Origin of the sequence: Pseudomonas sp. BN414, assembly GCF_029871275.1 — a bacterium.
Taxonomy (GTDB): domain Bacteria; phylum Pseudomonadota; class Gammaproteobacteria; order Pseudomonadales; family Pseudomonadaceae; genus Metapseudomonas; species Metapseudomonas resinovorans_C.
This window is the reverse complement of sequence record NZ_SSOL01000079.1, coordinates 166303-281645: the sequence shown is the minus strand read 5'-3', so window position 1 is coordinate 281645 and position 115343 is coordinate 166303. Positions and strand designations below refer to the sequence as shown.

Below are 115343 nucleotides of genomic sequence, written 5' to 3'. Positions count from 1 at the left end.
GCATGCCGCCGACCCAGTGGTCCTACGACGAGACCATCAAGGACCGCGACTTCAACCCGGAAAAGGCCAAGGAGCTGCTGAAAGCCGCCGGCGTTGCCGAAGGCACTGAGATTACCCTGTGGGCCATGCCGGTGCAGCGTCCGTACAACCCCAACGCCAAGCTGATGGCTGAAATGCTCCAGGCCGACTGGGCCAAGGTGGGCATCAAGGCCAGGATCGTCAGCTACGAGTGGGGCGAGTACATCAAGCGCGCCCACGCCGGCGAGCACGACGCCATGCTGATCGGCTGGACCGGCGACAACGGTGACCCGGACAACTGGCTGGGCACCCTCTACGGCTGCGACTCGGTGGACGGCAACAACTTCTCCAAATGGTGCGACACCGGCTACGACAAGCTGGTGAAAGCCGCCAAGGCCACCGCCGACGTGGAGAAACGCACCGAGCTGTACAAGCAGGCCCAGCACGTCCTGCAACAACAGGTACCGATCACCCCCATCGCGCACTCCACGGTCTATCAACCGATGCGCGCCAGCGTGAAGGACTTCCTGATCAGCCCCTTCGGACGTAACAGCTTCTACGGCGTCTCCAACGGACGCTGAGTGATCGAGGCCGGGAAACCGGCCTTCTTCGCATCCTTCGAGCCGGCACCAGACCGGCCGAGGCGTTTCTTCACCTGCCACAAGAAAAAGCAAGGCACCGTCTCCCGAGCCTTCGGACCGGCGCCTTTACCTATGCGGCCTAAACTGCAGGGAATGGTCAGCACGCTGACCAGCATTACAAAGATGAGGAGTGATTCGCCCAAATGCTGAGTTTCATTGCACGCCGACTGGGGCTTCTGATCCCCACCTTCTTCGGCGTCACCTTGCTCACCTTCGCCCTGATCCGCCTGATTCCCGGCGACCCGGTGGAAGTGATGATGGGTGAACGCCGGGTCGACCCGGAAATGCACGCCCAGGCCATGGAGCGCCTCGGTCTCAACAAACCGCTGCCGGAACAGTACCTGGATTACATCGGCAAGCTGGCACAGGGCGACCTGGGCGAATCGCTGCGTACCCGCGAAGGCGTCTGGAACGAGTTCCTCACCCTGTTCCCCGCCACCCTGGAACTGGCCATCGCGGCGCTGATCTTCTCCGGCACCCTCGGCGTGCTGGCTGGCGTAATCGCCGCCCTCAAGCGGGGCTCGCTATTCGACCACGGGGTGATGGGCATCTCCCTGGCGGGCTACTCCATGCCGATCTTCTGGTGGGGTCTGCTGCTGATCATGTTCTTCTCCGTGTGGCTGGGCTGGACGCCAGTGTCAGGGCGGATCGACCTGCTCTACGACATCGAGCCGAAAACCGGCTTCATGCTCATCGACACGCTGTATTCCGAAGAGGAAGGCGCCTTCGTCGATGCCCTGCGCCACCTGATCCTGCCGGCCATCGTGCTGGGCACGATCCCGCTGGCGGTGATCGCCCGCATGACCCGTTCGGCGATGCTCGAAGTGCTGCGCGAAGACTATGTGCGTACCGCTCGCGCCAAGGGCCTGTCGCCGGCCCGCGTGGTCTTCGTCCACGGCCTGCGCAACGCACTGATCCCGGTGCTCACCGTGTTCGGCCTGCAGGTGGGCACCCTGCTGGCTGGCGCGGTCCTGACCGAAACCATCTTCTCCTGGCCGGGCATCGGTAAATGGCTGATCGAAGCCATCGGCGCCCGTGACTACCCGGTAGTGCAGAACGGCATCCTGCTGATCGCCTGCCTGGTGATCGTGGTGAACTTCGTCGTGGACATCCTCTACGGCCTGGTTAATCCACGTATCCGCCATCAGCGTTAAGGAGACCTGACGTGACCACAATGCAACCCCAGGTCGACCCGAGCGTCCTCTACCCGTCGCCGCTCAAGGAATTCTGGAAGGCCTTCGCCCACAACAAGGGCGCTGTTGGCGGCCTTTTCTTCATGATCCTGATTGTCTTCTGCGCCCTCTTCGCGCCCTGGGTCGCCCCCCATGACCCGAGCGAGCAGTTCCGCGACTTCCTGCTGACGCCCCCGGTGTGGCTGGAAGGCGGCCAGGCGCAGTTTCTGCTCGGCACCGACGAACTCGGCCGCGACGTGCTCTCGCGTCTGATCCACGGCGCCCGCCTGTCCCTGCTGATCGGCCTGACTTCGGTGGTGATGTCGCTGATCCCCGGCATCCTCCTCGGCCTGGTAGCAGGTTTCTTCCCGCGCCTGCTGGGCCCATCGATCATGCGCCTGATGGACATCATGCTGGCCCTGCCGTCGCTGCTGCTGGCCGTGGCCATCGTCGCCATCCTCGGCCCAGGCCTGATCAACACCGTGATCGCCATCGCCATCGTCTCCCTGCCCTCCTACGTGCGCCTGACCCGCGCCTCAGTGATGGGCGAGCTGAACCGCGACTACGTCACCGCCTCGCGCCTGGCCGGCGCCGGTCTGATGCGCCTGATGTTCGTCACCGTGCTGCCCAACTGCATGGCGCCGCTGATCGTCCAGGCGACCCTGAGCTTCTCCTCGGCCATCCTCGACGCCGCTGCCCTGGGCTTCCTCGGTCTCGGCGTGCAGCCGCCCACTCCTGAGTGGGGCACCATGCTGGCCTCCGCGCGCGACTACATCGAACGCGCCTGGTGGGTGGTTTCGCTGCCCGGCCTGACCATCCTGCTCAGCGTGCTGGCGATCAACCTGATGGGCGACGGCCTGCGCGATGCGCTGGACCCGAAACTCAAGAATGCAGTCTGAGGAGCCCGCCATGAGAATTTCCGTCCCGCGCCTGCGTCCCGTAGGAGCCAGCTGGCTGGCGAACCTGCCGTCCCCCTTCGCGAGCAAGCTCGCTCCTACACCGTCGCGTTCAATCGCTTCGCCCTGCCAGGAGACCGCTGCATGAGCCTTCTGGAAATCAAGAACCTCAGCGTGCGCTTCGGCGACGCCAACGCCGTCCCGGTGGTGGACGGCCTCGACATCTCGGTGAACAAGGGCGAGGTGCTGGCCATTGTTGGCGAGTCCGGCTCCGGCAAGTCGGTGACCATGATGGCGCTGATGGGCCTGATCGACGCCCCCGGCCGCATCACCGCCGACAGCCTGCGTTTCGACGGCCACGACATGCTCAAGCTAAAGGGCAAGCAGCGGCGCCATATCGTCGGCAAGGACCTGGCGATGGTCTTCCAGGACCCGATGACCGCTCTCAACCCCAGCTACACCGTGGGCTTCCAGATCGAGGAAGTGCTGCGCCAACACCTGGGCCTGAAGGGCAAGGCCGCTCGCCAGCGCGCCCTGGAACTGCTGGAACGGGTGGAAATCCCCGGTGCCGCCAGTCGCCTCAATGCCTATCCGCACCAGTTGTCCGGGGGCATGAGCCAGCGCGTGGCCATCGCCATGGCCATTGCCGCCGAGCCCAAGCTACTGATCGCCGACGAACCCACCACCGCCCTGGACGTGACCATCCAGGCGCAGATCATGGACCTGCTGCTCGACCTGCAGCGCGACCAGGGCATGGCCCTGGTGCTGATTACCCACGACCTGGCCGTGGTCGCCGAAACCGCCGACCGCGTCTGCGTGATGTACGCCGGCCAGGCTGTAGAAATCGGTGAAGTGCCGCGCCTGTTCGACGAGCCCACCCATCCCTATACCGAAGCCCTGCTCAAGGCGATTCCCGAGCACAGCCTGGGCGCTCACCGCCTGTCGACGCTGCCCGGCATCGTCCCCGGCCGTTATGACCGGCCGCATGGCTGCCTGCTGTCGCCTCGCTGCCCTTACGGCCAGTCCAACTGCGTGGCCCAGCGCCCGACCCTGGACCCGCATGCCCATGGCGCGGTGCGCTGCTTCTACCCCCTTAACCTGATCGAGGTGGCGCGATGAGTGCCGTATTGACCGCCCGCGAGCTGACCCGCCACTACGAAGTCTCCCGCGGCCTGTTCAAGCCCCATGCCCTGGTGCGCGCCCTCAACGGGGTGTCCTTCGAACTCCAGGCCGGCCGCACGCTGGCCGTGGTCGGCGAGTCGGGCTGCGGCAAATCCACCCTGGCCCGCGCCCTGACCCTGATCGAGGAACCTTCTTCCGGCTCACTGCAGATCGCTGGCCACGAAGTGACGGGGGCCAGCAAGGACGAACGCAAACAACTGCGCCGCGATGTGCAGATGGTGTTCCAGAACCCCTACGCCTCGCTCAACCCGAGGCAGAAAATCGGCGACCAGTTGGCCGAACCATTGGTCATCAACACCAGCCTGTCCCGCGTCGAACGCCGCGAACAGGTGCAGGCGATGATGCAGCAGGTGGGCCTGCGCCCCGAGCACTACCAGCGCTACCCACACATGTTCTCCGGTGGCCAGCGCCAGCGCATCGCACTGGCCCGCGCCATGATGCTCAATCCCAAGGTGCTGGTGGCGGACGAGCCCACCTCGGCGCTCGACGTGTCGATCCAGGCCCAGGTGCTCAACCTCTTCATGGACCTGCAGGAGCGCTACAACACGGGCTACGTGTTCATCTCCCACAACCTCGCGGTGGTGCGCCACGTCGCCAACGACGTGCTGGTGATGTACCTCGGCCGCCCGGCGGAAATGGGCCCCAGCGAACTGATCTACGAGCGTCCGCTGCACCCTTACACCAAGGCCCTGCTCTCGGCCACGCCGGCAATCCATCCGGACCCGAGCAAGCCGAAGATCAAGATCGCCGGTGAACTGCCCAACCCGCTCGACCCGCCGCCCGGCTGCGCCTTCCACAAGCGCTGCCCTTATGCGACCGAGCGCTGCAAGGTGGAAGTGCCGGAGCTGCGCCTGCTCGACGCCCGCCAGGTGGCCTGCCACAACGCGGAGAGCATCAACGGCTGAAAACCGACAGGGAGCGACCCGCTTTATTGTGGGGGCGAATTCATTCGCTGAGGGCTGCGCAGCAGCCCCCTTCAGCATTGCCGGGCAGGCCGTTGGCCTGCTTCGCGAATGAATTCGCCCCCACAAGGAAGAGCCCCCGGGATCACAGATCCCGCAGCACCGCTAGCCTCACCCCGAATCCCACCAGCACACCGCCGAACAGCCACTGCTGGACGCGCTGCACCAACGGGCGACGCCCCAGCCAGCGGCCCAGCCCCTCCCCGGCCAGCGCATAGGCCGAATCGAAGACCAGTCCTACTGCCACCAACACTGCGCCGAGTAGCGCGAATTGCAGTCCCAATGGCCCGTCAGCCGGATCGACGAACTGCGGCAGCAGCACGGAGCAGAACACCAGCGCCTTGGGGTTGAGCAAATTGGTCAGCAATCCGCGCCGCAGGGCCTGTCCGTAAGCCCGCGAAGGCTGTCGCGCACCGTCCACCGCCAGCGCCGAAGCCTCCGCCTGGAACAGCTTCACCCCCAGCCAGAGCAAGTAGGCCGCACCGGCGAGACGCACGGCATCGAAGGTCCAGGGCGCCGTCCGGAACAACACCGCGAGCCCCAGACCGGCGAGCGCTACGTGACAACCCCGTGCCAGCGCCAGCCCCAGCGCGGTTGCCAGCGCCATGGCGCGCCCCTGCCGGGCGCCGGTTTGCAGCAGGAGAATCATGTCAGGCCCGGGCAGCAGGTAGACCACCGCCAGGGCGATCAGGAAAGCGGTCATTTCTTCGCTCCAGATCAGGATTAGGAGCAGAAATTCTAGAGCCGGACGTCGGGGCAGGTGCTTGCGTATTTGGTTACTGGCGTCATGCTTCTTGGAACTTAATACCAAGATAAACGCCAAAAACAGGTCACTTATGCCACAACCAAAACTCGACGCCCTCGACCATCGAATACTCGCCGCCCTGCAGCGCGACGGTCGCCTGTCCAATGTGGAGCTGGCGGACGAGATCGGCCTGTCCGCCTCACCTTGCCTGAGGCGGGTACGACTGCTGGAAGAAGCCGGCGTGATTCGCGGATACCACGCCAATCTCGACCGCGACGAAGTGGGGCTGGGCTTGACGGTGTTCGTGGGAATCAAGGTGGAGCGTCATGGCGAGGAACAGGCCAACGCCTTCCGCGAAGCAGTGATCAGCCTGCCCGAAGTGATCTCGGTTCACCTGGTATCGGGTGAATCGGACTTCCTCCTCCAGGTGGTAGTGCCGGACCTGCGCGCCTACGAGCACTTCCTTACCGGGACCTTGCTGAGGCTCCCTGGCGTCAGCGATATCCGCAGCAATTTCGCCATCCAGACCGTGAAAGCGCCCTCGCCGCTACCGTTGAACCACCTGCCGAAATGATTCGAACGAGCTGCTTTTCTGTGGGGGCGAATTCATTCGCTGAGGGCTGCGCAGCAGCCCCCTTTGGCTATTAAGGGCAGTCCTGCGGACTGCTTTGCGAATGAATTCGCCCCCACAAGAACAGTGCAAAAGGACCTAACGCCCGAAGAAGCGATAGAACTCCCGCAGTTCCTTCTGCGCGTCCTTCAGCTTCATGGCAGTGAAGCGCAGGACCTGGTTGGCCGGACACTGGGCCAGACGCCCGACATCCAGGGGGTGGACCCAGCCGAGTACCGGGTAGCCGCCCATGGTCTGCCGATCCGCCGTGAGAATGATCGGCTGGCCATCCGGCGGCACCTGGACAGCGCCCATGACCACGCCCTGGGACCACTGCCGCTGCGGCGCGACCAGGGCCTCGCCTGCCAGGCGTGCGCCCATGCGGTCGGATTGTGGGCTGAGCAGCCAGGCGTTTTCGAAGAAGGCTCGCACCTGCTGCTCATCGAAGCTGGCGGCATCACCGCCCACCATCACTCGCAGCAACTGCGCGGAGGTGTAATCCGGCTGCCAGGGCCAGGGCACGCTGGCACCACGGAGAAAGTTGCCTCGGTCACCGGCTAGCAGGTCACCCTTGGCCAGCCGAACACCCTCGCCGTCCAGCCCGCCCAGGCCTTCGCGCATCTGGCAGGCGACGCTGCCCAGCACCGGTTCGGCGCGAATGCCGCCCACCAGTGCCAGATAGCTGCGCTGGCCACTGCGGGCATAGCCGATTTGCAGGCGCTGGCCCGGCTCGAGGCGAAAGCGCGACCAGTTGAGACGGGGCTCGCCATCCACGCTCAGCGGCATATCGGCCCCAGTCAGCGCCACCCAGAGCGCCTCCTCGGCCTCCAACTCCACCCCGCCGAGGGAGATCTCCAGGACCGCGCAACTTCCGCTGTTGCCCAGCAAGCGATTGGCCCAGGCCGCAGCCAGAGGGTCCATCGGGCCCGCCGGGGATACGCCGAGATGTTGCCAGCCACGACGGCCGGTGTCCTGCAAAAGGCTCAGGGGGCCGGGCTTGATCACCCGCAGGCCGCTCATGCGTCGCCTCCGCCTTCCGCGCGGTAGCGGGCTTCGTCGATGGCGAAGAAGCGTACGCGGTCCCCCAGGGCGAGCGGGCACGGCGGCTCGCGATGCGCATCGAACAGCGTCCAGGGACACAATCCCAGCAAGTGCCAGCCACCCGGGGAGGCCTGTGGATAAATCGCCGTCTGGCGCTCGGCGATGGCCAGGCTGCCGGCCGGCACGCGTATGCGCGGGCTGCTGCGACGCGGCAGGGCCAGCCGCGAATCGAGGCCACCGAGATAGGCAAAGCCGGGTGAGAAACCGATGGCGCCGACCCGGTATTCGGCGCTGCTGTGAATATCTACCAGTTCGCCGATCGACAGCCCGCAGGCCTCGGCCACCCAGGCCAGGTCCTCGCCGCAGTACCAGATGGGGATCTCATGCAACTGGCCGAATTCGCTCACGGCCGGCCCCGATAGCCAGGCTTCCAGCAATGGTTCGACTCGTTCGGCCAGTACGAGGTGGTCGGTGCGGGTCAGGTCGTAGTGCAGCAGCAGCGTGGTCCAGCTTGGCACCAGGTCGAGCAGCAGGTGCCCCAGCTCCCGCCGCAAGGTTTCGGCCAGCGCCGCGATGCGCGGTGGCAAGTCGGCATCCGGTTCGTCGGCCAGCACCAGCAGCAACGCTTCGGCGCCAGCGGGCTCGAGGCGGATCATAGGGCGTCCAGCTTGCCTCGCAATCGGCGCAGCACGGCCAGGGATTCAGGGTTGTCGCCGTGCACGCAGAGGCTGTCCGCCACCAGTCGCAGGGGCTTGCCATCGATATCCGGGAATGGCTCACCAACGGCGATGGCCAAAGCCTGGTCGAGGATGCGTTCGGCATCGTGGTGCACCGCACCGGCCATGCGCCGGGGCGCCAGCTGGCCGTCAGAGAGGTAGGCGCGGTCCGCGAAGGCTTCGAACATCAGCGGCACATCAGCAGCGTCGGCGAGTTGCAGCTCCCGACTGTTGTCGGCCAGCGCCAGCACCATCAGCGGCAGGCCCTTGCGATAACTGGCGCAGGCGTCGAGCACCGCTTCGAACAGGGCGTCGTCACGCACCAGGTCGTTGTACAGCGCACCGTGAGGCTTCACATAGGCGACCTGGGTGCCGACGGTGCGGCAGAAGGCTTCCAGCGCGCCGATCTGGTAGAGCACCTGGGCGCGCACTTCTTCCGGCGAACAAGCCATGTGGCGCCGCCCGAACCCGGCGAGGTCCGGATACGCCGGATGGGCACCGATGCGCACGTTGTGCCGCAGCGCCAGCTCGACGGTGCGTTGCATGGTCAGGGGATCGGCAGCATGGAAGCCGCAAGCGAGGTTCGCCTGGTCCACCAGCGGCATGGCGTGCTCGTCGTCACCCATTCGCCAGGCACCGAAGCTTTCGCCCATGTCGCAATTCAGCAGGATTCGTCTGTTCATGAAGCGGATTATGGCTAAAAGCCGGCGCTGTTGTAGGAGCGAATTTATTCGCGATGCAAAGCACCCTCTCCCCCAACCCTCTCCCTGAAGGGAGAGGGGGCGGACGGTGCAAAGCCTGGCCTTGATTCTTTTCCTGTAGGGGCGAATTCATTCGCCAAGCAGGCCGAAGGTCTGCCCGGGCAATGCAAAAAAAACGCCCCGCACTTGGCGGGGCGAACGTTCCCAAGGAGCTGGGATCACTCGTATCGGCGCACGCCGCCGTCAATACACGTCGCGGCGGTAGCGGCCTTCGTCATTCAACTGCTGCAGCGCCTCGTCACCGAGCATGTCGCGCAAGGCGCGGTCAACGCCTTCGGCCATGCCCTGCAGGCTGCCGCAGATGTAGATCACCGCGCCGTCGGCGAGCCAGGCGCGCAGTTCGTCGGCGGCTTCGCGCAGGCGGTCCTGCACATAGACCTTCTCGGCCTGGTCGCGGGAGAAGGCCAGGTCCAGGCGTTGCAGTTCACCCTTGTCCAGCCAGCACTGCAGTTCCTCGCGGCAGTAGAAGTCGTGGGCCTGGTTGCGCTCGCCGAAGAGCAGCCAGTTTCGATTGCGTCCGGCGGCGATGGCCGCCTTGAGCAGGCTGCGCAGGCCCGCGAGGCCCGTACCGTTGCCGATGAAGATCAGCGGACGATCCTCGTCGATCAGATGGAAGCGGCTATTACGGCGCAGGCGCAGCGGCATCACGGCGCCTTGCGGCAGGTAATGGGTCAGCCAGCCGGAAGCGATGCCCAGGCTGCCATCGGCATGCTGTTCCTGACGTACGATCAGCTCCAGCGCGCCATCGCTGGCCAGCGAGGCGATGGAGTACTGGCGAACGGACAGGCCGATCAGCGCCTGCACCAGGGCTTGAGGGTGCAGGCCCACGAGATGCTCGAACGAACTCGGCAGCAGACGTCCGGCCAGTGCCTGGCGCAGCGACTGGCGCAGGCCGTCCAGCTCCACCGGAGCGTCGCCGTCGAGGTGATGCCTTGCCAACCAGGCCGCGATGACCGGCTCGGCCTGGCTCGGGAGGATTTCCACCAGGTCGCCGGCTTGCCAGTCAACCTGGCTGCCCGCAGGAGCACGCAGACGCAACAGCCAGGTGGATTCACCCTGACTGCCCGGATTCAGGTGCTCACGGCTTTCCAGGGTCCAGCTTTCGAAGTTCGGACCACTCCAAGGGGTCAGCACAGCGCCGCCGAAAACCTGGGCCAGTTGCTGTTGCCACTGTTGCAGTGCGCCACTGTCGCCGTTGTCCACTTCCACCGGCTCGAACAACTGGCTGGCACCCTGCCCTTTCAGCCACGCCTGCAGGCGACGGCCGAAGCCGCAGAACTGCTCGTACTGGCGATCCCCCAGGGCCAGCACGGCAAAACGCAGGCCGGCGAGCTGGGAAGCCTGGCCAAGCACCTTGCGTTCGAAACCGCGAGCGTTGTCCGGCGCTTCGCCGTCCCCAAAGGTGCTGACCACGAACAGGGCATTGCTGGCCTGCGCCAGGCTCGCACCATCAAGGGTCGAAAGCGGCTCGACGCGCACCGGCAGGCCAGCGGCCTGGAGCTGGCCAGCGCTCTGCCAGGCCAGTTGCTCGGCGAAGCCGCTCTGACTGGCGAAGCCGATCAGCCAGGAATCCGTGCCACCGCTCTCGGCCAGGCCGCCACGGGCCGCCTTGACTGCGCGTTTCTTGCGCCGGCGATCGAGATAAAGCAGCCAGCCCGTGATGAAGAACAGCGGCATGGTCAGGCTCGCCAGCATCACCAGGATGCGTCCTGGCAAACCGAAGTACTCGCCCACGTGCAGCGCATAGATGCTGGTCAGCAGCTGCGCCTTGAAGCTCTTGTCGGTGTAGCGGTCGCTGCGGGTGACCTTGCCGGTGGCCGGATCGAGGATGATCTGGTTCAGCGCACGCGGATGCGCGGCGTCCTCCAGCAGGTAGTACACCTGGGCCGGCTGACCACCCACCGGCGGCAGGCGCAGGTTGTAGGCACTCATGTTCGGGCCGGCGGTTTCGCGGATGCTCTTCCATACGGCGTCATAGTCCACCACCAGCGGCGGACCAGACGGCGCCTGCATGCCGGGGCGGCCACGGCCCTCACCGCGACCTTCGCCACGGCGCTCACCTTGCTTGCCCTGCTGGCCGGCGGGGGCGTCCGAGAGGAGACGATTGAGGCCTTCGCGGTACCAGTCGTAGGACCAGAACAGCCCCGTCAGCGCGGCCAGCAGATAGAACACCAGGCACCAGGTGCCGGCCACGGCATGCAGGTCCCAGTTGAAGCTGCGGCCCTTGCGCGACCAGTCGAGGGTCAGCCAGGCGCGCCAGCTACCAGCCTTGCGCGGCCAGCGCAGGTACAGGCCGGACAGGCAGAAGAAGATCAGGATCAGGGTACAGGCGGCAGTGATCTGCTTGCCGAATTCGCCCATGGCGAGGAAGCGGTGCAACTGCAGCATGAGGCCGAAGAACTGCTGGCCGGTGGGTTCACCCAGCAGCTCGCCGGTGTAGGGATCGAAGTAACGCATGGGGCCACGGCGTTCCCCGGGCGGCGGCATGAAGAAGACACGCGCGGCATGGCCGCTGTCGGTTTCGACCCAGAGGCCGGATACCTTCTTGCCTTCGGCAGCCTCGATCTTGCTCACCAGCTCGGCGGGTGGCAGCACGCCGCTGTCACGCACTTCGACCGACAGGGTCTCGGGGTTGAGCGAACGCAGGATTTCTTCCTGGAAGCTGTAGGCGGCGCCGGTGATGCCCATCAAGGCCAGTACCAGCCCCGCACTGATACCGAACAGCCAGTGCAGCTGGAACAGGGTCTTCTTCAACACGTGATATCCCTCGGATACGCGTCTGGCGACGCGTCGAATCGCTCGTTCGCGGCAGGCCCCATGCCTGGCCGGAAGGCGATTCTATTTGAGAACGGGATGCATAAAATCGGGAATCAGATCTTTTACCTTTTATTTACAGCCATGTCCGAGGGCCCTTGTGCAGGGCCCTCGGCTCGTTCATCAGAACGAGTAGGTAGCGCTGAGAATCGCCGAACGGGCATCGCCATATTCGATGGCCGAGGAGCGAGCGCTGGTGCCGTTCTGCTGGCGTACACGCTCCACGTAGTCCTTGTCGAACAGGTTGTTGACGTTCAGCTGCAGGTCCAGGTTCTTGCTGACCTTGTAGCCGACCATTGCGTTGTGCAGCCAGTAGGCGTCCAGTTTGGCGGTGGTGCTGGAGCTCACATTGCGTTCGCTGATGTAACGCGCGCCGTAGCCCAGGGTCCAGCCTTCCGGCAGCTCATAGGTGGTCCACAGGTTGAAGGAGCGCGGCGGCGTATTGCCCAGCGCCTGGCCTTCTCGGGCGATGCCGGCAGCGGTATCCGCAGCCTTGATGGTTTCGCTCGACTGGAAGGTGTAGTTGGCGAACACATCCCATTGATCGGTGATGTGGCCGGTCAGACCCAGTTCCACGCCCTCGACGCGCTGCGTGCCAGCCAGTTGGGTGGAACCATCGAGCATGGTTTCCCGTGCATTGGTTTTCTCCACCCGGAACAGGGCGCCGTCCAGCTCAAGGTTGCCGCCGAGCAGTTCCCACTTGGTGCCCAGCTCCCAGGTTTCGTTCTTCTCCGGATCGAGGTTCTCGGTCGCGGCGGTCAAGCCACCACCGTTGGAGGCGATGCCTTCGGCGGTGGGGTTGAAGGAGTTGCCCCAGGCTACGTAGAAGCGGCCGTTCTCCACCGGCTTGTAGACCAGGCCGGCGCGGCTGCTGAGCTTCTCGTCCTTGGAGGTGAAGCTGCCGTTCTGCACATTCGTCGCCGTGAAGGTATCGCTGTGGCCTTTGAACCAGTCGTAGCGCAGGCCGACGTTGAAGTCCCATTGCTCGTTCAGCGCGATGGTGTCGAAGACATACAGTGCCTTGTCGTCCAGCTGGTTCTCGGTGTAGCTGCTGACGGTCTTGTTGACCGGGCCTACCCAGTGCCCCGGAGGATTGGCCAGGTCATAGCCGTTGGACGGGTAGAGCGAGTTACCGAGGCCGTGGTTGTAGCTCTTGAGGTCGAAGTCCTCGCGAGAGATTTCCGCACCAGTCACCAGTTCATGGCCAAGGCCGAAGGTGTCGAAGCTGGCGCGCAGGTTGGTCTGGTTGATCCACATTTCGGTGGTGGTGTCACGACCGGAAGCCTGCGGACCCGTCGGCCGATAGCGGCCGGGCGGTACGCCGTCGAGGTTGGCATGGGACGCGGAAACGATCGTGTTGCGGTCGATGCGGCTGTATCGAGTCAGGTTCTGCAGGCGCAGGTTTTCGTTGAAATCGTGCTCGAGGTTCGCGGTGAAGGCGTTCTGCTCGATCTCATCCTTGTCCAGGTTGTCCCAGCCGAAGTAATCCTCGCGGCTGACACCGGCGAGCTTCTTGCCGTTCAGGGCCGGTACGCCATAGTCTGGCAGGTTGTCGTCGGTCTGATGGAACGCGCTCAGGGTCAGGCGGGTGGCATCGTTGAAGCCCAGGCGCAGGGAGGGCGCAACGCCCCAGCGCTCGCGATCGATTTCGTCGCGACCCGGCACGTCGTTCTCATGGGCCATCAGGTTCACGCGGAAGGCGCTGTTGCTGCCCACACCTTCCAGCGGCTGGTTGGCGTCCAGGGTGAGGCGGTGGTAGTTGTCCGTACCGAGGCCGCCACCGAGGGTGGTGAAGGCGCGGTCCATGGGCTGCTTGCTGATGATGTTGATGCTACCGCCGGTGGTGCCGGCGCCACCGAACACCGAGTTCGGGCCTTTGATGACCTCGACCTGTTCGATGTTGAAGGTGTCGGTGCGGCTGGTCTGGGCACTGTCGCGCAGACCGTCGATCTGGATGTTGTTGTTCGCGGAGAAGCCGCGAATGTTGATGCTGTCGCCAGAACCACCACCACCTTCACCGGCGTTGAAGGTGATACCGGACACGTTGGACAGCACCTGGCGCAGGCTCAGGGCCTGCTGCTCCTGAATGACTTCCTTGGGCACCACGGTGATGGTTTGCGGAGTATCCAGCAGCGGGGCGGTGTACTTCGCCGAGGAGGATTGCTCGACCTTATAGGTTTTCTTGGCGGCCTTGCCATCGACCTTGACGGTGCCGAGTTCGAGGGCCTTGCTCTGTTCCGCGGCAATGGTCAGGCCAGCGGTGGAAGCAGTGGCGATGCCGATGGCGGATGCCAGCAGAGCACGCTGCGACAAATTATTCTTTTTGCTCATAAGAATCACTCCCCAGTGAATTTGAGGCGCGATTCTATTTGCGAATGTTTATCAGTAAAGATTTTTATACGAACTTTACACAGTCTTTACATTTCTCGCGCATTGGTACGGAATTACTAAAAAAGCATGTTTTCTCGATCATGCGCCAATAATTCACAAAAATTACCGGATCAAGCGACATCTATACGGCGCTGAGGCTCGCAAGAAGTACCGTGACCGACCGGTCACTTTCTAGTCTTGAAAGGAAGCCTGACGAGCTCATCAATCAGAAAAAACCAGGCAGATGGGCCCGGATCAGGTCATTGCTCGCTGCTGGCAGGGTCGGCAGGTTCAGCGCCAGATCAGCGAAGCATCAATATCGTTCAGCCGGGCGCAGCCGGTAAGCGCCATGGCCACCTCCAGTTCAGTGCGCAGCAGGTGCAGCACATGGGCCACGCCAGAGGGCCCCGCCACAGCCAGGCCGTGCACGTAAGGCCGGCCGATCATCACGGCGCTGGCGCCCAGGGCAAGCGCCTTGAATACGTCCGTACCGCGACGCACACCACCGTCCAGCAGCAACGGCACCCTGCCCTGCACCGCCTGGGCGATCGCGGGGAGCACATCCAGGGTCGCCGGCAGGCTATCCAGGGTGCGGCCGCCATGGTTCGACACCACGATGCCAGCTACGCCCTGCTCCACCGCCCGAACCGCATCGCGCGGGTTCATCACGCCCTTGACCAGCACCGGCAGGCGGGTGAGCGATTGCAGCCACTCGAGGTCTTTCCAGGTTGGCGCGCTGGCCAGCAGCGGGCTGCCGAACAACGGACTGGAGCCTGGCTGGGCGACACTCGGCGGCAGGCTGCGCATGCCCTTCAGGTTGACGGCTTCGACGTTGGCGGGAAGCGCGAACGCGGCCCGCTGCTCGCGGTTGCGCAGGCCGTTCACCGGCGCGTCGACCGTCACGACCAGTGCGCGATAACCTGCCGCTTCGGCGCGCCGCACCAGTTCGCGGGTGAATTCGCGATCCGGTTGGATGTAGAGCTGAAACCAGAGCGGCGTTTGCGCCGCCTGGGCGATGTCTTCCAGGCTGACACTGGCCTGGGTACTGACCACCATCGCCGCGCCCATGGCCGAGGCACCGAGCACGCTGGCCAGTTCGCCGTCCGGGTGGGCCAGCTTCTGGTAGGCCACCGGGGCGAGGAGAATCGGGTAGTCGAGCTCGAGGCCACAGAGTTCGAGTCGTGTCTGTCCGCCGCCAAGGTCTTCCAGCACCCGGTTCAGCAGGCGCACGCGCTGGAACGCGGTCAGGTTGTCCGCCAGGGTCAGCTCATCGGCCGCTCCACCGTTGAGGTAGGCCCAGGCCGAGGGCGTCATGCGCTCTCGGGCGAAGGCTTCGTAGTCGGCGACAGCGGCGATTTCGGCGGGTATCTGGACAGTCACGGCGGCAGGCACTCCTGGCCCGCAGGGAGCCGGCTGACAAGCGATTGCAAATGGAAACGGCGCTCATCTTACTGCCGCTGCGGAGCGCGCGATATGACAGGCGCTGCGACACGGAATCGCCCCGTACAAACGACAAGGCCCGCCATGAAGGCGGGCCTTGTGTGAAGCACTCGAAGGCTTACAGGTAGAAGGCCTTCAGCGGCGGGAAGCCGTTGAATTCCACCGCGCTGTAGCTGGTGGTGTAGGCGCCGGTGGACAGCCAGTAGAGGCGGTCTTCAGCGGCCAGGTTCAGCGGCAGGCCGTACTTGTAGTTCTCGTACATGATGTCCGCGCTGTCGCAGGTCGGACCGGCGATCACCACTTCTTCCATCTCGCCTTTCTTCTCGACCCAGATCGGGAACTTGATGGCCTCGTCCATGGTTTCGATCAGGCCGGAGAACTTGCCCACGTCGGTGTAGATCCAGCGCTCGACGGCGGTGCGCGACTTGCGCGCCACCAGCACGACTTCGCTGACCAGGATGCCGGCGTTGGCGATCAGGGAACGGCCCGGCTCGAGGATGATTTCCGGCAGTTCGTCGCCGAAGTCTTCCTTGAGGAAGCGGATGATTTCCTCGGCGTAGGTTTCCAGGCTGTTGGTGCGCTGGATGTAGTTGGCCGGGAAGCCACCGCCCATGTTGATCATCTGCAGGGTGATGCCGTCTTCTTCCTTCAGGCGCTCGAAGATCACCTTCACCTTGGCAATGGCGGCGTCCCAGACGTCGATGTCGCGCTGTTGCGAGCCCACGTGGAAGGACACACCGTACGGCACCAGGCCGAGTTGCTTGGCGAGGATCAGCAGGTCCAGGGCCATGTCCGGGTTGCAACCGAATTTGCGCGACAGCGGCCAGTCGGCCGAGGTGGAGCCTTCGGTGAGGATACGGACATAGACCTTGGCGCCCGGCGCGGCCTTGGCGATATTGCGCAGGTCGGCTTCGGAGTCGGTGGCGAACAGGCGCACGCCCTTCTCGAAGAAGTAGCGAATGTCACGGGCTTTCTTGATGGTGTTGCCGTAGCTGATGCGCTCCGGGCCAACGCCGGTCTTCATCACCTTGTCCAGCTCGTAGATGGAGGCGATGTCGAAGTTCGAACCCTTGTCGCGCAGCAGTTCGGTGATCTCGGTGGCCGGGTTGGCCTTCACCGCGTAGTAGACCTTGGCGAAGGGGAAGCAGCTGACCAACTGATCGTAGGAATCAGAAATGGTCTGCTTGTCGATCACCACGAACGGGGTTTCTTGCTTGTCGGCGAATGCCTTCATGCGCTGGAAAGTTTCGGGCGAGAAATAGTCTTCGACCTTGATCGACATGCGAGGGACTCCATATGGCAAAACAAACGAAAGTTGTTAGGGGTGGCCCGGTGTTGCGTTGGACAACAGGCCTGAACGTCTGATCAGTTTCCCCACTTTGGTTCGCCTACTTCCCAAGGCATGTCGCCGAGGATCTTCAGTCGTTTCCGACATCAAACCTCTCGTCGTCAGTACTTGAGCCGGATGGATCGTTGCCAGCATGGACGTTCGGGCGCGAACTTTAGGACCACAAGAAGCGCAGATCAATCAAAAATTGCCGCTTTCTCGCATCCCTTTGTCGCTTGCCCTGTTGACTGTTTCGAATCCTCAACAAAACGCCATGGAATGCTGCACACATGCGGGTTTCAGGGTGATGACAGGGAGTCTCTGGAGGGGGTGCGCAGGACCTGTAGGAGCGAGCTTGCTCGCGAACATTCCGAGCACGATCTTTCGCGAGCGAGCTCGCTCCTACATAAAAGCTCAGGCGATGATCCGGGCGTCAGGTGCCCCCGAATGCCCGGCGGCGCTGATCGACCGTCCATTTCCCGTTATAATCCCGCGCTTTTCCGGGCCGTCCGCTGCCCGTCACATTTCCAGCCAGGCACGCACCCATGACCATCCAGGCCGCCGAAGTCGCGAAACGCCGCACCTTCGCCATCATTTCCCACCCCGACGCCGGTAAGACCACCATCACCGAGAAGCTGCTGCTGATGGGCAAGGCCATCGCTGTGGCCGGTACCGTGAAGTCGCGTAAATCCGACCGTCACGCCACCTCCGACTGGATGGAGATGGAAAAGCAGCGCGGCATCTCCATCACCACCTCGGTGATGCAGTTCCCCTATCGCGAGCACATGATCAACCTGCTCGACACCCCCGGCCACGAAGACTTCTCCGAAGACACCTACCGCACCCTGACCGCGGTTGACTCGGCGCTGATGGTCCTCGACGGCGGTAAGGGCGTAGAGCCGCGCACGATCGCCCTGATGGAAGTCTGCCGCCTGCGCGACACGCCCATCGTCAGCTTCATCAACAAGCTGGACCGTGACATCCGCGACCCCATCGAGCTGCTCGACGAAATCGAAGCGGTTCTGAAGATCAAGGCTGCGCCCATCACCTGGCCGATCGGTTGCTACAAGGACTTCAAGGGCGTGTACCACCTGGCCCAGGACAAGGTCATCGTCTACACCCCCGGCCACGGCCACGAGCGAACCGAGATCAAGGTGATCGAAAAGCTCGACTCGGATGAAGCCCGCGCCCACCTGGGCGACCTCTACGACAATTTCGTCGAGGAGCTGGAGCTGGTGCAAGGCGCCTGCCACGAGTTCGACAAGGAAGCCTTCCTCAAGGGCGAGATGACCCCGGTGTTCTTCGGTACCGCCCTGGGCAACTTCGGCGTCGACCAGGTGCTCGATTGCATCGTCGACTGGGCGCCGAAGCCCCTGTCGCGCGCCACCCACGAGCGCAGCGTCGAGCCGATCGAAGAGAAGTTCTCCGGCTTCGTGTTCAAGATCCAGGCGAACATGGACCCGAAACACCGCGACCGCATCGCCTTCATGCGCATCTGCTCGGGCAAGTACGAGAAAGGCATGAAGATGCGCCACGTGCGCCTGGGCAAGGACGTGAAGATCGCCGACGCGCTGACCTTCTTCTCCTCCGAGCGTGAGCAACTGGAAGAAGCCTTCGCCGGCGACATCATCGGCCTGCACAACCACGGCACCATCCAGATCGGCGACACCTTCACCGAAGGCGAAGCCCTCGGCTTCACCGGTATCCCGCACTTCGCCCCGGAACTCTTCCGCCGCGTACGCCTGAAGGACCCGCTGAAGTCCAAGCAGCTGCGCCAGGGCCTGCAGGAACTGGCCGAGGAAGGTGCCACCCAGGTGTTCTTCCCTGAGCGCAACAACGACATCATCCTCGGCGCCGTGGGCGTGCTGCAGTTCGACGTCGTCGCCAGCCGCCTGAAGGAGGAATACAAGGTCGAGTGCGCCTACGAGGCGATCAACGTCTGGTCCGCGCGCTGGATCGAGTGCAAGGACGAGAAAAAGCTCAAGGAGTTCAAGGACAAGGCCTTCGAAAACCTTGCCGTGGACGGCGGCGGCCACCTCACCTACCTGGCACCGACCCGCGTGAACCTCAACCTGATGGAAGAGCGCTGGCCGGACGTGAAATTCCGCGCCACTCGCGAGCATCACTGACCGCGCCCTGTAGGAGCGAGCTTGCTCGCGAACCGGACCATCCGCTTCGCCAGCAAGCTGGCTCCTACATTCCCTCCCTTGCCCCTCCTGACGCCCTGAGCAAGCCTTCCTGTTTCCCCCACAGGGAGAGCAATGGATGCGCTATCAAGGAAGGAACCTGCGTAAAGGCCGCCTCTCCGAGCCCGGCCGAATCTACCTGCTGACCACTGTCACCCATGAGCGGACGCCTGTGTTCGCCACGTGGAATGCTGGCTGTCTGGTCGCCTGGGAGATTTACGCGATGCGGGAGGGTCGCTCCTTGGAAACCCTCGCGTGGGTATTGATGCCGGATCATCTGCATTGGCTCGTCCAGTTGCATACGGGAACTCTTGAAGAGCATGTCCAGCGACTGAAGTCCCGCTCGGCAATCGCCCTGAACTCAATGAAGAGCAGTAGTGGACGCGTGTGGCAAAAGGGGTTTCATGATCACGCCCTCCGCAAAGAGGAAGACGTGCGAGCCGTGGCCCGCTATGTCGTTGCGAACCCCTTACGAGCCGGCCTCGTAGAGAAGCTGGGGGATTACCCGTTCTGGGATGCGATCTGGTTGTAGGAGCGAGCTTGCTCGCGAACCCCGCCCCCGCTATTCGCCAGCAAGCTGGCTCCTACATCCAAACCGCGCATCCCCCTGTAGGAGCGAGCTTGCTCGCGAACCCCGCCCCCGCCATTCGCCAGAAAGCTGGCTCCTACATCCGAGCCGCGCATCCCCCTGTAGGAGCGAGCTTGCTCGCGAATCCCCGGCCACACCATTCGCCAGCAAGCTGGCTCCTACATCCAAACCGCGCATATCCCTGTAGGAGCGAGCTTGCTCGCGAAACCCCGGCCACGCCATTCGCCAGCAAGCTGGCTCCTACATTCGAGCCGCGCATATCCCTGTAGGAGCGAGCTTGCTCGCGAACCCTGCCCTCGCCATTCGCCAGCAAGCTGGCTCCTACATCTGAGCCGCGCATCCCCCTGTAGGAGCGAGCTTGCTCGCGAAAGAACCACAACGATCTACGGATCGAGGGCGCCGGAGGTCCAGGTGCTCGAGGGCGCCGAACCGGTGAACTTGGCAGCTATCGCCCCTTCCGGGATCAGCCGGTCGCGATAGCGGGTGACCATCACCCCCGCCTGGGGCGCCAGCAGCCGCTGTTCGCTGGACGGATCGCCGGGGATGGCGATGACACGGGCGAAACATTCACCGGCCTGAACGGCGTCGCCAAGCTCCCGCTCGAACACCAGGACCCCAGCAGTCGGCGCGAAGACGGTTTCCATATTCCCGATAGGCACCGCCCTGCCCTGCCACACCGGTAGCTGCGCCGGCTCGGCGACAAGGCCACGGGCACAGAGGAAGGTATAGAGCCCATCGGCATCCTGCTGCGCCAGGGCGTCGCTGACATCCCCCTGCCCACGCAACTCGACGGTGGACACCAGGCGACCTTCCACACGCCCCTCCGCCAGCCAGGGCGCAATCACCACTTCCTCGAAGGCGCCATCGCCGTCTCCCTCCCAGATGATCGCGACCTCGGCCCCAAGGGCTGCCGCAAGGTCCTGCCCGGCCGGCCAGAAGCACTGGTGCAGGTAGACGTATTGCAGCGCTTCGTCGTCCGTGTGCAGGTCAAGGACGATGTCGGCATCTGCCGCAAGTCCGGCCAAGGCTTTCTGCCAGACAGCCAGATTGCCCACGGGCTTGTCCTGCGCCGCAGACCCGGGGAACCCGCGGTTGAAATTGCGGCTGCTGGACTCGTGCACGCGCCCCAGGATGCGCCCATGGCGGAACTGGCCGATGCCCAACGGGTTGGCCTGGGGCACCACGGTGACGCAGCCTCGCAACAGGCCGTTCTCCGCGGCCTGGGCGAGGCGCGGCAGGAGCTTGTGCAGCACCAGCATGCCGGCGATCTCGTCCGCGTGGACCCCGGCCTGCAGGTGAACCCTGGGGCCCGGCTTTCCACTGTCCAGGCGCCAGGCTGGTACCCGCAGCTGGACACCGGAATCACTCGGAACATACAGCGAGACGTCTTCGATCATGTCCTACCTCCTCTTGGCCGCCGGACGAGTCCGGACGGTTGGTTTGTCGTAGGGCCAGGCGGTACTATCCCGGCCCATCGAGCGAAGGAAATCGCCCCTTGGATACGCCCCGCGAAAGACAGCCCCGGACCAACCCCGACGAACGCCGCGAGCACCTGGTGCGCGCCGCGCTGCGCTGTCTGGTTGCCGAGGGCCACGCCGGTATTTCGGTGCGCCGAATCGCCAAGGAAGCCAACGTCGCCGTGGGCCTGATCAATCACTACTTCGGCAGCATCGACGCACTGGTCGCACAGGCCTATGAAACCCTCGCCAGCGAGGTCAACCAGGCCCTGGTGGCTCGCATCGATGCTGCCGGTCCGGCACCCGCCGCACGTCTCGAAGCCTTCCTGACCGGCTACTTCTCGCCAGTCACCCTGGACCCTGACCTGCTCAGCCCCTGGGTGGTGTTCTGGAGCCTGATCCGCCACTCCCCACAAGTGAACGAAGCCCACGAACGCACCTACGGCGGCTCCCTGGTACTGCTGGAACAACTGCTCTCGGAACTGGCCCGCGAAGAAGGCTTCTCCATCGCCAAGCCGCGCCTGGCGGCCATCGGCCTCTCGGCCATGCTCGATGGCCTATGGCTGGAGTGGTGCCTCAACCCCGCGAACTTCAGCGCCGAGGAAGGCCTTGAGATCAGCCGCCGCTGGGTCGACAGCTTGCGGCGCGGGGCTTATGCCTGAGCGACACCGCCACATGCCGAATCTGTAGGGGCGAATTCATTCGCCAAGGGCGACGCAGTTGCCCTGATTGCCATTCAGGGCAGACCTTCGGCCTGCTTGGCGAATGAATTCGCCCCTACAACAACTCTTTCTTCATCCCTCAGTTCGCCCGGCGAAACATGCTTCGTCGCTCCGCCAGGCCAAACCCCATTTCGATCATGAAGGTCAGGCAGACGTAGATACCCGCCACCAGCAGCAGCGGCTGGTAGATCTGGAAGGTCTGCGCACGCACCACGTTGGCGGCCCCCAACAGGTCGACCACGGCAACGGTGGAAGCCAGGGCGGTGGACTTGAGCAGCATCACCGTTTCACCGGCCAGGGTCGGTAGCAACAGACGGATCGCCCTGGGCAGCCAGACGCGGTACAGCACCAGGCGCTGACGCATGCCGAAAGCCGCCGCAGCCTCCAGTTCGCCCCTGGGCACGGATTTCATGCCGCCACGGATGACTTCGCCGACATAGGCCCCCACCGAGAGCACCAGGGCGAAGACGATGTACCAGAAGCCATCGCGCAGGTAGGGCCAGAGGAAGCTGCCGCGAATCAACGGGAACTGGGCAAACAGGCTGCCAAGCCCGTAGTAGAAGATGTAGATCTGCACCAGCAGCGGCGTGCCGCGAATCACGCTGGTGTAGGCAAGGCTCGTTCCCGCCAGCAACGGATTGCGCGACATCCTCGCCAACGCCACCAGCAGTGCCAGGACGAAGCCCAGGCCTGCGGAGATGACGAGGATGAGCAAGGTGGTGCCAAGGCCGTTGAGCAACAACTTGCCGTAGTCGAATATCCAGGTAGCGGTCATCACAGGCCCTCGCTCACACCGATGGGGTCCAGCGGCGGAAGCGCCGCTCGAGCCAGCCGGAAAACAGGTTGGAGAGCACCGTCAGCAGGTAATAGAAGACTGCGGCGGTGAGGTAGAAGGTCAGGTATTGGCGGGTAGAGCCGGCCGCCTGCTTGGCGGTGAAGAGCAACTCGTTGGTACCGACCACGCTGATCAGGGCGCTGTCCTTGATCAGGTTGACCCAGAGGTTGGCCATCCCGGCCAGGGCGTTGGGGGCCATGATCGGCAAGGTCACCCGGCGGAACAGGCTGAACCCGTTCAGGCCGAACGCGCGTGCCGCCTCGATCTGCCCATGGGGAATGGCCTGGATGGCACCCCGGAATATCTCCGAGGCATAGGCGCCCTGTACCAGGCCGAGCACCGCGATGGCCACCACCGTGCCGTTGAGTTTGAGATCGCCGTAGCCGAGCCAGGCGAACAGCTTATTGAGCCCCATCGAACCCACGTAGTAGAGCAACAGGATCAGCAGCAGCTCGGGCACCGCGCGACACAGGGTCGTATAGCCACGCATGAGCTGCGCAACCGGGCGCGGACCGTTGAGCTTGCCCATGGCGACGGCAAGACCGATCAGCATGCCGACCAGGAAGGCACCGACGGAAATCTGCAGGGTTACCCACAACCCCTTGAGCAGCGCCGGGCCCCAGCCCTGGGCACCAAAGCCGACCAGTTCAAAGTAAGACTGCATTGCAGGCCCTCATCGAGGCGGAAATGCGCCATCCCGGTCGGGCCGGGATGGCTCCGGAGGTCACTGCTTCGGCGCGACGCTAACGTCGAAGTACTTGGCGGAGATGGTCTTGTAGTCCTCGCTGGCCAGCAGCTTGCCGATGGCGTCGTCGAGGCGCGCCTTTAGGGCGGTGTCTTCCTTGCGCAGGCCGGCGCCCACGCCACGGCCGAACAGCGGATCGTAGGGCACCTCGCCTTTGTTCTCGATGCCGGCAGCCTGGGCATCAGGGGATTTGACGAAGGCGCTGACGGCAATGCCGTCAGCCATCATCAAGTCGATGCGCCCCGCCACCAGATCAGCGTTCACCGAGTCCTGAGTGTCGTAGTAACGCACGTCGGCGATGTCTTCGTAGTGCTGCTTCAGGTAGTTGGAGCTGACGGTGGAAAGCTGCACGCCGACCACCTTTCCTTTCAGTCCTTCGGGGCTGACGGCGACATCCAGCGCCTTGGGCGCCGCCACGGCGACGGGGGTGTCGTAATAGGCGCGGCTGAAGGCGATCTGTTTCTCGCGTTCCTCGGTGACGGACATGGAGTTGAAGATGACATCCACCTTCTTCGCCATCAGGGCCGGAATCAGGCCGTCCCAGGCCACCTCGTCGATCTCGCACTGGGCCTGCATCTGTGCACAGAGCGCACGGATCAGGTCCGGCTCGAAGCCTGCCCACTGGCCGTCGGGCTGCTTGCTGGAGAACGGCGGATAGGGTTCCGCCGCCATCGCGAACTTCAGGGTTTCGGCCTGCGCGCCCACCGCGCCGGCCATGAGCATTACCGCACCCGCCATCCAACGTGCCAGTTGAGACTTCTTCATGGTTTCTGCCCTGCTTGATGTTGTTGTGGTTAGAGCTTGTCGAACTGGCCGCGCCCGGCGGCCGGAATCAGCGATTCTGGTGGGCGGTGACGAACTGCCGGCAGCGCTCGCTGCGTGGTTTCAGGAACACTTCCTGCGGCGATCCTTCCTCTTCGATGCGTCCCTGGTGAAGGAAGGCGACATGGCTGGAAACGTCGCGGGCGAAGGCCATTTCGTGGGTGACCAGGATCATGGTGCGACCCTCTTCGGCCAGGGAACGGATCACCCGCAGCACTTCGCCCACCAGCTCCGGGTCCAGCGCCGACGTCGGCTCGTCGAACAGCATGACCTTGGGTTCGACCGCCAATGCACGGGCGATCGCCACCCGCTGCTGCTGCCCGCCGGAGAGGAATGACGGGTATTCATGGCGCTTGGCAGCGAGTCCCACCCGCTCCAGCAGTGCCTCTGCCCGCTCGATGGCTTCGGCGCGGCTTTCACGCAGGACCTGGATGGGCGCTTCGATGAGGTTTTCCAGCACGGTGCGGTGCGGCCAGAGGTTGAAGCTCTGGAACACCATGCCGAGACGCGAGCGAATGCGGGTCAGTTGCTTCTGGTCCGCCACCATCGGTTCGCCGATACGGCTGGTGGTGAGACGAATGCTCTCGCCATCGACCGTGACGGTGCCCTGGTTGGGGATTTCCAGCATGTTGATGCAGCGCAGCAGTGTACTTTTGCCCGAGCCGCTGGCGCCGATCAACGACACCACTCCGCCCTCCCGGGCGGTCAGCGAAACGCCCTTGAGCACCTCGAACTGGCCAAAGCGCTTGTGGATCGAATCCACCTCCACCATTTTCGGTCGCTCGATTTTCTCCGCCCGAACATCGGCGGGCACGGTCGGGCGCACTTCGATGAACGAGCCCGATCCCAGGGTGCTGGCAAAGCGGCGAATGCGCGCGCAGGCTTCGGCCAATTGCGCTTCGCCCAAGCTATAGGACAGACGCACGAATCCATCTGCGGAAGGGCCGAAAGCCGCAGCATCCAGCACCGAGACGCCGGTTTCGCGGAACAGTTTCCAGGCGAAGTCGAGGGAACTGAGGCCGCTGGCGCGTACGTCCAGCAGGACGAACATCCCCGCCTCGGGCTTCAGCACCTTGAGCGGTGCGCAATTCTGCAGCGCTTCGACCACAAGGTCGCGGCGACGGCGGTAGAGCTCACGCATTTCCCCGGTCACCTGGTCGTAGGTGCGCACGGCGGTCAACGCCGCTTCCTGCACGAAACCAGGAAGCCCATACAGCACGTTCAACGCCAGGTTTTCGATATGGGCCACCAGTTCGGGGCCAGCCACCACCCAGCCAGTGCGCCAGCCGGTCATCGCGTGGGACTTGGACAGGCTGCCGATACTGACGGTGCGCTCGTGCATGCCCGGTAATGTGGCGAAGTAGCGGTGAGGCTGTTCGAAGGTCAGGCTCTCGTAAACCTCATCCACAACGACCCATAGGTCATGCTGTTGCGCCAGCCCGGCGATGGCCTGCAATTCCTCGGTGTTGAGTACCACGCCGGTCGGGTTGTTGGGGTTGGCGAAGAAGATGGCGCGAGTTCGTTCGCTGATGGCCGAGCGCAAGGCGTCGAGGTCAGGGCGGAAGCCTCTCTCCGCCGGACAGGGCACGCGCACCAGCGTGGCGCCGGTGGCCTTCAGGGTGGCCTCGTAGGTGACGTAGACCGGATCGAAGACGATGACTTCGTCACCAGCTTCCAGCAGGCACATGGCTGCCGCATAAAGACCGTTCTGCGCGCCAGCCACGAGGATCGCGCTGTCCGCCGTCACCGGCTGGCCGGTCAGGCGGCTGTGCAGATCGGCGATGGCCTGGCGCAGCTCGGGGCGGCCGGCGACGTCGCAGTAATGGGTGTCACCCGCTTGCAAGGCCTGGATGGCCGCGGCGGTGATGGGTTCCGGGGTGGCGAAATCCGGGTCGCCGATGCTGAGGATGATCACATCCTCGCCCGCACGTTGGGCGGCGATGGCCGCGTAGTGAATATCCCAGGCGGCTGTGCCTGGCCCTGCCATTCTCTCCACAAGCGAAGCGAAACGCATGTTCGGGCCCCATTGCTAAGGGTGGAATCCGGGTCACGTGGCTGCATCGGCGAACCGGCGAGTGGGGCCAACCATAGCCCAGCATGAACGAGTGTTCAATAGCGATTTCAGCCTTGTTTTGCTGGCTCTACGCGATGCCCCGAGGCAGAGCGGATGCACCGGAAAAATCCGCCCGAACGCCCTGGGAATGGGCATGTCGAACCGGAAAAGGCGGTATATGCTGGCGCCATGCTGATCGATACCCATAACCACCTGGACTTCCCCGACTTCGACGCTGACCGCGACGAGGTCCTGGCGCGCTGCCGCGTGCGGGGCGTGCGCCGTCAGGTGCTGCTCGGCGTGTTTCGCGAGAACTGGGAGCGGGTCTGGGACATGGCCAACGCCGGGGATGACTTCTGCACCGCGCTCGGCCTGCATCCGATCTACCTGGCGCAACACCGGGATGAGCACGTGCGGGAACTGCGCCAGTGGCTGGAGCGCCATGCGGGCAATCCCAAGCTCTGCGCGGTGGGCGAAATCGGCCTGGACTACTTCGTCGCTGAACTGGATCGTGACGCCCAGCAGCGCCTGTTCGAAGCCCAGCTGGCGCTGGCGGCGGAGTTCGAGCTACCGCCGCTGCTGCATGTACGACGCAGTCATGCAGCAGTGATCGCCACCCTGAAACGCTTCCGCCTCAAGCGTCCCGGCATCATCCACGCCTTCGCCGGCAGCCTTGAGGAAGCGAAGGAGTACCGCAAGCTGGGCTTCCGCCTGGGCCTTGGCGGTGCGCCCACCTGGCACCAGGCCAAACGCCTGCGCAAGGTGGTGGCGCAGTTGCCGCTGGAGGACATCGTCCTGGAAACCGACTCACCGGACATGGCGCCCGCCATGCATCCCTACGGCCGCAACAGCCCGGAATTCCTGCCGGACATCTGTCTGGCCCTGGCGGAGATTCGCGGGGTTACGCCCGAGGAGCTGGCCCAAGCGAGTACGCGTAATGCCTGCGAAGTGTTCGGCTGGCGCGACCTGGCGGGGTGAACCTTCCTTGTAGGGGCGAATTCATTGGCTCTGTCGGCGTTAGCCAGGCTTCCGCACCAGCCTGATGCAACCCTCTCCCCCGCCCCTCTCCCGCAGGCGGGCGAGGGGTGACTCGCGCCGGCGAGGCACACGTAATCCTGAAGCCCACACGGGCCTGAACCTTGGAAAATGAGGTGGGGACATGAATTCGCCCCCACAGGAAGACCGCGAACACCGAGCACAAAAAAAGCCCGCCAATCGGCGGGCTTTTTCATCAGGTCAAACCTCAGACGCGGAACGCACCAATCAGCTGCTTGAGCTGCGCGACCTGGCCGGACAGCTCGCGACTGGCCTTCTCGGTCTGACTCGCCCCTTCGGCAGTGCGCTCGCCGGCGTGGTTGATCTCCACGATGTTCTGGTCGATATCGTGGGCCACTGCGGTCTGCTGTTCAGCGGCGGCAGCGATCTGCTGGTTCTGGTCGACGATCATGCCCACCGCACCGAGGATGTTTTCCAGCGCGGCCTGCACCTTGCCGGACTGGTTGACGGTGCCGTCGGCCATCTGGTGGCTGACGTTCATCGCCTTGACCGCAGCGCCGACACCGCCCTGCAGCTTGACGATCATCTGCTCGATTTCCTCAGTGGACTGCTGGGTACGCTTGGCCAGCGTACGCACCTCGTCTGCCACCACGGCGAAACCACGCCCCTGCTCACCCGCACGCGCCGCTTCGATGGCAGCGTTCAGGGCCAGCAGATTGGTCTGCTCGGCGATGCCCTTGATCACTTCCAGCACGCGGCTGATGGAGGCGCTGTCCGCAGCCAGCTGGTTGATCACGCTCACCGACTGGTCGATCTCGCTGGCCAGCTTCTCGATGCTGCCCAACTGGGACTCCACCAGGGCGCGGCCGCTGACGGTTTCCTGGTTGACGCTCTGGGCGCTGTCCACGGCCGCGGCGGCACTGCGCGCGACTTCCTGCGCGGTGGCAGACATCTGGTTCATGGCCGTGGCCACCTGCTCGATCTGGCTGCGTTGCCCGGCGACAGCGATGTTGCTTTCACCCGAAACCTGCTCGACACGGCCGGCCTGGCGTTCGACTTCGGAGACGGTGTGGCCAACCAGTTCGATCAGGTCATGGATCTTAACCACGGTGCCGTTGAACACCTGGCCCAACTCACCCAGCTCATCACGACTCTCAGCCCGGAAGCTCACGGTCATGTCGCCGCCGGCAACCTGATCCATCACCTTGCCCAGGCTCTTCAGGGTGGTGCGGGTGGACACATAGAAGCCGCTGTAGAGGTAGACGATGGCGAGGAACACCATCACCAGCGCTACCACCAGCAACACGGTCTGCACGCGCTTGCCAGCCAGACGGCTTTCCAGCTCAGCCTTGAGGAACGCCAGGGCGCCGTCGTTGAGCTGGTAGGTCTTTTCCAGAGAGGTGCTGACCTGGTCGTAGAACTGCTGCCACGGCGTGTCGAGGGTGTCGGCCATGATGACCTTGTCCTCGAACAGCGTCGCGTTCTGCTTGATAGTGTCGCGGCTCGCGGCGGTCAGCGCGTCCAGCGCCTGGTGACCGCGCGGGCTGCCGTCGAGGGCATCGGCGATCTTCAGGCCGTATTCGGCGTTGAGCTTGTCCAGGTCCAGCAACAGGTCGTCCAGCTTGGTGCTGGCGGCGGAGTTGAGGAAGCCCTGGCCAAGGGAATAGGCACCAACGGCGCGGCCCTTGCCGAGTGCCATGGTGACTTGCGGCGTGGTCGTGGTGATCAGCTCGGTGATCTGGCGCACGTCAGCCTGGTCGTCCTGGCTGAGCCCGGCCTGGCCGGAGACGAATTTCATGAAGACCTGGGAGTTGCCCAGCAGCTTCTCGATCATCGCGCTCTTGCTCTGCAGGGACGTCTCGACCTTGGCGGTCTGCAGGGCAGCGACCAGCTCGTCGCGCTTGGTATTGAAGGCTTCGACCTGCTCAGGCTCGGAGGTAACCGGCGCCAGCGCCTGGAGGGTCTTGAGCAGATCCTGCTCGAGGCTGGTGATGCGTTTCTCCAGGTCCCCGGCCTGACCCGACTGGCCGATCATCGAGTTGATCAGGACCAGGTCGTTGAGACTTTCCAGATTGCGCCGCACATTCAGGCTGGCACCCAGCAGGTCCAGGCTCTGCAACTCGGAACGGGTATTGACGAATTGACGGTAGGAGTCGCGCACCAGATAGAAATTGGTGATCAACATCGGCAGGAAGAACAGAACACTGATCAGACTGAACTTCATGCCGAAACTGAGTCGGTTCATCAGGGCGATGGCAGGATACAACAGGGTCTTCACGAGACGTCTCCTGTTCTCATTTATTGTTATGGGCGCGCTCCGCATGACTGACAGTGCTCCGCCAAGGCCGGCAGCTTCTCCCCACTGCCAGACAGCGACCGGATTTCAATCAGCTACTTCTGTGAGCCATGTCAGACAATTCTGGCGCGCTCATCTGTGTACCCGATATCGGCAGGAGTTTCTGTAACTAAAGGTTAAGCAGGAAGGGCCTGCCCGACGGTTGCGTCGGGCAGGGGATGGAGCGGAGATCAGAACAGCAGCGCCCAGACGGCGAAGCCGGCGTACCAGAGCACAGCCGCGCGAACCAGCAGTTGCCAGAGAGCATCCAGGGTTGCCACGCCGGCATCGCCGCTAACGGGCTCCGGCAGTTCGGCGGCGGCACGACCGGCCAGTTCGATGTACTGCCGAGCCGAGATGTCCCAGTTCAGTAATTCATGCAGCAGCACCCGGCTGACCCCGACGAAGTTGCCCACCAGCGAGAAACTCGCTGCCAGCACTCGGACAGGTAGCCAGTCGAAGGCATGGCGAATCGACTCCGCACGTTCTTGCAAAGCGGGTGTAGCGGCATGCTCGGCCGCCAGCGCAAACAGCCGGTAGGCCAGGGCCGCCACGGGCCCGAGCAACGCATACCAGAAGATCACCGCAAAGAAGCCTTGATACGCCTGCCAGAGCTGATAGCCCTGAACCTGTTGCAACAGGTCGCCGCCCTCGTCCGCCTCCAGGCCGAGGTCGCGTTCAGCGACGTGATAGGCAGCCTGGGTGTCACCGCGCCGCCAGGCATCGCGGAAGGGGCCGAGGTCAGCCAGCACGTCTCCACGCCCCAGGCTGTAGATGATCACCAGCAGGTGCACCGGAAATGCCAACCAGCCATAGGCCACCGGCTCCAAGAGCAGCAGGAGCAGCGCCAGCAACACCAGGGGCGGCAAGACCAGCAGCGCCAGAATCGCCCAGGGACGCTCGCTCAGGCGTGGATTGTTTTCAGCCTTGGCCAGCTCGCGCAGCCAGAAGCCGTCTTGCTGGATATGCCGACGCCAGGCGGAGAACTTCTCGATCCAGAGCACCAGCAACAACACCAGAAAATACATGGGTCCCTCCTCTTCCTAAGGTTTGAGTGCAGCCCGCAGGCGCGCCCAATCAAACGCAGGCCCCGGATCGGTCTTGCGGCCCGGGGCGATATCGCTGTGCCCACAGATCCGCTCCGGTGTGATAGCCGGGAACGCGAGGCGCAACTGCTTCACCAATGCGATCAGCGCAGCGTACTGAGGTTCAGTGAACGGCCGATCATCGGTGCCTTCCAGCTCTATTCCCAGGGAAAAATCGTTGCAGTTGTCCCGCCCGTCGAACAGGGAAACGCCCGCGTGCCAAGCTCGTTCATTGCAGGAAACGAACTGGGTGACGGTGCCGTCGCGCTCGATCAGAAAATGCGCGGATACCTTGAGATCGCGAATGCCCTCGAAGTAGGGATGCTCGGCGGGATCGAGGCGATTCTGGAAGAACTCCTGCACCTTCCCCGTGCCGAACTGCGCGGGCGGCAGGCTGATGTTGTGGATCACCAACAGGGAGACTTCCCCCTGCGGGCGACAGTTGAAGTTGGGCGATGGGCAGTGGCTGATGCCCTGGCACCAACCGGATGCGAGGTCCAGCTGCATGTCGGCTCCTTGGTCTGCCGCCCACTTTAGGCGCAGTGGAGCCATTTTAGCGAGAGGCGAGCGGTAGCTGACCGAGTTCTGCAAAGCCCAACGTGCGGGGTGGAGGCATGGTCATGTTGGGTTTCGCTGCGCTCTACCGCAACCTACAAAAGCGGTGTGCAGAAGTCCCGCCCTTTGGACCGGCTCAAGCCCCCTTGAGCCGACGCAGGTTGCCGATCACCGATTCCAGGGCGCGATCGAACAGGAGTGCGTCGTCCAGCAGACGAATCGCTTGACGGCGGAACTCCACCGCAAGGCCCATGCGGGTTTTCTCCAGCACCTTCATGCCGGTACGGTTGACGAAGATGTACTTGCCGGTGGGCTTGATCAGCGCCGCCAGCTTGCAACGCAGCTTGTGCTCTTCGTCTTCCTGGAACTCGACCCAGCTGCCGACTCGTAGGTTATCGACGAAGCCAAGCGCCTCTTCGTCATCCGCCAGGCTGAGCTCGGGCTCCTGCACCTGGGATTCACCGGGTGCGGCCAGGACGATTTCCTCGACCACGGCAACCATGGCGGGTGCGTCCTCTTCCGGCTCATCTTCATCCGGCAGATCGAGCAGCAGAGGCGGTGACTCGAGGCCGTCGTCGGCAACCACTTCCACCGGTTCGGGTTTGCGGAAACGCTGGAAAGCCTGGACGTGCAAGGCCTCCAGCTGGCTGAAGAATTCACTGGTGGAGAAGGGATCGAACGCGGCGCTGGCCAGCCCTTCGCGCAGGGACTTGAGCAGGCCCGGCACCAGTTCCAGCAGGCGGGCACGCGCTTCGGGAGCCTCGTGGGGCTCCACGCTCCAGATCAGATCGTCCATGGTCTGCTGGCTGGCCTGCCATTCAGACGACTCCACGCCGTGCTTGAGGCAGCTCAGCAGCATGACCTTGCTCCAGGCCTCCTGCAGCAGGCGCACCACCACTTCCGGCAGGGTACGGCCCAGCAGACGCTGGTTGAGCGCTTCCTCAACCTGCCGGCGAGCCAGTTCTGCCTTCGCGCGGCCTTCTTCGGCATCGCGGGTGCGCTGCTCCAGCAGTTCACTGCGACGACGTTCGTCACCGGTGTAGGAAAGGAACTCGGCAAGCAGCTCGGAGAAGATCGCCGGATCGTCGACGAAGTCGTTCAGCAGGCGCTGCACCACTTGTTCGATGCGCTGGTAGAGATTGTCGCGCTGGGCATCGTCCTGCTCCACCCAACCCAGGGCGGCGGAGGCGATTTCGTTGAGCAGGCGACGCGCCGGGTGGCTGCCGCGGCTGAAGAAGGTCTTGTCCAGCAGGGCGACCTTGAGCATGGGGATCTGCATCCGGCCGATGAGGGCCTTGAGCGAATCCGGCAGGGTGCGGTCGTCGAGGATGAACTCGAAGAGCATGGACACCAGGTTGATGACGTCGTCGTCCACCTGTCCCACCACCCGTGCACGGCCGCTGCGGGCACTGGCGCGGGTCAGCAACTGGTCGAGGCTCACGCGCAGGTCGTAGTCATCGCTGTGCTGTTGTGGCAGGTGCTGCTGCAGGTGCGATAGCAGTCGCATCAGATCGATACTGCTTACCGGCACCGCGTCGGCGGGATGCTGGCGTGCTGGCAACGCGGTGCCACGAACCTGAGACAGCAGGTCCTGGAGCACCCCAAAGACTTCCTGAACGCCCTCGTCATGGGCCTGGGCAGCGCCCAGGGTTGCAGCACCAGACTGGGGCGGCGGGGCACTCGGGGCGGACTGATGCGGCTGGCGCCGCGCCGGTGCCGAGCGCAGGTCCGGCAGCACGCCGGCCGCTACCAGCAGTTGGTTGGCTTCGGCGTAGATCTGGTCCAACTCGGTGAGTACGTACTTCTCGAACAGCTTGAGAATGATCAGCTTGACCTTGATCTCGACGCCAAGGCTGCGGCACGCATCGAGGAAAACCTCGCACAGCAGGCGCGGGCCCAACGGATTGGACTTGTCCTCGACCTTCTTGCTGACCAAGGTATTCAGGCGGGTGGTGAGGTGGCCGAGGGCAATGCCATCTCGAGTCATCACCTTGGCGACCATGGCGTCCAGCGCCACGGCTTCCTCGAGTTCGTCGTTCTGCACCAGGGACAGGGTGTCGAAGGACACCGCATCCAGTTGCGGTGCCTTGCCTATCTCGTACTGATTGAGGGAAGAGAATGACTCGAAGACCTTCTGCAGGAAGGTCCGCTCGATGCTTTTGCGCTTGAGCCGCAGATCGCGCATCGCCTCGAAGAAGGCATTCTGCTCGGCGTTGCTGGTGGCACGGTCCGCCATCTCGAAGAGGGTGTCGTCCGCATTGTCGAACAGCACCTGAAGCGCCTGCTTCAGCTGCAATGCCACTTTGTCGCGCACCTGGATCAAGGCCACGGGCAGCCTTCCTACGGGCGAGGTTGGCGATTGCTGGGCGGCCCCCTTGTTCAGCGGCACCACCTTAGCGTCGGTCTGCATCACGAGCCTCCCGCAGGCCGAGCCCTTCCAAAGGACCTATCGGACCACGATTCGAACATGGGGAGTCATCCATAACGTCAAGCATCTGGCGTCAAAAATAGAAATTTCCGACGTCATTATAGGGATGCTGCCGTGACAACCAAGCGGCGTTTTCCTACAGACATGAAATAAGTCACAGATGCAGGGCCTCCCACCGACAAACGCACGGCATGCCCTCTGACTTCTAGCAGAAAGCGCGGACCGGTTGTTCATCGGCACTGCGCCGGTCGTCGGCAGCCTTTATAATCGCCGCCATCCTGCTTGCGGAGCCCACCATGCCCAACCTTCTTCTCGCTGACCTCGCTGCTGAAATCGAGACCAACGTACGCACCGCCCTCAAGGAAGACATCGGCAGCGGCGACATCACCGCCCAGCTCATCCCGGAGGATCGCCAGGCCCGCGCCACGGTGATCACCCGCGAAGCGGCCATCATCAGCGGCACCGCCTGGGTAAACGAGGTGTTCCGCCAGCTCGATCCGCGCGTGAAAGTGGAATGGCAGGTCCAGGACGGCCAGCGCGCCGAGGCCAACCAGCCCCTGTTCCACCTCGAAGGCCCGGCCCGCGCACTGCTCAGCGGCGAGCGCAGCGCCCTCAACTTCCTCCAGTGCCTGTCGGCCGTCGCCACCCGCGTTGGCCACTATGTGGAGCTGGTGAAAGACACCCAGGTGAAGCTCCTCGACACCCGCAAGACCCTGCCCGGCCTGCGCCTCGCGCAGAAATACGCCGTGACCTGCGGCGGCGGCCACAACCACCGCATCGGCCTGTACGACGCCTTCCTCATCAAGGAAAACCACATCGCAGCCAGCGGCGGCATCGCACAGGCCATCGAAGCAGCCCACCGCATCGCCCCCGGCAAGCCCGTGGAAGTTGAAGTGGAAAGCCTCGACGAACTCCAGCAGGCCCTCGAAGCCGGCGCCGACATCATCATGCTCGACGAACTCAGCCTCGACGACATGCGCACCGCCGTCACCCTCACCGCCGGCCGCGCCAAACTCGAAGCCTCTGGTGGCGTCAACGAAACCACCCTGCGCACCATCGCCGAAACCGGCGTCGACTACATCTCCATCGGCACCCTGACCAAAGACGTCAAGGCCATCGACCTCTCGATGCGCCTCAGCCTCTGAGCCAAACACCAGACAACAAAAAGCCCCGCGATTGCGGGGCTTTTTGTTTGGATCATGGTGCCGGTGAAAGGAATCGAACCCTCGACCTTCTCATTACGAATGAGCTGCTCTACCGACTGAGCTACACCGGCGGCGTGCGTAAGCTATCAATTTGACCCTTACGCTTCAATGGGTCCCACCGACAGCTCACTAGATGAAAAACAGAGCGCTCAAAAAATAGCCAAGCCCCCCTGTTTAGTCAGATCATTCCGCATGCCTGTAGCAGGCTAAAACATTTCAGCCGACTGACTAAAGCTTATTAACGGCAGTTTGCTGGGCGGAATTTGTCAGCCAAATCACCACCAGTGCAGGTCCAGCGAATGGCACCAAGCGGCACAGTACCAGACCGGAGCGGAGTAGCAGCACCAGCAGGAACTGCGGCTACCGGGTTAGTAACGCAGTCAACGTTAGGAGTACAGCCCGCAGGCGAGCCAGGGATTGCAGGAATCGCAGGGCTTTCTGCCAGAGGTTCCAGGAGGATCGTGTTGGCACCGGCTGCACCACCAGCTGCACCAGTGAAGGTAACGGTGATCTGACCGTTGTCAGGGTCAACCTCTATATTACTTACGTTTGCAGTTGCGACAGGAGGGGTCCAACCCTGAGCAAAGGCGGAACCGTTCGACGCGTTTTCAGACACCGACAGCTTCGCAGCAGAAGCCAAAACAATACCCTCACTTACACGCGCACGCACGGTGTAATCCTGATAGGCCGGAATCGCGATAGCAGCCAAAATACCGATGATCGCAACTACGATCATCAACTCGATCAAGGTAAAACCCTTCTGAGCTTTCATGTTCTTTCCCTCTTAGTTATTAGGCCAGGTGACCTATCCAGCATCTAGCAGAGAACGTGCCAACACTCCCCCCACTTATTCTCCTACGGATTCTTACAAGCCCGACTAACGAAGCTCGCACAGCAGGGCACCTAGTGCCACTTTTTGTCATTCCATGCCCGCTCAATTGGCTGTCGGGGTCAAGTGCGCTATAAGGCGCTATCAATTCGACGAACTGGCTCTCACCATGACTGATTCTGCAACCACCCTTTCGGGGCTGGCCAAACAATTGGTACTGACCAATTTGCTGGATGAGAGAAGCGCATTGCAGGCCCATACCCAGGCCCAACGCAATAAGATCCCGCTGATTACCTACTTGGTGCAGAACAAGCTGCTAAAAAGTCGCGACCTGGCGGAAATGGCGTCGGAGCAGTTCGGGGTGGCCTTCCTCGACCTCGGTAACATCGACAGGGAGGCCCAGCCCAAGGACCTGGTTAGCGAAAAGCTAATTCGCCAACATCGCGCCCTACCATTGTGGCGCCGCGGCAACAAGTTGTTCGTTGCTATTTCCGACCCCACCAACCACCAAGCCGTCACCGATATTCAGTTCAGTACCGGTCTGAATACTGAAGCCATCTTGGTAGAAGATGACAAGCTGGGCGATGCCATCGAGAAGTTCTTCGACAGTGCCAGTAGCGGCATGGAAGAGCTCGGCGACGTCGATCTGGATGGCATAGATGTTGAGGCAGCGGACGATCACAACGATGACAGGCCGGGTAGCACAGAGGCTGATGATGCCCCTGTAGTGCGTTTCGTCAACAAGATGCTGCTGGATGCTATTCGCGGCGGCTCTTCAGACTTGCACTTCGAACCGTACGAGCGCTCTTATCGGGTACGGTTCCGTACCGATGGCATGCTCCATGAAGTAGCTAAGCCACCGATCCAGCTTGCCAGCCGCATCGCCGCCCGCCTCAAGGTGATGGCAGCACTGGACATCTCCGAGCGCCGCAAGCCCCAGGACGGTCGGATCAAGATGAAGATTTCCAAGACGAAATCCATCGACTTCCGAGTCAACACACTGCCCACGCTTTGGGGTGAGAAGATCGTAATGCGTATTCTCGACCCCACCAGCGCACAAATGGGCATCGACGCATTGGGCTACGAGGAAGAACAGAAAGAGCTGTACATGACAGCTCTGAAGCAACCCCAAGGAATGATTCTGGTGACCGGCCCGACCGGCTCGGGCAAGACGGTTTCCCTATATACCGGCCTGAATATCCTCAACACCGTCGATATCAACATCTCCACAGCCGAAGATCCGGTAGAGATCAACCTGGAGGGTATTAACCAGGTCAACGTCAACCCCAAGCAGGGCATGGACTTCGCCCAGGCGTTGCGTGCGTTTCTGCGTCAGGACCCGGATGTAATCATGGTGGGTGAGATTCGTGACTTGGAAACTGCCGAGATCGCCATCAAGGCTGCCCAGACCGGCCACATGGTGCTCTCCACCCTGCACACCAATAGCGCCGCAGAGACATTGACCCGCCTGCGCAACATGGGCGTACCTGCCTTCAACATTGCCACGTCGGTTAACCTGATCATCGCGCAGCGGCTGGCACGTAAATTGTGTAGTCATTGCAAAAAGGAATTGGATGTCCCTCGGGAGACGCTCATTAAAGAAGGCTTCCCGGAAAATCGGATTGGCAGCTTCAAACTTTACGCTCCAGTCGGCTGCGACAACTGCAATCAGGGTTACAAGGGACGAGTGGGTATTTATGAAGTGGTTAAAATCACGCCCCCCCTGCAGCAGCTTATTATGGAGGAAGGCAACTCCATCCAGATCGCCCAGCAGGCGCGCCGCGATGGCTTCAATGACCTGCGAACCTCGGGCCTGGTGAAAGCCATGAATGGCATCACCAGCCTTGAGGAAGTCAACCGCGTCACCAAGGATTAAGCATGGCGGACAAAGCGCTGAAAACCAGTACCTTCGCCTGGGAAGGCACCGATAAGAAAGGCTCGAAGGTCAGAGGTGAAATTTCCGGCCAGAACCCTGCGCTGGTGAAGGCCCAGCTGCGGAAGCAAGGCATCAGTCCAACCAAGGTACGCAAGAAGTCCGCTTCCCTGCTGAGCGCCGGCAAAAAAATCAAGCCCCTGGACATCGCCCTTTTCACCCGGCAGATGGCGACCATGATGAAGGCTGGTGTGCCGCTCATACAGTCCTTCGAAATCATTGGTGAAGGCTTCGAAAAGCCAGCAATGCGCAAGCTGGTGGAGGAGGTGAAGCAGGAAGTCTCTTCTGGCAATAGCCTGGCGAACTCGCTTCGCAAGAAGCCTGAATACTTCGATGAGCTCTATTGCAACCTTGTCGACTCCGGCGAACAAGCTGGTGCGCTGGAAACCTTGCTGGATCGTATCGCCACCTATAAAGAAAAAACCGAGGCGCTAAAGGCCAAGATCAAGAAGGCGATGAACTATCCCATCGCAGTAATCGTGGTAGCCATCATCGTCTCGGCGATCCTGTTGATTAAGGTGGTTCCGCAATTCCAATCAGTTTTTGCGAACTTTGGAGCTGAGCTTCCCGCATTCACCCTATTTGTAATCGGCATTTCCGAGATTTTGCAGGAGTGGTGGTTCATCGTCTTGCTTGGGTTCTTCGTCGTCGGCTTCCTGCTCCAGCAAGCGCACAAGAAATCCGAGAAGTTTCGTGACTGGTTGGATCATACCGTTCTGAAACTTCCCATCGTTGGCGACATTCTCTACAAGTCCGCCGTCGCCCGTTTTGCCCGCACCCTTGCGACTACGTTTGCTGCGGGCGTGCCTCTTGTGGATGCGTTGGACTCGGTAGCTGGCGCCAGCGGTAATGTGGTTTTCAAGAACGCTGTAATCAAGGTCAAATCGGACGTCTCCACCGGCATGCAGCTCAACTTCTCCATGCGCACCACCGGCGTATTCCCCGCCATGGCCGTACAGATGACCGCAATTGGTGAAGAGTCCGGTGCATTGGATGAAATGCTCGACAAGGTCGCCAGCTTCTACGAAGCGGAAGTGGATAACGCCGTTGACGGCCTTACCGCACTCATGGAGCCCATGATCATGGCCGTGCTTGGTGTGTTGGTCGGCGGCCTGATCATCGCGATGTACCTCCCCATCTTCCAGCTCGGCAGCGTCGTCTAAGCGCATGCAGTTGATCGACTTTCTGGCCAGCCACGCACTGGCCTTTGTTTTCTGCGTCCTGCTGCTTGGCCTGCTGGTGGGCAGTTTCCTAAACGTGGTGATCCACCGCCTGCCTGCGATGATGATGCGCGACTGGCAGGAACAAGCCCGTGAAGCGCTGAGCCTGCCCGCAGAACCCAAGGGACCGGTATTCAACCTGATCCTGCCGAACTCCCGCTGCCCCCATTGCAGCCATGAGATTCGTGCCTGGGAGAATATCCCCGTCGTGAGCTACTTGGCTCTGGGCGGTAAGTGCTCCGCCTGCAAGGCCCCCATCAGCAAGCGCTATCCCTTGGTGGAACTGTTGTGTGGCACGCTGTCCGCCTATGTCGCCTGGCATTTCGGCTTCAACTGGCAGGCCGGGACTTTCCTGGTACTGACCTGGGGCCTACTGGCGATGAGCATGATCGACGTCGACCACCAATTGCTGCCGGACGTACTGGTCCTGCCTCTGCTCTGGCTTGGCCTCATCCTCAACAGCCAGGGTGTGTTCGCCAGCCTGGAAGACGCGCTCTGGGGTGCGGTTGCCGGTTACATGAGCCTGTGGTCGGTTTACTGGCTGTTCAAGCTGGTGACGGGCAAGGAAGGCATGGGCCACGGTGACTTCAAGCTGCTGGCAATGCTCGGCGCTTGGGGTGGCTGGCAGGTGCTTCCGCTGACCATTCTGCTGTCGTCCCTGGTGGGCGCGGTGTTGGGCGTGATCATGTTGCGCCTGCGCAACCAGGACACCGCGACCCCCATCCCCTTCGGCCCTTACCTGGCAATTGCCGGCTGGATTGCGCTGCTCTGGGGTGATCAAATAACGGCGACCTATCTGCAATTCGCCGGTTTCAAATGAACAAACCCTGGATTCTTGGCCTTACGGGCGGCATTGGCAGCGGCAAGAGCGCCGTCGCCGCTCACTTCAGCGAGCTTGGCGTGCATCTGGTGGATGCCGACCATGCAGCACGCTGGGTTGTTGAACCCGGTCGCCCCGCACTGGCGAAGATCGCCGAGCATTTCGGGAATGACGTACTGCAAGCGGATGGTCAGCTTGACCGCGCCGCGCTGCGCCAACGGATCTTCGACAATGCGGACGAACGTCGCTGGCTAGAAGCCCTGCTGCATCCGCTGATCGGCCAGGAAATCAGCCAGTACCTGGCTCGCGCCGAATCTCCATACGCCATTCTGGTCTCGCCGCTGCTGATCGAGTCCGGCCAGCATCGCCTGACCCAACGCGTGTTGCTGGTGGACGCGCCGGAAGCTCTGCAGGTTCAGCGCACAGTGCAGCGGGACAAAGTGCCCGAAGAGCAGGTCCAAGCCATATTGAAAGTGCAGGCCAGCCGCGAGCAGCGCCTCAAGCATGCCGACGACGTGCTGCTCAACGATCGCGGCCTGGATTGGCTGCGCGCCGAGGTGGAGCGCCTGCACAACTTCTACCTGACCCTGCGAGGAGGCCAGCCATGAGTCAACCCGTCACTGTGGAGTGCCCGACTTGCGGCGCTCCGGTGGAATGGGGCCCGCAAAGCCCTTCCCGCCCCTTCTGCTCCGAACGCTGCAAGCTCATCGATCTGGGTGCCTGGGCCGCCGAGGAACACGCGATTCCCGGCGACAACCTGGAAGACGAACTTTTCTCCGGCGACTTGCCGCCGCGCGAACACTGATTCTCAAGGGCGCATGAAACTGTAGTCCCGTTCCGGGTCGAGGTTCTCCGCCAGGAAGGTCAGCTCCTGAGCAAGATCGTCCGTCGGGCGCAGCTGCGCGCTGCGCTCGACCACCGCGCTCAGCAAGGCGCGTAGAGCCAGCTCCTCACTGAAACCGTCCCGTTTTGCCGTGTCGAGGCTTTGTCCCAATGCGGCTCTCGCCCAATCGTGAATCCCCATGCTGTCTGCCCCTTGTTGGTGAACGGAAAGGCTGTGTCCGCATTAAGTGTTGCAAGTGGCTGCAGTGCCCGTAGGAGCTGGCTTACCAGCGAATGGCCCCGTTTCGCTAGCAAGCTAGCTCCTACAAGGCCCCTGGACCGATGGCCGATCTCTGGCAACAGCTAACGCAGACATAGCCAATGGAAAAGCGCCATCCACCCTACGAACCCACCCCTGCGAAATCCTTGATGCAGATCAGCCGTCAGCACGGCATCAAATAGGCGAATCCCAGGCAATCAGCGAGGCGGGTCGTCGTCTTTCCAGGGCGCCTGGAGATACCGGGTGCGATTGAAGGTTTCCAGCCAATCCGGGCAGAACACCACAAAGGCGGTCACTGCCGTGCCGTTGATGAAGGCCTCGGGGAACATCACCAGCCAGAGATAGCCGATGAAGTCTTCCAGCCAGGGCGGCATGGGGAAGACGCCATCCATCCACAGCAACCCAAGCCCGATCAGCACACAAAGCAGTGCCGCCAGGGCCGCTGGAAAGAATCCGCAGCAGAAGATGTACACGAACAGATTACGCGGCTGGTAATGCTCGACCCACTTGGCGCACAGCTCGGTGACCAGGACCGGCAGGAGCACCAGCAAGGCGCCATTGATGCCCAGGGCCGCCAGATCCTGCTTACCCAATGCCAACAGGGCGAGTTGCGCCGCCAAGCCGCCGAGCACCGCCAAAGGCCAATCCAGCAGCAGAGTAACCGCGGTCAGGCCGATGAAGTGGTAGGACACTCCTGACTCGAAATCCCGCCGCATCAACCAGAGCAGGAAGAGCACGAACACGGTGCCGAAAAGCAGGTGCTGGCGGCGGGAATCGCTGAACAGTTCGACCCACGGAGTACGCCAGATCGCCCACGCGATGACGGGGAGGTAGATCGCCCAGCCAAGCGTCAGGGTTTCGGTGGACAGGAGCTCTGCAGCAATCACGGCACCAGCGACTCCAGTGCCGTGCGTAAATCCACTGCGTCACGGAACTCCTTGCGATCCGTCAGCCTACCGTGGTCCAGCTGCAGCCAGAGCACGCTGGACTCATCGCCCGGATAGCGACTGGCAACGCGGGACTCGCGATCCAGCAGGACGCGATAGTTGTAGTCCTGCATGGCCGGCACCGCAAAGAGCGAGGAAACAAGCGACGGCATACGACTGATATCGGCCACGAACACCGTATTGCGCGCTTCCAGATACCCCTTGGGCTGACCTTCCAGCGCTGATTTCACCAGCTTGCCGCCATCCATGCCGCGGGCTACCAACAGTACTTTCAGCCCTTCGTCGAGGCTGTAGGGCTGATCGAACTGGTCCAGAAGGGTCCAGGGAGCAAGGCGCTCGCCCACTTCCAGCGCCTGACTGAATGAAGTGAGCAGGCAAAGCAACAGGCCAACGCAGATCCGCATCGATTCAATCTCCAGTGGTCGAGTAAACCCGAATGTCCTCGCGCTCCGACCAGCCCCGCTGCATCTGCCAGAAGGCGAGCGCCTCCGGGGCATCTTCCAGCACGAACACATGGGACTTGCGGATACCCAGCGCGGTCAGCCGTCGCAGCGCTTCCTGCAGCAAGGCGCGCGCCCAGCCCTTGCCTCGGAAGGGCTGGTCCACCACCAGGTGCTGTAAATACCCGCGACGCCCGTCATGACCTACCAATAGGCTCCCGGCCATATGCCCATGGTCATCCTCGAGCAGCAGGGAGAGGTCCGGGTTGCGCTGCAGGTAGGCGCAGAAGGGTTCAAGCTCGTCCTCTGCGCGTACACGAACTCCGGGCGTTCGGCGCCAGAGATCAAGCAGGGCGGCGTGGTCAGCGGGGGTAATGGGACGAATGCGCATGGTCGGCTCCAGGCAACTGCTGGAAGTTTACACCGCCCAGGCGCCGATCAAGCTGTGTGCATTTGTCGCGAGAGCGTCTCCGCTGGCACTTCAGGGGTACCCAGGGGGCCAGCGGGAAGGCTAAGCTGCGGAGCATGAACGAGTCCGACTACCTGCGCCTGCTGACGCGGCAGGCCGAGCAAGCCAACGACTTTCTGTCGAATGCGCGCAAGTGGGAACGCGAACGCTGGGTCTGCCAGCGGCTCCTGCAGGCGCTCAACCTGCCCTATCGACTCGAGGACTTCAGTACCGGGCAGGAACCACCGGATGTGCAATTCCGCGAAGCCAACTTCGAAGTGTTCTTCGTGCTGGATGAAGGTCGGCGCCTGAACGAGGAATGGCGAGCTGAACTGGAGCGACGGCGCAGCGCCTTTTCCCTCGCGCAACTGGTGCGCCGGGAAAGTCGCCCAAAGCGCATCGCTGCTGCCGAACTCCAGGCGCGGCTGGCACCGACGCTGCGCAAGAAGGCACGCAACTACGGCGAGCGCGGCCTCGATCTCGGCGATCTGGATTTGCTGGCCTTCGTCAATCTCAAACGCGCCACGCCGGACTTCAACAGCCCGTTTCCACCGCCGACCGAGTATTTGCGGCAGGGCTGGCGATCGCTATCGCTCATCGGACCGAACTTCGCCCGAGTGCTCTTCGCCCATGGAGACGCTCCAGACTTCCTGCGCAGCAACCTCGGCCGGACCATTCTCTTCGATGTGGGCATCGGCCTTTGACAAGCACCCCGCAAATTTCCCCCGCCGCGCGTTGAGCCCCTGTGAATTCGCCGGCTAGAATGCCAACCACTCCAGAGTCGAGGCCCCCATGCCCAGCCGCCTGACGCCCGAAGACCAGCAAAAGGTCGACCAGTACCTGAACCTTCCCCAGCACCAGGTGGAACGCCAACCGTTCCGCCCATGGCGCCTGCTGTGGATCGTACTGGCCATCGTCATCGTCCTGGGCATCCTCAGCCGCCTCCTGAGCCGACTGGTGCTATGAGCTGCCTCCTGCGCTCGCCCTCGGCGAAAAAGAATTCCTATAGCCTTGCGAGACTTTCCCATGTCCCATCGTATCGTGATCGTCGGCGGCGGCGCCGGCGGCCTGGAGCTCGCTACCCGTCTGGGTAGAACCCTCGGCAAGAAAGGCCTGGCCAAGGTCGTCCTGGCCGACGCCAACCTCACCCATATCTGGAAACCCCTGCTGCATGAAGTGGCCGCCGGCTCGCTGAATTCCACCGAGAACGAGCTGAATTACGTGGCCCAAGCCAAGTGGAACCACTTCGAGTTCCAGCTCGGCCGCATGAGCGGGCTCGACCGCAAGCGCAAGGTCATCCAGCTGGCCGCGACCCATGACGAGGACGGGCGCGAGCTGGTGCCTGCCCGCGAGTTGGCCTATGACAGCCTGGTCCTCGCCGTCGGCAGCACCACCAACGACTTCGGTACCGAAGGCGCGGCCCAGCACTGCATTTTCCTCGACACTCGCGAGCAAGCCGAACGCTTCCACCGCAAGCTGCTCAGCCACTATTTGCGCGCCCATGCCCAGCAGGACGCGAATGACCAGATCAGCGTCGCCATCGTCGGTGCCGGCGCCACTGGCGTCGAACTGGCCGCCGAGCTGCATCACGCCGCCCACGAGCTGGCGGCCTACGGTCTAGACCGCATTCAGCCGGAAAACATGCGCATCACCCTGATCGAAGCCGGCCCGCGCGTTCTTCCAGCACTGCCGGAACGCATCAGTGCGCCGGTGCACCGTACCCTGGAGAAGCTTGGCGTCACCGTGTTGACCGGCGCGGCAGTGAAGGAGGTGACCGCTGAGGGCCTGCTTACCGCTCAAGGTGAGAAAATTCCCGCCAGCCTCAAGGTCTGGGCCGCCGGCATTCGCGCCCCGGGATTCCTCAAGGACCTGGATGGACTGGAGAGCAACCGCATCAACCAACTCGTCGTGCGCCCAACTCTGCAAACCACTCGCGACGACGACATCTTCGCCTTTGGCGACTGCGCCGCCTGCCCCATGGGCGATGGCACCGAACGCAACGTGCCGCCTCGCGCGCAGGCCGCGCACCAGCAGGCCTCGCTGCTGGTGAAGTCGTTCAAGTTACGGCTGCAGGACCAGCCATTGCCTGACTATCAGTACAAGGACTACGGCTCGCTGATTTCGCTGTCGAGCTTCAGCGCCGTCGGCAACCTGATGGGCAACCTCATGGGCAGCGTGAAACTGGAAGGCTGGCTAGCGCGGATGTTCTACATCTCGCTCTATCGCATGCACCAGATGGCGCTTTACGGTGCCTTCCGCACAGGTCTGCTGATGCTGAGCGATCGCATCGGCCGCAGCACCGATCCTCGCCTGAAGCTTCACTGATACGCACCAGGCAAGGCGGGGCTTCGCTTACCGAAGCCCCGCCTTGCCTCGCACATCGCACCGCAGCCCAGTCGCGACACAAAAAATCGACGCAAACAAAAAAGCGGTAAGGCTTTCGCCTTACCGCTTCTTCGGACCTCTCGAGAGGTCTTATATGGTGGGTCGTGTAGGATTCGAACCTACGACCAATTGGTTAAAAGCCAACTGCTCTACCGACTGAGCTAACGACCCAAAATAGAGGTGGTCGGGGTAGAGAGATTCGAACTCCCGACATCCTGCTCCCAAAGCAGGCGCGCTACCGGACTGCGCTATACCCCGTCTGGAAGTTGGCTCCGCGACCTGGACTCGAACCAGGGACCCAATGATTAACAGTCATTTGCTCTACCGACTGAGCTATCGCGGAACTTCGATCTTCCAACTCTTATTCGCTTCACCGTTTTGGTTTAGCGCTTCAGAGGCGCGCCATTTTACGGATAGCGAACGCCCTGTCAACCCCTAAAAAAACGAATTCCTACAATGATTTGCAGATGGCCGTCCGAGTGCTATACCTGAGCCGTGGTGAGATCGTTACAGGTCGTGGTCGCGGCCTGTCTCCCTACAGGACAGCTATGAGCAATCAGGATCGCCCTCCACCCCCTTCCGGCCCCGTGACGACCCTGGCCAGCCGCGGCATACAACCGCGCTTCGGTGAATTGGTACAAAGCTGCCGCAAGCTGGTCATGAACCGGCTGGCGGAACATCTGACCGGCGTCTTTGGCCAGGTGGACGACACGCTCTTCGAATGCGCCGAAAAGGCCGAGAACAACCAGGTCCAGACCCTCTTCTTCGACAGCATGCGGGATATCCGCAAGCAGCGTCCGCAAATAGAGCGCGCTTACCACCAGCGCATCGCCAAGACCTTCGAAGACTTCCTCAGTGGAAAGCTGAAACCCGAGCTGAAGGCCAGCGAGCTGGATGCGGACCACCTTCAACTGATGGAAAACGACGAGTACGAGGAAAGCCTGCTCGTCACCAATATGGTCAGCCGGGTCAAGGCGCGCTGCTCGCAATCCCTGTTCGCCCTCGACCAGCGCCTGGCGGTGCTCAATGGCGGGCGCAAACTGGGTGATGATGAAAACCCCTTCGGCCCACAAGCCATAGCGGTGGCCTTCCGCGAAGCGCTGGAACCCTGCCCCTTCCCGCTGCGGATCAAGACCATCCTTTATATGCTCTTCGACCAGCATGTGATGCACGGCCTGGACAGCGTCTACGAGGCGCTCAACCAGCGACTGATCCAGGCTGGCGTGTTGCCCAACCTCAAATACGGCGTGCAACGGTCCACCAGCGCGGCCCAGCCGCAATCGCCCACCGCGAAACAGCCCTCCACCGCCGAGCAGCCGCCGCCCACGACACCGGGCACTCAACCCAGCGGCCCGCCAGATCTGACGGGGGCGCCTCCCAGCGATCCCGGCCAGTTGTTCAGCGGCCTGGCTGCGTTGCTGGGTGAGCGCCGCCAGCACCACAGCGATGCGCCGTTACCCGGCGGCACACCGAGTATTGCCAGCTTTGCCCCGCGAGGCGCGACGCGTACCTATAGCGCGGCCGAATTGCTGGAAGCCCTGAACCGGCTGCAGCAGCAATCGGCCCAGGACCTCGCCAGCAAACTGCGCCAACCGCAGCGGGTCGAGGGCCTGAAAGCCGACTTGCAACAACAACTGGAAAGCCACAGCAGCGTGCCCGGCCAGCAGAAGCTGTCCGATTACGAAGCCGACGTGATCGACCTGGTGGGCATGCTCTTCGATTTCATCCTCGACGACGACAACCTGGCCGACGTCTACAAGACCGCCCTCTCCCACCTGCACACGCCCTATCTCAAGGTCGCCCTGCAGGACAAGGCGCTGTTCACCCAGCACCATCATCCGGCCCGCCGGCTGCTCAACTGCATGGCCCAGTCTGGCGTGCTCTACGCCGGCGAGGGTGAGGAGCGCGGACTGCTGGCGAAAATGCACTGGGTCGTCGAGCGCGTCGTCCATGGGTTCAGTGGCGATCTGCTGCTGTTCGACAGCCTGCTGGATGAGTTCAACGAATACGTCGGCACGCTGAGGCACAAGGTGGAGCTGCGCGAACAGCGCGCCGTGGAAGCCGCCAAGGGTCGCGACAAGCTGCTCGGTGCCCGTCAGCAGGCTGTCGATACAGTGGGCCGATTCCTCGCGGGTCGCGAACTGCCCGGCATCATCCAGCACTTCCTCGAACTCACCTGGACCGACGTACTGGTCTTCGTCCTGCTCCGCCACGGCGACCGCAGCAATGAATGGCAACGCTCGGTGGAAGTCGCCGAACAGTTGGCGTGGAGCGGCACCCCGCTGGACGCCGACGGCCGTGCCCGCCTGCAACAGTTGCGCATACCGATGCTGGAAGACCTGCGCAAAGGCTTGGAATTGCTAGGTGGCTACCACGAAGACGGTATCCGCCGCCTGCTTCAGGACCTGGTTGCGTGCCAGCACGCCGTTCAATCACAGCAGCCCCAGTTGGCCGCGCGCATCGACAGCCCGCTGCCGGAAAGCAAGCTGGGCGAGATGCTCGGTGATGACGCGGATCTGGCCAACACACCGCGCCCGGTCACCCTTTCCAACCGTGCCCAAGCGCTGATCCGGGAACTCTCCCGCCTGGAGTTCGGCACCTGGTTCGAATTCATCGACGGCCCCGACAGCCGAGTCCTCAAACTGTCCTGGTACAGCCCGACCACACGCAACTATATGTTCGTCGACCACAGTGGCCAGCGGGTGGCGATCATGCCTATTACCCAGCTGGCCCTGGACATGGAGCAAGGACTGGCCCGCCTGGTCCCGCCGGACCGCAGCGCCCCGCTGGTGGATCGCGCCCTGGGCGCCATCTACCGGGTACTGCAGCGCTTTACCGGCCGCACCACCTGAGCCCGCCGTAGGAGTTCGCCATGGAAGAACGTCGCCAGCACAGCCGCCATGCCACAGAGTTACAGCTGGAAGTATTCGATCTGCACTCGGGACAGCGCCTGGGTCGCATCGTCGATTTGTCGATGGATGGCTTCATGCTGCTGAGCGAGCTGCCACTGGTCGCCGACTCGGTGTGGGAGTGCCGACTCGTCCCCCTGACCTGGGTAGAAGGGCTGGAGGAAATCCGCCTGGGCGCCGATTGCCTGTGGACGCGCATGGGCGAAGATCGGCACAACTGCTGGGCGGGCTTCCACATCATCGACCTGGCCGAAGACCAGGCCATCGTCCTGGAAGACCTGTTGCAATCCATTCGTACGCCCTGACCGTCGGTCCAAGAACCTTGTAGGAGCTAGCTTGCTAGCGAAAAAAGGGGCCATTCGCTGGCAAGCCAGCCCCTACGGGCCTTACAACACTTAATGCAGCCACAGCAAAAAAAGCCCCGCATAGCAGGGCTTTTTTGTACCGGCGGGGATCAGTTGAAGACGATTTCCTCGCCTTCCACCTTGGCCTTGATAGCGGCACCCGGCGCGAACTGGCCAGCAAGAATCTGCTGGGCCAACGGGTTCTCGATCCAGCGCTGGATTGCCCGCTTCAGCGGCCGGGCACCGTAGACCGGGTCGTAACCCACGGCAATCAGCTTGTCCAGCGACTCCGGACTCAGTTCCAGGCTCAGCTCGCGCTCGGCCAGGCGCTTGCGAAGACGCTGCAGCTGGATCTCCGCAATGCCGCCGATCTGGTCACGGCCCAGGGGTTCGAACACCACCACTTCATCGATCCGGTTGATGAACTCGGGACGGAAGTGAACGCTTACCGCGTCCATCACCGCCGCGCGCTGCGCTTCCCGATCACCCACCAGTTCCTGAATCTGCGAGGAGCCCAGGTTGGAGGTCATGACGATTACCGTGTTGCGGAAGTCCACGGTGCGCCCGTGGCTGTCGGTCAGGCGGCCGTCTTCCAGCACCTGAAGCAGCACGTTGAACACGTCCGGGTGAGCCTTTTCCACCTCATCCATCAGCACGACCGAGTACGGTTTGCGGCGAACGGCTTCGGTCAGGTAGCCGCCTTCCTCGTAGCCGACATAGCCCGGCGGTGCGCCGATCAGGCGAGCCACGGAGTGTTTCTCCATGAATTCGGACATGTCGATGCGCACCAGCGCCTCCTCGGTGTCGAAGAGGAACTCGGCCAGGGCCTTGCACAGCTCGGTCTTGCCCACGCCGGTGGGGCCGAGGAACAGGAAGGAACCGCTGGGGCGATTCGGATCGGCCAGGCCGGCGCGGGAGCGACGCACGGCATTGGCCACGGCGACCACCGCCTCGTGCTGGCCGATGACCCGCTTGTGCAGCCCCTCTTCCATGTGCAGCAGCTTCTCGCGCTCGCCCTCCATCATCTTGGCCACGGGAATGCCGGTCCACTTGGAAACCACCTCGGCGATCTCTTCGTCGGTGACCTTGTTGCGCAGCAGCTGGTTTTCGGTCTTGCCGTGCTGGTCAACCATCTGCAGGCTGCGTTCCAGATCCGGAATCACGCCGTATTGCAGTTCGGCCATGCGCTGCAGGTCACCCTTGCGCCGCGCCGCTTCCATATCCTGGCGAGCCTGTTCGATCTTCTGCTGGATCTGCGCCGAGCCTTGTACCTCAGCCTTCTCGGATTTCCAGATCTCCTCCAGATCAGCGTATTCGCGCTCCAGTTTCTGGATGTCCTCCTCCAGCTTGGCCAGGCGCTTCCGGGTGGCCTCGTCCTCTTCTTTCTTCAGGGCCTCGCGCTCGATCTTCAGCTGGATCAGGCGACGATCGAGCCGGTCCAGCGCTTCCGGCTTGGAGTCGATCTCCATGCGGATGCGGCTGGCCGCTTCGTCGATCAGGTCGATGGCCTTGTCCGGTAACTGGCGGTCGGTGATGTAGCGGTGCGACAGCTTGGCGGCGGCGATGATGGCGCCATCGGTGATGGTCACGCCGTGGTGCACCTCATAGCGCTCCTTCAGGCCGCGAAGGATGGCGATGGTGTCTTCCTCGCTCGGCTCATCCACCAGTACCTTCTGGAAGCGGCGTTCCAGCGCAGCATCTTTCTCGATGTATTGGCGGTACTCATCCAGGGTGGTCGCGCCAACGCAATGCAGCTCGCCACGGGCCAACGCCGGCTTGAGCATGTTGCCCGCATCCATGGCGCCTTCGGCCTTGCCGGCGCCGACCATGGTGTGCAGTTCGTCGATGAAGAGAATGACCCGCCCTTCCTGCTTGGAAAGCTCATTGAGCACACCCTTCAGGCGCTCCTCGAACTCACCCCGGAACTTGGCGCCGGCGATCAGGGACCCCATGTCCAGGGCCAGCAGGCGCTTGTCCTTCAGGCCATCCGGCACTTCGCCATTGACGATGCGCTGGGCCAGGCCTTCAGCGATGGCGGTCTTGCCGACGCCGGGCTCGCCGATCAGCACGGGGTTGTTCTTGGTGCGGCGTTGCAGGACCTGGATGGTCCGGCGGATTTCGTCGTCACGACCAATCACCGGGTCCAGCTTGCCTTCTTCGGCGCGCTTGGTCAGGTCGACGGTGAACTTGTCCAGTGCCTGGCGGGATTCCTCGACATTGGGGTCGTTCACGGCCTGGCCACCGCGCAGGTTGGCGATGGCATTTTCCAGCGCCTTGCGGGTCACGCCTTGGCCAAGCAGGAGCTTGCCAAGGCGAGTGTTCTCGTCCATGGAGGCGAGCAGCACCAGTTCGCTGGAGATGAACTGGTCGCCCTTCTGCTGGGACAGGCGATCGGCCTGGTTGAGGAGGCGCGCCAGGTCCTGGGACAGGTTCACGTCGCCCGTGGGATTCTGGATCTTAGGCAGATGATCGAGTTCGCGGGTCAGGCCCTGGCGCAGGGCCGCGATGTCGAAGCCCACCTGCATCAGCAGCGGCCTGATGGAACCGCCCTGCTGGTCGAGCAGGGCCAGCACCAGGTGTACAGGTTCTATAGCGGGGTGGTCATGGCCAACTGCCAGGGACTGCGCATCGGAGAGCGCCAGTTGCAGCTTGCTGGTCAAACGGTCAATTCGCATGGATTCGTCCTTCCTTCAGATAGCGGGCGGCACGATGAAGGCGCCGGATACGAAAACCCGCCGGGATGAAGCTTAGATAGGGACGATTCCTGGCGATTCAACCTTTCCGCGATTGACCGGCATCATGAGGTGTTGCTGCAAGCTGCCTATCGGTGCGAACTCGTTCGCTCCGGTCAGGGAGCGAATCTGCAAACCCCGTAGGATGGGTTGAGGAACGAAACCCATCATCCGAGGCCGATGGCTTGCACAGGACCGTTACCGGCAGTCAGTGGGCCAACCAGACCAGGCTGGCGAAACGGCCGGTGCACGAAGCACGACGGTAGGAGTAGAAGCGCGGGTCGCTGACGGTACAGAAGCCACCGCCCGAAACGGCGTGCACACCTCGCGCGGCCAGACGGATGCGGGCCAGTTGATAGATGTCGGCCATGAACTTACCGGCATTGCTACTGGCCTGGAATGCCTGCTCAGCCTGCGGATGAAGGGTGACGAAGGCCTCGCGCACTTCGGGGCCGACTTCGAATGTCGCGGGGCCAATGGCCGGGCCCAACCAGACCAATACCTCTTCGGGCGGCAGGGCCAGCGCATCCAGCGTGGCCTCCAGCACCCCGTTGGCCAGCCCGCGCCAGCCGGCATGGGCGGCGGCGACCTTGGTGCCGGCGCGGTCGCAGAACAGAGCAGGCAAGCAATCGGCGGTTAGAATCGCACTGGCAACACCTGGTTCGTCGGTCCAACTGGCATCCGCTTCATCCACTCGGGACGGATCGGCCCTGGAAACCCGCACGCCGTGCACCTGGCTCAGCCAGGCGGGGCGACAGCCCAGGCTGGACGTCAGCAGAAGACGGTTCTGTTCCACGGCCTGCAGCTCATCGCCGACATGGCTGCCGAGGTTCAGGCCTTCATAGGGCGACTGGCTGAATCCACCTTCGCGGGTGGTGACGCACGCCTTCACCCGCGCCGGGGCGGGCCAGTCGGGCGTCAGCCAGGTAGTCATTGCTCGAAGGACTCGCGGTCCTGGCGCAGCAAGCTCAGCAGCCAGACGAAGTCATCAGGCAGCGGAGACTCCCACTTCATGCGCTCACCGCTCACGGGGTGATCCAGTTCGAGGAAGCGCGCATGCAGGGCCTGACGCGGAAATTCCTTGAGCGTCTGGACCAGCGTCGGGCTCGCCGCAGGTGGAATGCGGAAACGACCGCCGTAGACCGGATCGCCCACCAGCGGGAAGTTCACATAGGCCATGTGCACGCGAATCTGGTGGGTGCGGCCGGTTTCCAGCTTGACGCGGGTATGCGTATGCGAACGGAAGCGCTCCAGCACCCGGTAATGACTGACTGCGGGTTTGCCACCGGCAACCACAGCCATGCGCTGGCGCTGCTGGCCATGACGACCAATCGGCGCATCCACTTTGCCACCGGAGGTGATCACACCGACCACCACGGCCTCGTAAATACGGCTCACGCTACGCGCCTGCAGCTGCGCGACCAGGCTCGTATGGGCCTCGAGAGACTTGGCGACCACCATCAGGCCGGTGGTGTCCTTGTCCAGGCGGTGGACGATACCGGCGCGCGGCACGTTCGCCAGCCCCGGCACATGGTGCAGCAATGCGTTCAGCAGCGTGCCGTCGGCATGGCCGGCAGCCGGGTGCACCACCAGGCCAGCGGGCTTGTCCAGCACCAGCAGGTGATCGTCTTCAAAGACAATATCCAGCTCGATGTCCTGGGCGATCCACTCGCCCTGGGACTCCTGCTCGGCATTCAGCTCCAGCTGAGCTCCGCCATACACAATGTCGCGCGGACGCAGCACGCTGCCGTCAACGGTGAGAAGCCCGTCCTTGATCCAGCCGGAAAGGCGGGAGCGGGAGTGCTCGGAAAAGAGTTGCGCAGCGACTTGGTCGAGACGTTGCCCGCCCAGTTCGGAAGGCACTTCGGCGCTGAGTTGAATGACCTGCTTGATATTGGAAGACATGCTCGGGAACGGAGGGGGCGCAGCCTTTGGTTTCGGTTGCGCGCTTGTGGTTAAATACTGCGTCTTTGTCCCGGGGGTTCCGGGGCGCCCATCATAACAGGACGGCTCCAGCCAAGACAGCCAGCCGTCACAGGGACGCAAGCCGCCATGCAAGTGAAACACCTGCTGCTGATCGCCATTCTCGCCCTCACCGCTGCCTGTTCCTCCAACAAAGAAGTAGTGGACGAGAACCTGAGCGAAGCCGAGCTGTATCAGCAGGCCCAGGCCGATCTGGACAACAGCAGCTACACCCCCGCCATCGCCAAGCTCAAGGCCCTGGAATCCCGCTATCCGTTCGGCCGCTATGCCGAACAGGCCCAGCTCGAGCTGATCTACGCCTATTACAAGAACGTCGAGCCGGAGGCTGCCAAGTCCGCCGCGGAGCGTTTCATTCGCCTGCACCCGCAGCACCCGAACGTCGACTACGCCTATTACCTGAAGGGCCTGGCCTCCTTCGAACAGGATCGCGGCCTGCTGGCGCGCTTCCTGCCGCTGGACATGACCAAGCGTGACCCGGGCGCCGCCCGCGACTCCTATAACGAGTTCGCCCAGCTCACCAGCCGCTACCCGAACAGCCGTTATGCCCCGGACGCCAAGCAGCGCATGATCTACCTGCGCAACCTGCTGGCCGCCTACGAAATCCACGTTGCCGACTACTACCTGACCCGTCAGGCCTATGTCGCCGCTGCCAACCGCGGCCGCTACGTAGTGGAAAACTTCCAGGAAACCCCAGCTGTCGGCGACGGCCTGGCCGTGATGGTTGAGGCCTACCAACGTCTGGGCCTGAACGACCTGTCCGCTTCCAGCCTGGAAACCCTGAAACTGAACTACCCGGACCACCCGCAACTGGTTGACGGGCAGTTCGTGGCTCGCGAAGAAGAAGCCGACAACCGCTCCTGGCTGGCCAAGGCCACTCTGGGCCTGATCGAGAGCGACGCACCGCTGCCCCCGGGCGAAACCCGCGCCGCCCAGGACGTGATCAAGCAGTACGAAAACGCCAAGGAAGAAATTCCCGCAGAACTGCTGCCGGAGAACCAGGACGAAGTGCAGGAAGAAGAGCACGAGTCCGAAGCCAACCAGAACGACCGTTCCTGGTTCAGCTACATGACCTTCGGCCTGTTCGACTGAACAACGCCGCAAGCGATAGAGAAGGGAGGCCACTGGCCTCCCTTTTTCGTTTCAGCCGCCTGCATCAGTCCCCCAATCGCCACCCGGAGGTGACTGGATAACGCCGGTCCCTGCCGAATCCCCGCTGGGTCACGCGGATGCCGATCGCCGCCTGGCGCCGCTTGTGTTCATTGCGATCGACCATGGCCAGCACGCGATTCACCATGTCCGCATCGAATCCCTCGGCGATGATGGCGTTGGCCGACAGGTCGTGCTCGATGTAGAGCTTGAGAAGCTCATCCAGCACCGGATAAGGCGGTAGCGAATCCTCATCCCGCTGTCCGGGTGCCAGCTCCGCAGAGGGCGGCCTTTCGATCACTCGCGGCGGAATCACCGGCCCAAGGCTGTTGCGGTACTCGGCAAGACGGAACACCAGGGTCTTGGGCACATCCTTGAGCACATCGAAGCCGCCGGCCATATCGCCATACAAGGTCGCGTAGCCCACGGCCAGCTCGCTCTTGTTACCGGTGGTCAGCACGAGGCTGCCCTTCTTGTTGGAAATCGCCATCAGGATCGCCCCACGGCAGCGCGCCTGCAGGTTCTCCTCACTGGCATCGCGCGAATGGCCGTCGAATACCGGAGCGAGTACCTGCTGGAATCCCTCCAGGGCAGGCGCGATGGGAAGCACGCGATAGGTTACGCCGAGCAGACGCGCCTCGGTCTCTGCATCCTCCAGGCTGATCTGCGACGTGTACTGGTAGGGCATCATCACTGCCTCTACACGCTCGGCGCCCAGGGCATCGACAGCCACGGCAAGGGTCAGCGCCGAGTCGATACCGCCGGACAACCCCAGGACCACACCCTTGAAACCATTCTTCTGCACATAGTCACGCACGCCCACCACCAGCGCCTGGTAAACACTGGCTTCCACCTCCGGCAGTTCGGCGCAGTGGGTCCGGCGAGGCAGCCAACGCCCTTCCACCCATTGCAGATCTACCGGGTACAGGCCTTCGACGAACGCTGGCGCGCGCTGGCAGATCATCCCACTGGCGTCCATGACACAACTTCCGCCATCGAACACCAGTTCATCCTGGCCGCCGACCTGGTTAACGTAGATGATCGGCATCCCACCCTCGGCGCCCCGCTCGGCCAGCACTTCCTCACGCTCCAGTTGCTTGTCCAGATGGAAGGGCGAGGCATTGAGACTGAGCATCAGCTTCGCCCCGGCAGCGTGGGCCTGGGCCATGGGTTCGGGGAACCAGATGTCCTCGCAAATCGACAGCGCCACCGGCACGCCCTTGATATCCACGACGCAAGGTTGCTGCCCCGGCTCGAAATAGCGCTTTTCGTCGAACACCCGATAGTTGGGCAGGCATTGCTTGTAGTAACTGGCCAGCAACTGGCCATCAGCGATCACCGCGCAGGCGTTGTAGCGCAGCTCTTCTTCGAGCCACGGATACCCCACCACCAGATAGATGCCGCGGACTTCGTCGCGCAGTTGCCGCAGCCCCTGCTCGATGCGCCGCTGCATGCTGGAACGCAGGAGCAGGTCCTCCGGTGGATAACCGCACAGGGACAGCTCAGGAAAAACGATGACATCCGCTTCCCAGGCCTCACGGGCAGCGTTCGCTTCCTCGATCATCCGCTCGACATTGCCCTGGACATCACCGACTCGGAGATTGAGCTGGGCCATCACGATTCGCAGGCTCTGGCGCATGACCGCCTCCCGGGCGTTGAACAAGGCATCGAATACGTCTCAACGCCAACATACTCCGCAGCGCCCGCAGCGGAAACCATGCAAGTCGTGACAGCGTGCGACGGGTCTCTGTGCGAGGAGAACCGGCTTGGCTAAACTGCCAGCTTTCCATCAAGAAGAGAGCACCTTCGGCATGTTTCGCCTGCTGTTCTGGATTGTCGTGATCTTCGCCGCCATCTGGCTGTGGCGCCGCTTCAAGACCCCTTCCAAGCCCCGCCCCCAGCCGCGCCAGCAGGACGACAACCAGCCCATGGTGCGCTGCGCACAATGCGGCGTGCACGTCCCCCGTAGCCACGCCCTGTCCCAGGACAATCGCTGGTATTGCAGCCGGGCTCACCTGGAACAGGACCAGAGCACTGGTGAGCGCTGATACCCTCCCCGCCCCCGCCGCACTCAGCGCCCAGGGGCGGCGCATATTCCGCCTGTACAGCCTGTACCGACTGCTGATCGGCCTGGCACTGGTCCTCCTGATCTCCAGCGAACTGGACGACAGCCTCCTGGACCTGGCACGACCGGAGCTGTTCCGCAACGCCAGCTGGTTCTACCTGATCCTCAACACCCTGATCGTCGCGCTGGTACCCCGCCCGCGGAGCATGGTGCAGGTCTTCAGCCTGGCAGTGGTAGACGTGCTGCTGTTGTGCGCCCTGTTCTTCGCGGCGGGGGGCACCCCCAGCGGTATTGCCAACCTCATCGTGGTTTCGGTCGCCATCTCCAACATCCTGCTGCGCGGACGCATCGGCCTGCTGGTGGCTGCGGTCGCGGCGATAGGCCTGATCTACCTGACCTTCTACCTGAGCATCAGTCATCCCCAGGCTGCCAGCCAGTTCGTCCAGGCCGGCGGCTTCGGCGCCTTGTGCTTCGCCGCGGCGCTGCTCCTTCAGGGATTGAGTCGACGCCTGCAACTCAGCGAAAGCCTCGCGGAGCAACGCGCGGCGGATGTGGCCAATCTGGAAGCTCTGAACGCGCAGATTCTCGAGCGCATGCGCACCGGCATCCTGGTGCTCAACCCGCAGAACCTCATCCTCCTCGCCAACAATGGCGCGCAGTCACTATTGAGAAAGGAATCGCTGGCCGGACGCCCCCTGGTCGGCCAGTGCCCCGAACTGCTGGAGAGCCTGCAGCAGTGGCTGGCCAATCCCACCTTGCGCCCGCAGAGCCTCCAGGCTTTCGCCAATGGCCCAACACTGCAACCCAGCTTCGTTCACTTGCAAAATGGCAATCAGCAGAACGTCCTGGTCTTCCTCGAAGACATCTCGCAGATCACCCAGCAGGCCCAGCAGCTGAAACTTGCCTCCCTCGGTCGCCTGACCGCAGGCATCGCCCATGAGATCCGCAATCCCCTGGGCGCCATCAGCCACGCGGCGCAACTGCTGCAGGAGTCGGAAGAGCTCCAGGGACCAGATCGGCGGCTGGCGCACATCATCCAGGACCATTCGCGGCGCATGAACCTGGTGATCGAGAACGTGCTGCAGTTGTCCCGTCGGCGGCAATCCGAGCCCCAACTGCTGGACCTCAAGTACTGGTTGACCCGTTTCGCCAGCGAGTTCCGCACATCCTCCAGCCCCGACCAGAGCCTGCACCTGTCCACGCTCGGCAGCACTTTGCAGACCCGCATGGACCCGCATCAGCTCACCCAGGTGCTGACCAACCTGGTGCAGAACGGACTGCGCTACAGCACCCAGAAGAACACCCGGGGCCAGGTCTGGCTCAAACTCTTCCGTGACCCGGAAAGCGACCTGCCGATACTGGAAGTGGAAGACGACGGAGACGGCGTCCCGCCCGAGCAAGTGCACAATATCTTCGAGCCCTTCTTCACCACTGAAAGCAAGGGCACCGGACTCGGCTTGTACATCTCCCGCGAACTCTGCGAGAGCAACCAGGCCCGACTCGACTACAAACCGCGCGAACAAGGTGGCAGTTGCTTCCGCATCACCTTCGCCCATCCGCGCAAACTGAGCTGACCATGACCCGACAACGAGCCCTGATCGTCGACGACGAACCCGATATCCGCGAGCTGCTGGAGATCACCCTCGGGCGGATGAAGCTCGACACGCGCAGCGCCCGCAACCTCAAGGAAGCCCGCGAGTGGCTGGCACGCGAGCCCTTCGACCTGTGCCTGACCGACATGCGCCTGCCCGACGGGACCGGCCTGGAACTGGTGCAATACATCCAGCAGCGCCACCCGATGGTCCCGGTGGCGATGATCACCGCGTACGGCAGCCTCGATACTGCGGTGAACGCACTGAAGGCCGGCGCCTTCGACTTCGTGACCAAGCCGGTGGACCTCGGCCGCCTGCGCGAACTGGTCAACACCGCACTGCGCCTAAGTACCCCGGAAGAAGGCGAAGCCCCCGTGGATGGCCGCCTGCTGGGCACCTCGCCGCCCATGAATGCCCTGCGCAAGCAGATCCAGAAACTCGCCCGCAGCCAGGCGCCTGTGTACATCAGCGGCGAATCGGGTAGCGGCAAGGAACTGGTCGCACGACTGATCCATGAACAGGGTCCGCGCACCGAGCGCCCCTTCGTACCGGTCAACTGCGGCGCCATTCCGTCCGAGCTGATGGAAAGCGAATTCTTCGGCCACAAGAAAGGCAGCTTCACCGGCGCAGTCGAGGACAAGCAGGGCCTGTTCCAGGCGGCCAACGGCGGCACACTGTTCCTCGACGAAGTGGCGGACCTCCCACTGGCCATGCAGGTCAAGCTGCTGCGCGCCATCCAGGAGAAGGCTGTGCGCGCTGTGGGTGGTCAACAGGAAGTCGTCGTCGACGTGCGCATCCTCAGCGCCACCCACAGGGACCTCGCCGCTGAAGTCGCGGCCGGACGCTTCCGCCAGGACCTCTACTACCGGCTCAATGTGATCGAACTCAGCGTGCCGCCGCTCCGCGAACGTCGGGAAGACATCCCGCTGCTGGCCGAGACCATGCTCAAACGCCTGGCCCAGCAAAGCGGATTGCCCCCCGCCAGCCTCGCCCCGGAGGCCCTGGACAAGCTCAAGTGCTATCGCTTTCCCGGCAACGTGCGCGAACTGGAGAACATGCTCGAGCGTGCCTACACGCTCTGTGAGAACGACCAGATCCAGGCACGCGACCTCCGACTGGCCGAAGCGGGCGGTGCGGTCGAAGGCGGAGAGGCCAACCTCGCGCAGATCGACAATCTGGAAGACTACCTGGAAGACATCGAACGCAAGCTGATCATGCAGGCGCTTGAAGAAACCCGCTGGAACCGCACGGCCGCAGCCCAGCGCCTGGGCCTGACGTTCCGTTCCATGCGCTATCGCCTGAAGAAGCTGGGCATCGACTGACACCGGCCCTCAAGAGCCAGCTCACCAACGAGCTGGCTCCTACAAATGCCTCCGGAGTGCAGCAGGAACTGGATGGCGAAGCTGCAACAAACTACCCGCTGCTGCCTACCAGCACTCGGCCACGGTGCGCGTCGCATTGGCCAGGGTGCGCGCACCCGTGTGGCTGATCTGGAAGTCGCCGCAAGGGTCACCAGCCATACTGCCGGTTCGGGTGGCCCGCAGCAGGAAGGTGCTCGCGGTCGCCGCCCCTTGGGCGGCAAGGGTGAAGTTGGCCGCCCCCGAAGCCGGCGCCTGTGCAGCGAAAACAGCAGCGAAGTTCCCATTGGCATCCAGATAGGAGCTGTGGGTGGAGTAATAGCGCTCCAATGCCTGCGCTCCCTCCATCAAGGCGGCCTTGGCTTCGGCCCGCTTCCCGCGTCGAACGTGCTCTGTGTAGTTGGGATAGGCAATTGCGGCGAGTATGCCGATCACAGCCACCACGATCATCAGTTCAATCAGGGTGAACGCCTTGCTGTTCTTCATCGAATCTGGTTCCAGGACTGGCGGCCTTCCAGCACATTCAGGGTATTGGCTGCAGGAATGCAATCGTCCACCCCGGTACCGCGGCAGAGCCAGTACTTCTGTGGGTCGATCAAGTCAAACGAGCCGGTGGGTATGCTGCTCGATGAGCCGATACCGGACGGCGGGAGCTTCTGACCATCGACGTCGACCATATCTGCTTCAGTGAACTTGCCGTCCTTGTTCAGGTCCAGCAATACGTAGTTGAGCCGCCCGCCGGTGGCCATGTCGAGCACCATGGTCCAGCCGGAGCCGCCGGCCTGGCAGGGATCGGAGGACGGGATGGCAGTCTCGACGACCAGGCGATTGAGCAGAATGCGCGGGGAGAAGATCATCCGCTCGCCCTGAGCCCCGAGAGACGGTGAGGTCAGGTCGAGGTACCAGCCCCGCTTGGTGGTCCAGTCCAGGCCATTGGCGGGCGCATCCACGACCCTCACATCACGTGAGAACGCTTTACCCTCAAGAAGGATCGATCGCGATTCGAGCGCCGAGCGCCCCGTGAAGGCAATGGAGGAACCATTGGTGGCCTTCTTGTCCCAGATGCCATAAATGGTCTGCGTGCCCAGATCCACGACATCCCCCGAGCTATACAGGCGCCCGGTGCCGAAGTAGACCACCGCACCATTGGCCTCGCCGTCCGGATGGTAGGCGATCTCCGGCTTGACGGTGATGGGTTGGCGGGTGCCTTGGGCATTGGCCGCCACATACAGCGGCTGCGGCTTGTTGCCTGACTTCAGGCTGACCTCGAAATCGCCGACGCCGGAACCATTGCTCTTCAGGTTGAATTTCCAAAGGTTACCGTTGAGGTCACCGGCATAGACGTCCTGCACATAGATATTGCCGGAGTCGTCTGTGGCGTACACGAAAGACGGGCTGGAAAGTCCGCCGGTGGAGGTACCTGCCCGGACCTTGTTCACCGCGCCAGTCGCCAGGTCGACGATGAACAGTACGGAGTCATCGCTGGTGCTGCCATAGCCATTGCCGAAGATGGCCGCCCAGCTGCCGTCCTTCATGCGCCCAACCAGCGGTTCGCCGAAGTTATAGCCCAGATCTGCGTCGTCCTTGATCTCCCAGAGCACCTTGCTGGCACCGAAACCACTGGTGGAGACATCGGTAACGTCGAGGGCGAAGACAGTCTTCCCACCTGCGCCCAGGCTGCCGAGCAGCACGGTCCGCCACTGGTCGTTAAGACGGGCATCACGGATATGCAGCTTGCCATCCACGAAGTAGCGGTGCTTGTAATCGCTGTAAGCCAGGAGCTTGACGTTATCCAGCACGCCACTGGGCATGTAGCCGAAGAGCTCGCTGCCGTTGTTGGCGTTGAAGGCATGCAGGAATCCGTCGTTGGCACCGACGAACAGCACCGGCGCCTTGCTTGCCTTGGCGGCAACGAACTGCGCATAGCTCTGCCCATCGCTCGGCACTGGCACGCGACCATGGAAGCCCCAGTCCTGCTTGTTGGCAAGCACCAGCGTGGAGTTGACGATATCGCCGAGCAAGGTCGAACGCTTGCGGTACTTCAGCCCGGCCGGCGCCTCGTTGGCGCGGCTGCCCATCAGGTAGTTGAACAGCGCCTCGTTGTTGTCGAAGCGAGCCTTGAGGTCAGTCGACAGGTCACCCCAGCTCAGGGCCAGGCCATGGTCCCTGCCTGCGGCGCCGTCATGGGTGAACAGGCTACGTGTACCTGTGCCCAACGTCCGCCCCGCCTCCCATACTTCCTCGAATACCACCCCGGCGCTGGTCTGCGTCGGGCGTTTGGCCAGCAACTTGCCGGACCAGTCTGCGCTGCTATAGAACGCCTCGTAGACCAAGGTATTGCTGTCCAGGCGACGGGCGTTCGGTACCGCCGAGGTATTCGACCCGGTGCGGTCAGCAATCGACGCCAAGGTATCGCCCAGCGCCGTCGAGAATTGCTGGGGGTCCTGCGCACTGAAGAAACCGCCCCTGCTGTTCACCGCCGCGTGCAACAGGTCATCCAGCTTGGCCGGTTCGCTACTGGCCGGGTCAGGCCAGGTCACCGCAGCACCGGTGCCGATTGCGGCGAAAGCTGTCTTCGGATCGATGGTCCCACTCATCCCCAGGCCCACACCGAAGGTGACCATGTGCTGCCAGAACGCGGGATCGGACGGATCGGTCGGCACCCGGTTGGCCAGGGTGGAATGCAGGTCGCGGTTCCAGTAATACATGGCCACGTCAGCCAGGGTGTCTTTCTGGCTGTCGCTGAATGGCGACTTGGGCACGTAACGGTAGGACTCTCCATCCGGCCCACTGATCACTGGGCCATTGCTGTTATCCACATTGGCGCGCGCAGCGTTTTTGGAGGCGGCGTCGTTGTTCCAGTAGCCGTCGGTGGTGAGGATCGTGTAGCTCTGGCGGCAGGAGTACTCCTTGCCTCCCGACTGGCCGGGAGTCGAACTCCACGGTCCGGAAGCGTCGGTGCGGGAGAAGTACTCACCGGAATCCCCCAGGGCCCGGCGCAATGGCGTGCCCCCAGAAGCCGAGGCGGCGAACAGCCAGTTGTAGAACTCGGAGCGGCCGCTACCCTCGAAACGCCTTACGCCTCGCACCAAGGTGTCGGTGGAGCTCCCGTCGACACGCTGTCCTGTCACGTTAATCGCGCCGTAGCCTACCCGGACGTCGCCGGACAACCCCGAAAACGCCTGGCTTACACCGGCCTTGGCCGACATCATGCGGCTACGGTAATAGGAGAACCAGTTTGCAAAGTTCTGCTGCTCGGCCGCCCCTACACTGCGCTCGGTATAACAGGCGTCCTGACGCGGATTGCTGGAGCAGGAGCCCCCCGCAACGTAGTCGTAATAGAACGCAGCAACACCGCCAGTTGTCGCCCCTACGGCGAAACCGTTGTAATACTCCACGTTGCTGCAACGTCTGTTGAGACACTCATAGCTGCTGGGCGAAAAATAGTCGTCCATGATCGCCATGTAGTCGCTGCCGAGGTTGACTGTCTGTCCTCCCGCATAACCATCCACGTATGCGGCCGAGAAGCTCGCATTGGCATAGCGCTGCCCGTCGCTCTTGATTGGCGGCACGTACTGCACGGACGGGTTGTAGTAGGACTTGTTCAGGTGGCTGGAGGCCAGGTAACGATGACCGCTCTTGGGGCAGAAATGCAGATTATTGCCGGCGTACGCACCCCGCCCCGTGCATTCCTTGCGCTCGTACCAATCGCCTGTGCGCTCGAGGTAGGAAGGCTTCAGATCGTCGGGCAGAAAGCCCCAGCGCATCGACCCGGAATCGTCCAGGATGAACATGAGGTTGGGCTCGACCTGACCGCCCAAGTTCAAAGGAACCTGCGACGGCACGAAGGCCGCCAGGGCGCTATGGCTAATGCCAGCGGTCAGCAGACCGGCGACCATTACCCGTACCACAAATAGGATTCTCGACCTGATCATTTGTGTCTCCCTTCGATCAGTTCTGACTGCGAATGGCAATGGCCACGGTGGAGCGCAGGTGTACTTCGGCATCCCCGCTGCCGTATCCGGTGGCTTCAACGTTGAACAGATAGGTTCGGCTCAGGCAGTCGAAGGCGCGGTTCTCGGCGATGGAACCATCGGTTTCGCAAATGAAGGAGCTCGCCCCACCCGAGGCACCGTAGAAACTGCGCACCCGGCAGGCCGGTTGCCGAGGCTTGGCATTGAGTTCGGCGGGAGGCGACCATTGTGCCTCTGTAACGGCCGGACAATCAGTGCTTGCCAGGAACAACTGAGCCGGGTCGGCGCTTGCCTCCACCTGCTGGCGCACATGGGCCTCGCCGACTCGCAATGCGCTTTCCGCCGCCTGGAAGGCCACGTTGTAATCCCGAGCGCCACCGGCCATGCGTTCTTGCAGAGTGCTGCCGGACATCGCAGTCACCCCGAGCACGGTCAAGGCCAGGATTGCAATCAGGCAGACCAGCAGCACCGCCCCTTTTTGCTTTTGCATATTCATCCTTGTCTTGTCAGTCAATCCGATTGCGCAAGGCGACTACCGTGCTGAATACCTGGCGCAGCCGCCCATCTGCCGCCACTGTCGCGCCACCGAATTGAATGGCCTGGTCCTGCGCACCCGTAACCCGTTCCTCGCTGACAAGCAACAGATCGATCTTCACCGTACGAACATCGCGCCAGCGATTGGCCGCTTCCACCTCGGCAGGACTCAGGTAGGTCTGAACGCCGATGTTGTTGCCCGCCGCGACACCGAAGCTGGTGCGCAGGGACTCCACGCCTTCGATAATCTCATTGGTCTTAACTGGAACCTGCGCCGTGTCGCGAACGAACAAGGCGCGGACCGGCTGCCCAGCCACCGAGGTACGGCCGGTTTCCGCAACGTAGAAGGTTTTATGTGCGAATCCCACTACCCGCGCCGGGCTGGTGAACTGGATATCGGAAAACTTGAAACCACCGCACTTGGCGTTCTTGTCATTGTTGCCAGCGGCGTGGGTAAGGGTCACTTGACCGGCGCCAGATGAGTTCGGCTTGTTGGTTATGCGGACGACTACCGCCTTTTCCATGTCAAACACCATCACCGCATGATCTTTCTGCATGCTCGGACAATAGGCCGTGACCTTGAGATTTGCGTTTTGCGCTGGCTTGAGAAGCTCGCCGGCAGTGAGGAAGGACTCGCAGCCGTCGTTGGCGAAGATGGACAGCTCGTCGGTGCCCGCCGCGCCCATTCCACCAGCCGCGGCGTTGCGCTTGCCCCAGATCGGGCGATTCATCGAATTCCATTCCGCTGCGGTGCCATTACTGGCCACCACGCAGATATCCTCTTCATCGAGCCGGGTTCCCACCCCAACGCCTGCAGGACGTAACTCGGCAGCAAGGTACTGAAGAGCGAAGCGACCATTCTCCTGCAAGTGGCCGGCCGCCCCCTGGAGCAGAAAGGTATTCTTGTTGCTGATGAATACTTGGAGCACTGCCAGGCTGATAACCAGGCCAAGTGCCATGGCCACCATCAGTTCCACCAGGCTCAAGCCGTGTTGCTTGCGCATGTGCACCCCGTCAAATCTGCGTGACGAAGGAGAATTGCTGGGCGTTGCTTCCACCTACCCGCTCCTCGTTCCATTGCACGACGACCGTGAAACGGTCACCGTTCTGCACTACTCCGCCATTCCCGTCGGGCAGTTGCTGCGCCAGGTTGGCTCGCCACTCCGCCAAGTCACGCTGGAACGGTAGGCACGTCTCATTCGCCGGGTCGCAAGGCAGTTCGGCACCGATTGCCAAGTTGTAAAACCCGGCCTGCGCATCCCCCCGCGCCGCGCGCATCCGATCTGCCATCTCATAGGCGAGGAAGGTTGCGTGGGTGCGTACGGATGCCGTCTGATTGGCCTTAAGCGCGGTGAGTTGCATGGCAGCGAGGCCCAGAACCCCTATCGAGAAAAGCACCAGCGCTACCAGGACCTCTATCAGGGAGGCCCCGCGCTGAAATTCGAAATTCATTGGCACCCCCCCTTCTGCTGGGAGATCGACCCGGACAGTTCGATGGAAATCGTGCGATTAAAGGCGGCGCAATCGAGGCTGGAATCTGTCACCGACAGATCGAGACTCACCCTGGCCACACTCAACAGGCGCCCTTGAGCATCGAAGAGGACACTTTGCTGCCCTTCGGGCTCGAGCGCGAACAAAGACAGCGGCGAGAACCGGCGCAACTCCTGACTATCACGCTCGCGCAGCACCTGCCACGCGCCGTCGGCGGCCAACGGCCCACGTACCCTGATTGTCTGCGCGCCTTGCACAGCTTCGCGCCGCGCATAGTTGAGCATGTCGGAAAACGCGCTCAATTCCGCTGACGCGCGACTTCTGAGAAGCAATTGGGAGAGATTCGGTGCTGCCAAGCCGATCAGAACCGCGAGCACGACTAGCGTGACCAGCAGTTCGATCAACGTAAAACCTCGTTGCGACATTCCCTGCCCCTCCCAAACTGAACGGTGCGAACTCGAGCGGGCAAGTGCCCGCGCAACGAAGCTTCCTGCTCCGGATTTGCCAGACATCCATGACAAGCGGTCGAATTTAACGACTAGTGGCGAATTGCAGGCGAATAGTAGCTGAGTGGGACGTTCGTTTTAAATTGGCTTTTGCGAACTGCGAGCTTGCCCACAAGAATGGGCAAGCTCAAAGGGGCTCAAAGAAGCGCGGATGTCACGCGGGCATCAGAGTGCTGTCAACGCAAGCGGCCCGCGGGGGCATAGGGCTGCGGGTCGATGACGGGTTCCCGGCCAAGGATAAGGTCCGCCAGCAATTGGCAAGACGCAGGCGCCAGTACAAGCCCATTGCGGTAGTGGCCACAGTTGAGCCAAAGACCATCCACTCCGGGCACCGGCCCGATGAAGGGAATTCCTTCCGGCGACCCGGGACGCAACCCAGCCCAATGCCCGACCAGTTCGGCGTCCGCCAGTTGCGGCAGCAACTCGAAGGCAGAAGCCTTCAGGCTTTCCAGCGCTTCGCCGGTTGGCGTCTTGTCGAAGCCGGCATGTTCCAGGGTGCTGCCCACCAGAATGTGGCCATCCCGACGCGGAATCGCGTATCGCCCCTTGGCCAGCACAATGGCGGGGAGGAAGTCTGGCGCGCACTTGAACAGAATCATCTGCCCCTTGACCGGCTCCACTGGCAACTCCAGCCCGAGGCTGGCGAGCAGCTCACCGCTCCAGGCGCCGGCCGCCAAGACCACACGATCGGCCAGGACCTCACCCTCGGCGGTATTCACGCCAAGCACACGCTCGCCCTGCCGGATAAATCCATGCACTTCGCAATTCTCTCGCAGCGATACGTTGGGCATCTGCAGCAAGGCGGCGCGCAAGGACCGGGTAAGACGCGGATTGCGCACATTGGCCACGCCAGCCATGAAGATTGCCCGCGCATAGCCCGGCCCCAACGGAGGCACAGCAGCGTGCACCCGATCCATTGCCACCGGCGCCAACGGCCGGCCCTCCCGCGCGGCCCAGGCCAACGCCTCCCCCTCGTCATCTAGATCCAGCCAGTACAGGCCGGTTTCATGGACTTCGGGGTCGATCTCGGTTTCAGCGAACAGACGCTGCCCCAGACCGGGGTAGTAGTCCTGAGACCAATGCGCCAGGGCCGTCACGGCCGGGGAATAACGCCAGGGATAAAGAGGCGAAACGATGCCGCCGCCGGCCCAGGAGGACTCGCGTCCACATTCACCCTTGTCCAGCAAGCAAACTTCGAGCCCTGCCAGCGCCAGCGAGTATGCAGACAGCAACCCGATTGCCCCCCCTCCGACCAACAACACGCGCATGGAACCTCCAGAACAATGCAACCAACCGGAATCTCGACCTGCCCCTACGCGGAGTCAGCCTCATCAGGGATGCGGATTCTAAAACAAGACTAATCCGGCATGCTCAGGATACCGACGGCTACAAAAGACGCCGTCGCGCGTTCGTGCAGAGAAATTCAACATGGAAGTCATCGGAAGGCGCAACCAGGGCGAATATAGCCAACGACTGGTAAAAAAATGGCCGGTCACTGGACCGGCCATTTACCTCATGACTTTATAGGGATCAGCGATCTACATCGCTCTTCCAGTAAACCCTGCGCCTGGATTGGTCGGTATCAGGCACGATTTCATTGGGATCCAGCCCTTCACAACCAATGCAGACCGTGACGGTTTTCCCGTTGTTGCCATCCTTATCGGTAACCGGAACCACCGTGATGATCGGTGGAATCGGCATTCCTTCACCCTTGATATCCGTGGTTCTGTCGACATCGCAAGAGGTCGGGTTGAACAAGCTCATGTGATACCCCGTAGCAGCCCCCAGCCGCAGTGAACACGCATTGGCGTTCTCGACTGATGGGCGATAGGTATTGAACAGAACCTGGCCACCCGCGATGGATGCCGGGTTTACCACCTGCTCACCTCTGTCCGCCAGATTGATGTACCAACCACGCTGACCTTTACCAGTACATGCGCCACCGGTCGTGCCAGTCACCTGCGTGACGTTTCCGAGCAGGTTACCGTCGAGGTCCACCGCGGTAGTCGAAGCCACAGCCGGGAAGTCCACAAAGGTATAGAAGCGGTCCTGTACGCTACTGACGTAGGGGTAGTTACTTGCCAACGGACGCTCACGGTTCCCCGAACCAATTGCCACGTAAACAGAATTCTTGAATACGGCGACACTGGGCTGATTCAGGAAGCGCCGGGTTGGATCAAGCGTATTGGCGATCTTCGTGACTGACCAATTTGCCGGACTCAGAGAAGTCACATTTCCGTTGGAGTCGACAGTGGCAAAGTTCACCCGCCAGAGCCCACCGTCGGCATCGGCTGCATAAGCGAAGTCAATTGAACCATTGAAGTCGATATCCACCGTCGCCAAGTCCGCCACGATCGGTGCATCAGTTGAAAGATTCGCGGCCACACCCAGTGACGTACCGGTTTCCGCATCGAGGACGAAAATTCGCTTCCCTTTTGCACTAGATGTGCAGGGGTAGTTCGCCACATCGCTATCCAGACAATTATCGTATCCACCACCGAACATCACGACAGGTTTCATTTCGCCTGTCTCCGCCGCATAACCTGCCACATAACCGCCTTGCGGTGCGGACCAGGTCTGGCCAATTTCATTGCTCCCACCAATGCAGGAACCATCACTGGTCAGGCTCGGACATCCGAAACGCCAGAGCAGTTCAGGGTCAGTCGGATCGGTCACATTGAATCCGTAAACCATCCGACCGCCACGCCGCATGGTGGGGAATATATAGGCGAGATCAACCTGACTCTCAGCGTTGTAGCGAACTATCTGTCCGATGGACCCATCAAAGAAATACCCCTTGGGCTGCGGTGCCGGCGTCTCCGTGAAGTCCTGATTGGGGAATGCGATCACCGGCGAGTTATCGTACAAACGCTTTATCTTGTCGTAATGCTCAGGCGCAATGAACGACCACTCCTCTGCCCCATCCGTTGCCCTTACGGAGCGCAGCAGACCATCGTTGGAACCGTAGTAGACGTATACGCCATTGCTGTCGCCATAGTTGATGGTCAAAGGTCGAGAATGGATAACATCGCCATGAAGGCTTGGCCGCACACCTTGGCTATCAGCCGTCTCGTCCACTCCAGCTGCTTTGCCAAACAGGTAATCAAGAATCGTCTGCCCCCCAACTTCCGTAGCCTTGTTCATGGTCACAAGGCTGTCAGCTGACGAGGAGGTGGTCAGGATATTCCGGTTGCTCAGATTGCTTTCGCGAGTGACCTGGGCAACTCCACCCTTCTCCACAAACGGACCGTCCGGCAGGTCGGACCAGACACTATGCGTGTTTCCCGCCTCCGTGCACTGGCTCCGTGGTGGAGGAGTAATGCCAAGGCCGGACCAATAATCTCCGGAGTCCGTGCTCCAGAAACTCTCAGCGCATTCCGTGGCGAAACCAGTGTTGGAGTTGATAGCGACATCTCGAGTGGCATCCGCCAACTGCGGGACGCCATCGAAAAGAACAATCTGGTATCGCTTGAGGTTGCCGAACCAGCGAGGCGCTGCCTTCTTGTCGGGGCGGAACATGCCGATGTAGACCTGATTCTCTTGCTGGGCACGGTTAGTCGCACTGAGCGGAAGCGTGACCGCAGCAAAAGTAGAGCTTACGGAGATAATGTCCGACATGATGCTATTGATAGCATCAGAAATATCATCCTCATTTTTTGCTGCAAAATATCGACCACCGCCAACCCCTTCGGAGGCACTCAACATAAGCCCCGTTTGCTCGGCATTCTGTTGTTTATTGAAGACATCGATTGCGTATGTGGTGACAGAAATGCGTTGTTTTATGCCATTCTCATCCGGCTCACCAACCGGCACGCCATAATCACTCAGAAACTTTGCCCAATCATCAAAGTTCCAAGCACGACCAGACGTCGTATTCGAAGTGCCATTGGGGGTTACTTTGGTGCTTGTACCTCCTCCCTGAATAACGGCGAGGCGAGCACTACGATTTGCCGGATTACCGCTGGTCACGCAGCCAGTCGTGTTGGAGCTTTTTGACGAAGTGCTGCAGGCGCACTCCGTCTTATTTACACACAACCCTCCCGTAAGTGCCTGTGCAGCCGTACAGCTAGCAACTTCGGAATCCTTGTAGCACTGAGTGGAAAAACCCAACGAGGTGCTTGGCTCGGTAACAGTCGTAACGGAAAAACCCGGTATTGGCAGCGGTGCCGGAGTGGAGGTACCCGCGAGGCCGTCTGGAGTCCCACCCGCGGCATCATAAAGGGCTTTCAGTGCATTGGTGTTACTGGTGGTATCCGCCACCGGCCCGCTCTGGTCCGGGTTCCCAATGAATATCAAATAGGTATTGGTGCACAGATTTTCCGTGATAATAGGCGATTTGAACTGCGAGTAGGCAGTCGTATAACCGTTGACATCCGCGAGGCTCGGGGTGCCCGCGCCACTGTCACTCTGTTGAAGGCCTGCGAGGTAATTGTAAGCGTCATACATCAAATCGCCGTAAGGAGTATTCGAGTTCCTCTTCTCCGTGGGATTTTCAATATTATTTTCAATGGTCGTGAGGGTGTTACTCAGTTGCGTCTTACTTTCTTCAGTCAACTTTTGCAGATTGAACCTTACGTAACCACCATCCTGATTCGCATTACCCTGAGTAGTATACTCAATCACCCCAATATTCACTTTATCCACAAGATTGGGCAGGGTGTTCTTGATGGCTCGCACCTCCGACTGCCCCTGCGTCAAACCACCCGGCCATTTCTGAGCCTGCCTTGACCAGTTCGAGGTATTGTCCAAGACAAAAATGACGCTTGGCAGAGCAGAGTCTGAGCCAGCGCTACCAACGAATAAATCAATATCCTCAGCGGCCGCGGGGCCCGCTACGAACAAGAGTGAAAGCAGCGCTAGATCAATCCATTTGACTATTCTTTTCATTGACGCAACCTCTCATTCGTCAGGACAAGCAGTCGCAACATTATTGCTGGTTGCCCGGACAGCAACGCCTTGTAATACAGTTATCTCGGCACCGGTCACAGCATCCGTAGCCGTGGCACGCATTTCCCATACAGTATTGACGCACATAGAGTTCAACTGTCCCTGTATGAAGCAGCTAGCATCTGACGCATTATCAGCATCCAATTCAGAATTCTTTATTGGTAGTACGATGACGCATGATGGGGTATCCATTTTTACAGCGACATCCTTCCTTCCATCCCCATCAAAGTCGTAACACTTTCTATTGCTCTCTTCGCAGTTTTCCTGAAACACAGAGCCGGGCGAACTCAAAAACTGGACAGAGCTTATTGCCTCTTCTATTGCAGCATTCGCCGCATACTTCGCAAGATTCCGGCTCTCCATATTCTGCACTACCTTGAGGTTTGTCTGCGTCATATTGAAACCGCTGACAGCCAGCAAGGTAACCAGCAACAGCATGATGAGCGCAACGAGCAGGACGGCTCCACGCTGCCTACCAATCGTATTATCCAGCATCATGGCAACTCTCTTCTTCCCGCAACATTGCGCAGACTGACAGTTGTAGAGTAAAGCTGTCTCTTATAGCCCTTCAACGCATCAGGAACTTCATATTCCACATCGCCAAGAAAATATGAGTTGCTATCGACAAAGCCGCTAGTCGGCTCAGAGTTCCTCGCGATCAGGTAAATTTTCACCGCGATTACGTCTGACCACTCAACACCTGACGGACTGCTCTTGAACTCATCTATGATTCCATCGCCGGAGTCGTCCAAACCGTATTCAAAGTGGATACTCTCGACGCCATCCACCAGCGATGTGACCGTGGAGTAATTCCCCCCCGAAAGCTCGGCACGCATCAACACATTGGCATCGCTTACATAGTAGACCCTGCTTAAAAATCCATAACGTGGCGCAGACGTCTCACAATCACGCTGTTTCGCTGTCAACTTACTAGAATCGCTCGTCAAGATCACCACGCCGGGTGATGATGACTGGCAAGCCGAAACTTGAAGATAGTAATTGGAACTATCAATGCAACCATCATCTCCAATAGCGCATGTACTCGCCCTGCGTATGGCAATGAAATCAGTCCCGGCCTTGGAGTTTGCACAATTGGTACCTGCCCCAAGTTCACCTTGGACCGGGTAACCCAGAGTGGTGTTGACATCACTTTCATTTGTCGGACACAACGGAGGAAGCGAAGGCGAGACATCCTGCGCACCTGCCTCGCCCCAATATCCCGCATTTTCCAATTCGCTCTCGAACAAACGCAATGCATAATTGCCATTTTCGATCTGGCGGCTGGTTTTCTCGATTTCCCCTCGAACTCGACTGTCCTTTAGGAATATATCGGATACCGCCAGGAGTATGACGAGGCCAAGCACCATGGCAATCATCATCTCCACCAGAGAAAATCCTTGCTGCCGACCGACGCCCAGGAATTTGGACAGCATGTTCAATCTCCTAGAAATGCCAGCACTACATCGACACTCACAGCCCGACGAAAACTATCGTCAGCACCATATGCCCCGGCACCGCAGTTTGACGCTGGTGCCACAGATGGACTAACCCCTTGCCATGCCACAGTTACTCGCACTACGGCTTGCTTATTAGTCACTGCGCCGGAAATATTCTCAATGCATCCCCGAGCCCCGATTATGCTACCCAGTTGCTGGGCACCGCCCGCCGAACTGACTCCGACACCTCTCAATGCCTCACTCCAGTTACAGCGGTCATAGTCAACAGAATACTCCGTCCCACAATCCTGAGCGGTAACTCCGTACACCGTAGTGCCGCCATATGCTCCATCTCGCGCGGCTTTTGGATTATTACGAATACGACTTGCCATATCTTCGACAAGCCTCAGGGCTTGGGACCGCTGATACGCTTCAAACTGCCCATTGAGCACTCGCGCATTCAATCCAGCCATTCCTAACAGGCCTACCGCGAGAATCAAAAGCGTCACAAGAATTTCTATAAGAGTGAATCCCGACTGGCGCCCGCTGTGCTTGAACTCCATATCAGCATTCTCCACTCGTGGAAGAGGCGCGCCCGTCCAATCCCAGCATCAGACAACTCGTCTTGTGTTCATCCGCGTTGACTGAAACGCTGACTTCAAACTCTACCGAATCGGTGACGCGCCCCGAGGCACTGAACTCAACTTGGTCTTGTGAACTTTCAATGGAAATTCCGGAAATTTGCCCATGAACAAGAATATCATCCTGCCCAGCTACTGGACTGGGAATCCTCCAACCCAACCCCCAGTCATCGTGGGACGGGCTTAGAGCAATGGAGCGGTTGCGCTTGATAGCCTCCGAACGGGCGAAGACCAGCGCACTGTGCAGATCGCTAACAGCTGCACGGAGACGCTGCGAGGCAATTATGTTCTGATAAGAAGGCACCGCAACGCCAATCAGAATAGCCAGCACCATTAGCGCGACCATTAACTCTACTAGAGTAAATCCTTTCTCAGCACGAGCTTGAGAAGTCACTTTTTTTACAGATCGCTGAGAACAATTACGCGCAGCAGGATCTGATTTTCTGGTATTCACCAAGAACCACCCGTCCATACTTTATCGCCGCTCTGGTCGATCGATAGATTACCGTCGCCCACTTGAACACTACCTGCCTTTGGCGCTGCAGTAATAGTAAATGTTGGAGGTGTAGCACCGATGGAACTAACGGTCACAGTATAGTTACGAGAAACGCTGGAAGGCTCATTAACTTCGAGATTAGTAACAATAGATGTGTAAGCCCTGGAGTCCATGAGAAGTTGCTGCTGCTTCTGCGCAAGAGCCATCAGATAAGCTTGCGCCTCCCCGCGATTGGAGCGTTTCACATAACTGGTATAAGAGGGGTATGCCACAGCAGCCAGAATCCCGATTATCGCAACCGTGATCATCAACTCTATAAGAGTAAAGCCGCTCTCGTTCTTTCTTCTCACTGAAATACCTTCTCAGTCGAATGACAGGAGTAAATGCGGCCCGGGCTGCCTTCTGGCGCTCCCACCCGGAGAACATCCCGCCCCCTACCCATGTCATGCCATAACCATCCGCTCTGGTAGCGTCGTCGATCAAAACGCGGATGCGCCATGCTCGACCTGTATCGCCAGCAGACTCTTACAGTGAGCATGCGCTTTTCCCACAACGAACAAAGTGATCTGCAGCCAAATTTCCGAGAATTTCGCCCTACAACGTCAACTTTCCGCCGTGGAAAAAACCCTTCGTTTACCGGAGCCTATAGACCAGGCCGGTCATAGTCCTTTTGTCGGCGACAAGCGGACCAAGACCGCGGACGACAGGTTGACCCCTTCAGTTTGGGCAAAAAGGCAAGGACGCCATGACTTCCATCTCTCGCGCTTTCACGCTCATTGAGACGCTGTTTACCCTGGCCATCATCGGGATCTGCTTCAGTTTCGGATTACCCGCACTATCGGAGCTTGTACACACCCAGCAAGTACACTCCGCCAGCCAAGATCTATCAACGAGCTTCGTCTTAGCCAGGCATGAATCAATCACGAGAGGCATCGCGGTATTGGTCGACAACCAGGACGGAGACTGGTCGACCGGCTGGTGGGTCTATGCCGATCAAAACGGAAATGGGCGATGGGACGAAAGCGACCCTCTAATCAGGCAAATAGGTCCGCAACCGGCGGGAGTCGTCATCAAGGGTAATTCGCCCGTCAGGCGCTACATCCGTTACACACCGACGGGCCGGGCAATCATGCAGGGAGGAGCTTTTCAGGCCGGAACACTCACGCTCTGCCACACCGACGGCAAATCGGATGTCAGGAAGTTGGTGATCAACGCAGCGGGAAGGGTACGCAGAACCAAGCAGCCGCCGGGCTCCTGCTGATACCCCACAAGACTTTGGGCGCGAGTCCTACCCGACGTTGACCACCCGCAGTTCCTTCGGCATCGAGAACGTCACACTCTCCGGCCGACCATCCAATTCAACAGCTACCTCGGCACCCCACTCTCGGAGCTGATCGATCACGCCTTGCACTAGGACTTCAGGTGCGGATGCGCCGGCAGTGATGCCCACTCGCTGGGCCTTCTCGAACCACTCGCGCTTGAGGTCTTCGGCACCGTCGATCAGGTAGGCCGGGGTGTTCAGGCGCTCGGCGAGTTCGCGCAGGCGGTTGGAGTTGGAGCTGTTGGGGCTACCGACCACCAGGACGACATCGCTCTCGTGAGCCAGTTGCTTCACCGCATCCTGGCGGTTCTGGGTGGCGTAGCAGATGTCGTCCTTGCGCGGGCCGCCGATGCTCGGGAACTTGGCGCGAAGCGCGTCGATGACGCGGCTGGTGTCGTCCATGGACAGGGTGGTCTGGGTCACGAAGGACAACACCTCCGGATTGCGGACCTGCAGGCGTTCCACGTCCGTTTCGTCCTCCACCAGGTAGATCGCACCGCCATTGCTGGCATCGTACTGCCCCATGGTGCCTTCCACTTCGGGGTGACCGGCGTGGCCAATCAGGATGCATTCGCGGCCGTCACGGCTGTAGCGCGCGACTTCCATGTGCACCTTGGTCACCAGCGGGCAAGTGGCGTCGAACACTTTCAGGCCACGACGATCAGCTTCCTGGCGCACGGCCTGGGAAACGCCGTGGGCGCTGAAGATGACGATGACGTTGTCCGGCACCTGATCCAGTTCTTCGACGAAGACCGCGCCACGGGCGCGCAGGTCCTCGACCACGAACTTGTTGTGCACCACTTCATGGCGCACGTAGATCGGCGGACCGAAGACTTCGAGCGCGCGGTTGACGATCTCAATGGCGCGATCGACGCCGGCGCAGAAGCCGCGCGGATTGGCGAGTTTGATTTGCATGCTGTTTACCTCGTGCAGCCGTCGCAGCCGGGAATCGCCCATTCGCGAGCAAGAACTCGGCGTCCCCCTCGCTCCAACAGGTGTCCCGCCCCATCAGATAGGGCGAACCGACAGGATCTCCACCTCGAAGGCGAGAGGCTTGCCGGCCAATGGGTGATTGAAGTCGATGGTCACATGCGTGTCGTCGATTAGCTTGACCACCCCAGGCAACTCGGCGTTGGCCGCGTCATTGAAGATGACCAGCAGGCCTTCGGAAAGCTCCATGTCCTGGAAGTTGCCACGGGGCATCACCTGCACGTTCTGGGGATTGTGCTGGCCGAATCCCTGCTCCGGCTCGACGGCGAGGACGCGCTTGTCGCCGCTCTTGAGTCCGAATAGCAGGCTCTCGAAGCCAGGCAACAGGTTACCGTCGCCTACTTTGAAGGTGGCCGGCTTCTTCTCGAAGGTGCTGTCCACCACGTCGCCGTTATCCAGCTTGATGGCGAAATGCAGGGTGACCTCCATGTCCGGCCCTATGCGATGTTCAGTCATGGGCAGGTTCTCCGGACTTCTTCGCTTTGAACATATCCAGCGCCAGCATCGCGGCGCCGACGGTGATGGCGCTATCGGCCAGGTTGAACGCCGGGAAGTACCAGCGGTTCTGCCAATGCACCAGGATGAAATCGACCACGTGGCCAAGTACCACGCGGTCATAAAGGTTGCCGAGGGCACCGCCCAGGACCAGGGCCAGCGCAATGGCCAGCCAGGTTTCCTCGGGTTTCAGGCGCTTCAGCCAGACCACCAGCACGCCGCTCACGACCAGGGCGATCAGCGCGAACAGCCAGCGCTGCCAACCGGAGCTATCGGCGAGGAAGCTGAAGGCCGCGCCGGTGTTGTAGGCAAGGGTCCAGCTGAAGTAGTCGGGAATGACCACGATCTGCTGGTAGAGGTTGAGCTCGGTTTCGAAGAACCACTTGCTCAACTGATCCAGTATGAACACCAGGGCGGTCAGCCACAGCCAGCCGAGACGGCCGTATGCCTTAGGCATAGTGACGAACCTCGCCGGCGCCATCGATGTTTTCGACGCAACGGCCACACAGCTCCGGGTGTTTCACGAACTGACCAACATCGGCGCGGTGGTGCCAGCAACGGCCGCACTTGGTGTGGGCGGATTTGTGGATTTTCAGCTTGAGGCCGGCGACTTCGGTATCCACGGCATCGGCCGGGGCACTGGCCAGGGGCTGGACGTCGGCCGCCGAGGTGATCAGCACGAAGCGCAGTTCGTCGCCCAGCTTGGCCAGGCTCGCCACCAGGGCGTCTTCAGCGAACAGGGTGACTTCGGCCTGCAGGTTGCCGCCAATCGCCTTGTTGCTGCGCAGATTTTCCAGTTCCTTGTTGACCGAGGCCTTGACGGCCATGACCTGCTCCCAGAATTCGCGGTCCAGCTCGGTGCCTTCCGGCAGCTCCGACAGGCCTTGATACCAGGTGTTGAGCATGACGGACTCGTTACGCTCGCCCGGCAGGAATTGCCAGATTTCCTCGGCAGTGAAAGCCAGGATCGGCGCGATCCAGCGCACGAGGGCTTCGGCGATGTGGAACAGTGCGGTCTGGCAGGAGCGGCGCGGTACGCTGTCAGCGGCGGTGGTGTACTGGCGGTCCTTGATGATGTCGAGATAGAAGCCGCCCAGTTCCTGCACGCAGAAGTTGTGCACTTTCGAGTAGACGTTCCAGAAACGGTACTCGCCGTAGGCTTCTTCCAGTTCGCGCTGCAGCAGCAGGGCGCGGTCTACGGCCCAGCGGTCGAGGGCCAGCATGTCTTCTGCGGGCAGCAGGTCCTTGACCGGGTCGAAGCCGTTCAGGTTGGCCAGCAGGAAGCGCGCGGTGTTACGGATGCGGCGATAGGCATCGGCGCTGCGCTGGAGGATCTGCTGGGAAACCGCCATCTCACCGGAGTAGTCGGTAGCCGATACCCACAGGCGCAGAATGTCGGCACCGAGACTGTCGGTAACCTGCTGCGGGGCGATGACGTTGCCCAGGGATTTGGACATCTTGCGGCCGCTTTCGTCCACGGTGAAGCCGTGGGTCAGCAGTTGGCGGTAAGGTGCGTAGCCGTCGATGGCGCAGCCGGTCAGCAAGGAAGAATGGAACCAGCCACGGTGCTGGTCGGAACCTTCCAGGTAGAGGTCGGCAGCCGGACCGCTGGCATGGCCCAGTTCCGCGTGGGAGCCGCGCAGGACGTGCCAGTGCGTGGTGCCCGAGTCGAACCAGACGTCCAGGGTGTCGCTGATCTTGTCGTACTGGCCAGCCTCATCGCCGAGCAGTTCGGCGGCATCCAGCTTGAACCAGGCTTCGATGCCCTCCTGCTCGACGCGCTGAGCAACCTGCTCCATCAGCTCGACGGTGCGCGGATGCAGGTCGCCGGTGGCCTTGTGCAGGAAGAACGGAATCGGTACGCCCCAGTTGCGCTGGCGGGAGATGCACCAGTCAGGACGGCCGGCGATCATGCCGTGCAGGCGCGCCTGGCCCCAACCCGGAACGAATTCGGTCTGTTCGATAGCGGTCAGCGCGCGCTCGCGCAGGGTGGCGCCCTGCTCCGGCTGCTTGTCCATGCCGACGAACCACTGTGCAGTGGCGCGGTAGATCAGCGGGGTTTTGTGGCGCCAGCAGTGCATGTAGCTGTGGCTGATGGATTCGTGCTTGAGCAACGCGCCCACTTCTTCCAGCTTGGCGACGATGGCCGGGTTGGCCTTCCAGATGAACTGGCCGCCAAAGAACGGCAGATCCTGTACATATACGCCGTTGCTCTGAACCGGACTGAGGATGTCGTCATTGCTCATGCCGTGCTGTTTGCAGGTACGGAAGTCGTCCTCGCCGTAGGCCGGCGCGGAGTGGACGATACCGGTACCGGCGCCCAGCTCGACGTACTCGGCCAGGTAGACGGGCGACAGACGCTCGTAGAAGGGGTGGCGGAAGCGAATCAGGTCCAGCGCCTCGCCTTTGGCGGTGGCGATGACCTGGCCTTCCAGGCCGTAGCGCGAAAGGCAGGATTCCACCAGCTCTTCGGCCAGAATCAACAGGCGCGCGCCGGTATCCACCAGCGCGTAGTTGAATTCGGGGTGGACGTTCAGTGCCTGGTTGGCCGGGATGGTCCAGGGAGTGGTGGTCCAGATGACGATGGCAGCAGGCTTGGCCAGGCTCGACAGGCCGAAGGCAGCGGCCAGCTTGTCGGCATCCTCAATGGCGAAGGCGACATCGATGGCGTCGGACTTCTTATCGGCATATTCGACTTCCGCCTCGGCCAGGGCCGAAGCGCAGTCGAAGCACCAGTTCACCGGCTTCAGGCCCTTGAATACGAAGCCCTGCTTGACCATTTCGGCCAGTGCACGGATTTCGCCAGCCTCGTTACCGAAGGCCATGGTCTTGTAGGGGTTGCCCCAGTCGCCCAGTACACCGAGGCGGATGAAATCGGCTTTCTGGCCTTCGATCTGCTCGGAGGCGTAGGCACGGCACAGCTCACGGGTCTTGTCCGCGGGCAGGTTCTTGCCGTGGGTGGTCTCGACCTTGTGCTCGATGGGCAGGCCGTGGCAATCCCAGCCCGGAACATAGGGCGCGTCGTAGCCCGCCAGGGTCTTGGAGCGAACGATGATGTCCTTGAGGATCTTGTTGACCGCGTGACCGATGTGAATGCTGCCGTTGGCGTAGGGCGGGCCATCGTGCAGAACGAACCTCGGGCGACCTTCGCCGATCTGCCGCAGCTTTCCGTACAGGTCGATGCTGTTCCAGCGCTGCAGCAGTTCCGGTTCGCGCTGGGGCAGACCGGCCTTCATCGGGAATGCCGTCTCGGGCAGGTTCAGGGTCGCTTTGTAATCGGTCATTTCAAGTCCAGGCTCTTCAATTTGATTGAGTACCCTGCCAATAGGCACGGGCGGCAGCGACATCCGCATCGATCGCCGACTTCAACGCCTCCAGGGAGGCAAAACGCTGCTCATCACGCAGCTTGTGGTGGAAGGTCACGCTGATCCGCCGGTCGTAGAGGTCGGCGGAATAGTCCAGCAGATGGACCTCCAGATGGGCGCGTCCATCGCCCTTCACGCTGGGGCGCACGCCGATGTTCGCAACGCCGGGCAGCTGCCGGCCTTCCAGCTCCACGCTGACCAGGTACACCCCGTTGAGCGGGACGCGGCGGCGTTTGAGTTGCACGTTGGCGGTCGGGGTACCCAGCTGGCGACCGAGTTTCTGCCCATGCAGCACTCGGCCGGTAATGGTGAACGGCCGCCCCAGCAGCCGCTCGGCAAGCCCGAAGTCGCCGTCGGCCAGGGCCTGGCGCACGCGGGTGCTGCTGACCCGCAAGCCATCCAGCTCGACGGTTGCCGCAGCTTCGACACTGAAACCTTCCGCTTCGCCGGCCTGCAGCAGGAAATCGAAGTCTCCGGCGCGGTCGCAGCCAAAGCGGAAATCGTCACCGATCTCCAGGTGCTTGGCGCCCAGCCCTTCGACCAGTACGGCATGGACGAACTCGGCGGCGCTGAGCTCACGCAGGCGGTGGTTGAAAGCCAGGCAGAGCACCCGATCCACCCCTTCACGGGCCAGCAGTTCGAGCTTGTCGCGCAGCCGCGTCAGGCGTACGGGGGCGGTGTCAGGGCCGAAGTACTCGCGCGGTTGCGGCTCGAAAATCACCACGCACGTGGGTAAACCCAGCTCAGCCGCACGCTCGCGCAACCGCTTGAGAATGGCCTGGTGGCCGCGGTGCACGCCGTCGAAATTGCCGATGGTGGCGACGCAGCCCCGATGTTGGGGCCGCAGGTTGTGTAAACCTCGAACCAGCTGCATAGCACAAGTCTTGTTCACAAAGTGGTCGATTATACGCACAGCCGAGGCTGGACAACAGGCGCTACAGGCCCGTCACCGCGACAAGCGGCGACGAGTCGCAGCTCGGCGAATTACACGGCCCGCCGGGCGAAGTCGCGAAGGCGGAAACCCAGCAACGCCAGCATGCCGAAATAGGTGATCACACCGGCCCCCACGAGCGCGGCCAGACGCAGCAATCGCTCGGCCATTCCTCCCAGCTCCCATGCGGGCAGCAGGTACATCACGCCGAGCAGGACAGCGCACATCGCCAGCACCGCCAGCACCAGCTTTGCCAGGAATTTCCCCCAGCCCGGCTGCGGCTGGAAGAGCTGCTGCTTGCGTAGCTGCCAGTAGAGCAGCCCGGCGTTCATGCAGGCCGCCAGACTGATCGCCAGGGCCAATCCGGCATGGCGCAGCGGGAAGACGAAGACGAGGTTCATCAACTGGGTGGCGATGAGCGTGAACAGGGCGATCCTCACCGGCGTGCGAATGTTCTGCCGCGCGTAGAAACCAGGAGCCAGTACCTTGACCAGGATTATCCCCAGCAGGCCCACGGCGTAAGCGATCAAGGCACGCTGGGTCATCAGCGCGTCGGTGGCGGTGAATTTCCCGTACTGGAACAGCGCCACTGTCAGCGGCTCGGCGAGCAGCGCCAGGGCCAGGGTGCAAGGCAGTACCAGCAGGAAGCACAGCCGCAGGCCCCAATCGAGCAGCTGCGAGTACGCATGGCGGTCATCACTGGCGTACGTCTTGGCCAGGGATGGCAGCAGGATGGTGCCCAAGGCGACGCCGAGCACACCGGACGGCAACTCCATCAGGCGGTCGGCGTAGTACATCCAGGACACCGATCCCGCCGCCAGGAATGAGGCGAAGATGGTGTTGATGATCAGCGAGATCTGCCCCACGGAAACCCCAAAAATCGCCGGCCCCATCTGCTTGAGCACACGCCAGACCCCGGTATCCCGCAGGTTCAGACGAGGCAGCACGAGCATGCCGATACGCTTGAGCGACGGCAGTTGGTAAAGCAGTTGTGCCAGGCCACCGACGAGCGTCGCCCAGCCGAGGGCCATGATCGGCGGGTCGAAATAGGGAATCAGGAACAGCGAGAAGACAATCATGCTGACGTTCAGCAGGGTCGGCACAAAGGCCGGCACCGCGTAACGGTTCCAGGTGTTGAGGACCGCTCCCGCCAGCGATGACAACGAAATCAGGAAAATGTACGGAAAGGTCACCCGCAGCAGGTCGGTGGTCAGGGCGAACTTCTCAGGGGTATCGGCAAAACCCGGGGCGGTCACCCAGATCACCCAGGGAGCCGCGAGCACACCGAGCAGGGTCACCAACGCCAGTACCAGGGTCAGGAGGCCGGAGATGTAGGCGATGAACGTGCGGGTCGCCTCCTCGCCCTGCTGGGTCTTGTATTCCGCCAGGATCGGGACGAATGCCTGGGAGAACGCCCCCTCGGCGAAGATTCGACGCAGCAGGTTGGGCAACTTGAAAGCGACGAAGAAGGCGTCGGTGGCCATGCCGGCGCCGAAATAGCGCGCGACGATGGTATCGCGCACGAAGCCCAATACGCGGGAAAGCATGGTGATGGAGCTGACGGCCGCCAGCGACTTGAGCAGGTTCATTCAGGGGTCCGGACAGGTGTTGCGCGGTCCTTCGGCAATGCTGCCAGGGGACAATCGAGGCTGCCGAGTGTAGAGTCCGTGCGGGATAAAAGCATCCTGCAAGAAAAGCTCACGCTCGTCGCCCGACCTGCCTGAACGCCCTTGACAAGCCCACATCACGTGGGCATGATTCGCGGCCTTAATTTGATTCAATTCCCCAGTTTCGAGGAGCTTGACGGTGGCCAACACACCTTCTGCCAAAAAACGCGCCAAACAGGCTGAGAAGCGTCGTAGCCATAACGCCAGCCTGCGCTCCATGGTTCGTACCTACATCAAGAACGTGGTCAAGGCTATCGACGCCAAAGACCTGCCGAAGGCACAAGCCGCTTTCACCGCCGCTGTACCGGTGATCGATCGCATGGCCGACAAAGGCATCATCCACAAGAACAAAGCTGCTCGTCACAAGAGCCGCCTGAACGCCCACATCAAGGCGCTCGGTCAAGCTGCTGCCTAAGCTTGAGTTCTTGCGAAAAAACCGGCCTTCTGGCCGGTTTTTTTATTGCCCGCATTTCCTGAAGCAGGATCTGCAGCCATGAAAAAGCCCGGAGATTCCGGGCTTTTCTGCTTTCCAGCATCAATTCATGGGCGGTTCGGCCATGGAATGATCGGGATCGCGGTCACGGCATTCTGTGGACTGCCCTCGATCACGCGATCGCTGTAGACCAGATAGATCAGGGTATTGCGCTTGCGATCGAAGAAGCGCACGACCTGCATGGTCTTGAAAACCAGCGACGTACGCTCCTTGAATACCTCTTCGCCATCCTTGAGTTCGCCATTGAAGCGAATAGGCCCCACCTGGCGACAGGCAATGGACGCCTCGGCACGATCCTCGGCCAATCCCAGGCCACCTTTCACTCCGCCAGTCTTGGCTCGCGACAGGTAGCAGGTCACACCCTCGACGCCCGGATCATCAAATGCTTCGACCGTGATCTTGTCGTTCGGCCCCATCCACTTGAACACGGTGGAGACCGAGCCGATTTCCTCCGCAGCAACCGCCAGCGGCATCGCCAGAAGCGCTGCCGCCAATCCCTTGATCAGTCGCATCTGCCCCTCCAACTCAGACCAGGACCAGGTTATCCCGGTGCACCAGCTCCGGCTCGTCGACGTAGCCCAACAGCTTCTCGATGAGATCGGACGATTGGCCGATGATCTTCTGCGCCTCGAGGGCGCTGTAGTTGGCCAGGCCACGGGCGATTTCCGCACCATCCAACCCAACACACACCACCATCTCACCGCGACGGAAACTGCCCTGCACAGCCTTCACGCCGACCGGCAGCAGGCTCTTGCGGTCCTCCCGGAGAGCCTTGACCGCACCCGCATCGAGCACCAGCGTGCCACGCGTCTGCAGATGGCCAGCCAGCCACTGCTTGCGCGCCGCCAGCATGCCGCGCTCAGGCGCAAGCAGCGTACCCAGGCGCTCGCCAGACTTGAGGCGATCCAGAACCCGCTCGATCCGCCCACCAACGATCACGGTGTGCGCGCCGGAGCGTGCCGCCAGCCGCGCGGCACGCAGCTTGGTCTGCATGCCACCACGCCCCAGAGCACCACCGGTACCACCAGCAACGGCATCCAGCGCCGGATCATCGGCACGAGCTTCGAAGATCAGCTGAGCATCGGGATTGTGACGAGGGTCGGCGTCGAACATGCCGTCGCGATCCGTAAGGATCACCAGCAGGTCCGCCTCCACGAGGTTGGCCACCAGCGCCGCCAGGGTGTCGTTGTCACCGAAGCGAATTTCGTCGGTAACCACGGTGTCGTTCTCGTTGATCACCGGAATCGCACCCAGCTCAACCAGGGTGCGCAGGGTGCTGCGAGCGTTCAGGTAGCGCTTGCGATCGGACAGGTCATCGTGGGTAAGCAGGATCTGCGCAGTGTGGCGACCATGCTCGGCGAAACTGGATTCCCAGGCCTGGACCAGCCCCATCTGCCCTACGGCAGCGGCAGCCTGCAGCTCGTGAACGGCGCTCGGGCGACTCTGCCACCCCAGGCGGCTCATACCCGCCGCCACAGCACCGGAAGACACCAGCACCAACTCCACACCTGCCTCACGCAAGGCCACCATCTGCTCAACCCAGACAGCCATGGCCGAGCGATCCAGCCCGCGGCCGTCAGCCGTGAGCAAAGCACTACCGATCTTCACCACCCAGCGCTGAGCGCCAGTCACCTTGTCCCGCATATCGTCCAACCTTAGCTAGAAGGCCGCGCGGCAAGGCGCGCGGCCATGCGAACATCCCACAGCGCCGGGTGGCGCCAGGATCAGGGTACGTAGAAGATTTCCGGCCCGTCGCCGTCATCCTCGTCGTCATCGAAATCGTCGTCATCGTCGACGCCAGCGCTCTTCATGCCGGCACGGCGCAGCGCACGCTGATCATCCATGGCCTGCAGACGGGCACGCGCCTCGTCTTCGATGCGCTGATCCAGCTCAGCGAGCTGCTCGGCATACTCCGGCTCCTCCTCCATGCGCAGGGTGCGCTCGTCGAGGTAGCGCATGATCTCCTGGGAGAGCGCCTCGGTACCTTCGCGCTCCAGAGCGGAAATCACGAACACCGGCCCTTCCCATCCCAGACGCTCGAGCACCGCCTTCAGGCGCGCATCGCGATCGTCATCGAGCAGTTGGTCTGCCTTGTTCAGCACCAGCCAGCGATCGCGCTCGGTCAGGGCCGGACTGAAGCGCGCCAGCTCTTCGATAATGGTTGCAGCAGCCTCGGCCGGATCACTTTCATCCAGCGGCGCCATGTCGACGATGTGCAGCAACAGGCGAGTACGCGCGAGGTGCTTGAGGAAGCGAATCCCCAGGCCGGCGCCTTCTGCAGCACCCTCGATCAGGCCAGGGATGTCGGCAACCACGAAGGACTTGAAACGCCCCACACTGACCACGCCAAGGTTCGGCACCAGCGTAGTGAAGGGGTAATCAGCCACTTTCGGCTTGGCAGCGGAAACGGCACGAATGAATGTGCTCTTGCCCGCGTTCGGCAGGCCGAGCAGACCAACATCGGCCAGCACCTTCAGCTCCAGCTTGAGGTCGCGGGACTCGCCCGGCTTGCCCTTGGTGGTCTGGCGCGGGGCGCGGTTGGTACTGGACTTGAATCGGGTGTTGCCCAGGCCGTGCCAGCCGCCCTGGGCGACCATCAGACGCTGTCCCGGCTTGGTCAGGTCGCCGATGATTTCCTGGGTCGCCGCATCGATGATCGTGGTCCCTACCGGCACCGGCAGGACCAGGTCATCACCCTTGCGACCGGTGCAGTCCTTGCTGCCGCCGTTTTCACCGCGCTGGGCGTCGAAACGACGGGTGTAGCGGTAATCGACCAGGGTATTGAGGTTCGGATCGGCCTCCATGAATACGGAGCCGCCATCGCCCCCGTCACCACCGTTGGGGCCGCCCTTTTCAATGAATTTTTCGCGACGGAAACTCATCAGGCCATTGCCGCCGTCGCCCGCTTTTACAAAGATCGATACTTCATCGACGAATTTCATCAGGACGCCTCCCGCCACGGGGACGGGTTGAGTGAAACAAAGCACATAGGATACAGGGAACCCCGCTCAATGCAGAGTTTCCATGAAGCAGAAACGAAAAAGCCCCGTCGCAAGACGGGGCTTTTCCAGCGAAGTCGCAATCAGGCTGCGACGATGCTTACGTACTTGCGGCCGAAAGCACCTTTGACCTCGAACTTGACCACGCCGTCCACTTTCGCGAACAGAGTGTGGTCCTTGCCCAGGCCAACGCCGACGCCGGCGTGGAACTTGGTGCCGCGCTGACGCACGATGATGTTGCCGGCCTTGATGACCTGGCCGCCGTACAGCTTCACGCCAAGGCGTTTACTTTCTGAGTCGCGGCCGTTGCGGGTAGAACCGCCAGCTTTTTTGTGTGCCATGAGTCAAATCCTCCAAAAAGGAAATTAGGCCTGAATGCCGGTGATTTTGATTTCAGTGAACCACTGGCGGTGGCCCTGGCGCTTCATGTGGTGCTTACGACGGCGGAACTTGATGATGCGCACTTTGTCGTGACGGCCTTGAGAGACCACTTCAGCGACTACTTTGGCACCGTCAACAACCGGAGCACCGATTTTCACGTCTTCGCCATTGCCGATCAGCAGGACGCGGTCGAAAGTCACGGATTCGCCAGTGGCGACTTCGAGCTTCTCGACTTTCAGGAATTCACCTTCAGCGACTTTGTATTGCTTGCCGCCGGTAACGATAACTGCGTACATGGATTTTCTCCGTTAAACCTGCTCACCCGACGCTTTATAAAAAGAGGTATCGGTCGGCATGGCTGCATGGGGCCGGAACTGACGCCCGTGCAATTGCGTAAGGCAGGAAAATGCCCAAGGAAGTTCAGGGGCCGCGATTGTACGCAAGGCACGATTGCCGCGCAAGCACCGCCAGGGCTCGCCTTGACAGTCCCCGGCCCGGTCCCTAGCATGCCGCGCATCCCAACAGGAGCACTTCTGGCCGATGCAACCCCAGGCTTTCTACCGCGTGGTGGCGGACGATTTTACCGCAGTCGACGACATCATTCGCCGGCAGCTGACCTCCCGCGTCCCCCTGGTGGAAAAGATCGGTGACTACATCGTCTCCGCCGGTGGCAAGCGCCTGCGTCCGCTGCTCGTCCTGCTGAGCGGCAACGCCCTTGGCTTCGGCGGCGACCAACTGCGCCTGCTGGCCGCCACCATCGAGTTCCTGCACACCTCCACCCTGCTCCACGATGACGTGGTGGATGCCTCCGGCCTGCGCCGCGGCCGCTCGACCGCCAACGCCCTGTGGGGCAACGCGCCGAGCGTGCTGGTGGGCGACTTCCTCTATGCCCGCTCCTTCGAAATGATGGTGGAACTCGGCTCCATGCCGGTGATGCGCATCATCTCCCAGGCCACCCGGGTCATCGCCGAAGGCGAAGTGCTGCAGCTGTCCAAGATCCGCGACGCCAGCACCACCGAAGAAACCTATATGGAAGTCATTCGCGGCAAGACCGCGATGCTCTTCGAGGCCTCGACCCACAGCGCCGCTGTGCTGGCCGGCGCAAGCGCCGAGCAGTCCGAGACCCTGCGCCAGTTCGGCGACGCCCTGGGCATCGCCTTCCAGTTGGTGGACGACCTGCTCGACTACCGTGGCGATGCTGCCACCCTCGGCAAGAACGTCGGAGACGACCTGGCCGAAGGCAAACCCACCCTGCCGCTGATCGCCACCATGCGCGATGGCACTCCGGAGCAGGCCAGCCTGGTGCGCAAGGCCATCCAGCAAGGCGGTAGCCAGGACCTGGAAGGTATCCGCGCAGCCGTGGAAGCCGCCGGCGCCCTGGACTACACCGCCCAACTGGCCCGCGACTACGCCGCCCGTGCCATCACCTGCCTGAATACGCTGCCGGACAACGCTTATCGCGATGCCCTGGTCGAGCTCACCGAGTTCGCTGTCGCGCGAACCCACTGAGGCCCCTGGTCAGTCGAAAAAGCCCGTCCTGAGACGGGCTTTTTTATGCCTCGACGAAAGGTATCGATTAGCGCTTGCTATTTTGATAATAGGAATTATTCTCATCTCAACGGTTTTCAAGGAGATGAGCCATGACCTACCTGATCGATGCCTGGCTGGATCGCCCCCACCCTTACCTGCGGATACTCCATCGGGAAACCGGTGAGGTCTGCGCCGTGCTGGAAGAAGAAGCCCTCGACGAACTGCGTGACCAGGGCGACCTCGACCTGGCCGGCCTCAACTCAAGCGAACCGCTGGTGCTCAAGGAGCTGGTGCGAAACATCTTCCTGTTCTGCTACGCCAGGGCATTGCGTCCGCACGGCGAGCTGCACTGAGGGTCATTGGGGAATCTGGATGACGCGAGGATGCGTCATCCGCAAGAGCGGCGCCCGGGCGCCGCGCTTGCAGCGAGGGCAAAGGCGCCCTCGCCGGTTCCTGGACGGGCCAGGGACGGCTCGTCCAAGGGGTCGCCCTGGATCAGAGGATGTCCAGGAGCTCTACATCGAACACCAGCACGCTGTGCGGCGGGATGCTGCCGACGCCCTGGGCGCCATAGGCCAGTTCGCTCGGAACGTGCAGGCGCCATTTGCTGCCAGCGTTCATCAGTTGCAGGGCCTCGACCCAGCCGGCAATCACGCCGCCAACCGGGAATTCGGCCGGCTGGCCACGATCGTAAGAGCTGTCGAACACAGTGCCGTCGATCAGGGTGCCGTGGTAGTGGGTGCGCACGGTGTCTTCGGCGGACGGCTTGGCGCCCTCGCCCGCTACCAGTACTTCGTACTGCAGGCCGGACGGCAGAACGGTTACGCCTTCGCGCTTGGCGTTCTCTTCCAGGTAGGTGCGACCAGCGCCGGCGGCGGCTTCGGCCTTGGCTTCGGCTTCGGCCTGCATGCGCTCGCGGATCACGCGGAAGCTTGCCGAAAGGGCAGCGCCATCAACGCGGCTTTCCAGGCCCTGGAAGGCATCGCTGAGGCCAGCGATCACAGCGTCCAGGCTCACACCGGGCGGGGGATTGTCACGGATCTGGTCGCCGAGCTGACGGCCAATGCCGTAGCTGACGCGGGTTTCGTCGGTAGAGAGATCGAGTTGGGACATGGCGGAACTCCGCTCCGGGAAAAAAAGGCCGGCCAGACTAGCACAGCTTCCCTTTCCCGGCGCGGGCGACCGCCCACAGCCGTAGGTCAGTGGGACACGCGGGTCGAAATGGGCACGCGCACCGTATCCTGGCTGTCCGCCTCCATCCCGCACATCTCGTCGTGCACCACGCTGTGCACCAGGTGGAAGGGCAGGTCCGGGAACTCGCGAAGCACTTCCCGGGCGTGTTCCACCGATCGAAGGTGCGTCGCATGGCCCTGGCCGTCATCCAGATGATGGCTACGCCCATCGATTCGGGCTTCCAGCAGATAGATGCCGCCTTCCAGAGAGATCAGGTTGATTTCTTCGATGTGCCCGGCACGGGCATGACTGCTGAGGTCGTGCAATTTCATGGCGTCGCCCTCGCTCGCTGTACACCTCCAATCTAATGCACTGGACCGGATGCGGACGGCGGATACGCAACCGCCCGTCCGCTTTTCAGCGGCCGGGCGGTCAGAGCAGCGATAAAACCTTGTCAGTGATCGTGCTTGGTCATCTTGTCCAGATAACCCATGGCGAAGGCCGAGATGACGAAGGTCATGTGCAACACCACGTACCACATGATCTTGCTGTTATCGATGTTCTGCGCGTCCATGAAGATGCGCAGCAGGTGGATGGAGGAGATCGCCACGATGGATGCGGCCACCTTCATCTTCAACGAGCCGGAGTCCATCTTGCCGAGCCAGCTCAGTTTTTCCTTGCTGTCGTCGATGTCCAGTTGAGAAACGAAGTTCTCGTAGCCGGAAATCATCACCATCACCAGCAGGCCGCCCACCAGCGACATATCGATCAGCGACAGCAGCACCAGGATCAGGTCTGCTTCGGACTTCTCGAAGACGTGCGGCAGGATGTGCACGACTTCCTGGAAGAATTTCAGGGTCAGGGCCAACAGCGCGAAGGACAGGCCGAAGTAGATCGGGGCCAGCAACCAGCGTGCGGCGTACATCGAGTTTTCTAGAATGCGTTCCATGGCTTCTCGTAGTCAGTAAAAAACCGGCCGCGAGTATAGCGAGGTGCTTCTTACAGAAAAATAATGGCAACGAGCAGCGAAATATCCCCAAACACTGTGGATAAGTCTGTGAGCGAACATTGGAACGTCCGACGCACGCCGCTACCGCCGTAGGCTCCCAGTCGCTGCACAAAAGCTGGCCAACTGAAGCCCGTCAGGTTTCAGGGCGGAACTGGCAGTCGCCAAGGCTTCGACAACGCGTGCCGTTGATGCGTCGCAACTCACCCTGGAGGTGCAGGCGCCAGATCGGTGGATCGTGGGCTTCGGTGTAACCCTGTTCGGCGAGGCAATCGGCAATTGCAGAGAGCACCGACTCCGCCACGAGAGGCCCATGGAATGGGCCCTGGGCTTTGATCGCCGAGGGTTGTTCCCCCGACATTCCCGCTGCACAGAGCAGCGTCCAGAGTCCATTCTCTCCCGCCAGCGGACGGATCACACACTCGATCCGGGTCACGAGTCCCAGGCACTGGCGGGTAAGGCAGAGGTTGCGCGTCATGGCGGCTTTCCTCGCAGAGGCCTGTTTTTCAGCCTACACCCGAGTTTAGACCTGCGAAAGCGCGATGCTTATCCACGTGAACTGTGGATAAGCCTGTGTACAGGGTGAGGGAAAGGCGGTGGGACGCCGGCTACCCGAGGGGCCTCCCCCACCGCTCAATGACTGACCAGCCACGCCGGGCACCCAACCCGGCGCGAAGAGTCAGCAGAGGCTCAGGACGGACCCTGGGTCTTGTCCGGGACCGGCGCCTTGCCGGGCTCCTGCTTCGGCCCCTTGCGTGCAGGCTTGGGCGGTGCCGCGACCTTGGCAACGGCATCCACAACCTCTTGAACGAGTGCGGGTTTCTCCTCTTCCTCCAGCCCCATCTCGGCAATTTCCCGCAGTCGCTCGACCACGCGGGCATTGACGCTGCCTTCAGGGAACTGGCCCTTGTCGTCGGGTACGCCGGCCGGCTCGCCCACCAGCAGGCTCAGGGCCTCGTCGGCCTGGCGGACCGCATAGACGTGGAAGCGTCCCTTGCGCACGGCCTCCAGCACGCGTTCGTCCAGCATCAGGGTGGTGACGTTGGCATGGGGGATGATGACCCCCTGCTCGCCCGTCAGGCCACGGGCCTCGCATAGGCGGAAGAAGCCTTCGATCTTCTCGTTGACGCCACCGACTGCCTGCACCTCGCCGAACTGGTTGATCGAGCCGGTGATGGCGAAGCACTGCTTGAGCGGCGTGCGCGAGAGGGCGGAGATCAGGGTGCAGGCCTCGCCGAGGGAAGCGCTGTCGCCATCCACGTAGCCGTAGGACTGCTCCAGGGCGATGCTCGCGGAGATTTCCAGGGGGAACTCCTGGGCATAGCGGCTGCCGAGGTACCCGGTGAGGATCATCACCCCCTTGGAGTGGATCGGCTGGCCCAGGTTGACCTCGCGCTCGATGTCGACGATGCCCGAGCTGCCTGGGTAGACGGTCGCGGAAATCCGCGCCGGCACGCCGAAAGCCGAATCGCCCACTTCCAGCACCGTCAGGCCGTTGCACTTGCCCACAGCGGCGCCGGCGGTATCAATCAGGATGATGCCCGCCAGCATGTCGTCGAGGATGCGCGCAGATACACGGCCAGTGCGGGTCGCCTTCGCCTTGAGGGCGCGGTCGATGTGATCGGCATCGGTCATCGGCTCGTTCGCCAGCTGACGGATGAAATCCGCCTCACTGACCAACTGGAACAGGTCGCCGATACGTGCCGAAAGCCGGCCCTGGTGCTCGGCCAGACGGGCGCTGTAGGTCGCCAGGCGGGCGACGGCAGCCGCAGTGAGCGGGGCCATGCCCTCTTCCGAGGTGCGGGTCTTCAGCAACTGGGCGAACTGCTCGAGGCTGTCGTCCGACAGGGCGATTTCCTCATCGAAGTCCACCAGCACGCGGAACATCTCCTGGAAGTCGGGATCCAGGTCCTGCAGCGTGTAGTAGAGCTGGCGCGAACCGATGATCACCACCTTCACCTGCAGCGGGATCATCTGGGGTGTCAGGGTGACGGTGGCCAGGCGGCCGAGCTCGGCGAGGGGCGACTCCATCTTCAGCTTGCGCGACTGCAGTGCGCGCTTCAGGGCATCCCAGACGAAGGGTTCGCCCAGCAGCTTCTCAGCTTCCAGGATCAGGAAACCACCGTTGGCGCGGTGCAACGCACCTGGGCGCAGCTGGCGGTAGCTGGTGTAGAGGGCGCCCTGGTCGGTGCCGTACTCGATGCGGCCGAACAGGTTGTCATAGGTGGGGTGCGGCTCGAACACCACCGGGGCGCCGCCGCTGGAGTGATGACCCACCACCAGGCTGGGGCAGTACTGCTCTTCCAGTATCTCGCGACGCTGGGCGTCCGGCTTGTCGTCCAGGAGCTGGTCCACCACCGTTTTCAGCAGGTTCACCTGCATGGCCTGCAGATAGGCCACGACGCCGGCGTTTTCCGCGTACTTGGCCGACAGGGGCGAAAGCAGCGGTTGCAGGGCCTGGGTAATGGTTTCCTCGTTGAGCTGGCGCAGCTGGTTGCTGGACTCGCGCTTCCATTGTGGCAGGCTGGACAGCTCCTCGTTCAGGCGCTCCTCCAGCAGGGAAATGTCATCGTGGAAACGCTCGCGCTCGGCCTCGTCCAGCTGGGCGAAGTCCGCTTCGTCCAGGGCCTTGCCGTCCTTCATGGGCGTGAAGGCGATGTTGGCGCTGTCACGGTAGAGGGCGACGTCCTTCTCCAGAGCCAGGCGTTCGATGACGTCCAGGGCACGGTCGTAGCGCTGGTTGAAGGCGCGATCGATAGCGCTCTTCTTCTGTTGGAAGGTCGGCGTCTCGAATACCGCCGGGAAGGTGGACAGGAGGTTATCCACCAGATGCTCGATGTCGCAGATGAAATCGCTCGCCTCGCCCGACGGCAACTGCAGGGCACGAGGCTCGCGGGGTTCTTCGAAGTGGTTGACGTAGAGCCAGTCCGCCGGGGTTTCCAGGCGCTTGCCCTCGGCCTTGAGGTAGCGTTTGACGAAGGAGAAGCGGCCGGTGCCGGGCTCGCCCATCACATAGACGTTGTAACCGGGACGCGGCATCGCCACGCCGAATTGCAAGGCCTCCACCGCGCGCTCCTGGCCGAGCACGCCGCGGAAGGGCTCCAGGTCCTCGGTCGACTTGAAACTGAACTGGTGGGGCTCGAAGGGACGGGTCAGCGCATCGGGCGCCAGACGCAGGCTGGCAGCGAAGGAGTCAGGCATCGAGTGTCCTTAATGGCTCGGCAAGAAAGCAATGGCCGCATTCTGGCGCCGCCCTGACATCACTGGCAAGGCAAAACGCCAGGGTGTTCAGTGGGCCAGGTCAGCGCAGCTCAGGCAGTACTCGGCCGCCGGTAGCACCGCCAGTCGCGCCGGCTCTATGGCATCGCCGCAACGCTGGCAAAAACCGTAGCTGCCGTCCGCCAGGCGCAGCTTGGCCATGCCCACGCGGCGCAGGGCGGCCTCGGTTTCGGCGAGGATGGCAGTCAGCACTTCGTCGTTCTCGCGCTCCCCCGCCTGCTCGGCGAAGTCCGGCGAGTGGCTGCTGGCCAGGTCTTCACGAATGGAGTTGGCGCGGGCGGTGTACTCCACTATCAGGGCATCGAGTGCAGCCCGAGGGTCGGTGGTGGTCATGCTGGAATCTCCCCAGTTCACTCCCTAAGTGTGGACGCTGTAACGCAGCCTGCATCCCACTTGTGCAAACTTGCGCAAATGCGCGTCATCGCCTTGCTTGACACCCGCCCCGGCGTTACCCAAAGCTCCCGACGAATCTCTCACCAGGAAGAGCTGCGCCCTTGAAACGGATTTTCCCGTACCTCGCCCTGTGCACCTCGATCGCCGCCCACGCCGCTCCCCAGATCCCCGCCGAACGCCTCCAGGCGCTGGCGAACGATCCCTACTGGATTGCCCTCGGCCACTACGAGACCGGGAAGTTGGGCGGCTGGCGCAGCTATGTGGACGATTCCGAGTTCTTCCTGGCCGAAACGGGGGCGAACGACCCGGAAGTCGAACTGCGCGCCACCCTGGCTGCGCTCTATGCGCCGGCCGAGCAAGGCGACAAACATCCGCAATGCGTCTATCCCGCACGTACCCGCTGGCTGCGCGAGCAGCTCCAGCTCAGCGACCTGCCGCAGCCGGTTTGCGGCGAGTACAAGGCCTGGTACGCCGACATCAACCCGGATAGCACCGTGCTGGTGTTCCCCGCGGCCTACCTCAACAGCCCGTCCTCCATGTTCGGCCACACCCTGTTGCGGATCGACCAGCCGGACATCCACGAAAACAACACCGCGATGCTCAGTTATGCGCTGAACTTCGGCGCCTTCATCGAAGGGTCGGACAACAGCATCCTCTACGCCTGGAAGGGGCTGATGGGGGGCTATCCCGGCCTGTTCGCCCTGGTGCCCTACCGCGACAAGCTCAAGGAATACAGCCGCCTGGAGAATCGCGATCTGTGGGAATACCGCCTGAACCTTACCGCCGAGGAAACCGGGCGCATGGTGGAGCACGTCTGGGAACTCAAGCAGATTCGCTTCGACTATTACTTCTTCGACGAAAACTGCTCCTACCGTCTGCTGGAACTGCTGGAGATCGCCCGCCCCGGAGTCGAGCTCACCGACCAGTTCCCGATTACCGCCATCCCCACCGACACCGTGCGCGCGGTCAAGCAAGCTGGCCTGGTGGAGTCGATCGACTACCGCCCCTCGCGGGAAAAGGAACTGCTGGCGCGCGCCGAGCCGCTGGACCACGCCGAACAGCAGTGGGTGCGCCAGCTCGCCGAGAACGAACAGCTGCTGAATGACCCGGCCTTCCTCGCCCTGCCCGCTCCGCGCCGCGCCCTGATCCAGGACGCCGCCTTCCGTCTGGTTCGTTATCGCGCCACCGGGGAAGAGCGCACCCGCGAAAGCGCCACACGCAGCTACAAGCTGCTGCAGAGCATCAATCGCAATCCGCCGCCGGAGCTGAGCCTGGAACTCCCCGGATTGCCCGAAGAAGGCCACGAATCCCGCACCTGGCAACTCGGCGCCGGTACCCGCGAGGACCGTGCCTTCGCCGAGTACGGCCTGCGCATGGCCTATCACGACCTCAATGACAACCTGTCCGGTTTCCCGCTTGGCGCGCAGATCGAGATCCTTCAGCTCAAGCTGCGCCAGTACGAGGACAACCACTGGCAACTGCAGCGCCTGGACCTGGCGACCATCCGCTCCCTGACCCCGCGCGGGGACCTGCTGAAGCCGCTGTCCTGGCAGGTGGCGGGTGGCCTGGAGCGGGTACTGGGCGAGGATGGCGACGAACGCCTGGTCAGCCACCTCAATGGCGGCGTCGGCGGTTCCTGGCAACTCGGAGACGACGCCCTCGGCTTCGCCCTGGCGACCGCCCGCATCGAGCACAACGAAGACTTCGCCCCCTTCGTCGCCACCGCAGCAGGCTTCAACACCGGCCTGCTCTGGCACAACCCGCTGGGCAGCCTCAGCCTGGAAGCGGCCGGCGACTACTTCCACAACGGCGAAGTCCGTCGCCGGCTGTCCCTCAACCAGCAATGGGAGATTTCCCGCAATCTCGGCCTGCGCCTGACCGCGCAGCGGGAGTTCAGCCAGCTCGCCGCGCCGGTGAACGAAGTGATGCTGGAGCTGAAGTGGTACCACTATTGATGGGTATCGCTTCGCTCGCCTGCGATACCCATCACTGACACCACCGGTAAGATGTGCGCCCGGCCCGCCACAACGGGCTCAGAATGGTTATCCACACCCTCGTCAGGCGATGCAGATGAACACCAACGGTCCCCAATTGCTGGAAGTCGCCAACGGCAAGCCGATCAAGCTCTGGACCCAGGGTGTGCCGGTGGAGGACGAAGCCCGCCAGCAGTTGATCAATACGGCGAAGATGCCTTTCATCTTCAAGCACCTGGCGGTGATGCCCGATGTGCACCTGGGCAAGGGCTCGACCATCGGCAGTGTGATCCCCACCGTGGGCGCCATCATTCCTGCCGCAGTCGGCGTGGACATCGGCTGCGGGATGATCGCCGCCCTCACCTCCCTCCACGCCCGCGACCTGCCGGACAACCTCCACGGCCTGCGCAGCGCCATCGAACGGGCGGTACCGCACGGCAAGACCTTCGGTCGGCATGACCAGGGCGCCTGGGATGATGTACCGGATGCCGCCGACCAGGCCTGGCGCCCTCTCGCCAGGCGCTTCAAGGCTATCACCGCGAAGTACCCGCGCCTGGAGAAGACCAACAACCGCCATCACCTGGGGACACTGGGCACCGGCAACCACTTCATCGAGGTCTGCCTGGACGAGACGGATCGCGTCTGGTTCATGCTGCACAGTGGTTCGCGCGGGGTGGGCAATGCCATCGGCACCCTGTTCATCGAACTAGCCCAGGCCGACATGCGCCAGCACATCGCCAACCTGCCGGACCGCGACCTGGCCTACTTCGAGGAAGGCAGCAAACACTTCGACGACTACGTGGAAGCGGTGGGCTGGGCCCAGGACTTCGCCCGGCAGAACCGCGCCCTGATGATGCAGGCGGTTATCGACGCCGCCCGCAAGGCGCTCAAGCGCCCCTTCGAAGCCAGCCTGGAAGCGGTGAACTGTCACCACAACTACGTGCAGAAGGAGCGGCACTTCGGCCACGAGGTGCTGGTGACGCGCAAGGGCGCGGTGTCTGCGCAGAAAGGCGAGCTGGGCATCATTCCCGGCTCCATGGGGGCCAAGAGCTTCATCGTCAGGGGCCTCGGCAACGAGGACGCCTTCTGTTCCTGCAGCCATGGTGCTGGTCGAACCATGAGCCGTGGGCGGGCGAAAAAGCTGTTCACGGTGGAAGACCAGATCCGCGCCACCGCCCACGTCGAATGCCGCAAGGACAAGGACGTGATCGATGAGATCCCCATGGCCTACAAGGACATCGATGCCGTGATGGCCGCCCAGCGCGACCTGGTGGAAGTGGTGCATACGCTGCGCCAGGTGGTCTGCGTCAAGGGTTGAGCGCCTTGACGTTTTCATCACAAGGCCCGCGCTAGAGTCGTTCGCATTCCCCATTGCGCGTGCGCCCGCTCCTCGGTGCACGGGAGCCACCATGGCGTCGCGTCACGTCGCCCTCTTCATGCTTCTCGGCAGCCTGATTGCAGGCTGTGAGACCACCCATGACCACCTGATCGCCCAGGGCTATCCACCCGCCTTCGCAGACGGTTTCGCCGATGGCTGCAGCAGCGGCCGCCAGGCAGCGGGGACCATCAGCGGAGAGTTCCGCAAGGACGTGCCGCGTTACCTCAAGGACGCAACGTACGCCGAAGGCTGGAGCGATGGTTTTCGTCAGTGCCAGGCGCAGGTGCAGAGCGAGGAGCGCCGCGATGTCGAGGAATGGCGCCGTGATCGGCACGACGATGAGTGGGAGCGGGACAGGAGCAACGCCATGGGGCGGGCGTTGCATCCGGAATGACGGCAGTGAATCTGTGGGGGCGAATTCATTCGCCAAGCAGGCCGAAGGTCTGCCCTACAGACCTTGAAGGGGGCAGCTACGCTGCCCTTGGCGAATGAATTCGCCCCTACAAGGCCTACAGCAGCGTTACACCACGCCCTGCGCCAGCATGGCATCGGCGACCTTTACGAAGCCGGCGATGTTGGCGCCCTTCACGTAGTTCACCCGACCATTCTCTTCGCCATAGCTCACGCAGGCGTGGTGGATGTTCTGCATGATGCCGTGCAGGCGCTGGTCCACTTCACCCGCGGTCCAGTGCAGACGCATGGCGTTCTGGCTCATTTCCAGGCCGCTGGTAGCGACGCCACCGGCGTTGGAGGCCTTGCCCGGGGCAAAGAGGATGCCCGCTTCGTGGAATACGTCCACCGCTGCCAAGGTCGACGGCATGTTGGCGCCTTCGGCGACGCAGACACAGCCGTTGGCCAACAAGGCGCGGGCGTCCTCGGCATCCAGCTCGTTCTGGGTCGCGCAGGGCAAGGCGATGTCGCATGCCAGGGCCCAGGGACGCTGGCCAGGCAGGAAGCGCAGGCCTGGGCCGGAGAGTTCGCTGAGGCGGCCACGACGGACGTTCTTGAGCTCCATCAGCGCTTCCCACTGCTCGACGGTCAGGCCCGCCTCGGCAAACAGGGTGCCTTCGGAGTCGGACAGGGAAATCACCTTGCCGCCCAGTTCCATCACCTTCTGTGCCGCGTACTGGGCCACATTGCCGGAACCGGAAATGGTCACGCGCTGGCCGTCGAAGTCACGACCGATGCCTTTGAGCATTTCCTGGGCAAAGTAAACGCAACCGTAACCGGTGGCCTCGGGGCGGATCAGGCTGCCGCCGTAGGCCAGGCCCTTGCCGGTGAACACCGAGGTGAACTCGTTGGACAGACGCTTGTACTGGCCGAAGAGGAAACCGATTTCGCGCGCACCCACACCGATGTCACCGGCCGGCACGTCGAGGTCGGCACCGATGTGGCGGTACAGCTCACTCATGAAGGACTGGCAGAAGCGCATGACTTCGGCGTCGCTCTTGCCCTTGGGGTCGAAGTCCGAACCGCCCTTGCCACCGCCCATCGGCAGCGAGGTCAGGGAGTTCTTGAAGACCTGTTCGAAGGCGAGGAATTTCAGCACGCCCAGGTTCACCGAGGGATGGAAGCGCAGGCCGCCCTTGTAGGGACCGATGGCGCTGCTCATCTGCACACGGAAACCACGGTTGACGCGGACCTGCCCCTGGTCGTCGACCCACGGCACCCGGAACAGGACTGCGCGTTCCGGCTCGACGATACGTTCGACGATGCCGGCCTGCAGGTACTGTGGATGGGCTTCAAGGAATGGCCAAAGGCTGCGCAGTACCTCTTCCACGGCCTGATGGAACTCAGACTGGTCGGGGTCGCGCTGCTTGAGGCGCAGCAGGAAGGCGTCGACAGATTGCGTCATGACTCTCACCAATTTCTTCTTTTGTGAACAATTTATGGCGCGAGACTCTACCAATCTGGACAGCACCTCGATAGGGCAAAATGACGCATATCTGAATCTTTTTGGTGCATTAAATGTAAATCAGCACCGAAAGCAGCGGATTTCCGTACCTTAACGCTCTATTTCCGGGGATTGGCACCGCAGCCAGCCGACCAATGGTCGCACCACGCCCGAGCATCCAGCGCACCAGATCTGCCCATGGCACTGACCCGCCATCAACGCGCGGACACCTTCAACACCTCTCGGGGATTGATGCCCATGGCGCTGCGCTTGCCGCGCATCACCACCGTGCCGTGGTCCGGCAGGGAATGCCAGACGTCCTCCGCAACGCAGACTCCGACGCCCATTGCCGCATCGTCCAGCACCAGCTCCACTCGGAACTGGCAGCCGAGGCCACCGTCAGCCTTGCCCAGAATCCGCGCGGCAAACTCGGAATCCTCCCCCAGCCACTGGGTATAAAGCGCGGCCACCGGAACCTGCAGGGCGCCCCAGACCACCAGAATCAGGAGTGACCCCAGCACAACGTGCAACTGCCAGCGCGCATTGTCGGTTTCCAGCTGGAAGAGGCTGACGAAGCGCTCGCGCCAGGCCAGCCAGGCATAAAGCCCACTGCCGAGCACGAGGGCGCAGCCGACTGAACCGGCTTTCCAGGCAGGCGATGGGTAGAAGGAGAAGTACAGGCCGCAGACCCCGAACAGCGCCAGGGTCGAAAGCCAGAACAGGTAGTGATTGAATCCCTTCACGGAACCTCCTGAAACAACAACGGAGCCAAAGGGCTCCGTTGTCTTGTGATGCCTGCCCGGTAAGGTTACTGGGCGAGCTTCTTGTAACGCACGCGGTGCGGCTGGGCGGCAGCCTCGCCAAGGCGTTTCTTGCGGTCTGCCTCGAACTCGGTGTAGTTGCCTTCGAAGAAGTTCACCTTGCCGTCGTCCTCGTAGGAGAGGATGTGAGTGGCGATACGGTCCAGGAACCAGCGATCGTGGGAGATCACGATGGCGGCGCCGGGGAAGTCCAGCAGCGCTTCTTCCAGCGCACGCAGGGTTTCCACGTCGAGGTCGTTGGACGGTTCGTCGAGCAGCAGCACGTTGCCGCCCTGCTTCAGGGTCAGGGCCAGGTGCAGGCGGCCACGCTCACCACCGGAGAGGTCCTTGACGAACTTCTGCTGGTCGGCGCCCTTGAAGTTGAAGCGGCCGACATAGCTACGCGATGGGACTTCGTAGTTGCCGATCTTGATCTGCTCGAAGCCATCGGAAACCTGCTGCCAGACGGTCTTGCCACCGTCGAGGATCTCGCGGCTCTGGTCGACGCTGGCGATCTGCACGGTTTCACCGATATCGATGGTGCCCGAGTCCGGTTGCTCCTTGCCGGTAAGCATGCGGAACAGGGTCGACTTGCCCGCACCGTTACCGCCGATCACGCCAACGATGGCGCCCTTCGGTATGCTCAGGGACAGGTCGTCGATCAGCACGCGATCGCCGTAGCCCTTGGTGACGTTGTTCAGCTCGATGACCTTGTCGCCCAGGCGCGGACCGGCCGGGATGTAGATCTCGTTGGTTTCGCTGCGCTTCTGGAATTCCTGCGACTGCATTTCCTCGAAGCGTTGCAGACGGGCCTTGGACTTGGATTGGCGAGCCTTGGCGCCCTGGCGAACCCATTCCAGTTCGGCCTTCATGGCCTTGGCGTGGGAGGCTTCCTGCTTGGCTTCCTGGGCCAGGCGGTTGGCCTTGGATTCCAGCCAGCCGGAGTAGTTGCCCTCGAAGGGGATGCCGTGGCCGCGGTCCAGTTCGAGGATCCAGCCGGCAACGTTGTCGAGGAAGTAACGGTCGTGGGTAATGGCTACCACGGTGCCCGGGAAGTCGTGGAGGAAGTGTTCCAGCCAGGCTACGGAGTCGGCGTCCAGGTGGTTGGTCGGCTCGTCCAGCAGCAGCATGTCGGGAGCGGACAGCAGCAGGCGGCACAGGGCCACGCGGCGTTTCTCGCCACCGGAAAGGTGTTCGATCTTCGCGTCCCACTGCGGCAGGCGCAGGGCGTCGGCGGCGACTTCCAGCTGACGCTCCAGGTTGTGGCCATCGGAGGCCTGGAGGATGGCTTCGAGCTTGGCCTGCTCGGCGGCCAGGGCGTCGAAGTCGGCGTCCGGCTCGGCGTAGGCGGCGTAGACCTCGTCCAGGCGGGCCTGGGCCTGCTTGATTTCGCCCACCGCCTCTTCAACGATGTCGCGCACGGTCTTGGTCGGATCCAGCTTGGGTTCCTGGGGCAGGTAGCCGACTTTGATGCCAGGCATCGGGCGGGCTTCACCATCGATCTCGGTGTCCACCCCGGCCATGATGCGCAGGAGAGTCGACTTGCCCGCGCCGTTCAGACCGAGCACGCCGATCTTGGCGCCCGGGAAGAAGGAAAGGGAAATGTCTTTGAGAATCTCACGCTTCGGGGGCACGACTTTGCCGACCCGGTGCATGGTGTAGACGTATTGAGCCATGACAGACCTTGGTGCTGTAGCGAATGTGGAATAAGGCGGGGAGCGACAATCAGGGAACAGGCGCTCCCGCGCGCGTGCGGCAAAGCTACCGGAATGCACCGGGGAGGGCAAACAACACGCGACGGTCGTACTGGCACTTTGAGTGCCGTCAGGGCATGCTAGCCGCCCCGCGCGCCCGGTTGCGCGCGACACCCCGTCACCTGCCCATCGAGCAGTAGCAGGAACGCCATTCTTTGCCAGCCAGCCCCCGCCCTCCAGCCCAGCCTGAGCCAGGACTTCCCCTGGCCAACGCACCTGCGCGCGGCTCGGTAAAGGGCCTGCTGGCTGGCCTCGTGCTGCTGATGCTCGCCCTCCTCCTCTGGCAACTGCACCAGGAATATCGCCAGCTGCAGGACGGCGCCCGGGAGCGCAACTACACCCTGACCCGCGAACTGGCCAGCCATCTCGAACTGGTCATGCAGATGAAGGCCGACGCGGTACTCGCCCTGCTTCGCCAGCAACCGACGCGGCCGGAGGTCGAAGACGAGCGGCTGGCGGAACTCGAACTCGTGCGTCCCATCCTGCCGGCGATCACCAGCCTGGCCTGGCTCAACCCCAATGGCGGCGTGCTGGCCGATACCCAGGCCGACAGCGACGACGAACTGTTCCTCGCCAGCCTGGCCCAGCGCAGCGAGGGCCAGACCTACCACTTCGCCTTCAGTACCGAGGGTCGCGGCGAGGTCTACCTGATCCTGCGCCAGTCACCGCTGCCCGAGCCCAGCGGCTACTGGGCCCTGCGCCTGGACGCCGAAGCCATTCGCACCTGGCTGCTCAAGCACGAGGACCGCGATTACCGCTGGCTGCTGGAAGACCGCTTCCTCCAGCGAGTCCTGGCGCAGAGCGGCAAGCCCAACCGCAACAGCTCCATCGTGATGCCGGTAACCGCTGAGCAGGAAGGGCAGACCATTCTCGTTTCCGCGCTGCGGAACAGCGATTGGCAGCTGCGCGCCCTGCACGATGAACGCCAGGTACGCACGCGGCTGCTGCCCGAATTGCTCAGCAAGCTGCTGCTGTTCCTCATCAGCGCCAGCCTGGCCCTGATCGCCCTCTACTACCTGCAACGCGAACAGCGCGGCCTGCGCGAACTCAATGCCGCATCGCGGCGCTCGCTACGCCAGGCCGCCAGCGCCCTCGGCGTGATCGAGGAGCGCGTGCTGGTGACCCAGGTGGACGGCCGCCTGAGCTACCTCAACCCCCAGGCCGAGTCCATGTTCGGCATCAGCGGCGCGGCCGCCCAGGACCATCACCTGCTGGCCCTGCTGCCAGGCCTGGACCCGCTGCTGCTCAATGCGCCGGACCTGGACCATGAACTGGGTTCGGACCTGGTGCAGTTCCGACGTAACGGCGAGACCCGACTGCTGGCGGTTACCCGCAACGATCTCAACGACGGTAACCAGTTGCTGGGCTATGTCTGGGTGGTGCGCGACGTCACCGAAGAACAGCAAGCGCTGCGCGTACTGCAGGAAACCCGGCGGCGCTACCAGGACATTTTCGAAGGCAGCGGCATCGCGCTCTGCGTGCTCGACCTCGCTGAACTGCGTCGGTACCTGATCCAGCAAGGCATGCGCGATCACGCCAGCCTCGCGGCATGGGTCAAGGACAATCGCCAGCTTCACGCCGAAGCGCTGCGCCTGCTGCGTATCACCGAAGTGAACCAGGTGGCCATGCATCTGCTGGAAGTCAGCAGCAGCGAGCAGGCCTGGCGACAGCTGATCGGCACCCACCCGCTGCGCGAAGGCGGCATCCGCTTCCAGGTGATGGCCGCCCTGCTGGGGGGCAACCGGCACCTGGAGATGGAAAGCCAGATCGTCACCGCCCAGGGTCAGGTCCGGCACATCTGGCTGGTATTGCACCTGCCGGACATGATCCAGGACCTCGAAGCCGTCACCCTCAGCATCAGCGACATCACCAGCCGCAAGCAGGTGGAGCTGTCGCTGATCGAACGCGAGCGTTTCTGGTCCGACGTGGTGCTGGCAGTGCCCGACACCCTCTACGTGCACGACGTCATCAGCAAACGCGTGATGCTCACCAACAATCGCCTGGCCCAGCAGTTGGGTTACAGCCGCAAAGACGTCCGCCGGATGGGCGAGCGCTTCTGGGAAGAGCTGCTGCACCCCGACGACGAAGAACAGTACTGGCGCGTGCGCAACCTGCAGCAGGTCGTCGGCGATGGTGCGCTGCTGCAGTGCCAGCTGCGCTGGCGCCACAAGGACGGCAGCTGGCACTGGTTCGATGTGCGCGAGCAGGCCCTGGCCCGCGATGACAAGGGCCGCGTCAGCCGCCTGATCGGCGTAGCGAAGGACATCACCGAGCAGATCGAGGCCACCGAATCCATGCGCGAGAGCGGCCGCCGCTACCGCATGCTGGCGGAAAGCATCAGTGACGTGATCTTCACCACGGACAGCGAACTGCAGCTCAACTACGTCAGCCCGTCGGTCCTGCCAGTACTGGGCTACAACGCCGACTGGGCCATCGCCAATGGTTTCCAGGGCATGGCTGCCGATCCGCGGCAGATGCTCGAGCTGTTCGATCAGCTGGAGCAGATCCGCAGCGCCCTGGGCAACCCCCAGCGCCTGGCCGAGCTGCGCAGCCAGACGCCGGCGCGGCTGTTCCTGTTCGACTGCATGCGCGCCGATGGCCAGAAGATCCCGGTGGAACTGCGCACCATGTTGATGTGGGACGAATACGGGCGCTTCGAGGGCATGCTCGGCGTCGGCCGGGACATCAGCCAGCAACGCCGCGCAGAGAAAGAAATGCGCATGGCGGCCACGGTATTCGAGCACTCCACCTCGGCCATCCTGGTTACCGACCCGGCGGGGTACATCGTCCAGGTCAACGAAGCCTTCTGCCGCATCACCGGCCACAAGGCCGAGGATGTGCTGGACGAGCTGCCGTCGATGCTCACCGCCGATCGTCAGCAAGCCAACCAGCTCAACTACATCATCGGCCAGCTCAACCAGCGCGGCAGTTGGGAAGGCGAGATCTGGCTCAAGCGCCGCGAGGGCGACACCTACCCGGCCTGGGTCGGTATCACCGCCGTGCACGACGAAGACGGCGACCTGGTCAGCTACGTCTGCTTCTTCAGCGACATCAGCGAGCGCAAGGCCAGCGAGCAGCGCATTCACCGCCTGGCCTACTACGACGGCCTGACCCACCTGCCCAACCGCACGCTGTTCCAGGATCGCCTGCATACGGCCCTGCAGTATGCCGAGCGGAACCAGGAATGGGTGGTGCTGATGTTCCTCGACCTCGACCGCTTCAAGCCGATCAACGACTCCCTCGGGCACGCGGCGGGCGACCGCATGCTCAAGGATGTGGCCGTGCGCCTCGCGGCCTGCGTCCACGAAGACGACACCGTGGCACGCATGGGCGGCGACGAATTCACCCTGCTGCTGCAGCCGCGCGCCACTCGCGAAGGCGCCCTGAACCGGGCCGTGCATGTCGCCGAGCAGATCCTCGACAGCCTGGCCCGTCCGTTCGTCCTCGAAGGTCGCGAGTTCTTCGTCACCGCCAGCATCGGCATCGCCCTCGCCCCCCAGGACGGCCGCGAGCTGAGCCAGTTGATGAAGAACGCCGACACGGCGATGTACCACGCCAAGGAACGCGGCAAGAACAACTTCCAGTTCTACCAGGCCGACATGAACGCCCGCGCGCTGGAACGCCTGGAACTGGAAAGCGACCTGCGCCACGCCCTGGAGCAGGGTGAATTCCTGCTCTACTACCAACCGCAGTTCTCCGGCGACGGCAAGCGCCTGACCGGCGTCGAGGCCTTGCTGCGCTGGCGCCATCCCAAGCGCGGGCTGGTTCCGCCGGGCGAGTTCGTCCCGGTACTGGAGGAACTCGGCCTGGTGGTCCAGGTGGGCGAGTGGGTACTGGCCGAAGCCTGCCGCCAGCTCAAGGCCTGGCACCAGGAGAAGATGCGCCTGCCCAAGATCTCGGTGAACATTTCCGCCCGCCAGTTCGCCGACGGCCAACTGGCAGAGCGTATCGCCGCCATCATCGAAGACAGCGGCCTGCCACCGGCCTGCCTGGAACTGGAGCTGACCGAGAGCATCCTGATGCGCGACGTGGCCGAAGCCATGGACATCCTCGAAAACCTCAAGCGCCTCGGCCTGTGCATCGCGGTGGACGACTTCGGCACCGGTTACTCGTCCCTCAACTACCTCAAGCAGTTCCCGATCGACGTGCTGAAGATCGACCGCAGCTTCGTCGACGGGCTGCCCGATGGCGAACGCGACGCCCAGATCGCCCGCGCCATCATCGCCATGGCCCACAGCCTGAACCTGGCGGTGATCGCCGAAGGTGTGGAAACCCAGGCCCAGCTCGACTTCCTCCGCGAGCACGGTTGCGACGAAGTCCAGGGCTACCTGTTCGGCCACCCGGTGCCGGCGGCGCGCTTCGAGCACCTGTTCGGCAGCAGTGCCAACTTCATCCTCAGCTGAGTCAGCATTCAGCCCTGGACAGTGATGGCGGCCATGAGGGCCACTTGTCTGTCACATGACCGACCTTCATATGCCAGCCAGCGACCGATCAGGTAGAATGCGGCCCTTTCCTAGCACCGATCCTTAAGAGGACCGCCATGTTCAGCCGTGATTTGACCCTCGCCCGCTACGATGCCGACCTGTTCGCCGCCATGGAGCAAGAAGCCCAGCGCCAGGAAGAGCACATCGAGCTCATCGCCTCCGAGAACTACACCAGCCCGGCGGTGATGGAAGCCCAGGGCTCCGTGCTGACCAACAAGTACGCCGAAGGCTACCCGCACAAGCGCTACTACGGTGGTTGCGAGTACGTCGACATCGTCGAGCAGCTGGCCATCGACCGCGCCAAGGAACTGTTCGGCGCCGACTACGCCAACGTCCAGCCGCACGCCGGCTCCCAGGCCAACAGCGCCGTCTACCTGGCCCTGCTCAGCGCCGGTGACACCATCCTCGGCATGAGCCTGGCCCACGGTGGTCACCTGACCCACGGCGCCAGCGTCAGCTCCTCCGGCAAGCTGTACAACGCCGTGCAGTACGGCATCGATGCCAACGGTCTGATCGACTACGACGAAGTCGAGCGCCTGGCCGTCGAGCACAAGCCGAAGATGATCGTCGCCGGCTTCTCCGCCTACTCCCAGGTCCTGGACTTCCCGCGCTTCCGCGCCATCGCCGACAAGGTAGGCGCCTACCTGTTCGTCGACATGGCCCACGTTGCCGGCCTGGTCGCCGCTGGCGTCTACCCGAACCCGGTTCCGTTCGCCGACGTGGTCACCACCACCACCCACAAGACCCTGCGCGGTCCGCGTGGCGGCCTGATCCTCGCTCGCAAGAACGAAGAGATCGAGAAGAAGCTGAACTCCGCCGTATTCCCGGGCGCCCAGGGTGGCCCGCTGGAGCACGTAATCGCCGCCAAGGCCGTGTGCTTCAAGGAAGCCCTGCAGCCTGAGTTCAAGACCTACCAGCAGCAGGTCCTGAAGAACGCCCAGACCATGGCCCAGGTCTTCATCGACCGCGGCTTCGACGTGGTTTCCGGCGGCACCCAGAACCACCTGTTCCTGCTGTCGCTGATCAAGCAGGACATCACCGGTAAAGACGCCGACGCCGCCCTGGGTCGCGCCTTCATCACCGTGAACAAGAACTCCGTGCCGAACGACCCGCGTTCCCCGTTCGTCACCTCCGGCCTGCGTATCGGCACCCCGGCGGTCACCACTCGTGGCTTCAAGGAAGCCGAGTGCCGCGAACTGGCTGGCTGGATCTGCGACATCCTCGAGAACATGGGCGACGAGTCCGTGATCGACGCGGTTCGCGAGAAGGTCAAGGCCATCTGCGCCAAGCTGCCGGTTTACGGCAAGTAAGCGACAGCGCAATGAAGAAGCCCGGCAAATGCCGGGCTTTTTTATGGGCGTTTGGTTTGTGGTGAATGGGCAGGATGAATTGAGCCACCCGGCCCACCCTCTCCCCCGGCCCCTCTCCCTGAAGAGGAGAGGGGTGACTCGCGCCGGCGACGCACAAGCAATCCTGGAGCCACCAGCAGCCTGAATTTGAGCGACTGAAGGGTGGCGATTTCGCCCGTCACAACGCCGTACGCGCCGCCTTGATCTGCTGCCACAGCGCATCGACCCTCTCCTTCTGCGCCGGCGTCAGGCGCTCCAGCAGGTACAGCCGCTTGCGCTCGGCCTGGTTGGGCACCAGCATCGGCTGCTCCTTCGCCAGCCGGGCCATTTCCGGCGAGTCGGCCTTCAGCGGCGAGTAGAAATGCGATGCCAGGGCATTACGGCGGGCATTATCCGGCTGCAGCAGGAAGTCGATGAAGCGATAGGCCAGGTCCGGCCGCGCAGCGTTGGCGGGGATGGCCAGGCTGTCGATGAAGACCAGCGCGCCCTCATCGGGAATCCGGAAGCGCAGGGCAGGATTCTTCTCCGCAGCCGTCAGCGCATGTCCGACCCAGGCCATGGCCACGCAGAGCTTGCCGCTGGCGAGATCGGCGACGTAGCCGTCGTTGTCCAGGTTGCGAATCTGCCCCTGCATGGCCAGCAGTTGCTTGCCGGCCTGATCGACCTGCCGGGTGCCACCCTTGCTCAGGTTGCGACCCCGATAGTTGAGCCAGAGCGACAGGGTTTCCTCCGGCGCATCCAGCATCCCCAGGCCGCAACTCGCCAGGCGCGATCGTTGTTGCTCGTCGAAGAGCAGACTCCAACTATTCGGCAAGGTGCCGCCAAGTGCTGCTTCGGCCAGGGTCGGATTGCTCACCAGACCCACCGAGCCCCAGAGATAGGGCACCACGTAGCGGTTCGCCGAATCGAATCCGGCCAGCATGGCCAGCAGTGCCGGGTCCAGGCTGCCGTAATGGGGCAACTGGCTGAAGTCCAACGGCTGCAGGCGCTTTTCGCCCATCAATCGCGTGAGCTGGAAATGCGAGGGCACGACCAGGTCGTACGGCGTTGCCCCGGCCAGGGCCGCATCCAGCTCGGCGGCGGTATTGAAGGTGGTGTACTCGACGCGAACCCCGCTCTCACGCTGGAAGGCCGCGAGCACGTCGGGATCGATGTAGTTGGTCCAGTTGTAGACCCGTAGCACCTCCTCGGCCTGGGCAAAGCCGGCCAGCAAGGTGCACAGCAACAGGCAGAGCGTCTTCTTCATGGTTCCCTCCCGCCCTGCTCCCATGAGGGCTGGGGAGGATTTAAACGATCACCAGCAGCATCGTCATGGCCGTGCCTGCCAGTCGCTTGTGTCTGGCTGCCGGATTGCCCGGTACGCGAACCGGTCCACATTCGTCGGCTCGAAGGCGCAAAAAAAAAGCGCCACGACAATGCGTGGCGCTCATGCCTATGCCTTTCAGCTCAGCAACAACGTATGGGTCGGCCCTTGCCGCCGCCGTAGCGCGCCTCCTGGCGCTCCCGGAAGAACTCCTCGTAAGTCATGACCGGCTTGTCCGGATGCTTGTTGTGCATGTGCTCGACGTAATTGTCGTAGTCGGGCATGCCCACCAGCATGCGGGCGGCCTGGCCGAGGTATTTGCCCATGCGACTCAGGTCATTGAACATGCGCGCGGCCTCCTCATGCGTCCGGAATCGGCTGGAACGGCGATTCCTTATCGGTGCGCTCCGGTTTCATCCAGGCGTTGCGGCCCACCTTGAGCGCGTAGAACAGCACGCTCAGCACCACGAACAGGAACAGCACGGTCAGGGTCGCGTTGGTGTAGGCGTTGAAGATCACGTGCTGCATCTGCGTGATGTCCTTGGCCGGGGCGAGGATCTGGCCAGCATCCAGCGCATCGCTGTACTTCTTGGCCAGGGCCAGGAAACCGACGGCCGGGTTCGGGTCGAGCAGCTTGATCACGCCTGCGGTGGTGGTGCAGATCAGCAGCCAGGTGGCAGGAATCAGCGTCACCCACACATAACGCTGGCGCTTCATCTTGATCAGCACCACGCAGCCCAGCATCAGGGCGATACCGGCCAGCATCTGGTTAGAGATACCGAACAGCGGCCACAGGGTGTTGATGCCGCCCAGCGGGTCGATCACGCCCTGATACAGCAGCCAGCCCCACAGGGCCACGCAACCCGCGGTGGCGATGACGTTGGCAGTCCAGGACTCGGTTCTCTTCAGGGCCGGGACGAAGTTGCCCAGCAGGTCCTGCAGCATGAAGCGACCGGCACGGGTACCGGCGTCCACTGCGGTGAGGATGAACAGCGCCTCGAAGAGAATCGCGAAGTGGTACCAGAAGGCCATGGTGTTCTCACCCGGCAGCACCTGGTGGAGGATCTGCGCGATGCCCACGGCCAGGGTCGGCGCACCGCCGGCACGGGCCAGGATGGTGTGTTCGCCGATGTCCTTGGCGGTCGCTTCCAACTGTTCGGGCGTAATGGCAAAGCCCCAGTTGCTGACCGCCGCAGCCACGCTGGTGACATCCGCCCCCACCACGGCCGGCGGGCTGTTCATGGCGAAGTACACACCCGGCTCGATCACCGAGGCGGCGACGATGGCCATGATGGCGACGAAGGATTCCATCAGCATGCCGCCGTAGCCGATGTAGCGGGCGTGGGCCTCACTGGCCAGCAGCTTGGGCGTGGTGCCGGAGCTGATCAGCGCATGGAAGCCGGATACCGCACCACAGGCGATGGTGATGAACAGGAAGGGGAACAGGGTGCCCTTCCACACCGGGCCGGTGCCGTCGACGAACTGCGTCAGCGCCGGCATCTTCAGTTCCGGCATGGTGATCAGGATGCCGATGGCCAGCGCGATGATGGTGCCGATCTTCAGGAAGGTCGACAGGTAGTCACGCGGCGCCAGCACCAGCCACACCGGCAGCACGGCTGCGACGAAGCCATAGCCGATCAGCATCCAGGTGATCTGGATACCGGTGAAGGTGAAGGCCGGGCCCCACACCGGGTCGGCGGCCACCTGGCCACCGAGCCAGATGGAGGTGAGCAGCAACACCACGCCGACGACGGAAATCTCACCGATACGGCCGGGGCGGATGTAGCGCATGTAGATGCCCATCAGCATCGCAATCGGGATGGTCGCCATCACGGTGAACATGCCCCACGGGCTTTCCGCCAGGGCCTTCACCACGATCAGCGAGAGCACCGCGAGGATGATGATCATGATCAGGAACGCGCCGAACAGCGCGATGGTGCCGGCCACCTGGCCCATTTCCTCGCGCACCAGTTCGCCCAGGGAGCGACCATCACGGCGGCTGGATATGAACAGCACCATGAAGTCCTGCACCGCTCCGGCGAGGACCACGCCGGAGATCAGCCAGAGCGTGCCGGGCAGGTAGCCCATCTGCGCGGCGAGTACCGGCCCCACCAGCGGACCGGCGCCGGCGATGGCGGCGAAGTGGTGGCCGAAAAGCACGTGCTTGTTGGTCGGGACGTAATCCAGACCGTCGTTATGAATGATCGCCGGTGTGGCACGGGCGGGATCGAGTTGCATCACCTTGTTGGCGATGAACAGGCTGTAGTAGCGGTAGGCAACCAGGTAAAGGGCAACGGCGGCCACCACTATCCACAAGGCGTTGATCGCTTCGCCGCGACGCAGCGCGACGACGCCCAGAGCACAGGCGCCGACTACAGCCAGCACTGCCCAGGGCAGGTGGCGCAGGACGCTGTTGTTATTGTTCATAGGAAGCTCCGAATGGATGGACAGACAAGCTGCCGCACAAGCTTAGTCCGTCTGGAGGCAACCGTTGGCCGGCCACCGTCTGCAACGCCCCTTTGCGCGACCGGGGGCTAGAAAAAAGCCGGGCATTGCCCGGCTCTTTTATGCGTTGCGGAACTTAACTCGGCTGCTTGGCGTAACGGGCCAGTTGCTGGTCTCGGCTCATCACGTCCAGGGTCGCGGCCAGCACTTGTTCGCCGGTGACATCCGCCCCGGAGAAGATGGTGGAGAAATTGGCCTGAGTGACCTGGGCGAAGTGGGCGCGGTCGCCCTGCTCGATCCCCAGCAGGGTCGCGTAGGCATCCAGCGCTTCACCCTGGCCTTGAGCCATGTCTTCGGCGATGTTGTCCAGCATGCCGTTCATGGCCAGCAGGGAACGGCCGCCATAGCCAATGCGGACGCTGGAGTCGCAACCGTTGGTGCCCGACGTCAGGCCGAAGGTGGCATTGCCCGACGTACCGTTGGTGGTGGTGGCCAGCAGGTGTGGCACAAGGCCGCGCTGACCTTCGAAGACCATCTGGCCCCAACCGCAGCCGCCGCCCCCGGCCTGGTCGGCTTGGGCAGCCAGACTCGCCGCACTCAACAGGCCTACGATCAACCCCTTGCTCAGCAGTCGCTTATCCATATTCTGCGCTCCGCATGGATTTATAGAGAAACCGCCTAAGCAGCTTTGGTGACGGATGGTGAACTGTCAAACCAGCGCCGGCAGGCCTTGCCGGCGCGCGGGAATGCGGATGTAATTCGCCGCATTCCGGCTCGAATGCCCAAGGACTCCGCCCCCCGTGCGCGTCGCATCCATGCCTGTCTTTCATCTACGTGCCGCCCTCGCCCTTCTGCTGCTACTCGCCGCTGGCTGTCGGCCGGAAGCTCCGCCCGCGCTCGACCAGCAACTCTATATCTGGCAACGGCAATGGCGACCCGCGCATGCCGAAGCCCTGGCCGCCAGCCGCGCCGACTTTTCCACCCTGCGGGTGCTCGCCGCCCAGGCCCATCCCGGTGCCGGCTGGTCTCGCATCAGGGTGAATGCCGGGATGCTCCAGGCCGATGGCCGACCGCTGGTGGCCGTGGTGCGCCTGGATGGCCAACTGCCGGGGCTGGACCTGCAGCGCACCCGCGACGATATCCTCGCGCTCCTGGAAGACTGGCGCGCACAGGGCCTCGCCGTGCAGGGCCTGGAGATCGACCACGACTGCGCCAACGCGCGCCTGCCGGGCTATCGCGCCTTCCTCCAGGACCTGCGCCAGGCACTGCCAACTGAGCTGAATCTCAGCATTACCGCCCTGCCCGCCTGGCTCGACAGCCCCGCCCTTCCGGACCTGCTGCGCGAGGTGAACAGCAGCGTGCTGCAGGTCCATGCGGTCAGCGCACCCGCGAGCGGTCTATTCGACCCTGCCCGCGCCGAGGCCTGGGCACGGCACTGGAGCCAGGCAACCGACCGCCCCTTCCAACTCGCCCTGCCCGCCTATGGCATTGCCCTGGTCAATGGCCAGGTGGAAAGCGAAAGCCCGCTGGCGCTGGTTGGCCCGCGCCACGAACTCCAGGCAGACCCACAGCAACTGGCGAAACTGCTCGCCGATCTGCGGCAGAAACGTCCCGAGCACATGGCTGGCGTCATCTGGTTCCGCCTGCCACTGGCCGGAGACCGACGCGCGTGGCCCCTCACGACCCTCAAGGCCGTGGCGCGCGGCGAAAGCCTGTATGCCGATGTCCAGCCATTGATCCGTCAGCGTGGGCCTCTCCATGAACTGGCGCTGGCCAATCAGGGCAACCTGACCACCGCGCTGCCCCAACGCATCGAGCTGCCGGCGCAAGCCTGCGATTCCGCCGATGCCCTCGCCGGCTACCGCCTGGAACGCACGGCCAACGCGCTGGTATTCACCCGTCATACCGAAGGCCAGCTCACCGCCGGCCAGCAACGCGCCCTGGGTTGGGCACGCTGCCAGCAAATCGATCAAGGAGGATCCCATGTCTACCCCTGAACGCCGCCGGCGTCTGGCCCTCGCCATCGCACTCTGCCTGCCGCTAATGAGTGCCCAGGCCTGTGGACCGGACTTTCCCCTGAGCCTGCTGGGCGACCGCGCCCAGACCCTGGCCGAACTTCCCGAAGGCAACTTCGCCTTTGAAGCCGCGCGCCTGGGCAAGCCTGTACCGGGCCTCGGCCAGTCCGGGGATGCCACCCTGGTGGGGTATTGGGACGACGGTGGAGAGCGATACCTCCAGCAGCGCGAAGAGATCGAGCAGAAGGAGTTGGGAGACTCCCTCTACCAGCAGGTGAAACGCTTGCGCACGCTGGCCGACGCCAGCCAGGTGGAGGACCAGGGCCAGGAGCTGCCCGCCGAACTGCGCCTCTACACTGCCGGCGCAGTGGCCTTTGCCCAGCAGGACTACCTGCTGGCCAGCGCTTACTTCCGCCGCGTGCTGGAACTCCCGGCGGACCAGCGCCGCTTGCGCGGTACCTGGGCCGCTTACTCGCTCGGACGTGCCCAGGCCAGTCTGAGCCGTCCCGAAGGCGTCCCCGTCGAAGAAGCCCGGCGCAGCGAGGAAGATCAGCGCCTGTTCATGGAGGACGCCGCCCAGTCCGCACGGGAAGCGTTCCAGCAGACTCGCCAGCTCGCCATCCAGGGCTATGCCGACCCGCTGGAACTGGGCATTGCCAGCCTCGGCGAGGAAGCCCGCCTGGCCTATCTGGCCGGTGACTGGGCCAGCGCCATCCGCCTCTACGCCAGTCAGACGGCCCATCGATCCAGTACCGGCTACAGCTCCCTGCGCCAGCTCGCCGGCGAACTGGCGCGGATGCCCAGCGAAGAGCTGGCGCCGCTGCTGGCCCTGCCTGAAGTTCAGCAACTGCTCACGGCCCGCCTGCTCAGCCGCATCGACGGCGAGCAGAGCGGCGATGAACGCATCAGCGCGCTGCTGATCGAGAACGCAGGCATCGACCTCGCCAACGCCGATCGCCTGGCCGCCCTGAGCTACCAGTTCGGTCGCTATGCCGACGCCGAGCACTTCGTCGCCAAGGCCGGCGACAGCGGGCTCGCCTGGTGGCTGCGGGCGACGCTGGCCCTGCGCGATGGCGACTCCACCCGCGCCACCGAAGCCTATGCCAAGGCCGCGCGCGCCTTCCCCAAGGACGAAGACTGGGGCTACCGACGCACCGAGAACTGGGACTGGGAAGACGTGAAGCCGCGCTGCCGCGTGGACGGCGAGAACGCCATCCTTTCACTCCAGCGCGGCGACTATCTGGATGCCTTCGACCTGCTCTGGCGCACCGGCGAGATCTACTGGCGGGACAGCGCCACCATCGCCGAACGGGTGCTCACCCTGGAAGAACTCAAGGGCTATGTCGACGGCAAGGTGCCGGCGCCCAAGCCGCAGACTGCGGAAGAGCGCGAAAACTACCAGCCACGCCCGGTCGCCGCCCAGTTGCGCAACCTGCTGGCCCGGCGTCTGCTGCGCGAAGGCCACTATGCCGAGGCCTTGCCCTACTTTGACGATGACGAATTGCGCGACACCGCCCGTCGCTACGGCCAGGCGCGCGAAGAGGCGGAAAACCGCTGGACCGCCACCGGGCGCGCCGAAGCGCTCTATGAATCCGCCCTGATCGCCCGCGAACAGGGCATGGAGCTGCTGGGCTACGAGATGTCGCCGGACTTCCACAGCCTGGGCGGTTCCTTCGCCCTGCTTCAGGTCGGACAGCAGCAGCCAGGCGACCTGCTGAGCGCGGACGAGGTCAACCGGCAGAACGAAAACCTCGCTCGGCCCAACACCCGCTATCACTATCGCTGGGTCGCGGCGCAACTGGCCGGCCGCGCCGCCGACCAGTTGCCACAAAGCAGCCAGGCCTTTGCTGCGGTCCTGTGCAAGGCCACCGGTTTCCTGCTCAGCAGCAACCTGAAAGACGCGCGCGGCTACTACCTGCGCTACGTGGAAGATGGCCCCTACGTGCCCTGGGCGGCCAACTTCGGCCGCAACTGCGAAGAGCCGGACTTCGACGCCGCCGGCAAGCGTGTCTGGGAAGAGCGCGGGAACGGGTTACGCGCCCGCTTGCGCCCCTACAAGTACCTGCTGGTCGGGGCCAGCGCGCTGGTGGTTGCCCTGTCGACTTTCTGGATCAGGCGTCGCCGCGGCGAATGAACAGCCCGGAGCGCCTTGGCTATAGTGGGTGAAATCTCGCAGGAGCATGACCATGAGTGAAACCGCCAGCGACCGTCGGCGCTTCCACCGCATCAACTTCGACGCCGCCACCACAATCACCCAAGGCGACAAGCGCTGGACGGCGGAGCTGCATGACATTTCCCTCAAGGGCTTGCTGTTAATCCGCCCGGCGGACTGGGACGCCGATCCGGCAAGCCTGTTCGATGTGCGCGTCGATCTGGGCGCAGACGCCAAGGTCGAGATGGAAGTGGAACTGACCCGCGCCCAGGGCGACCAGCTCGGCTTCGTCTGCCGTCATATCGACCTGGACTCCATCAGCCACCTGCGCCGCCTGGTAGAGCTCAACCTGGGCAGCGAAGAACTGCTGGAACGTGATCTGACCGCGCTGGGCGAGGAATAGCGCTCGGGGCAGACGCGCCCCTCTCCCCAACCCTCTCCCGCAAGCGGGAGAGGGAGTCGTCCGTGCAGGTTAAATGCTGCTCGCTTTTCTTGTGGGGGCGATTTCAATCGCCAAGCAGACCGCAGGTCTGCCAAAGCTTCTCACCTCACCCCCACCTCCCTACTACTCGAACAGCGCATCCAATGCCTGCTCCAGCCGTGTCACCGCAACCACGGTCAGGCCCGGCGGATCTTCCTTGGGGGCGTTGCCCTTGGGCACGATCGCCCGCTTGAAACCATGCTTGGCGGCTTCCTTCAAACGCTCCTGGCCACTGGGCACCGGGCGCACCTCACCGGACAGCCCCACCTCACCGAACACCAGCACGTCATGGGCCAGGGGGCGGTT

General features: G+C 62.6%; 101 protein-coding genes and 4 tRNA genes (2 of these 105 only partly in view). 37 read left to right on the top strand and 68 right to left on the bottom strand.

Translation table 11 applies throughout. The annotated features are described in order from the left end of the window. The 5 genes from E8E95_RS29130 to E8E95_RS29110 all read left to right on the top strand — a co-directional run. Positions 1–599, top strand: partial view of an ABC transporter substrate-binding protein gene (locus tag E8E95_RS29130; RefSeq protein ID WP_280355821.1) — the 3' portion only. It extends 1003 nt beyond the left edge of the window; only the last 599 of its 1602 coding nucleotides appear in the window; its start codon lies off the left edge, out of view; the stop codon is at positions 597–599. 203 nt (positions 600–802) lie between these two features. Further along, positions 803–1813, top strand: coding sequence for an ABC transporter permease subunit (locus E8E95_RS29125; protein WP_077525043.1), 1011 nt, complete (start codon positions 803–805; stop codon positions 1811–1813). A 20-nt stretch (positions 1814–1833) separates the two neighbouring features. Beyond that, on the top strand, positions 1834–2730 hold the full coding sequence (locus E8E95_RS29120) for an ABC transporter permease subunit (protein WP_280356191.1): 897 nt from the start codon (positions 1834–1836) through the stop codon (positions 2728–2730). Positions 2731–2871: 141 nt separating this feature from the next. Continuing rightward, entirely contained in the window at positions 2872–3846 is a 975-nt protein-coding gene (locus E8E95_RS29115) for an ABC transporter ATP-binding protein (RefSeq protein WP_280355819.1), read from the top strand. Beyond that, positions 3843–4814: a peptide ABC transporter ATP-binding protein gene (locus tag E8E95_RS29110; protein WP_280355817.1), complete on the top strand. Its 972-nt coding sequence runs from the start codon at positions 3843–3845 to the stop codon at positions 4812–4814. Before E8E95_RS29115 ends, E8E95_RS29110 begins: the two co-directional genes overlap by 4 nt. A gap of 142 nt (positions 4815–4956) precedes the next feature. On the opposite strand, the gene E8E95_RS29105 is transcribed toward E8E95_RS29110, so the two are convergent. After that, on the bottom strand, positions 4957–5574 hold the full coding sequence (locus E8E95_RS29105) for a LysE family translocator (RefSeq protein WP_280355815.1): 618 nt from the start codon (positions 5572–5574) through the stop codon (positions 4957–4959). Between the two features lie 133 nt (positions 5575–5707). Between E8E95_RS29105 and E8E95_RS29100 the strand changes: the two genes are divergently transcribed. Beyond that, positions 5708–6190, top strand: coding sequence for an Lrp/AsnC family transcriptional regulator (locus tag E8E95_RS29100; protein WP_280355814.1), 483 nt, complete (start codon positions 5708–5710; stop codon positions 6188–6190). A 135-nt stretch (positions 6191–6325) separates the two neighbouring features. Here the strand turns inward: E8E95_RS29100 and E8E95_RS29095 are convergent, their stop codons facing one another. From E8E95_RS29095 to E8E95_RS29065, 7 genes are all read right to left on the bottom strand, one after another. Continuing rightward, on the bottom strand, positions 6326–7246 hold the full coding sequence (locus E8E95_RS29095; RefSeq protein ID WP_280355812.1) for a biotin-dependent carboxyltransferase family protein: 921 nt from the start codon (positions 7244–7246) through the stop codon (positions 6326–6328). Further along, the gene (gene pxpB / locus E8E95_RS29090; protein WP_280355811.1) at positions 7243–7923 is read right to left on the bottom strand and encodes a 5-oxoprolinase subunit PxpB; all 681 of its coding nucleotides are present in this window, start codon (positions 7921–7923) and stop codon (positions 7243–7245) included. The genes E8E95_RS29095 and pxpB overlap by 4 nt, the downstream gene beginning before the upstream one ends. Next, complete coding sequence (locus E8E95_RS29085) at positions 7920–8666, bottom strand: 5-oxoprolinase subunit PxpA (RefSeq protein ID WP_077525049.1); 747 nt, start codon at positions 8664–8666, stop codon at positions 7920–7922. The genes pxpB and E8E95_RS29085 overlap by 4 nt, the downstream gene beginning before the upstream one ends. Positions 8667–8927: 261 nt before the next feature. Continuing rightward, positions 8928–11498 (bottom strand): sulfite reductase flavoprotein subunit alpha, encoded by a 2571-nt coding sequence (locus E8E95_RS29080; RefSeq protein WP_280356189.1) that lies wholly within the window; start codon positions 11496–11498, stop codon positions 8928–8930. A gap of 183 nt (positions 11499–11681) precedes the next feature. Next, a complete protein-coding gene (locus E8E95_RS29075) occupies positions 11682–13889 on the bottom strand; it encodes a TonB-dependent siderophore receptor (protein WP_280355809.1) in 2208 nt (735 codons plus the stop codon). Between the two features lie 330 nt (positions 13890–14219). Beyond that, the gene (locus E8E95_RS29070) at positions 14220–15308 is read right to left on the bottom strand and encodes an alpha-hydroxy acid oxidase (protein ID WP_280355807.1); all 1089 of its coding nucleotides are present in this window, start codon (positions 15306–15308) and stop codon (positions 14220–14222) included. A 178-nt stretch (positions 15309–15486) separates the two neighbouring features. Next, complete coding sequence (locus E8E95_RS29065; protein ID WP_077525051.1) at positions 15487–16650, bottom strand: type III PLP-dependent enzyme; 1164 nt, start codon at positions 16648–16650, stop codon at positions 15487–15489. A gap of 590 nt (positions 16651–17240) precedes the next feature. On the opposite strand from E8E95_RS29065, the gene E8E95_RS29060 reads away from it, so the two are divergent. Together E8E95_RS29060 and E8E95_RS29055 are read left to right on the top strand one after the other, a co-directional pair. Next, positions 17241–18824: a peptide chain release factor 3 gene (locus tag E8E95_RS29060; protein ID WP_280355805.1), complete on the top strand. Its 1584-nt coding sequence runs from the start codon at positions 17241–17243 to the stop codon at positions 18822–18824. Positions 18825–18960: 136 nt separating this feature from the next. Beyond that, positions 18961–19413, top strand: coding sequence for a transposase (locus E8E95_RS29055; protein ID WP_280355804.1), 453 nt, complete (start codon positions 18961–18963; stop codon positions 19411–19413). Positions 19414–19853: 440 nt separating this feature from the next. Here the strand turns inward: E8E95_RS29055 and E8E95_RS29050 are convergent, their stop codons facing one another. Beyond that, a complete protein-coding gene (locus tag E8E95_RS29050; RefSeq protein WP_280355802.1) occupies positions 19854–20867 on the bottom strand; it encodes a succinylglutamate desuccinylase/aspartoacylase family protein in 1014 nt (337 codons plus the stop codon). Between the two features lie 98 nt (positions 20868–20965). Between E8E95_RS29050 and E8E95_RS29045 the strand changes: the two genes are divergently transcribed. Continuing rightward, positions 20966–21589, top strand: a complete 624-nt coding sequence (locus E8E95_RS29045; protein ID WP_190827063.1) for a TetR family transcriptional regulator C-terminal domain-containing protein — start codon at positions 20966–20968, stop codon at positions 21587–21589. Between the two features lie 139 nt (positions 21590–21728). Here the strand turns inward: E8E95_RS29045 and E8E95_RS29040 are convergent, their stop codons facing one another. The 4 genes from E8E95_RS29040 to E8E95_RS29025 form a co-directional block, all read right to left on the bottom strand. Then, positions 21729–22424, bottom strand: a complete 696-nt coding sequence (locus E8E95_RS29040; protein WP_280355798.1) for an ABC transporter permease subunit — start codon at positions 22422–22424, stop codon at positions 21729–21731. Between the two features lie 13 nt (positions 22425–22437). Then, the gene (locus E8E95_RS29035) at positions 22438–23148 is read right to left on the bottom strand and encodes an ABC transporter permease subunit (protein WP_280355796.1); all 711 of its coding nucleotides are present in this window, start codon (positions 23146–23148) and stop codon (positions 22438–22440) included. A 60-nt stretch (positions 23149–23208) separates the two neighbouring features. Beyond that, positions 23209–23994, bottom strand: a complete 786-nt coding sequence (locus E8E95_RS29030; RefSeq protein WP_179061195.1) for a transporter substrate-binding domain-containing protein — start codon at positions 23992–23994, stop codon at positions 23209–23211. Positions 23995–24061: 67 nt separating this feature from the next. Then, the gene (locus E8E95_RS29025; protein ID WP_280355793.1) at positions 24062–26065 is read right to left on the bottom strand and encodes an aminotransferase class I/II-fold pyridoxal phosphate-dependent enzyme; all 2004 of its coding nucleotides are present in this window, start codon (positions 26063–26065) and stop codon (positions 24062–24064) included. Positions 26066–26293: 228 nt separating this feature from the next. On the opposite strand from E8E95_RS29025, the gene E8E95_RS29020 reads away from it, so the two are divergent. After that, complete coding sequence (locus E8E95_RS29020) at positions 26294–27082, top strand: TatD family hydrolase (RefSeq protein ID WP_280355791.1); 789 nt, start codon at positions 26294–26296, stop codon at positions 27080–27082. A gap of 265 nt (positions 27083–27347) precedes the next feature. Here the strand turns inward: E8E95_RS29020 and E8E95_RS29015 are convergent, their stop codons facing one another. From E8E95_RS29015 to E8E95_RS29000, 4 genes are all read right to left on the bottom strand, one after another. Next, the gene (locus tag E8E95_RS29015; protein ID WP_280355789.1) at positions 27348–29378 is read right to left on the bottom strand and encodes a methyl-accepting chemotaxis protein; all 2031 of its coding nucleotides are present in this window, start codon (positions 29376–29378) and stop codon (positions 27348–27350) included. Between the two features lie 248 nt (positions 29379–29626). Then, the gene (gene ampE / locus E8E95_RS29010) at positions 29627–30463 is read right to left on the bottom strand and encodes a regulatory signaling modulator protein AmpE (RefSeq protein WP_077525060.1); all 837 of its coding nucleotides are present in this window, start codon (positions 30461–30463) and stop codon (positions 29627–29629) included. Positions 30464–30478: 15 nt separating this feature from the next. Next, entirely contained in the window at positions 30479–31027 is a 549-nt protein-coding gene (gene ampD / locus E8E95_RS29005; protein ID WP_280355787.1) for a 1,6-anhydro-N-acetylmuramyl-L-alanine amidase AmpD, read from the bottom strand. Positions 31028–31211: 184 nt separating this feature from the next. Then, positions 31212–33485: a DUF1631 domain-containing protein gene (locus E8E95_RS29000; protein WP_280355785.1), complete on the bottom strand. Its 2274-nt coding sequence runs from the start codon at positions 33483–33485 to the stop codon at positions 31212–31214. 314 nt (positions 33486–33799) lie between these two features. On the opposite strand from E8E95_RS29000, the gene nadC reads away from it, so the two are divergent. Further along, entirely contained in the window at positions 33800–34648 is an 849-nt protein-coding gene (gene nadC / locus E8E95_RS28995; RefSeq protein ID WP_280355784.1) for a carboxylating nicotinate-nucleotide diphosphorylase, read from the top strand. A 55-nt stretch (positions 34649–34703) separates the two neighbouring features. Here the strand turns inward: nadC and E8E95_RS28990 are convergent. Both E8E95_RS28990 and E8E95_RS28985 read right to left on the bottom strand, forming a co-directional pair. Continuing rightward, positions 34704–34779 (bottom strand) — tRNA-Thr (locus E8E95_RS28990). Positions 34780–34946: 167 nt separating this feature from the next. Further along, on the bottom strand, positions 34947–35480 hold the full coding sequence (locus tag E8E95_RS28985; RefSeq protein WP_280355782.1) for a pilin: 534 nt from the start codon (positions 35478–35480) through the stop codon (positions 34947–34949). A gap of 226 nt (positions 35481–35706) precedes the next feature. Here E8E95_RS28985 and pilB point away from each other — a divergent pair, with 226 nt between their 5' ends. The 5 genes from pilB to yacG are packed head-to-tail and all read left to right on the top strand — an operon-like array spanning position 35707 to position 40315. Further along, positions 35707–37413 carry a type IV-A pilus assembly ATPase PilB gene (gene pilB, locus E8E95_RS28980; RefSeq protein ID WP_280355780.1) on the top strand — a complete coding sequence of 569 codons (1707 nt, stop codon included), beginning with the start codon at positions 35707–35709 and terminating at the stop codon, positions 37411–37413. Between the two features lie 2 nt (positions 37414–37415). Then, on the top strand, positions 37416–38633 hold the full coding sequence (locus E8E95_RS28975) for a type II secretion system F family protein (RefSeq protein WP_280355778.1): 1218 nt from the start codon (positions 37416–37418) through the stop codon (positions 38631–38633). 4 nt (positions 38634–38637) lie between these two features. Beyond that, complete coding sequence (locus E8E95_RS28970) at positions 38638–39510, top strand: A24 family peptidase (protein ID WP_280355777.1); 873 nt, start codon at positions 38638–38640, stop codon at positions 39508–39510. Continuing rightward, the gene (coaE, locus tag E8E95_RS28965) at positions 39507–40118 is read left to right on the top strand and encodes a dephospho-CoA kinase (protein ID WP_280355775.1); all 612 of its coding nucleotides are present in this window, start codon (positions 39507–39509) and stop codon (positions 40116–40118) included. Before E8E95_RS28970 ends, coaE begins: the two co-directional genes overlap by 4 nt. After that, a complete protein-coding gene (yacG, locus tag E8E95_RS28960) occupies positions 40115–40315 on the top strand; it encodes a DNA gyrase inhibitor YacG (RefSeq protein WP_077525070.1) in 201 nt (66 codons plus the stop codon). The genes coaE and yacG overlap by 4 nt, the downstream gene beginning before the upstream one ends. 3 nt (positions 40316–40318) lie before the next feature. Here the strand turns inward: yacG and E8E95_RS28955 are convergent, their stop codons facing one another. The 4 genes from E8E95_RS28955 to E8E95_RS28940 form a co-directional block, all read right to left on the bottom strand. Beyond that, positions 40319–40534 carry a hypothetical protein gene (locus E8E95_RS28955; protein ID WP_280355774.1) on the bottom strand — a complete coding sequence of 72 codons (216 nt, stop codon included), beginning with the start codon at positions 40532–40534 and terminating at the stop codon, positions 40319–40321. A gap of 275 nt (positions 40535–40809) precedes the next feature. Then, entirely contained in the window at positions 40810–41499 is a 690-nt protein-coding gene (locus E8E95_RS28950; protein ID WP_280355772.1) for an energy-coupling factor ABC transporter permease, read from the bottom strand. Continuing rightward, positions 41496–41963 (bottom strand): FAD/FMN-containing dehydrogenase, encoded by a 468-nt coding sequence (locus E8E95_RS28945; protein ID WP_280355770.1) that lies wholly within the window; start codon positions 41961–41963, stop codon positions 41496–41498. Before E8E95_RS28945 ends, E8E95_RS28950 begins: the two co-directional genes overlap by 4 nt. 4 nt (positions 41964–41967) lie before the next feature. After that, positions 41968–42390 (bottom strand): GNAT family N-acetyltransferase, encoded by a 423-nt coding sequence (locus E8E95_RS28940; RefSeq protein WP_280355769.1) that lies wholly within the window; start codon positions 42388–42390, stop codon positions 41968–41970. 134 nt (positions 42391–42524) lie between these two features. On the opposite strand from E8E95_RS28940, the gene E8E95_RS28935 reads away from it, so the two are divergent. The 3 genes from E8E95_RS28935 to E8E95_RS28925 all read left to right on the top strand — a co-directional run bounded on the left by E8E95_RS28935 (position 42525) and on the right by E8E95_RS28925 (position 44772). After that, positions 42525–43151, top strand: a complete 627-nt coding sequence (locus E8E95_RS28935) for a DUF1780 domain-containing protein (RefSeq protein WP_179061179.1) — start codon at positions 42525–42527, stop codon at positions 43149–43151. Between the two features lie 88 nt (positions 43152–43239). Beyond that, entirely contained in the window at positions 43240–43413 is a 174-nt protein-coding gene (locus tag E8E95_RS28930; protein WP_077525075.1) for a DUF3094 family protein, read from the top strand. A gap of 60 nt (positions 43414–43473) precedes the next feature. Continuing rightward, entirely contained in the window at positions 43474–44772 is a 1299-nt protein-coding gene (locus E8E95_RS28925) for an NAD(P)/FAD-dependent oxidoreductase (protein ID WP_280355768.1), read from the top strand. Positions 44773–44927: 155 nt separating this feature from the next. Here E8E95_RS28925 and E8E95_RS28920 read toward each other — a convergent pair. The 3 genes from E8E95_RS28920 to E8E95_RS28910 all read right to left on the bottom strand — a co-directional run bounded on the left by E8E95_RS28920 (position 44928) and on the right by E8E95_RS28910 (position 45175). Further along, positions 44928–45003 (bottom strand) — tRNA-Lys (locus E8E95_RS28920). Positions 45004–45013: 10 nt separating this feature from the next. Continuing rightward, a tRNA-Pro gene (locus E8E95_RS28915) sits at positions 45014–45090 on the bottom strand. Between the two features lie 9 nt (positions 45091–45099). Continuing rightward, a tRNA-Asn gene (locus E8E95_RS28910) sits at positions 45100–45175 on the bottom strand. A 205-nt stretch (positions 45176–45380) separates the two neighbouring features. On the opposite strand from E8E95_RS28910, the gene E8E95_RS28905 reads away from it, so the two are divergent. Together E8E95_RS28905 and E8E95_RS28900 are read left to right on the top strand one after the other, a co-directional pair. Then, positions 45381–47684, top strand: a complete 2304-nt coding sequence (locus E8E95_RS28905; RefSeq protein ID WP_280355767.1) for a DUF1631 domain-containing protein — start codon at positions 45381–45383, stop codon at positions 47682–47684. Positions 47685–47704: 20 nt separating this feature from the next. Then, positions 47705–48046, top strand: coding sequence for a PilZ domain-containing protein (locus tag E8E95_RS28900; RefSeq protein WP_280355766.1), 342 nt, complete (start codon positions 47705–47707; stop codon positions 48044–48046). A gap of 149 nt (positions 48047–48195) precedes the next feature. Here the strand turns inward: E8E95_RS28900 and clpB are convergent, their stop codons facing one another. From clpB to rluD, 3 genes are all read right to left on the bottom strand, one after another. Then, a complete protein-coding gene (clpB, locus tag E8E95_RS28895; protein ID WP_280355764.1) occupies positions 48196–50760 on the bottom strand; it encodes an ATP-dependent chaperone ClpB in 2565 nt (854 codons plus the stop codon). A gap of 265 nt (positions 50761–51025) precedes the next feature. Next, entirely contained in the window at positions 51026–51751 is a 726-nt protein-coding gene (gene pgeF / locus E8E95_RS28890) for a peptidoglycan editing factor PgeF (RefSeq protein ID WP_280355762.1), read from the bottom strand. After that, positions 51748–52710 carry a 23S rRNA pseudouridine(1911/1915/1917) synthase RluD gene (gene rluD / locus E8E95_RS28885; RefSeq protein WP_280356187.1) on the bottom strand — a complete coding sequence of 321 codons (963 nt, stop codon included), beginning with the start codon at positions 52708–52710 and terminating at the stop codon, positions 51748–51750. Before rluD ends, pgeF begins: the two co-directional genes overlap by 4 nt. 159 nt (positions 52711–52869) lie before the next feature. On the opposite strand from rluD, the gene E8E95_RS28880 reads away from it, so the two are divergent. Then, positions 52870–53889: an outer membrane protein assembly factor BamD gene (locus tag E8E95_RS28880; protein WP_280355760.1), complete on the top strand. Its 1020-nt coding sequence runs from the start codon at positions 52870–52872 to the stop codon at positions 53887–53889. 64 nt (positions 53890–53953) lie between these two features. Here E8E95_RS28880 and E8E95_RS28875 read toward each other — a convergent pair whose 3' ends face one another. Continuing rightward, positions 53954–55585, bottom strand: a complete 1632-nt coding sequence (locus E8E95_RS28875; RefSeq protein ID WP_280355759.1) for an NAD+ synthase — start codon at positions 55583–55585, stop codon at positions 53954–53956. Between the two features lie 172 nt (positions 55586–55757). On the opposite strand from E8E95_RS28875, the gene E8E95_RS28870 reads away from it, so the two are divergent. From E8E95_RS28870 to E8E95_RS28860, 3 genes are read left to right on the top strand one after another with little or no spacing between them, the layout of a single operon-like run. Further along, positions 55758–55994, top strand: a complete 237-nt coding sequence (locus tag E8E95_RS28870; protein WP_077525244.1) for a PP0621 family protein — start codon at positions 55758–55760, stop codon at positions 55992–55994. Then, positions 55984–57585: an ATP-binding protein gene (locus E8E95_RS28865; protein ID WP_280355758.1), complete on the top strand. Its 1602-nt coding sequence runs from the start codon at positions 55984–55986 to the stop codon at positions 57583–57585. Before E8E95_RS28870 ends, E8E95_RS28865 begins: the two co-directional genes overlap by 11 nt. 2 nt (positions 57586–57587) lie before the next feature. After that, positions 57588–58925, top strand: coding sequence for a sigma-54 dependent transcriptional regulator (locus E8E95_RS28860; protein ID WP_280355757.1), 1338 nt, complete (start codon positions 57588–57590; stop codon positions 58923–58925). Positions 58926–59030: 105 nt separating this feature from the next. Here E8E95_RS28860 and E8E95_RS28855 read toward each other — a convergent pair whose 3' ends face one another. From E8E95_RS28855 to E8E95_RS28795, 13 genes are all read right to left on the bottom strand, one after another. Then, a complete protein-coding gene (locus tag E8E95_RS28855; RefSeq protein ID WP_280355756.1) occupies positions 59031–59447 on the bottom strand; it encodes a type IV pilin protein in 417 nt (138 codons plus the stop codon). Then, entirely contained in the window at positions 59444–62896 is a 3453-nt protein-coding gene (locus tag E8E95_RS28850; RefSeq protein ID WP_280355754.1) for a PilC/PilY family type IV pilus protein, read from the bottom strand. The genes E8E95_RS28855 and E8E95_RS28850 overlap by 4 nt, the downstream gene beginning before the upstream one ends. Before the next feature lie 16 nt (positions 62897–62912). Further along, complete coding sequence (locus tag E8E95_RS28845) at positions 62913–63425, bottom strand: PilX N-terminal domain-containing pilus assembly protein (protein WP_280355752.1); 513 nt, start codon at positions 63423–63425, stop codon at positions 62913–62915. A gap of 16 nt (positions 63426–63441) precedes the next feature. Next, entirely contained in the window at positions 63442–64473 is a 1032-nt protein-coding gene (locus tag E8E95_RS28840) for a PilW family protein (protein WP_280355751.1), read from the bottom strand. A 10-nt stretch (positions 64474–64483) separates the two neighbouring features. Next, on the bottom strand, positions 64484–64921 hold the full coding sequence (gene pilV, locus E8E95_RS28835; RefSeq protein ID WP_280355750.1) for a type IV pilus modification protein PilV: 438 nt from the start codon (positions 64919–64921) through the stop codon (positions 64484–64486). Beyond that, positions 64918–65385 carry a GspH/FimT family pseudopilin gene (locus E8E95_RS28830; protein ID WP_280355749.1) on the bottom strand — a complete coding sequence of 156 codons (468 nt, stop codon included), beginning with the start codon at positions 65383–65385 and terminating at the stop codon, positions 64918–64920. Before E8E95_RS28830 ends, pilV (E8E95_RS28835) begins: the two co-directional genes overlap by 4 nt. Before the next feature lie 257 nt (positions 65386–65642). Next, complete coding sequence (gene thiO, locus E8E95_RS28825; protein ID WP_280355747.1) at positions 65643–66734, bottom strand: glycine oxidase ThiO; 1092 nt, start codon at positions 66732–66734, stop codon at positions 65643–65645. A gap of 262 nt (positions 66735–66996) precedes the next feature. Then, entirely contained in the window at positions 66997–70353 is a 3357-nt protein-coding gene (locus E8E95_RS28820) for a PilC/PilY family type IV pilus protein (RefSeq protein ID WP_280355746.1), read from the bottom strand. Positions 70354–70365: 12 nt separating this feature from the next. Continuing rightward, positions 70366–70911, bottom strand: coding sequence for a PilX N-terminal domain-containing pilus assembly protein (locus E8E95_RS28815; protein ID WP_280355744.1), 546 nt, complete (start codon positions 70909–70911; stop codon positions 70366–70368). Continuing rightward, positions 70908–71846, bottom strand: a complete 939-nt coding sequence (locus tag E8E95_RS28810) for a PilW family protein (RefSeq protein ID WP_280355742.1) — start codon at positions 71844–71846, stop codon at positions 70908–70910. The genes E8E95_RS28815 and E8E95_RS28810 overlap by 4 nt, the downstream gene beginning before the upstream one ends. A gap of 2 nt (positions 71847–71848) precedes the next feature. Continuing rightward, positions 71849–72412 (bottom strand): type IV pilus modification protein PilV, encoded by a 564-nt coding sequence (gene pilV, locus E8E95_RS28805; protein WP_280355741.1) that lies wholly within the window; start codon positions 72410–72412, stop codon positions 71849–71851. Between the two features lies 1 nt (position 72413). After that, positions 72414–72944 (bottom strand): GspH/FimT family pseudopilin, encoded by a 531-nt coding sequence (locus E8E95_RS28800; protein ID WP_280355740.1) that lies wholly within the window; start codon positions 72942–72944, stop codon positions 72414–72416. After that, positions 72941–73336: a type IV pilin protein gene (locus tag E8E95_RS28795; protein ID WP_280355738.1), complete on the bottom strand. Its 396-nt coding sequence runs from the start codon at positions 73334–73336 to the stop codon at positions 72941–72943. Before E8E95_RS28795 ends, E8E95_RS28800 begins: the two co-directional genes overlap by 4 nt. 395 nt (positions 73337–73731) lie before the next feature. Between E8E95_RS28795 and E8E95_RS28790 the strand changes: the two genes are divergently transcribed. Next, positions 73732–74247 (top strand): GspH/FimT family pseudopilin, encoded by a 516-nt coding sequence (locus tag E8E95_RS28790; RefSeq protein WP_280355736.1) that lies wholly within the window; start codon positions 73732–73734, stop codon positions 74245–74247. A gap of 27 nt (positions 74248–74274) precedes the next feature. On the opposite strand, the gene ispH is transcribed toward E8E95_RS28790, so the two are convergent. The 6 genes from ispH to murJ all read right to left on the bottom strand — a co-directional run bounded on the left by ispH (position 74275) and on the right by murJ (position 81677). Then, positions 74275–75222: a 4-hydroxy-3-methylbut-2-enyl diphosphate reductase gene (gene ispH / locus E8E95_RS28785; protein WP_280355734.1), complete on the bottom strand. Its 948-nt coding sequence runs from the start codon at positions 75220–75222 to the stop codon at positions 74275–74277. A gap of 93 nt (positions 75223–75315) precedes the next feature. Next, positions 75316–75753 carry a peptidylprolyl isomerase gene (locus E8E95_RS28780; RefSeq protein WP_280355732.1) on the bottom strand — a complete coding sequence of 146 codons (438 nt, stop codon included), beginning with the start codon at positions 75751–75753 and terminating at the stop codon, positions 75316–75318. Beyond that, entirely contained in the window at positions 75746–76249 is a 504-nt protein-coding gene (lspA, locus tag E8E95_RS28775; protein WP_280355730.1) for a signal peptidase II, read from the bottom strand. The genes E8E95_RS28780 and lspA overlap by 8 nt, the downstream gene beginning before the upstream one ends. Beyond that, a complete protein-coding gene (ileS, locus tag E8E95_RS28770) occupies positions 76242–79076 on the bottom strand; it encodes an isoleucine--tRNA ligase (protein ID WP_280355728.1) in 2835 nt (944 codons plus the stop codon). Before ileS ends, lspA begins: the two co-directional genes overlap by 8 nt. A 16-nt stretch (positions 79077–79092) precedes the next feature. Then, positions 79093–80031, bottom strand: coding sequence for a bifunctional riboflavin kinase/FAD synthetase (gene ribF, locus E8E95_RS28765; RefSeq protein WP_280355726.1), 939 nt, complete (start codon positions 80029–80031; stop codon positions 79093–79095). A gap of 110 nt (positions 80032–80141) precedes the next feature. Further along, positions 80142–81677 (bottom strand): murein biosynthesis integral membrane protein MurJ, encoded by a 1536-nt coding sequence (murJ, locus tag E8E95_RS28760; protein WP_280355724.1) that lies wholly within the window; start codon positions 81675–81677, stop codon positions 80142–80144. 217 nt (positions 81678–81894) lie between these two features. Here murJ and rpsT point away from each other — a divergent pair, with 217 nt between their 5' ends. Further along, the gene (rpsT, locus tag E8E95_RS28755; protein WP_069082204.1) at positions 81895–82170 is read left to right on the top strand and encodes a 30S ribosomal protein S20; all 276 of its coding nucleotides are present in this window, start codon (positions 81895–81897) and stop codon (positions 82168–82170) included. 125 nt (positions 82171–82295) lie between these two features. Here rpsT and E8E95_RS28750 read toward each other — a convergent pair whose 3' ends face one another. The 5 genes from E8E95_RS28750 to rplU all read right to left on the bottom strand — a co-directional run bounded on the left by E8E95_RS28750 (position 82296) and on the right by rplU (position 85924). Then, positions 82296–82760 carry a CreA family protein gene (locus tag E8E95_RS28750; protein WP_280355723.1) on the bottom strand — a complete coding sequence of 155 codons (465 nt, stop codon included), beginning with the start codon at positions 82758–82760 and terminating at the stop codon, positions 82296–82298. A gap of 13 nt (positions 82761–82773) precedes the next feature. Continuing rightward, positions 82774–83892 carry a glutamate 5-kinase gene (gene proB / locus E8E95_RS28745; RefSeq protein WP_280355721.1) on the bottom strand — a complete coding sequence of 373 codons (1119 nt, stop codon included), beginning with the start codon at positions 83890–83892 and terminating at the stop codon, positions 82774–82776. Between the two features lie 80 nt (positions 83893–83972). Then, entirely contained in the window at positions 83973–85190 is a 1218-nt protein-coding gene (cgtA, locus tag E8E95_RS28740) for an Obg family GTPase CgtA (RefSeq protein ID WP_280355719.1), read from the bottom strand. A 140-nt stretch (positions 85191–85330) separates the two neighbouring features. Beyond that, on the bottom strand, positions 85331–85588 hold the full coding sequence (gene rpmA / locus E8E95_RS28735) for a 50S ribosomal protein L27 (RefSeq protein WP_280355717.1): 258 nt from the start codon (positions 85586–85588) through the stop codon (positions 85331–85333). Between the two features lie 24 nt (positions 85589–85612). Beyond that, entirely contained in the window at positions 85613–85924 is a 312-nt protein-coding gene (rplU, locus tag E8E95_RS28730) for a 50S ribosomal protein L21 (RefSeq protein WP_044872190.1), read from the bottom strand. A 244-nt stretch (positions 85925–86168) separates the two neighbouring features. Here rplU and E8E95_RS28725 point away from each other — a divergent pair, with 244 nt between their 5' ends. Together E8E95_RS28725 and E8E95_RS28720 are read left to right on the top strand one after the other, a co-directional pair. Beyond that, positions 86169–87137, top strand: a complete 969-nt coding sequence (locus E8E95_RS28725) for a polyprenyl synthetase family protein (protein ID WP_280355714.1) — start codon at positions 86169–86171, stop codon at positions 87135–87137. A gap of 131 nt (positions 87138–87268) precedes the next feature. Then, a complete protein-coding gene (locus tag E8E95_RS28720; protein WP_280355712.1) occupies positions 87269–87511 on the top strand; it encodes a hypothetical protein in 243 nt (80 codons plus the stop codon). 142 nt (positions 87512–87653) lie between these two features. Here the strand turns inward: E8E95_RS28720 and E8E95_RS28715 are convergent, their stop codons facing one another. From E8E95_RS28715 to E8E95_RS28690, 6 genes are all read right to left on the bottom strand, one after another. Further along, on the bottom strand, positions 87654–88271 hold the full coding sequence (locus E8E95_RS28715) for an FKBP-type peptidyl-prolyl cis-trans isomerase (protein ID WP_280355710.1): 618 nt from the start codon (positions 88269–88271) through the stop codon (positions 87654–87656). Between the two features lie 86 nt (positions 88272–88357). After that, positions 88358–88663 (bottom strand): DUF6482 family protein, encoded by a 306-nt coding sequence (locus E8E95_RS28710; protein ID WP_179061150.1) that lies wholly within the window; start codon positions 88661–88663, stop codon positions 88358–88360. Between the two features lie 122 nt (positions 88664–88785). Further along, positions 88786–89280: a TIGR00645 family protein gene (locus E8E95_RS28705; RefSeq protein WP_077525105.1), complete on the bottom strand. Its 495-nt coding sequence runs from the start codon at positions 89278–89280 to the stop codon at positions 88786–88788. Positions 89281–89473: 193 nt separating this feature from the next. Beyond that, a complete protein-coding gene (locus E8E95_RS28700; RefSeq protein ID WP_280355707.1) occupies positions 89474–89815 on the bottom strand; it encodes a hypothetical protein in 342 nt (113 codons plus the stop codon). Between the two features lie 212 nt (positions 89816–90027). Continuing rightward, the gene (locus E8E95_RS28695) at positions 90028–92538 is read right to left on the bottom strand and encodes an AAA family ATPase (RefSeq protein ID WP_280355706.1); all 2511 of its coding nucleotides are present in this window, start codon (positions 92536–92538) and stop codon (positions 90028–90030) included. An 87-nt stretch (positions 92539–92625) separates the two neighbouring features. Further along, a complete protein-coding gene (locus tag E8E95_RS28690; protein ID WP_077525107.1) occupies positions 92626–92949 on the bottom strand; it encodes a TraR/DksA C4-type zinc finger protein in 324 nt (107 codons plus the stop codon). A gap of 161 nt (positions 92950–93110) precedes the next feature. On the opposite strand from E8E95_RS28690, the gene E8E95_RS28685 reads away from it, so the two are divergent. From E8E95_RS28685 to E8E95_RS28675, 3 genes are all read left to right on the top strand, one after another. After that, entirely contained in the window at positions 93111–94964 is a 1854-nt protein-coding gene (locus E8E95_RS28685; protein WP_280355705.1) for a DUF4105 domain-containing protein, read from the top strand. Positions 94965–95079: 115 nt separating this feature from the next. After that, entirely contained in the window at positions 95080–96300 is a 1221-nt protein-coding gene (locus E8E95_RS28680; RefSeq protein ID WP_280355704.1) for an RtcB family protein, read from the top strand. Positions 96301–96391: 91 nt separating this feature from the next. Beyond that, positions 96392–96754, top strand: a complete 363-nt coding sequence (locus E8E95_RS28675) for a hypothetical protein (RefSeq protein WP_280355703.1) — start codon at positions 96392–96394, stop codon at positions 96752–96754. A gap of 126 nt (positions 96755–96880) precedes the next feature. On the opposite strand, the gene gdhA is transcribed toward E8E95_RS28675, so the two are convergent. The 3 genes from gdhA to ettA all read right to left on the bottom strand — a co-directional run bounded on the left by gdhA (position 96881) and on the right by ettA (position 100730). Next, positions 96881–98215, bottom strand: coding sequence for an NADP-specific glutamate dehydrogenase (gdhA, locus tag E8E95_RS28670; RefSeq protein WP_280355702.1), 1335 nt, complete (start codon positions 98213–98215; stop codon positions 96881–96883). Positions 98216–98469: 254 nt separating this feature from the next. Next, a complete protein-coding gene (locus E8E95_RS28665) occupies positions 98470–98997 on the bottom strand; it encodes a hypothetical protein (protein ID WP_280355701.1) in 528 nt (175 codons plus the stop codon). Positions 98998–99062: 65 nt separating this feature from the next. Further along, on the bottom strand, positions 99063–100730 hold the full coding sequence (gene ettA, locus E8E95_RS28660) for an energy-dependent translational throttle protein EttA (RefSeq protein WP_179061141.1): 1668 nt from the start codon (positions 100728–100730) through the stop codon (positions 99063–99065). 341 nt (positions 100731–101071) lie between these two features. Here ettA and E8E95_RS28655 point away from each other — a divergent pair, with 341 nt between their 5' ends. After that, on the top strand, positions 101072–105211 hold the full coding sequence (locus E8E95_RS28655) for an EAL domain-containing protein (RefSeq protein ID WP_280356186.1): 4140 nt from the start codon (positions 101072–101074) through the stop codon (positions 105209–105211). A gap of 137 nt (positions 105212–105348) precedes the next feature. Beyond that, positions 105349–106602 (top strand): serine hydroxymethyltransferase, encoded by a 1254-nt coding sequence (gene glyA / locus E8E95_RS28650; protein ID WP_280355700.1) that lies wholly within the window; start codon positions 105349–105351, stop codon positions 106600–106602. Positions 106603–106819: 217 nt separating this feature from the next. Here the strand turns inward: glyA and E8E95_RS28645 are convergent, their stop codons facing one another. The 4 genes from E8E95_RS28645 to E8E95_RS28630 form a co-directional block, all read right to left on the bottom strand. Then, entirely contained in the window at positions 106820–107887 is a 1068-nt protein-coding gene (locus E8E95_RS28645) for an extracellular solute-binding protein (protein WP_280355699.1), read from the bottom strand. Positions 107888–108087: 200 nt separating this feature from the next. Then, positions 108088–108291: a YbdD/YjiX family protein gene (locus E8E95_RS28640; protein ID WP_077525116.1), complete on the bottom strand. Its 204-nt coding sequence runs from the start codon at positions 108289–108291 to the stop codon at positions 108088–108090. A gap of 13 nt (positions 108292–108304) precedes the next feature. After that, on the bottom strand, positions 108305–110371 hold the full coding sequence (locus tag E8E95_RS28635) for a carbon starvation CstA family protein (protein WP_280355698.1): 2067 nt from the start codon (positions 110369–110371) through the stop codon (positions 108305–108307). Positions 110372–110525: 154 nt separating this feature from the next. Beyond that, positions 110526–111032, bottom strand: coding sequence for a DUF3015 domain-containing protein (locus tag E8E95_RS28630; protein ID WP_280355697.1), 507 nt, complete (start codon positions 111030–111032; stop codon positions 110526–110528). A 172-nt stretch (positions 111033–111204) separates the two neighbouring features. Here E8E95_RS28630 and E8E95_RS28625 point away from each other — a divergent pair, with 172 nt between their 5' ends. From E8E95_RS28625 to E8E95_RS28615, 3 genes are read left to right on the top strand one after another with little or no spacing between them, the layout of a single operon-like run. After that, entirely contained in the window at positions 111205–112386 is a 1182-nt protein-coding gene (locus E8E95_RS28625) for a DUF3142 domain-containing protein (protein WP_280356185.1), read from the top strand. Next, complete coding sequence (locus E8E95_RS28620; protein WP_280355696.1) at positions 112373–114538, top strand: hypothetical protein; 2166 nt, start codon at positions 112373–112375, stop codon at positions 114536–114538. The genes E8E95_RS28625 and E8E95_RS28620 overlap by 14 nt, the downstream gene beginning before the upstream one ends. Before the next feature lie 52 nt (positions 114539–114590). Continuing rightward, positions 114591–114959, top strand: coding sequence for a PilZ domain-containing protein (locus E8E95_RS28615; RefSeq protein ID WP_280355695.1), 369 nt, complete (start codon positions 114591–114593; stop codon positions 114957–114959). Between the two features lie 162 nt (positions 114960–115121). Here the strand turns inward: E8E95_RS28615 and radA are convergent, their stop codons facing one another. Next, a protein-coding gene (gene radA, locus E8E95_RS28610; protein WP_280355694.1) for a DNA repair protein RadA crosses the window boundary here: on the bottom strand, positions 115122–115343 show its 3' portion. Its footprint extends 1143 nt past the window's final position; the window shows 222 of its 1365 coding nt (coding positions 1144–1365); its start codon lies off the right edge, out of view; the stop codon is at positions 115122–115124.

Coding starts and splice junctions, on each gene's coding strand:
- E8E95_RS29125 (WP_077525043.1), top strand. CDS start 803: ATGCTGAGTTTCATTGCACGCCGACTGGGGCTTCTGATCCCCACCTTC.
- E8E95_RS29120 (WP_280356191.1), top strand. CDS start 1,834: ATGCAACCCCAGGTCGACCCGAGCGTCCTCTACCCGTCGCCGCTCAAG.
- E8E95_RS29115 (WP_280355819.1), top strand. CDS start 2,872: ATGAGCCTTCTGGAAATCAAGAACCTCAGCGTGCGCTTCGGCGACGCC.
- E8E95_RS29110 (WP_280355817.1), top strand. CDS start 3,843: ATGAGTGCCGTATTGACCGCCCGCGAGCTGACCCGCCACTACGAAGTC.
- E8E95_RS29105 (WP_280355815.1), bottom strand. CDS start 5,574: ATGACCGCTTTCCTGATCGCCCTGGCGGTGGTCTACCTGCTGCCCGGG.
- E8E95_RS29100 (WP_280355814.1), top strand. CDS start 5,708: ATGCCACAACCAAAACTCGACGCCCTCGACCATCGAATACTCGCCGCC.
- E8E95_RS29095 (WP_280355812.1), bottom strand. CDS start 7,246: ATGAGCGGCCTGCGGGTGATCAAGCCCGGCCCCCTGAGCCTTTTGCAG.
- pxpB (WP_280355811.1), bottom strand. CDS start 7,923: ATGATCCGCCTCGAGCCCGCTGGCGCCGAAGCGTTGCTGCTGGTGCTG.
- E8E95_RS29085 (WP_077525049.1), bottom strand. CDS start 8,666: ATGAACAGACGAATCCTGCTGAATTGCGACATGGGCGAAAGCTTCGGT.
- E8E95_RS29075 (WP_280355809.1), bottom strand. CDS start 13,889: ATGAGCAAAAAGAATAATTTGTCGCAGCGTGCTCTGCTGGCATCCGCC.
- E8E95_RS29065 (WP_077525051.1), bottom strand. CDS start 16,650: ATGTCGATCAAGGTCGAAGACTATTTCTCGCCCGAAACTTTCCAGCGC.
- E8E95_RS29060 (WP_280355805.1), top strand. CDS start 17,241: ATGACCATCCAGGCCGCCGAAGTCGCGAAACGCCGCACCTTCGCCATC.
- E8E95_RS29055 (WP_280355804.1), top strand. CDS start 18,961: ATGCGCTATCAAGGAAGGAACCTGCGTAAAGGCCGCCTCTCCGAGCCC.
- E8E95_RS29050 (WP_280355802.1), bottom strand. CDS start 20,867: ATGATCGAAGACGTCTCGCTGTATGTTCCGAGTGATTCCGGTGTCCAG.
- E8E95_RS29040 (WP_280355798.1), bottom strand. CDS start 22,424: ATGACCGCTACCTGGATATTCGACTACGGCAAGTTGTTGCTCAACGGC.
- E8E95_RS29035 (WP_280355796.1), bottom strand. CDS start 23,148: ATGCAGTCTTACTTTGAACTGGTCGGCTTTGGTGCCCAGGGCTGGGGC.
- E8E95_RS29030 (WP_179061195.1), bottom strand. CDS start 23,994: ATGAAGAAGTCTCAACTGGCACGTTGGATGGCGGGTGCGGTAATGCTC.
- E8E95_RS29025 (WP_280355793.1), bottom strand. CDS start 26,065: ATGCGTTTCGCTTCGCTTGTGGAGAGAATGGCAGGGCCAGGCACAGCC.
- E8E95_RS29020 (WP_280355791.1), top strand. CDS start 26,294: ATGCTGATCGATACCCATAACCACCTGGACTTCCCCGACTTCGACGCT.
- ampE (WP_077525060.1), bottom strand. CDS start 30,463: ATGTATTTTCTGGTGTTGTTGCTGGTGCTCTGGATCGAGAAGTTCTCC.
- ampD (WP_280355787.1), bottom strand. CDS start 31,027: ATGCAGCTGGACCTCGCATCCGGTTGGTGCCAGGGCATCAGCCACTGC.
- E8E95_RS29000 (WP_280355785.1), bottom strand. CDS start 33,485: ATGCAGACCGACGCTAAGGTGGTGCCGCTGAACAAGGGGGCCGCCCAG.
- nadC (WP_280355784.1), top strand. CDS start 33,800: ATGCCCAACCTTCTTCTCGCTGACCTCGCTGCTGAAATCGAGACCAAC.
- E8E95_RS28985 (WP_280355782.1), bottom strand. CDS start 35,480: ATGAAAGCTCAGAAGGGTTTTACCTTGATCGAGTTGATGATCGTAGTT.
- pilB (WP_280355780.1), top strand. CDS start 35,707: ATGACTGATTCTGCAACCACCCTTTCGGGGCTGGCCAAACAATTGGTA.
- E8E95_RS28975 (WP_280355778.1), top strand. CDS start 37,416: ATGGCGGACAAAGCGCTGAAAACCAGTACCTTCGCCTGGGAAGGCACC.
- E8E95_RS28970 (WP_280355777.1), top strand. CDS start 38,638: ATGCAGTTGATCGACTTTCTGGCCAGCCACGCACTGGCCTTTGTTTTC.
- coaE (WP_280355775.1), top strand. CDS start 39,507: ATGAACAAACCCTGGATTCTTGGCCTTACGGGCGGCATTGGCAGCGGC.
- yacG (WP_077525070.1), top strand. CDS start 40,115: ATGAGTCAACCCGTCACTGTGGAGTGCCCGACTTGCGGCGCTCCGGTG.
- E8E95_RS28955 (WP_280355774.1), bottom strand. CDS start 40,534: ATGGGGATTCACGATTGGGCGAGAGCCGCATTGGGACAAAGCCTCGAC.
- E8E95_RS28945 (WP_280355770.1), bottom strand. CDS start 41,963: ATGCGGATCTGCGTTGGCCTGTTGCTTTGCCTGCTCACTTCATTCAGT.
- E8E95_RS28940 (WP_280355769.1), bottom strand. CDS start 42,390: ATGCGCATTCGTCCCATTACCCCCGCTGACCACGCCGCCCTGCTTGAT.
- E8E95_RS28935 (WP_179061179.1), top strand. CDS start 42,525: ATGAACGAGTCCGACTACCTGCGCCTGCTGACGCGGCAGGCCGAGCAA.
- E8E95_RS28930 (WP_077525075.1), top strand. CDS start 43,240: ATGCCCAGCCGCCTGACGCCCGAAGACCAGCAAAAGGTCGACCAGTAC.
- E8E95_RS28925 (WP_280355768.1), top strand. CDS start 43,474: ATGTCCCATCGTATCGTGATCGTCGGCGGCGGCGCCGGCGGCCTGGAG.
- E8E95_RS28905 (WP_280355767.1), top strand. CDS start 45,381: ATGAGCAATCAGGATCGCCCTCCACCCCCTTCCGGCCCCGTGACGACC.
- E8E95_RS28900 (WP_280355766.1), top strand. CDS start 47,705: ATGGAAGAACGTCGCCAGCACAGCCGCCATGCCACAGAGTTACAGCTG.
- clpB (WP_280355764.1), bottom strand. CDS start 50,760: ATGCGAATTGACCGTTTGACCAGCAAGCTGCAACTGGCGCTCTCCGAT.
- pgeF (WP_280355762.1), bottom strand. CDS start 51,751: ATGACTACCTGGCTGACGCCCGACTGGCCCGCCCCGGCGCGGGTGAAG.
- E8E95_RS28880 (WP_280355760.1), top strand. CDS start 52,870: ATGCAAGTGAAACACCTGCTGCTGATCGCCATTCTCGCCCTCACCGCT.
- E8E95_RS28875 (WP_280355759.1), bottom strand. CDS start 55,585: ATGCGCCAGAGCCTGCGAATCGTGATGGCCCAGCTCAATCTCCGAGTC.
- E8E95_RS28870 (WP_077525244.1), top strand. CDS start 55,758: ATGTTTCGCCTGCTGTTCTGGATTGTCGTGATCTTCGCCGCCATCTGG.
- E8E95_RS28860 (WP_280355757.1), top strand. CDS start 57,588: ATGACCCGACAACGAGCCCTGATCGTCGACGACGAACCCGATATCCGC.
- E8E95_RS28855 (WP_280355756.1), bottom strand. CDS start 59,447: ATGAAGAACAGCAAGGCGTTCACCCTGATTGAACTGATGATCGTGGTG.
- E8E95_RS28850 (WP_280355754.1), bottom strand. CDS start 62,896: ATGATCAGGTCGAGAATCCTATTTGTGGTACGGGTAATGGTCGCCGGT.
- E8E95_RS28845 (WP_280355752.1), bottom strand. CDS start 63,425: ATGCAAAAGCAAAAAGGGGCGGTGCTGCTGGTCTGCCTGATTGCAATC.
- E8E95_RS28840 (WP_280355751.1), bottom strand. CDS start 64,473: ATGCGCAAGCAACACGGCTTGAGCCTGGTGGAACTGATGGTGGCCATG.
- pilV (WP_280355750.1), bottom strand. CDS start 64,921: ATGAATTTCGAATTTCAGCGCGGGGCCTCCCTGATAGAGGTCCTGGTA.
- E8E95_RS28830 (WP_280355749.1), bottom strand. CDS start 65,385: ATGTCGCAACGAGGTTTTACGTTGATCGAACTGCTGGTCACGCTAGTC.
- thiO (WP_280355747.1), bottom strand. CDS start 66,734: ATGCGCGTGTTGTTGGTCGGAGGGGGGGCAATCGGGTTGCTGTCTGCA.
- E8E95_RS28820 (WP_280355746.1), bottom strand. CDS start 70,353: ATGAAAAGAATAGTCAAATGGATTGATCTAGCGCTGCTTTCACTCTTG.
- E8E95_RS28815 (WP_280355744.1), bottom strand. CDS start 70,911: ATGATGCTGGATAATACGATTGGTAGGCAGCGTGGAGCCGTCCTGCTC.
- E8E95_RS28810 (WP_280355742.1), bottom strand. CDS start 71,846: ATGCTGTCCAAATTCCTGGGCGTCGGTCGGCAGCAAGGATTTTCTCTG.
- pilV (WP_280355741.1), bottom strand. CDS start 72,412: ATGGAGTTCAAGCACAGCGGGCGCCAGTCGGGATTCACTCTTATAGAA.
- E8E95_RS28790 (WP_280355736.1), top strand. CDS start 73,732: ATGACTTCCATCTCTCGCGCTTTCACGCTCATTGAGACGCTGTTTACC.
- ispH (WP_280355734.1), bottom strand. CDS start 75,222: ATGCAAATCAAACTCGCCAATCCGCGCGGCTTCTGCGCCGGCGTCGAT.
- E8E95_RS28780 (WP_280355732.1), bottom strand. CDS start 75,753: ATGACTGAACATCGCATAGGGCCGGACATGGAGGTCACCCTGCATTTC.
- lspA (WP_280355730.1), bottom strand. CDS start 76,249: ATGCCTAAGGCATACGGCCGTCTCGGCTGGCTGTGGCTGACCGCCCTG.
- ileS (WP_280355728.1), bottom strand. CDS start 79,076: ATGACCGATTACAAAGCGACCCTGAACCTGCCCGAGACGGCATTCCCG.
- ribF (WP_280355726.1), bottom strand. CDS start 80,031: ATGCAGCTGGTTCGAGGTTTACACAACCTGCGGCCCCAACATCGGGGC.
- murJ (WP_280355724.1), bottom strand. CDS start 81,677: ATGAACCTGCTCAAGTCGCTGGCGGCCGTCAGCTCCATCACCATGCTT.
- E8E95_RS28750 (WP_280355723.1), bottom strand. CDS start 82,760: ATGCGACTGATCAAGGGATTGGCGGCAGCGCTTCTGGCGATGCCGCTG.
- proB (WP_280355721.1), bottom strand. CDS start 83,892: ATGCGGGACAAGGTGACTGGCGCTCAGCGCTGGGTGGTGAAGATCGGT.
- cgtA (WP_280355719.1), bottom strand. CDS start 85,190: ATGAAATTCGTCGATGAAGTATCGATCTTTGTAAAAGCGGGCGACGGC.
- rpmA (WP_280355717.1), bottom strand. CDS start 85,588: ATGGCACACAAAAAAGCTGGCGGTTCTACCCGCAACGGCCGCGACTCA.
- rplU (WP_044872190.1), bottom strand. CDS start 85,924: ATGTACGCAGTTATCGTTACCGGCGGCAAGCAATACAAAGTCGCTGAA.
- E8E95_RS28725 (WP_280355714.1), top strand. CDS start 86,169: ATGCAACCCCAGGCTTTCTACCGCGTGGTGGCGGACGATTTTACCGCA.
- E8E95_RS28720 (WP_280355712.1), top strand. CDS start 87,269: ATGACCTACCTGATCGATGCCTGGCTGGATCGCCCCCACCCTTACCTG.
- E8E95_RS28715 (WP_280355710.1), bottom strand. CDS start 88,271: ATGTCCCAACTCGATCTCTCTACCGACGAAACCCGCGTCAGCTACGGC.
- E8E95_RS28710 (WP_179061150.1), bottom strand. CDS start 88,663: ATGAAATTGCACGACCTCAGCAGTCATGCCCGTGCCGGGCACATCGAA.
- E8E95_RS28705 (WP_077525105.1), bottom strand. CDS start 89,280: ATGGAACGCATTCTAGAAAACTCGATGTACGCCGCACGCTGGTTGCTG.
- E8E95_RS28700 (WP_280355707.1), bottom strand. CDS start 89,815: ATGACGCGCAACCTCTGCCTTACCCGCCAGTGCCTGGGACTCGTGACC.
- E8E95_RS28695 (WP_280355706.1), bottom strand. CDS start 92,538: ATGCCTGACTCCTTCGCTGCCAGCCTGCGTCTGGCGCCCGATGCGCTG.
- E8E95_RS28690 (WP_077525107.1), bottom strand. CDS start 92,949: ATGACCACCACCGACCCTCGGGCTGCACTCGATGCCCTGATAGTGGAG.
- E8E95_RS28680 (WP_280355704.1), top strand. CDS start 95,080: ATGAACACCAACGGTCCCCAATTGCTGGAAGTCGCCAACGGCAAGCCG.
- E8E95_RS28675 (WP_280355703.1), top strand. CDS start 96,392: ATGGCGTCGCGTCACGTCGCCCTCTTCATGCTTCTCGGCAGCCTGATT.
- gdhA (WP_280355702.1), bottom strand. CDS start 98,215: ATGACGCAATCTGTCGACGCCTTCCTGCTGCGCCTCAAGCAGCGCGAC.
- ettA (WP_179061141.1), bottom strand. CDS start 100,730: ATGGCTCAATACGTCTACACCATGCACCGGGTCGGCAAAGTCGTGCCC.
- E8E95_RS28655 (WP_280356186.1), top strand. CDS start 101,072: ATGCTCGCCCTCCTCCTCTGGCAACTGCACCAGGAATATCGCCAGCTG.
- glyA (WP_280355700.1), top strand. CDS start 105,349: ATGTTCAGCCGTGATTTGACCCTCGCCCGCTACGATGCCGACCTGTTC.
- E8E95_RS28645 (WP_280355699.1), bottom strand. CDS start 107,887: ATGAAGAAGACGCTCTGCCTGTTGCTGTGCACCTTGCTGGCCGGCTTT.
- E8E95_RS28640 (WP_077525116.1), bottom strand. CDS start 108,291: ATGTTCAATGACCTGAGTCGCATGGGCAAATACCTCGGCCAGGCCGCC.
- E8E95_RS28635 (WP_280355698.1), bottom strand. CDS start 110,371: ATGAACAATAACAACAGCGTCCTGCGCCACCTGCCCTGGGCAGTGCTG.
- E8E95_RS28630 (WP_280355697.1), bottom strand. CDS start 111,032: ATGGATAAGCGACTGCTGAGCAAGGGGTTGATCGTAGGCCTGTTGAGT.
- E8E95_RS28625 (WP_280356185.1), top strand. CDS start 111,205: ATGCCTGTCTTTCATCTACGTGCCGCCCTCGCCCTTCTGCTGCTACTC.
- E8E95_RS28620 (WP_280355696.1), top strand. CDS start 112,373: ATGTCTACCCCTGAACGCCGCCGGCGTCTGGCCCTCGCCATCGCACTC.
- E8E95_RS28615 (WP_280355695.1), top strand. CDS start 114,591: ATGAGTGAAACCGCCAGCGACCGTCGGCGCTTCCACCGCATCAACTTC.